This is a genomic window from Levilactobacillus humaensis (assembly GCF_024345185.1).
GTDB classification, from domain to species: Bacteria; Bacillota; Bacilli; order Lactobacillales; family Lactobacillaceae; genus Levilactobacillus; species Levilactobacillus humaensis.
Genome location: NZ_BROB01000012.1, coordinates 1 through 84887, shown reverse-complemented (window position 1 = coordinate 84887; position 84887 = coordinate 1). Strand labels below are relative to the sequence as shown.

At 49.9% G+C, this 84887-nt stretch carries 84 protein-coding genes, 1 other RNA gene and 2 other annotated features; of the genes, 11 read left to right on the top strand and 74 right to left on the bottom strand.

The features are described from left to right. Positions 1-86: 86 nt before the first annotated feature. Genes cbpB through racE form a run of 4 tightly spaced genes read right to left on the bottom strand, consistent with a single transcriptional unit; the run spans position 87 to position 2568 of the window. Complete coding sequence (gene cbpB, locus OCU14_RS05585) at positions 87-593, bottom strand: cyclic-di-AMP-binding protein CbpB (protein WP_261810159.1); 507 nt, start codon at positions 591-593, stop codon at positions 87-89. 18 nt (positions 594-611) lie between these two features. Continuing rightward, positions 612-1136: a YfcE family phosphodiesterase gene (locus tag OCU14_RS05580; RefSeq protein ID WP_261810158.1), complete on the bottom strand. Its 525-nt coding sequence runs from the start codon at positions 1134-1136 to the stop codon at positions 612-614. Between the two features lie 2 nt (positions 1137-1138). Then, a complete protein-coding gene (locus OCU14_RS05575) occupies positions 1139-1738 on the bottom strand; it encodes an XTP/dITP diphosphatase (protein WP_261810157.1) in 600 nt (199 codons plus the stop codon). Continuing rightward, positions 1735-2568 (bottom strand): glutamate racemase, encoded by an 834-nt coding sequence (racE, locus tag OCU14_RS05570; RefSeq protein ID WP_261810156.1) that lies wholly within the window; start codon positions 2566-2568, stop codon positions 1735-1737. The genes OCU14_RS05575 and racE overlap by 4 nt, the downstream gene beginning before the upstream one ends. Positions 2569-2757: 189 nt before the next feature. Here racE and OCU14_RS05565 point away from each other — a divergent pair, with 189 nt between their 5' ends. Continuing rightward, entirely contained in the window at positions 2758-3273 is a 516-nt protein-coding gene (locus OCU14_RS05565) for a YslB family protein (protein ID WP_261810155.1), read from the top strand. Positions 3274-3329: 56 nt separating this feature from the next. Here the strand turns inward: OCU14_RS05565 and trxA are convergent, their stop codons facing one another. The 39 genes from trxA to ezrA all read right to left on the bottom strand — a co-directional run bounded on the left by trxA (position 3330) and on the right by ezrA (position 49197). Continuing rightward, on the bottom strand, positions 3330-3644 hold the full coding sequence (gene trxA / locus OCU14_RS05560) for a thioredoxin (protein WP_057878048.1): 315 nt from the start codon (positions 3642-3644) through the stop codon (positions 3330-3332). A gap of 118 nt (positions 3645-3762) precedes the next feature. Next, positions 3763-6126, bottom strand: a complete 2364-nt coding sequence (locus OCU14_RS05555) for an endonuclease MutS2 (protein WP_261810154.1) — start codon at positions 6124-6126, stop codon at positions 3763-3765. A gap of 31 nt (positions 6127-6157) precedes the next feature. Further along, a complete protein-coding gene (locus tag OCU14_RS05550) occupies positions 6158-6685 on the bottom strand; it encodes a CvpA family protein (protein ID WP_261810153.1) in 528 nt (175 codons plus the stop codon). A gap of 1 nt (position 6686) precedes the next feature. Then, positions 6687-6944, bottom strand: a complete 258-nt coding sequence (locus OCU14_RS05545; protein ID WP_261810152.1) for a cell division protein ZapA — start codon at positions 6942-6944, stop codon at positions 6687-6689. A 143-nt stretch (positions 6945-7087) separates the two neighbouring features. Further along, a complete protein-coding gene (locus tag OCU14_RS05540; protein ID WP_057878051.1) occupies positions 7088-7399 on the bottom strand; it encodes a DUF1292 domain-containing protein in 312 nt (103 codons plus the stop codon). An 8-nt stretch (positions 7400-7407) separates the two neighbouring features. After that, a complete protein-coding gene (gene ruvX / locus OCU14_RS05535) occupies positions 7408-7845 on the bottom strand; it encodes a Holliday junction resolvase RuvX (protein ID WP_125545863.1) in 438 nt (145 codons plus the stop codon). Then, positions 7842-8114 (bottom strand): IreB family regulatory phosphoprotein, encoded by a 273-nt coding sequence (locus OCU14_RS05530; protein ID WP_024746979.1) that lies wholly within the window; start codon positions 8112-8114, stop codon positions 7842-7844. Before OCU14_RS05530 ends, ruvX begins: the two co-directional genes overlap by 4 nt. A 169-nt stretch (positions 8115-8283) precedes the next feature. Next, on the bottom strand, positions 8284-10923 hold the full coding sequence (gene alaS, locus OCU14_RS05525; RefSeq protein ID WP_261810151.1) for an alanine--tRNA ligase: 2640 nt from the start codon (positions 10921-10923) through the stop codon (positions 8284-8286). Positions 10924-11748: 825 nt separating this feature from the next. Then, on the bottom strand, positions 11749-13107 hold the full coding sequence (locus OCU14_RS05520; RefSeq protein ID WP_057878054.1) for a DEAD/DEAH box helicase: 1359 nt from the start codon (positions 13105-13107) through the stop codon (positions 11749-11751). Continuing rightward, entirely contained in the window at positions 13104-14069 is a 966-nt protein-coding gene (locus OCU14_RS05515; RefSeq protein WP_261810150.1) for a DHH family phosphoesterase, read from the bottom strand. Before OCU14_RS05515 ends, OCU14_RS05520 begins: the two co-directional genes overlap by 4 nt. 97 nt (positions 14070-14166) lie before the next feature. Then, positions 14167-15282 carry a DNA polymerase IV gene (gene dinB / locus OCU14_RS05510; protein WP_261810149.1) on the bottom strand — a complete coding sequence of 372 codons (1116 nt, stop codon included), beginning with the start codon at positions 15280-15282 and terminating at the stop codon, positions 14167-14169. A 152-nt stretch (positions 15283-15434) separates the two neighbouring features. Beyond that, positions 15435-15851: a preprotein translocase subunit YajC gene (gene yajC / locus OCU14_RS05505; protein ID WP_261810148.1), complete on the bottom strand. Its 417-nt coding sequence runs from the start codon at positions 15849-15851 to the stop codon at positions 15435-15437. A 108-nt stretch (positions 15852-15959) separates the two neighbouring features. Next, positions 15960-16979 (bottom strand): Holliday junction branch migration DNA helicase RuvB, encoded by a 1020-nt coding sequence (ruvB, locus tag OCU14_RS05500; RefSeq protein WP_261810147.1) that lies wholly within the window; start codon positions 16977-16979, stop codon positions 15960-15962. 21 nt (positions 16980-17000) lie between these two features. Further along, a complete protein-coding gene (ruvA, locus tag OCU14_RS05495; protein WP_261810146.1) occupies positions 17001-17606 on the bottom strand; it encodes a Holliday junction branch migration protein RuvA in 606 nt (201 codons plus the stop codon). A gap of 75 nt (positions 17607-17681) precedes the next feature. Further along, the gene (mutL, locus tag OCU14_RS05490) at positions 17682-19682 is read right to left on the bottom strand and encodes a DNA mismatch repair endonuclease MutL (RefSeq protein WP_261810145.1); all 2001 of its coding nucleotides are present in this window, start codon (positions 19680-19682) and stop codon (positions 17682-17684) included. Between the two features lie 21 nt (positions 19683-19703). After that, positions 19704-22364 carry a DNA mismatch repair protein MutS gene (gene mutS, locus OCU14_RS05485; protein ID WP_261810162.1) on the bottom strand — a complete coding sequence of 887 codons (2661 nt, stop codon included), beginning with the start codon at positions 22362-22364 and terminating at the stop codon, positions 19704-19706. A 21-nt stretch (positions 22365-22385) separates the two neighbouring features. Further along, positions 22386-23183 (bottom strand): TIGR00282 family metallophosphoesterase, encoded by a 798-nt coding sequence (locus OCU14_RS05480; RefSeq protein ID WP_057878061.1) that lies wholly within the window; start codon positions 23181-23183, stop codon positions 22386-22388. Positions 23184-23405: 222 nt separating this feature from the next. Further along, a complete protein-coding gene (gene rny, locus OCU14_RS05475; protein ID WP_057878086.1) occupies positions 23406-24965 on the bottom strand; it encodes a ribonuclease Y in 1560 nt (519 codons plus the stop codon). Between the two features lie 192 nt (positions 24966-25157). Beyond that, complete coding sequence (recA, locus tag OCU14_RS05470; protein WP_261810144.1) at positions 25158-26273, bottom strand: recombinase RecA; 1116 nt, start codon at positions 26271-26273, stop codon at positions 25158-25160. A 92-nt stretch (positions 26274-26365) separates the two neighbouring features. After that, positions 26366-27610 carry a competence/damage-inducible protein A gene (locus OCU14_RS05465; protein WP_261810143.1) on the bottom strand — a complete coding sequence of 415 codons (1245 nt, stop codon included), beginning with the start codon at positions 27608-27610 and terminating at the stop codon, positions 26366-26368. A 115-nt stretch (positions 27611-27725) separates the two neighbouring features. Further along, the gene (gene pgsA / locus OCU14_RS05460; protein WP_057878064.1) at positions 27726-28313 is read right to left on the bottom strand and encodes a CDP-diacylglycerol--glycerol-3-phosphate 3-phosphatidyltransferase; all 588 of its coding nucleotides are present in this window, start codon (positions 28311-28313) and stop codon (positions 27726-27728) included. Between the two features lie 77 nt (positions 28314-28390). After that, positions 28391-29329, bottom strand: a complete 939-nt coding sequence (locus OCU14_RS05455; protein ID WP_261810142.1) for a helix-turn-helix domain-containing protein — start codon at positions 29327-29329, stop codon at positions 28391-28393. A gap of 112 nt (positions 29330-29441) precedes the next feature. Further along, a complete protein-coding gene (gene yfmH / locus OCU14_RS05450) occupies positions 29442-30728 on the bottom strand; it encodes an EF-P 5-aminopentanol modification-associated protein YfmH (RefSeq protein ID WP_261810161.1) in 1287 nt (428 codons plus the stop codon). After that, positions 30721-32001, bottom strand: coding sequence for an EF-P 5-aminopentanol modification-associated protein YfmF (gene yfmF, locus OCU14_RS05445; protein WP_261810141.1), 1281 nt, complete (start codon positions 31999-32001; stop codon positions 30721-30723). Before yfmF ends, yfmH begins: the two co-directional genes overlap by 8 nt. A 177-nt stretch (positions 32002-32178) precedes the next feature. After that, positions 32179-33027 carry an amino acid ABC transporter substrate-binding protein gene (locus OCU14_RS05440; RefSeq protein WP_261810140.1) on the bottom strand — a complete coding sequence of 283 codons (849 nt, stop codon included), beginning with the start codon at positions 33025-33027 and terminating at the stop codon, positions 32179-32181. A 12-nt stretch (positions 33028-33039) separates the two neighbouring features. Further along, positions 33040-33675 (bottom strand): amino acid ABC transporter ATP-binding protein, encoded by a 636-nt coding sequence (locus tag OCU14_RS05435; RefSeq protein ID WP_057878068.1) that lies wholly within the window; start codon positions 33673-33675, stop codon positions 33040-33042. 17 nt (positions 33676-33692) lie between these two features. After that, positions 33693-34334 (bottom strand): amino acid ABC transporter permease, encoded by a 642-nt coding sequence (locus OCU14_RS05430; RefSeq protein WP_125545901.1) that lies wholly within the window; start codon positions 34332-34334, stop codon positions 33693-33695. A 164-nt stretch (positions 34335-34498) separates the two neighbouring features. Continuing rightward, positions 34499-34725: a binding site (T-box leader), on the bottom strand. A 74-nt stretch (positions 34726-34799) separates the two neighbouring features. Next, positions 34800-35606 carry a septum site-determining protein MinD gene (gene minD, locus OCU14_RS05425; RefSeq protein WP_261810139.1) on the bottom strand — a complete coding sequence of 269 codons (807 nt, stop codon included), beginning with the start codon at positions 35604-35606 and terminating at the stop codon, positions 34800-34802. Between the two features lie 2 nt (positions 35607-35608). Then, a complete protein-coding gene (locus tag OCU14_RS05420; protein ID WP_261810138.1) occupies positions 35609-36280 on the bottom strand; it encodes a septum site-determining protein MinC in 672 nt (223 codons plus the stop codon). A gap of 18 nt (positions 36281-36298) precedes the next feature. Further along, complete coding sequence (gene mreD / locus OCU14_RS05415; RefSeq protein ID WP_261810137.1) at positions 36299-36820, bottom strand: rod shape-determining protein MreD; 522 nt, start codon at positions 36818-36820, stop codon at positions 36299-36301. Positions 36821-36832: 12 nt separating this feature from the next. After that, on the bottom strand, positions 36833-37684 hold the full coding sequence (mreC, locus tag OCU14_RS05410) for a rod shape-determining protein MreC (RefSeq protein WP_261810136.1): 852 nt from the start codon (positions 37682-37684) through the stop codon (positions 36833-36835). Positions 37685-37769: 85 nt separating this feature from the next. Further along, positions 37770-38774 (bottom strand): rod shape-determining protein, encoded by a 1005-nt coding sequence (locus OCU14_RS05405; RefSeq protein ID WP_261810135.1) that lies wholly within the window; start codon positions 38772-38774, stop codon positions 37770-37772. Positions 38775-38925: 151 nt separating this feature from the next. Beyond that, complete coding sequence (locus tag OCU14_RS05400; protein WP_261810134.1) at positions 38926-39591, bottom strand: JAB domain-containing protein; 666 nt, start codon at positions 39589-39591, stop codon at positions 38926-38928. Positions 39592-39634: 43 nt separating this feature from the next. Next, positions 39635-40954, bottom strand: coding sequence for a bifunctional folylpolyglutamate synthase/dihydrofolate synthase (locus tag OCU14_RS05395; RefSeq protein ID WP_261810133.1), 1320 nt, complete (start codon positions 40952-40954; stop codon positions 39635-39637). Between the two features lie 257 nt (positions 40955-41211). Next, positions 41212-43878 (bottom strand): valine--tRNA ligase, encoded by a 2667-nt coding sequence (locus OCU14_RS05390; RefSeq protein ID WP_261810132.1) that lies wholly within the window; start codon positions 43876-43878, stop codon positions 41212-41214. A 66-nt stretch (positions 43879-43944) separates the two neighbouring features. Next, positions 43945-44158: a binding site (T-box leader), on the bottom strand. A 23-nt stretch (positions 44159-44181) separates the two neighbouring features. After that, complete coding sequence (locus OCU14_RS05385; RefSeq protein WP_057878077.1) at positions 44182-44691, bottom strand: thiol peroxidase; 510 nt, start codon at positions 44689-44691, stop codon at positions 44182-44184. 207 nt (positions 44692-44898) lie between these two features. Further along, the gene (gene thiI / locus OCU14_RS05380; RefSeq protein ID WP_261810131.1) at positions 44899-46116 is read right to left on the bottom strand and encodes a tRNA uracil 4-sulfurtransferase ThiI; all 1218 of its coding nucleotides are present in this window, start codon (positions 46114-46116) and stop codon (positions 44899-44901) included. Between the two features lie 19 nt (positions 46117-46135). Then, positions 46136-47281, bottom strand: coding sequence for a cysteine desulfurase family protein (locus OCU14_RS05375; RefSeq protein WP_261810130.1), 1146 nt, complete (start codon positions 47279-47281; stop codon positions 46136-46138). Between the two features lie 182 nt (positions 47282-47463). Further along, a complete protein-coding gene (gene ezrA / locus OCU14_RS05370; RefSeq protein ID WP_261810129.1) occupies positions 47464-49197 on the bottom strand; it encodes a septation ring formation regulator EzrA in 1734 nt (577 codons plus the stop codon). A gap of 186 nt (positions 49198-49383) precedes the next feature. Between ezrA and msrC the strand changes: the two genes are divergently transcribed. Both msrC and rpsD read left to right on the top strand, forming a co-directional pair. Then, on the top strand, positions 49384-49854 hold the full coding sequence (msrC, locus tag OCU14_RS05365) for a free L-methionine (R)-S-oxide reductase MsrC (RefSeq protein ID WP_261810128.1): 471 nt from the start codon (positions 49384-49386) through the stop codon (positions 49852-49854). A 198-nt stretch (positions 49855-50052) separates the two neighbouring features. Further along, positions 50053-50658, top strand: a complete 606-nt coding sequence (rpsD, locus tag OCU14_RS05360) for a 30S ribosomal protein S4 (RefSeq protein WP_057878082.1) — start codon at positions 50053-50055, stop codon at positions 50656-50658. 127 nt (positions 50659-50785) lie between these two features. Here the strand turns inward: rpsD and OCU14_RS05355 are convergent, their stop codons facing one another. Then, positions 50786-51157, bottom strand: a complete 372-nt coding sequence (locus OCU14_RS05355) for a hypothetical protein (RefSeq protein WP_261810127.1) — start codon at positions 51155-51157, stop codon at positions 50786-50788. A gap of 255 nt (positions 51158-51412) precedes the next feature. On the opposite strand from OCU14_RS05355, the gene OCU14_RS05350 reads away from it, so the two are divergent. Continuing rightward, entirely contained in the window at positions 51413-52372 is a 960-nt protein-coding gene (locus OCU14_RS05350) for a hypothetical protein (protein WP_261810126.1), read from the top strand. 100 nt (positions 52373-52472) lie between these two features. On the opposite strand, the gene OCU14_RS05345 is transcribed toward OCU14_RS05350, so the two are convergent. Genes OCU14_RS05345 through OCU14_RS05335 form a run of 3 tightly spaced genes read right to left on the bottom strand, consistent with a single transcriptional unit; the run spans position 52473 to position 54545 of the window. Further along, positions 52473-52820, bottom strand: a complete 348-nt coding sequence (locus OCU14_RS05345; RefSeq protein WP_261810125.1) for a hypothetical protein — start codon at positions 52818-52820, stop codon at positions 52473-52475. Between the two features lie 32 nt (positions 52821-52852). Beyond that, positions 52853-53899 carry an AI-2E family transporter gene (locus OCU14_RS05340; protein WP_261810124.1) on the bottom strand — a complete coding sequence of 349 codons (1047 nt, stop codon included), beginning with the start codon at positions 53897-53899 and terminating at the stop codon, positions 52853-52855. Between the two features lie 46 nt (positions 53900-53945). Continuing rightward, positions 53946-54545, bottom strand: a complete 600-nt coding sequence (locus OCU14_RS05335; protein ID WP_261810123.1) for a DUF1054 family protein — start codon at positions 54543-54545, stop codon at positions 53946-53948. Positions 54546-54619: 74 nt separating this feature from the next. On the opposite strand from OCU14_RS05335, the gene OCU14_RS05330 reads away from it, so the two are divergent. From OCU14_RS05330 to OCU14_RS05310, 5 genes are all read left to right on the top strand, one after another. Continuing rightward, on the top strand, positions 54620-55084 hold the full coding sequence (locus OCU14_RS05330; RefSeq protein ID WP_261810122.1) for a YueI family protein: 465 nt from the start codon (positions 54620-54622) through the stop codon (positions 55082-55084). 43 nt (positions 55085-55127) lie between these two features. Beyond that, positions 55128-56378: a replication-associated recombination protein A gene (locus OCU14_RS05325; protein ID WP_261810160.1), complete on the top strand. Its 1251-nt coding sequence runs from the start codon at positions 55128-55130 to the stop codon at positions 56376-56378. 37 nt (positions 56379-56415) lie between these two features. Beyond that, positions 56416-56606: non-coding RNA, 6S RNA (gene ssrS, locus OCU14_RS05320), on the top strand. 68 nt (positions 56607-56674) lie between these two features. Then, positions 56675-56962, top strand: coding sequence for a hypothetical protein (locus OCU14_RS05315; RefSeq protein WP_261810121.1), 288 nt, complete (start codon positions 56675-56677; stop codon positions 56960-56962). 96 nt (positions 56963-57058) lie between these two features. Next, positions 57059-57538 (top strand): universal stress protein, encoded by a 480-nt coding sequence (locus tag OCU14_RS05310; RefSeq protein ID WP_261810120.1) that lies wholly within the window; start codon positions 57059-57061, stop codon positions 57536-57538. Positions 57539-57601: 63 nt separating this feature from the next. Here OCU14_RS05310 and OCU14_RS05305 read toward each other — a convergent pair whose 3' ends face one another. The 26 genes from OCU14_RS05305 to OCU14_RS05180 all read right to left on the bottom strand — a co-directional run bounded on the left by OCU14_RS05305 (position 57602) and on the right by OCU14_RS05180 (position 81368). Beyond that, positions 57602-58462 carry a helix-turn-helix domain-containing protein gene (locus OCU14_RS05305; RefSeq protein ID WP_057878617.1) on the bottom strand — a complete coding sequence of 287 codons (861 nt, stop codon included), beginning with the start codon at positions 58460-58462 and terminating at the stop codon, positions 57602-57604. Positions 58463-58815: 353 nt separating this feature from the next. Then, positions 58816-60402 carry a glycerophosphodiester phosphodiesterase gene (locus OCU14_RS05300; RefSeq protein WP_261810119.1) on the bottom strand — a complete coding sequence of 529 codons (1587 nt, stop codon included), beginning with the start codon at positions 60400-60402 and terminating at the stop codon, positions 58816-58818. Positions 60403-60464: 62 nt separating this feature from the next. Continuing rightward, positions 60465-61610 carry a D-alanine--D-alanine ligase family protein gene (locus OCU14_RS05295; RefSeq protein WP_261810118.1) on the bottom strand — a complete coding sequence of 382 codons (1146 nt, stop codon included), beginning with the start codon at positions 61608-61610 and terminating at the stop codon, positions 60465-60467. A gap of 79 nt (positions 61611-61689) precedes the next feature. Continuing rightward, complete coding sequence (locus OCU14_RS05290; RefSeq protein ID WP_261810117.1) at positions 61690-62661, bottom strand: DUF2785 domain-containing protein; 972 nt, start codon at positions 62659-62661, stop codon at positions 61690-61692. Positions 62662-62685: 24 nt separating this feature from the next. Further along, positions 62686-63537, bottom strand: a complete 852-nt coding sequence (locus tag OCU14_RS05285; protein ID WP_261810116.1) for an SPFH domain-containing protein — start codon at positions 63535-63537, stop codon at positions 62686-62688. Positions 63538-63690: 153 nt separating this feature from the next. Further along, positions 63691-63993 (bottom strand): glycine cleavage system H family protein, encoded by a 303-nt coding sequence (locus OCU14_RS05280; RefSeq protein ID WP_261810115.1) that lies wholly within the window; start codon positions 63991-63993, stop codon positions 63691-63693. A gap of 15 nt (positions 63994-64008) precedes the next feature. Then, a complete protein-coding gene (locus OCU14_RS05275) occupies positions 64009-65214 on the bottom strand; it encodes an FtsW/RodA/SpoVE family cell cycle protein (RefSeq protein ID WP_261810114.1) in 1206 nt (401 codons plus the stop codon). Positions 65215-65309: 95 nt separating this feature from the next. Beyond that, positions 65310-65534, bottom strand: coding sequence for a DUF2969 domain-containing protein (locus OCU14_RS05270; protein WP_125545942.1), 225 nt, complete (start codon positions 65532-65534; stop codon positions 65310-65312). A 12-nt stretch (positions 65535-65546) separates the two neighbouring features. Next, positions 65547-65840 carry a membrane protein insertion efficiency factor YidD gene (yidD, locus tag OCU14_RS05265; RefSeq protein ID WP_261810113.1) on the bottom strand — a complete coding sequence of 98 codons (294 nt, stop codon included), beginning with the start codon at positions 65838-65840 and terminating at the stop codon, positions 65547-65549. Between the two features lie 18 nt (positions 65841-65858). Then, positions 65859-66866: a rod shape-determining protein gene (locus OCU14_RS05260; protein WP_261810112.1), complete on the bottom strand. Its 1008-nt coding sequence runs from the start codon at positions 66864-66866 to the stop codon at positions 65859-65861. 121 nt (positions 66867-66987) lie between these two features. Further along, on the bottom strand, positions 66988-68295 hold the full coding sequence (murA, locus tag OCU14_RS05255; RefSeq protein WP_261810111.1) for a UDP-N-acetylglucosamine 1-carboxyvinyltransferase: 1308 nt from the start codon (positions 68293-68295) through the stop codon (positions 66988-66990). A gap of 38 nt (positions 68296-68333) precedes the next feature. Continuing rightward, complete coding sequence (locus tag OCU14_RS05250) at positions 68334-68561, bottom strand: DUF1146 family protein (protein ID WP_261810110.1); 228 nt, start codon at positions 68559-68561, stop codon at positions 68334-68336. A 412-nt stretch (positions 68562-68973) separates the two neighbouring features. Further along, the gene (locus OCU14_RS05245; protein WP_261810109.1) at positions 68974-69390 is read right to left on the bottom strand and encodes a F0F1 ATP synthase subunit epsilon; all 417 of its coding nucleotides are present in this window, start codon (positions 69388-69390) and stop codon (positions 68974-68976) included. Between the two features lie 13 nt (positions 69391-69403). Next, positions 69404-70819 carry a F0F1 ATP synthase subunit beta gene (atpD, locus tag OCU14_RS05240; RefSeq protein WP_125545954.1) on the bottom strand — a complete coding sequence of 472 codons (1416 nt, stop codon included), beginning with the start codon at positions 70817-70819 and terminating at the stop codon, positions 69404-69406. Between the two features lie 22 nt (positions 70820-70841). After that, the gene (locus OCU14_RS05235; protein ID WP_125573380.1) at positions 70842-71741 is read right to left on the bottom strand and encodes a F0F1 ATP synthase subunit gamma; all 900 of its coding nucleotides are present in this window, start codon (positions 71739-71741) and stop codon (positions 70842-70844) included. 30 nt (positions 71742-71771) lie between these two features. Next, positions 71772-73319 (bottom strand): F0F1 ATP synthase subunit alpha, encoded by a 1548-nt coding sequence (gene atpA, locus OCU14_RS05230; RefSeq protein ID WP_125545956.1) that lies wholly within the window; start codon positions 73317-73319, stop codon positions 71772-71774. Positions 73320-73347: 28 nt separating this feature from the next. After that, positions 73348-73890 (bottom strand): ATP synthase F1 subunit delta, encoded by a 543-nt coding sequence (gene atpH / locus OCU14_RS05225; protein WP_057878633.1) that lies wholly within the window; start codon positions 73888-73890, stop codon positions 73348-73350. Next, the gene (gene atpF / locus OCU14_RS05220) at positions 73880-74395 is read right to left on the bottom strand and encodes a F0F1 ATP synthase subunit B (RefSeq protein ID WP_261810108.1); all 516 of its coding nucleotides are present in this window, start codon (positions 74393-74395) and stop codon (positions 73880-73882) included. Before atpF ends, atpH begins: the two co-directional genes overlap by 11 nt. Before the next feature lie 55 nt (positions 74396-74450). Then, positions 74451-74663 carry a F0F1 ATP synthase subunit C gene (gene atpE / locus OCU14_RS05215; protein ID WP_057878635.1) on the bottom strand — a complete coding sequence of 71 codons (213 nt, stop codon included), beginning with the start codon at positions 74661-74663 and terminating at the stop codon, positions 74451-74453. Between the two features lie 40 nt (positions 74664-74703). Further along, the gene (gene atpB / locus OCU14_RS05210) at positions 74704-75417 is read right to left on the bottom strand and encodes a F0F1 ATP synthase subunit A (RefSeq protein WP_261810107.1); all 714 of its coding nucleotides are present in this window, start codon (positions 75415-75417) and stop codon (positions 74704-74706) included. A 326-nt stretch (positions 75418-75743) separates the two neighbouring features. Then, positions 75744-76373, bottom strand: coding sequence for a uracil phosphoribosyltransferase (gene upp, locus OCU14_RS05205; RefSeq protein ID WP_125545962.1), 630 nt, complete (start codon positions 76371-76373; stop codon positions 75744-75746). 91 nt (positions 76374-76464) lie between these two features. Then, a complete protein-coding gene (glyA, locus tag OCU14_RS05200; protein WP_309296922.1) occupies positions 76465-77706 on the bottom strand; it encodes a serine hydroxymethyltransferase in 1242 nt (413 codons plus the stop codon). A 78-nt stretch (positions 77707-77784) separates the two neighbouring features. After that, positions 77785-78813, bottom strand: a complete 1029-nt coding sequence (locus OCU14_RS05195; RefSeq protein ID WP_261810105.1) for an L-threonylcarbamoyladenylate synthase — start codon at positions 78811-78813, stop codon at positions 77785-77787. A gap of 28 nt (positions 78814-78841) precedes the next feature. Beyond that, positions 78842-79684 (bottom strand): peptide chain release factor N(5)-glutamine methyltransferase, encoded by an 843-nt coding sequence (gene prmC / locus OCU14_RS05190; RefSeq protein WP_261810104.1) that lies wholly within the window; start codon positions 79682-79684, stop codon positions 78842-78844. Continuing rightward, positions 79677-80762 carry a peptide chain release factor 1 gene (prfA, locus tag OCU14_RS05185; protein ID WP_261810103.1) on the bottom strand — a complete coding sequence of 362 codons (1086 nt, stop codon included), beginning with the start codon at positions 80760-80762 and terminating at the stop codon, positions 79677-79679. Before prfA ends, prmC begins: the two co-directional genes overlap by 8 nt. A 21-nt stretch (positions 80763-80783) precedes the next feature. Next, positions 80784-81368 carry a thymidine kinase gene (locus tag OCU14_RS05180; RefSeq protein WP_057878642.1) on the bottom strand — a complete coding sequence of 195 codons (585 nt, stop codon included), beginning with the start codon at positions 81366-81368 and terminating at the stop codon, positions 80784-80786. Between the two features lie 206 nt (positions 81369-81574). Between OCU14_RS05180 and OCU14_RS05175 the strand changes: the two genes are divergently transcribed. Then, entirely contained in the window at positions 81575-82924 is a 1350-nt protein-coding gene (locus OCU14_RS05175; RefSeq protein ID WP_261810102.1) for a Mur ligase family protein, read from the top strand. Continuing rightward, a complete protein-coding gene (locus tag OCU14_RS05170; RefSeq protein ID WP_261810101.1) occupies positions 82921-83625 on the top strand; it encodes a type 1 glutamine amidotransferase in 705 nt (234 codons plus the stop codon). The genes OCU14_RS05175 and OCU14_RS05170 overlap by 4 nt, the downstream gene beginning before the upstream one ends. 60 nt (positions 83626-83685) lie before the next feature. Here OCU14_RS05170 and OCU14_RS05165 read toward each other — a convergent pair whose 3' ends face one another. Beyond that, positions 83686-84705, bottom strand: a complete 1020-nt coding sequence (locus tag OCU14_RS05165; RefSeq protein WP_261810100.1) for a serine hydrolase domain-containing protein — start codon at positions 84703-84705, stop codon at positions 83686-83688. Positions 84706-84887 lie beyond the last annotated feature (182 nt).

The window sequence follows — 84887 nt, the reverse complement described above, 5'->3', positions numbered from 1 at the left end:
CTCCATATACCTACTGTAATTCAAAAAAAGCTCTGTAAAACCAAATCGGTTTTACAGAGCTAATCTTAGTATGTTTTCTAGTCGCTTTATGAGTGGCCCACGCTGTGTAACGACGCTTCCGTCGTTAACTGCTTAGGGGTGACGTCGTAACTGACGTGTAAGTTGTGCGCCAAATAATTAATTCGTTTTAACATTTCTCGCCGGGTAATGATCCCTTGGAAAACCTGATGGTCATCGATCAACGGAATAAAGGGATCGTCCACCAGATAGTTCAAGATCGTTTCCAATTTTTTCGGATCATCGACCCAATGGCCAACTGGCGACATCGCATCCGCCACTTTATAATGGCTGAGCTGATCAACCGCCGCCCCGGGAACCTGCAAGAGCTTGTCGGTAATCGCCGCTAGGGAAATCATCCCTTGAAGGTGATCATCGGCGGCCAACACCGGAATCCGGTTGTACCCCACCTTGGACAGCACCATCAGTGCGTGTTCCAACGTATTGCTGGCCGTGACATTGGCAACCACGTCGGCGGGAATGACATAGCTTCTGGTATCTTTTAGAAGCATCTGCTCTACAGCAGTATCAATCATAAGCTAAAATCATCCTTTCTACGCGTTGAGGTGGTCAAAGGTAAATTTGAGATCGGCAATTGGTTGCGCCTGGCGATCGACGTACTGAACCACCGTCTGAGTCGCCGTCACCGTGACTAAGGCGGCCGTGCCACCTAAGTAACGATATTCTCCACGTGGCTGGCTAATACTGCCGGGGTTCACGAACAACCGGCCGTCAACCTGTTCGGCCGCCAGTCGGTGCGTGTGGCCGTAAAAGATAATGGTTGCCTGCGCCGCTTGAGCCCGTAGATCCAACTGTGTGAGGTCGTATTTCACTTCGTCATGATGACCGTGAGTCAGTAAGACCTGACGACCCGCAACTTTGGGCGTCAAAACTAGCGGAAATTTGGCATCAAAATCCATGTTACCTCCGACCGCATAGGCGTCTTTAAACCAAGGGTCACTGGCTGGCATCTCGGAATCCCCACAATGAAAGATTGCATCAGGATTCAATTGATCTCGCAGTGTCGATAGAATGGCCGTATCTCCGTGATTATCACTGACAACTAACCATTGACTCATTGTTAAGCCTCCCACCATTCATCAAATTGCGGTAACATCGCTGCGGTTGCCTTGGCCCGATGGCTATGTTGATTCTTCTTCGCCATCCCCATTTCGGCAAACGTCTGGCCTTCACTAGGCACGTAGAATAAGGGATCATAGCCAAAGCCATCGTGGCCTCGTGGTGCCGTCAAGATCACGCCGCGAACCTCACCCGTGGCAACTAACTTCTTGCCATCAGGCTTAATCAAAACCAATGAAGTATGAAAGGCAGCCGTTCTTTTTTCGGCAGGCACATCCTTCAGATTCGCCAGCAACTTGGCATTATTTTTGGCGTCGTCGTGGTCGCCGGCATACCGGGCAGAATAAATGCCTGGTTCGCCGTTCAGGGCGTCCACCATCAAGCCAGAATCATCGGCTAAAACGGGCAACTGGGTTTCTTGAGCCACCGAGGTCGCCTTTAACTCGGCATTTTCCGTAAAGGTCTTGCCAGTCTCGTTGACTTGCTTCAAATCAGGGAAGTCGGCCAACGTCTTAACGGTCAGTCCCTTAGGTTCGAAGATGGCCCGAAATTCCTGGGCCTTCCCCGGATTATTTGTCGCAACTACAATCGTGTTTGTCATTTGTCGTTAACCTCCAAGGTTGTGGTAAGTTCGCTGAGTGGTAAGTGCATTGCCTGAACCGGTGTCTGGTTCAACCAGTGGTTGGCCAAATTGTTAAAGTCATCGGCGTTGCCAGTGGTGTAGTAAGCGGCCGTCGAGTCCGTAGTAGGATTAGCCAAATTCCAATAATCTAGCAGCGACGTGACCATATTAGCCGTCGCCGTGCCAGGATCTACCAAGGTCACCTGGTCACCCATGACGTGTTGGATGAGTGGCCGCAACAGTGGAAAATGAGTGCATCCCATAACTAAAGTGTCAATATTTTGGTTCAGCAGTGGTGCCAAATCATTGGCCACGACCTGCTTGGCGTGGTCCGAGGTCAGATCATTAGCTTCTACCAAGGTCACCAAATCCTGACAAGCCACTGAAATCACCGTGTTTCGGTTATCCTTAGCCAAAATTGTTTGACGATATTGGTCACTCTTCACAGTCCCGGTGGTTGCGATCACCCCAATCCGGTGGTTACGGGTAATCTGAGTTGCAGCCCGTGCTCCCGGGGCAATCACCCCAACAACGGGAATATCGAGTTCCTTTTGCATCGTATCTAAGGCTGCCGCCGTGGCCGTATTACAGGCGATCACGAGCATCTTGATATGGGCTTCTCGCTGGAGAAAATGCGCGATCTGGCGGGTAAATGTGGTGACCTCCGCGACCGTTCTCGGGCCGTAAGGTAAACGCGCCTGATCCCCCAAAAACACCGTGTCTTCGGTGGGCAACAAGCGCTGTACTTCTTTGAGTACCGTTAAGCCGCCGACTCCTGAATCCATTAACCCAATTGGACTATTCTGCATGAATCAACGCTCCTTTGTCATTGCTTGAATCTATATTATCGCCTTTTTCTGAACCGGTTTCAAGCAACACCCCCACTAAAACCCCGATTCGGGGGATAAAAAAGCCTTAAATTTAGTTACAGTCCAGCGTGGTCCGCTTTTTAAGGTATAATGAAATTAGAATCTAAACGGAAAAAGGAGTCAACCCTCGTGAAAAACCTCTACGAAACTGTCATGGGAGACGCCGCTGGCACGTCCTATCTCCCTCAATTTATTCTCCGTGATGCTTTGTTACCGGAGCTACTTGGCGATGACCAAGGCGCCATTGGCTACTGGGCCGGCAAGTCACTTGCCCGGAAGTTTCCCGTTGGCAATCCCAACGATGCCTCGATATTCTTCGCCCAAGCAGGTTTTGGTACCTTGACCTTGGAGAAGCAGACCGCCCAGATGACGCGCTGGCAACTCGCCGGCGAACCTGTTCGGCTACGACTCAAAATGGGGGCCGAAGCTGATTTCACCCTTGAGGCCGGTTTTCTCGCCGAGATGATGTCGCAACAACTTGGGGTCGTCACCGAAGCTGAATTAACCGAAACACCTCGAAAACTACGCAACCAAGCTGTGGTCTTCGACGTCTACACCGATCCGGAAGCTCTCATCCCCGACTTCGATGCGCCGAAGCCACTGGATTTGGTCACGCCACCCACGACCGAAGACCCGCAAAACTAACTTTAAGCTTAATTAAAAATGACCTCACCGGTAAAAATCGGTGAGGTCATTTTTAATTAGGCCTCGAGATATTGATCCAAAATCTTCTTTAATTGATCTTTAGAGTGGTAACCCACGATTGAGTCAACCACTTTGCCATCCTTCTTAACCAATAAGGTTGGGATACTCATGATCCCAAAGGATTGTGGCGTGTTCGGGTTGGCGTCAACGTCCATCTTGTTAAAGGTGACGTTGTCCATTTCCTCAGCCAATTGTTCAACGACAGGTGATTGCATCCGACAAGGACCACACCAAGTTGCCCAAAAGTCTGTCAGCGTCACGCCGGTTGCCGTATCGTTTTCGAAGGTCTTATCTGTTGTTTCTGTAACCATCGTATTGCCTCCCTTTTTCGTCATGGCGGTCGGAATCGGCCGCTGGTCTTAACTTCACATCTCAGTCTAACAGACTCAGTTAAAATCACAACTAAGTTGCTTACAACTAATTAGTGGGTTACTTGAAACGGACCACAGTTGATCCATCCCCACCCGCATTTGCCGGTGAGAAACCAAAGCTCTTGATCCGATTGTTCCGTTTCAGGTATTCGGTGACCCCTTTACGTAAGGCCCCCGTACCCTTACCGTGAATAATCGTCACGGAAGGATAGCCTGCCAATAGCGCAGAATCAATGTAACGGTCGACCTCGGCCATGGCCTCTTCGTAACGGTGTCCCCGCAAATCCAAGGTTGGTGACATCCCGTTAGACCCGGTCCGTCGAATCGTTGCTCGCGGTTGTTTGGCACTCTTAGCCGGATCCTTGGCCTTCTCCATATCACGCGTAGCGATCTTCATCTTCAGGATACCCAATTGAACTTCCCAATTATTATCATCGAGCTGTTCCACAAGAACCCCAACTTGACCGTAAGACTTCACCAGGACGCTGTCACCCTTGTGGAAGTCCAGCTTGGCCTTCTCACGACGTAACACCCGGTTTTTCTTAAGCTTAGTGTCCTGCTGGAGGGCGTTTAAGGCTCCCTGTGCGGCAATCAACTCGTCTTCCTTCACGACGCTCTGACCAGCCGCCAACTGCTTCTTACGGAGGTCCGCAATGATCTGATTGGCCCGCTTGCGAGATTCATCAACCAACCGGTTGGCCTCTCGTTTCGCATCAGTCATGAGGTGATCCTTCTGTTGTTGATACTGATCGAACTGTTGTTGCAATTGACCGTGTAACTCGTCGGCGTCCTTCAACTCCTGACTGAGTTGGGCCGCATCAGCATCCACCCGGCGTTTCTGTTCGGTCAGGTCACTAATCATGGCGTTTAAGTCCTGACTATCCTGATCGGTTAAGCCCCGAGCCGCGGAAACAATCTGTTCGGGCATGCCTAAACGCGCCGCAATGTCTAAGGCATTACTCCGTCCAGGAATCCCAATCAGCAAGTGATACGTTGGCTGAAGCGTGTTGCCATCAAATTCCATGCTGGCATTGATCGTTTCTGGCCGATTATAACCGTAGGCTTTCAGCTCTGGATAGTGGGTTGAGGCCATCACGTAACTGCCCAGTGTTCCAATCTCATCAAGAATGGCAATCGCCAGGGCTGCCCCTTCTTGCGGATCGGTTCCGGCCCCTAATTCATCGACGACGATCAGACTGCGTTCGTCGGCATGCTTCAGAATGGCCACGATATTCTCCATGTGACCGGAGAAGGTACTCAGGCTCTGCTCGATGGATTGTTCATCCCCGATATCGGCGAAGATGTCATCGAAGACCCCGATAACACTGTTTTCATTGGCCGGAATGAAGAGTCCTGATTGCCCCATCAACTGAACCAAGGCCAGTGTCTTTAAGGTGATCGTCTTCCCACCGGTATTCGGTCCCGTCACGATGATGGCCTTGTAATCCTTGCCAATCGCAATGTCATTAGCCACGACCTTGTGGGGATCGATCAAGGGATGCCGTGCCTGTCGCAGGTCAACTTGATTGTCCAGGGACAGCTTAGGTTCTGTCGCCTTCATATGATGCGCATATTTCGCCTTGGCATTGATAAAGTCGAAGTGCCCGAGAATTTCCGAATTTCGCAGAATTTCATCCTGATAAGGATCCAACAATGCTGTTAATTCGGCGAGAATTCGTTGTTCTTCATGCCGTTCGTCAATCTGATTCTGCCGTAACCGGTTGTTCAGACCCACGACAGCTTGTGGTTCGATAAACAGCGTCTGGCCACTGGCACTCTGGTCGTGCACGATGCCCCCGAAACGTTGCTTGTATTCGGCCCGCACCGGAATCACGTACCGGTCATCACGAATCGTGACGATGGTTTCGCTGAGGTACTTGGCATCCTTGCCCCGTGTATATTGATCCATGGTGCTCCGGATGGCCGCCTCGGTCTGGGTGATGTGTTGGCGAATCTGCCGGAGAGCTGGTGAAGCCTCATCCGTGATGTGACCGTCCCCTTCTAGAGAGGTTCGGAGCCGCCGTGTCACTTCGGGCAACGTGACGAGTTCCTTAACCACCCGATCCAACCGTTGTAGGTCGACTTCCTTTTCGGCTAGGTCATGGAAAAACTTCACGACCGATCCAGTCGTCCACAGGACACGACTAATCTGGGCTAGTTCCAGACCATTTAACGCCGCATCCATGGCTAAACGATGCAGGTGCGGTCGAATATCATCGAGCTTAGGTAACGGAATTCCGTTCTCCAAACGATAAATATCTGCCCCATCCTTAGATTCAGCGAGCCAGATCTGCAAGGTCTTGGCATCCGCCGTTGGTTGGAGCTGGCTTAATTCATGTTGACCGGCAGCAGAGACTAAATAACCCTGTAGGCCCTGCTTAATCCGGTCATATTCCATAATTTTTAAGGTTTTTTGATTCATAAGACGTTCCTTTCTCACGAACAGTCAGACATCACGCCGCGAGCCACCAGTGCACAAGGCGTTCTGATAACAGTGGTGTCTCTTTGACGATCCACTGAGCCACGGGTGAGGCCTGATAACTATTCTGAAATGTCGTCATTGGTAATAGAATGAGTAAATTTAGAACTAAAAAGATCACCACATAACGTACCACAAGGTTAATGAGGCCACCACCCAAGCCATTCACTTGGTGAATAACTGGCAATTTTGTGGCCTTGTTAACCGTCTCGATGATGCGATGAACAATGAAAAATCCTACCGTCAAAATGGCCGAAAAAGCCAGTCCGTTAAGGAAAAAGGAACTACTCTGACTCGCGGTTGCCACACTTGCCGAACTATCCAGCGAGAGGTTTCCGACGAATTGACCGATCCCTGCCGCTAGTGGCCGTGACAAAAGCCGTGCCGCAATCCAGACCACGAAATAACCAATAGTATTTAGAATCTGTCGCAACAACCCGCGACGGTAGCCCCGGCGAAAACCCAGGGCCAGTAGGATAATAATAATCAGACTCAGTACCACCCTAATTCCCCGTTTCCGTAGAATCCGTAGGTTTGGCGGTCTGTTCATCTGCCATCTTCAATTGATCCGAGACCGCGTTAAAGGCCATTAAAATCGCGGCATCTTCCTTGCTCATCTTGGGTGAAAGAGTTTTTAATTGTTCGAACTGTTGGTTCAAAACCGTCGTGACGGCACGCATGTGCTCGTCAGTCGCTTGGCCCACAATCGTATAGGTTTTTCCGGCAATCGTGGCCTTGAACCGGTGTGTCTGTTCCGTCATATCGATATTCCCCCTGTTTTGCATAACGCTTTATTTTACCATTGATCCGGGGAACGTTGCACGCCTTTCACCCGCCAATAGGTCACCATATCGCACCAAATAAAAAAGAGCGGAAGTCCTCCGCCCTTTTTGGATCTTAATGACTAGTTTTTCTTACCGGCATCGGGATTGATTTCCCCGTCGGAAAGGAAAGTGTTCAATACGGATTCAATCATATCCCATTCTTCATCGGATTCGATTAATTGTAAATCTCCACCGGTTGGGTTGGCTGGATCGTCTTCGGCTGGTAAGGCATAAGCTTGGATGTCGACTTCTTCATCCTCGCTCTTACCAGACGGGTAAATCAAAATGTATGACTTACCGAAGTCATCGGATTCAAAGGTAAACAGAACATCGTATAACTCTTCATTACCATTTTCGTCAACTAACGTGATTTGTTCTTGGTCTTCGTTCATGCGAAACCTCACTTTTCTCGGGTTAATTTACCATGCCGATCTAAATAGTTCTGCAGGATTAACCCGGCTGCTAATTTATCAATTACTTTTTTTCGTTTGCGGCGAGACGTATCCGCTTGTTCCACTAACATACGCTCCGCTTCAACAGTTGTCAATCGTTCATCCTCGAAGTCAACTGGCAGGTGGAAACGCTCAGTCAGCATGTCGCCATAACGCTTGGATGCCTCGGCCCGAGGCCCTAAGGAATTGTTCATGTTCTTGGGCAGGCCGACCACAAATCCGCCGACGTCATGCTCCTGAACCAATTCGGCAACGCGGTCGATTCCAAAGATTTCCTCGTCCTCGTTAATCCGAATGATTTCAATTCCCTGGGCCGTCCAGCCTAAGGCATCGCTAATGGCAATTCCAACTGTTCGTGAACCCACATCTAAACCCATTAACTTCATGATGGCTTCACCGGTCCATTCTGATTCAAATAGAACCGGACTAATTCTTCGATGATTTCATCGCGTTCATGCTTGCGAATGAGATTCCGCGCATCATTGATACGTGGAATGTACGCAGGATCGCCCGATAGTAGGTACCCGACAATCTGATTAATAGGATTGTATCCCTTTTCCTCAAGTGCCTGGTAAACCGTCACCAGGGTATCGTGCACGTCCTTCGGCTGGTTGGCGCCAAAATCAAAATACATCGTTTTGTCTAATGAACTCACTATGAAACACCCCCGTACTTCCTCACTTAGCCTCAATTTTACTCGATCAGCTGGCAAACTACAACGACCGCCACCTAATGTAATCTATTCGTAATACTGCTGTTACCAAGGGAGCCGCCCTAAATTCCGGACCGCTCCCCCGAGTCACATTTTAACTTAAATTGAGAAACTAATCTTGATCAGCTAACCAGGTTTCGGCAGCGGTCATGGCATCTGGCAACCCAGCTGGGTTCTTACCACCGGCCTGAGCCAGGTTTGGTCGACCGCCCCCACCACCATTGATCTTAGGTGAGATGGCCTTGATCAAGTCGCCAGCCTTAACCTGCTTCTGTTTGTCGGCACTAACGGCCACAATCAGGTTAGCCTTGCCGTTAACTTCAGCTCCCAATACTAACACATCGGAAAGGGCTTGGTCACGCCAAGTGTCAGCGAGGGCCCGTAATTGGTCCATCTTAGACACCTGAACGGTCCCACTGATCAGCTTGTAGTTTCCGGCTTCAACCACGTGGTCAAAGACGGCACTGGCCTCTTGACTGGCCAGCTTGCCTTCTAAGGCTGCTTGTTTCTGTTCTAAGCCCTTAACTTGAGTTTGAAGGCTCTGGACCTTTTGTTCCACTTCAGTGTCCTGAGTGACCTTTAAATCGCCTGCTACGGCGTCTAAGATTTCACTTCGACCTTGCAGGTAACGATAGGCGGCGGCTGACGTGACGGCTTCGATCCGTCGTACCCCGGCACCAACACCAGATTCGGAAGTAATCTTGAACAGACCAATCTCGTTGGTGTTCTTCACGTGGTTCCCACCACAGAATTCAGTGACGAAATCGCCGGCACTGACGACACGAACCACCTTACCGTACTTCTCACTGAAGAGGGCAATAGCGCCCATCTTTTTAGCGGATTCAATGTCAGTTTCGACCGTCGTTACGGGAAGTTCAGCGAAGATCTTCTCATTGACGATGGCTTCGGCCTTAGCCAAGTCGGCAGGATCAACCTGACCAAAGTGAGTAAAGTCAAACCGCAAGTAATCCCCTTCAACCAGTGAACCGGCTTGTTGGGTATGTTCCCCAAAGACTTCACGTAAGGCCTTATCCAACAGGTGGGTTGCGGTATGGTTCTTTTCAACCTTGCTGTGGAAGACCGTATCAACCTTGAGCTGGTAAGTGGCCCCCTTCTTCAAAGGTGCAACCACCGTTAACGTATGCAAGTTCTGACCATTAGGCGCATGTTGCACGTCGGCAACGTGGGCAACCACGTGTCCGGCTTCATCCAGGATGTCACCCTTATCAGCAACTTGACCACCCATTTCGGCGTAGAATGGTGTCTTGTCGAACATGGCTTCGACTGTTCCCGTCGTGGCTTCATCGGCCAGTTGGTCATCAACAACTAATTCCGTCAACGTGCTGGTCGTTGCCAATTGCGTGTAACCCACGTATTCGCTAGGCGTCGTCACGTTGATTAACAGGTCGTGTTGCAGGCCCATGGCCTTTTGCTTACCCCGTGCGTTACGGGCACGATCCTTTTGCTTCTGCATTTCGGCCTTGAAGCCGTCAACATCCACCGTGATTCCTTGATCGTCGGCATATTCTTCGGTTAATTCAACCGGAAAACCGTACGTATCGTAGAGCTTGAAGGCATCGGGACCAGCAATCTGGCTGTCACCCTGCTTCTTCAGATCGGCAATCAAACTGTTCAACAGTGTTAATCCGCCGTCCAACGTTTCGCCAAAACGATCTTCTTCAGAACGCACAACCTTAGCGATATAGTCGCTTTGTTTGAGCACGTCTGGATAGTAGGATTGCATAATTTTACCAACCACTGGCACTAATTGGTCCAGGAAGGCCCCTTCAATACCCAGCTTTTGGCCGTTAACAATGGCCCGCCGAATCAGACGACGGATCACGTAACCGCGGCCTTCGTTTCCAGGTAAGGCCCCATCACCAATGGCAAAGGTAATCGCCCGGGCATGGTCGGCAATCACCTTAAAGGACACGTCGTCCTCATGATTGGCACCATACTTCTTGCCATCACTGAGTTCTGCAGTCTTTTCGATAATTGGCAAGAACAAGTCGGTTTCAAAGTTGGTCTTGGCATTTTGGAAAATGGAAACGACCCGTTCGAGACCCATCCCCGTATCAATGTTCTTCCGGGGCAGTGGCTTGTAAGTGCCATCTGGCTCATGGTTGAATTGGGAGAACACAATGTTCCACACCTCAAGGTAACGTTCGTTTTCCCCACCAGGATAGTTTTCAGGATCGTCGTCGGCCAAATTGTTAAAGGATTCGCCACGATCATAGAAAATTTCGGAGTCAGGACCCGAAGGACCCTCACCAATATCCCAGAAGTTATCTTCCGCGGCAATGATGTGGTCAGGGGCCACACCGGCAGCCTCCCAGTCAGCCTTGGCGTCGGTATCCTTAGGATAAACGGTCATGTACAGTTTATCTGGATCCCAGCCAAACCAATCGGGTGACGTCAGGAGTTCCCACGCCCAAGTGATCGCTTCTTTCTTGAAGTAATCTCCCACGGAGAAGTTCCCGAGCATTTCAAATAACGTGTGGTGACGGGCAGTCTTCCCCACGTTTTCAATATCATTAGTCCGGATACTCTTCTGTGAAGAGGTTAACCGTGGATTCTCTGGCACAACCTGGCCGGAGAAGTATTTCTTCATGGTCGCAACCCCAGAGTTGATCCATAACAACGATGGGTCATCCTTAGGAACTAGGGATGCACTGGGTTCGATCGTGTGGCCCTTGGACTGGAAAAAGTCCAGGTACATCTGGCGAATTTGACTGCTACTTAGGTCTTTCATCTCTTAATACCTCCAAAAAAGTATAAAAAACACCGTTGCCCGTAAAGACGCCGAAGCGCGGTACCACTTTACTTGCAACGATGTTTTAATCGTTTACCTCTTAAACTCATAACGCTGAGTCGCGATGTTACTGAGGGAGCACCGACATCAGACCGAATCGTTTTTCACAACAGCCAAAACGTTTCTGAAAGACGGTCAGACGCGGCATATCCTCAAAGTTTTATTTAATTGTTGTCCATTTGAAATTATAGGTGGCCACCGCCGCCTTGTCAATATTCGACAGTGAATATGTTGATTCAAAGAGACTGGCGTTGTCCAGCGCCTTCGGGCTGGTGAACATGGGCTGGAACGCTGAGGGCGGACGCCCAGAGCCAAAGTGCGGTCTCTGGACTTGCCCTTAAGCCTCCAAGAACGAGTCTCAAGGGCACCAATTCTCTAAGCGGTAAACCGCTAAGAGAATTCCCACAGCTGAGCCCATGTTCACCAACCCTACGGCTGACATAGAGCCTATTCAATCACATTTTTTCAACAATTATGTCATCCAGTCTGAATGAGGCAACTAACGTCTTTGCCTATCAGTAACTGTCATACATAAACAAAGTTTCCTCAAAAATTAACCTAGCCGAAGGCAAGCAGGAATAGAGCCCGCCGTGATAACGGCGTTAGGCCGGGCGATTGTTTCTTCCCGGTCTTACACCGTGGACGTGTTTGGAACCTCACCTGAATTTGGTGAGGTTTCAAACCGAGCTGGAAGCCCGCTCTTTGGCTACAAGCGGTCCCCACAGCGGCGGAATTTCTGCTTGCCGCAGGCAATTACCGTTAATTTTATTGGTAACGATCTGACTCGCGCTTGCGACGTTTCCGTTCGTTTCGGGCACTCTGACGGGCAGCAACCCGCTTTTCCTGGTCCTTACGACGATGAATTTCTTGCTTGATTTGGTGCTTGTAACCAGGCTTGATCTTCTTCTTCTTTTTCATCACGTAACCAATCAGTGATGGGTCCAGTTTTTGGGTACTCTTGCGCCGTTGGGTCCGTCGATTCCGGTCATAGGAATCGACAATTTCGCCGTTACTGATCCGCTTAGGCTGGAACTTAATGCCCATCTTTTCAATTTCGGCAATCTTGGCTTCCTCATCAGGTGTATACAGGGTGATTGCCGTTCCTGGCATCCCCTGACGACCTGTCCGGCCAACTCGGTGAATGAAGAAATCAAGATCTTCAGGCACATCATCATTGATGACGTGGGAGACCCCATCGATATCAATGCCCCGGGCAGCCAAGTCGGTTGCGACAACGAATTGGTACTGGAGGTTCTTCACTTCACGCATGACCCGCTTCCGTTCACGTGGCTTGATGCCCCCATGAATCATGGCAACCTTCAGGCCTTGTGCCTTCAGGAAGTCATGGATCTGTTCGACACGATCCTTGGTATTGGCAAAGATCAGCACCAGGTAGGGTTCACCCATCGTGATCAATTGGTAAATCAATTGATTTCGGTTTTGACCCTTGGTTGAAATTAACCAGTTATCGATCGTGGATGAGATCACCGTGGCCGTTGGAATTTCTTCGATAACGGGGTGATTCATATACTTCTTCAAGAATGGATCGAGTCGTTGGGGGATCGTTGCGGAGAACACCATCATTTGCAGGTGGCTTGGCATCCGACTAGCAATCTTATCGACTTGGTCTAAGAAACCAAGGTCCAACGTCATATCGGCTTCATCGACGATAAATTGACGCGTGGTATGGACATCTAAGGCCTTTGATTGGATTAAATCCTGTACCCGACCGGGAGTCCCAATCACAAGTTGTGGTTGATAATGGTGTAATTTGTTCACTTGACGCTGCTTATCAGTTCCCCCGACGTAGTTCCCAATCCGAATTTCAAATGGGGCTTCGGCGGCCAGTTGTTCGGCAGCGGCGTGAATTTGGTAAGCCAGTTCCCGGCTAGGCGTCGTAATGACGGCTTGAACCTGGTTTTCTGACGTTAATTGATTAAAAATTGGCAGTAAAAAAGTATGAGTCTTACCACTCCCAGTTTGGGATTGGCCAACCACATCTTTCCCCGAGGCAATCACGGGGATTAATTTAGCTTGCACCGGTGTTGGTTCGGTGAAGCCAATCTTTTGCAAGGCCGTCATTAAGTACGGCTGCAGGTTGAATTGCTTAAAATTTGCGGTCATTCATTTTCTCCTTTATCGTTAGCCACTAACTCATCGAGCTCGTGGATAACCTGGTCGATCTCGGCTTGGTCCTTGGCCGAAGCCCCACTGGCCAGCGCGTGTCCGCCACCGCCATGAGCCTTCGCCAATCCATTGATGGATGGGCCCTTAGACCGTAACCGAATCCGGTACGTATGGTCTTTCGATTCTACAAAGATGGCCCAAGCAACCACCGTCGTAATCTTACCAGGTAGTGGCACCACCGCAGACGTTGAGTCCCCGGTACCCAGGCCGAAGGGTTCCACCACTTCGTCACTGAGCTTCAGGTAAGCCGCCCCACTTGGCAAGATAGTCAGGTTCTGATAAACGTAAGCCGATAGCTTGGCCACGGCCGGTGACACTTCATCTTCGGCCTGGTTGACCGTCGTTGCGGAGAAGTCATAGGTCATGAGTTTGCCCGCAACAGCCATCGTGTTCGCCGAAGTGGCGGGATACATGAAACGTCCCGTGTCCCCGACAATGCCGGCATAAAGTAGTCGAGCAGCATCGTCTGGCATCACCAGATCAGTCTGGTTAACGGCGAACCAGTCATAAATAATTTCGGACGTGCTGGACGCCTGGTCCAAGACCCATTGGAGATCCCCAAAAGCATCTTCATTAGGATGATGATCAATCTTGATCACCTCAGCCCCAGTCTGCCAGCGTTCGTCGTCAACTCGTGGTTGATTGGCAGTATCCACGACAATAACCAACGCATCCTGATAGACATCATCACTCACGTCCTGGTCAGCTTGCCCCATCCAGTCGAATCCTGGATAGTGTTTGCCCACCGCATAGATGGCCTTCTCCGGAAAACTAGCACGGAGAATGTCCCGTAAAGCCAGCTGAGCCCCGATACAATCGGGATCTGGTCGCTGATGACGGTGAATAATAATTGTTTTGAATTTTTTAATTTGTTCTAAGATGGCAGCTTCAATAGCCATAAATGTTCACCCATTCTCTATCCGATTTGTCGACCTAATCGCGTCGATACCGCGTTTCAGTATACAAGTTTTACGGGGTAATATCAAAGGAAGTCGATCATTTTACTGGGTGATCGCCAAATAAAGGCAGTGTGATGTTTTCAAATGCCAGTGGTGCCAGTCCCGTCAACGTGATGCCTAGGAGGCGAACCTCCTCATCGGATCGCGCCACTTCATGGTAAATTTCTAAGGCCAAATCGTAGTAAAGGTCGGCATCGTTCGCAATAAAGTCTGCCTGAGTCACCCGCCGCGTCACCGTATTGAATTCGCTGTCCCGTAGTTTCAACACAAGCGTCTTGCCATGGCGTTGTTTCTGACGCATGGCCTCGGCCACCAGATTGGCCAAGTACCGCAACTGAGCCTCGACCTCCCCCATTGTCGTCAGTGGCGGGCCATAGGTGCGTTCCTTCCCAATGGACTTGCGCTCTCGTTGATACTCGACGGGTCGGTCATCAATCCCTCGTACCCGTTGGTAGAGGATATAACCGAATTTGCCAAAATCGTGAATCAAACTAAGTTGACTGCGTTGGTAAAGGTCGGCCCCATTACGAATGCCGAGATCATACATCTTGGGCACAGTTTTCTTTCCTACCCCACGAAACCGTTCGATCGGCAGGGCCATCAGAAAATCATGGGCTTCTTCGGGCATGATGACACTGACCCCCACCGGCTTGCGAAAGTCCGAGGCCTCTTTAGCCAGAAATTTACTGTAAGAAATCCCGGTTGAACAAGTTAGGTGGGTCTGATCGAAGATTTCCGTTTGAATGGCATGGGCCACCTGAACCGCCGAGTGCAGGTGATGCTTGTTCTCGGTCACATCGAGGTAGGCTTCATCGAAGGCCACCGTTTCAATTTTATCGGTGTATTCATGGAAAATGGCGTGAATCTGGTCCGACACCTGCCGATATAACGGAAAGTTTGGCGTCTGAAAGATTGCCTTAGGACTCAGCTTAAGGGCCTCACTGGCACTCATCGCGGAGTGAACCCCCGCCTGACGCGCCACATAGTTTGCGGTCGCCACCACGCCCCGGCCCCCAGTCTTGCGGGGATCCTGGGCAATGATCAACGGATGCCCTTTGAATTCGGGATGGTCCCGTTCTTCAATCGAGGCGTAGAAGGCATCCATGTCGACGTGGATAATCTTGCGTTGCTTCTGTTGATCGGTCAGTTCCATTCGAATTCCCTCCTCCCACAGACTGGTACGCCCTGTCGTTAATACTTAAATTATATCCAAACGTACGTTTGCCGGCAACGAAAATGTTTGCGACCAAATGGAATTTTAGGCGAAAAAAAACGACCTCCACCTATAGGGGTCGTTCGATAAGCTTATTCAGCGTCGCTGTCGGAGTCAGACGTTTCAACATCATCCGTCTTAGCTTCAGCATCAGTTGATTCTGCTGGCGTTTCTTCGGCTTCTTTTTCTGCGGGTGCTGCAACGGCTTGTGGGCCTTGAGCAGACACGGCGGAAATGGCACGAAGATCAAACGTCAAGAAGATCCCGTCACAATCAAGCGTAGCGGTCTTGTCGGCGTCGTTGATTTCATCAATAACCCCATGCAAACGGCCGATGGTAACCACGTGGTCACCCTTCTTTAATTGGCTCATCATTTCACGGTGCTTCTTTTGTTGCTTTTGTTGTGGACGCACCATGATAAAGTACATCAAAACTAAGAATACAACTAAAATTGCAATGGTTGGTAACGAACTGCCCTTAGCAGCAGCAACTGTCAAATTTCCAAACACACTCATTCACTCCTTCATTTTATCTCTATTGAACAACTCTACCAGAATCAAAGGGTTCCGTCCAATTATTTCTAAAAGAACCGCCAAACACCTAATACCGCCATTTTATTAGTCGTGATGCGGCATTTCAATTCCGAGATGTTCATAGCCGGCGGCGGTGACGACTCGTCCGCGAGCCGTTCGTTTCAGATAACCGCGTTGTAAGAGGTACGGCTCATACATGGCCGCCACGGTCTCCGTCTCCTCACCCACATTGGCTGCCAACGTTCCAAGACCCACTGGGCCCCCATCATAGTAGTCAATCATGGTGCGCAGTAACTTGATATCCGTGCGGTCTAACCCCGCCGAATCCACGCGAAGTAGGGTCAAGGCGTGATCAACAATCGCCACATCAATCGTCGAGTGGTCGGGCGACACCTCGGCAAAATCACGAATCCGTTTCAACAAACGGTTCGCAATCCGCGGCGTTCCACGTGACCGCAAGGCAATCTCGTGCGCCCCCTCAGTCGCAATCGTGGTATTGAAGATGGCCGCTGAACGCTGAACAATTTCCTGGAGATCTTCCGTGCGGTAGTAAGCCATGTGTTCCACGATTCCGAAGCGATCTCGGAGCGGTGCCGACAAGAGACCAGCCCGCGTCGTTGCCCCAATTAAGGTAAACGGTGGCAGTGGAAAGTGCACCGGATGGGCAGTTGGTCCCTGACCAACCACGATATCGATATAGAAGTCTTCCATTGCGGAGTACAACATTTCCTCGACAATCTTGGGCAACCGGTGAATTTCATCAATAAAGAGAATGTCCCCGGGTTGGAGTTCGTTTAACAGAGCCACCAGGTCGCCGGGCTTCTCGATGGCTGGGCCACTGGTCGTGCGAATCTGCACGCCCATTTCGTTGGCAATCACCATTGCCATGGTGGTCTTCCCTAGTCCAGGAGGCCCGTACAACAGGACGTGGTCCAATGACTCTTCCCGTTGTTTAGCGGCCTGAATATAAACCCGGAGCTCGTGCTTAATCGGATCCTGACCAATGTATTGCTGCAAGGTCTGGGGGCGAAGGGATTTTTCAATCGAATCTTCCCCCTCGTCGGCGGGTTCCGGTGAGACTAGTCGTTCGTCATCATCAGCCATGTTTGTGGCCTCCTTTCAAGTTTACTTGGTCAGCAGGCGTAAGCCCTCACTGAGATAATCGTTGGTATTGCTTCCGGCAAATTGCTTGAGCTTGGGCGTAATTTTCTTGACTGCTGCTGGCCGATAACCCAGAGCATCCAGGGCCGCTAAGGCGTCGCTGAGTTCTGGACTGACACTGCCATCCCCCGCCACTTCTGGCGTAAAGAGGTCCTGACTCGCTGGTGACGCCAGGTCGTCGAGCTTGCCCTGAAGGTCCAAGACAATCTGTCCCGCCGTCTTCTTCCCTACGCCAGGAAACTTCGTGAGAAAGCTGACATCGTTGGTCCGAATCGCTTGCATCAGGCCTTGGTGATCGGGATTAGCCAAGATAGCTAAGGCACTCTTCGGTCCGATACCATTAACATTAATTAATTTCAAAAATAGTTGTTTTTCATCATAATCGGCGAACCCGTACAGCGTTTGAGCCGAATCGCTCACCGCCTGGTAAACGTAAACCGTCACGGGGGTGATCCCCACCTGATAACGGTATGGGTTGGCGGTATTGACCAGGTAGCCAACGCCATTCACGTCAATAACCACGTGAGTCGGGGTTACCGCCGTAATGGTGCCATGAAGGTATTCATACATGAGGCGTCTCTTCTCCTTTAGGAAACATATGTTTGCTCCTCAAATTGTACCACATTGCCGGCAACTTCGGCAGAGTTATTCACCCCAGTCGTCACCACTGTGATGCGGATCTTGGATTCGCTTGAAGAGGCGTTGTAAGTCTTGGTCCGTAAAATGAACCAAAACCGGCCGCCCATGAGGACAATTGAAGGGATTCTCAGCGGTTGCCAGCTTGACTAGTAAGGCTCGGGCCTGCTGATCGTCAAGATGATGGTTGGCCTTGATGGCTCGTTTACAACTCATCATGATGGCCGTCTTCTCGCGGAAAGCCGCCACCGAAATCTTCCCATCCTTTAAGACCCAGTCGACCATTTCCTTAATTGTATCTTCCTCTTGCCCGGCCTTGAACCAAGTTGGATGTTCGTGAACGATAAAACTATTTGGTCCAAACGATTCCAGCCGGATGCCAACACTGGCTAACGTTTCCAAGTGGGCGTTAAGATCCAAGATGTCGGTCGTCGGATAATCCAACACAATCGGGACAAGTAACCGTTGTTCATCGTCACTAACCTCACCGATCGCCTGACGGTAGTACTCGTAGTTGACCCGTTCCTGGGCAGCATGTTGGTCGATCAGGTACAGTCCCTCATCAGCCTCCGCTAATAGATAGGTCCCATGAACCTGCCCCAGGTACCGCAACTTAGGGAAGCGCGGCACATTAGGATCGGGCTCCGGCGCCGTTAAAGGTTGACTCGCCACGGGCTGTTCCGCCGAACGACTATTGCCCAGTGGTGCCGCCGGTTGTTCCTGCCGATATTTCTCATCAAAAGCCTTCAGCGCTGGTGTCGCAAAGTCAGACCGCTGGTGAACCACCACCGGCTCGACGGGCACCTCTTCCGGTGTCTGCAGGGGTTGTGGCCCTTTATCCGCTGGTGTTGACACCCTGGGTTGTGACGTCTGAATTGGTGGCGTTGGTTCGGCCCGTTCCACTCGCGTTGCAGCGGACTCTAACGGATACTTCGTTGAGGCATCATTTAAGGCCATATTCAATTGGTCTGTGTGATCGTCCTCGCGTTTTTTCTGGGGCAATTCCCCATAGGCATCCGGAATCAGATTCTCCCGTGAGAGTCGATCGAAGACGGTCTTTTGAATCAGTTGCATTAACTCTGGTTCTTGGCTGATACGGACCTCCTGTTTCGTGGGATGAACGTTCACGTCCACTAACAGTGGATCCATCGTAATCGTCAAAACGGCAATCGGATAACGCCCCACCATCAGCTTAGACCCATACCCGGCAATGAGGGCCTTGCTCAACTGGAAGTTATGAATGAACCGCCCGTTGAGCAGGATCGAAATGTATTGCCGGCTAGCCCGGGTCAATTCCGGTAGGCTGACGTAACCTGCCACCTTGAAGTCCGAATTGTCGCCCTTGATAGCCACCATTTTACGGGCACTCTGCACGCCGTAGATCCCGGCAATCACCTGCTGGAGATCGCCACGACCCGCCGTTCTCGTGAGCTCTCGGCCGTTATGCACCAGCGAAAACGCAATCTCGGGATAGCTCAGCGCCAACCGATTCACGATATCCGTAATCCGGGCCAACTCGGTGGCCGGTGACTTGAGGTATTTTAGCCGTGCCGGGACATTACCAAAGAGATCTTTGACGGTCACCGTGGTTCCCTTACGAGCCTCAGCGGCGCTGTGTTCCTGAATAATACCGCCCACATTGTGAATCATGGTCCCGACCCCACCGGTTGAGGTGGTTAGGGTCACGTCGGCGACAGACGCAATACTAGGCAAGGCTTCGCCTCGGAACCCCAGAGACTTGATACGAAAGAGGTCTCGTCGATCAGTAATCTTACTGGTGGCGTGACGTTTGAAGGCCATCTCTGTATCTTCATCCGCAATGCCATCCCCGTCATCGACGACGCTAATGCGCTGTAACCCAGCCTCTTCCACCGTGATATCAATCTGCGTACTGTGCGCATCCACGGCATTTTCTACCAATTCCTTAACCACGGATGCCGGTCGTTCAACCACTTCACCCGCCGCAATCTGATCGGCCAATACCGAAGCTAGTTCATGAATCTTAGCCATTAGCGTTCCTTCCTTTCATCTCTATTTTGAGAGTTTTTGTTGCCATTTATAGACCTGACTCATGACGTCCATTGGCGTCATCCCCATCAGGTTCAAGTGACTGAGTTGATCAATCACCTTGGCCTGCGCTGGGGTGACCTCGGGTTCATCCGTAAAGAGTGAGAGTTGCTGATCATCCCCATCGATTGGCTCTGGCTCAGCGGTCTCCTCACTAGTAGCCGGCGCATGAACTGGCGTCGACTCCTGTGACGTTTCTTCCGGCGTGCTGTCTGCCGCTGGCGTGGCCACAACCGGCTTTTCCGCCGCGGATTCTTCCAGATCAGTTAAAATGACATCCGCACGTTTCAAAAGCTGTTCAGGCATCCCCGCCAACTTAGCCACGTGAATCCCATACGACTTGTCGGCCGGACCTGGTTGCATCTGATGTAAGAAGACCAGATCACCATCTTGTTCAACGGCCCCGACGTGAACGTTGCGCAGCTGTTTCAAGGAATCTTCCAGAGCTGTTAGTTCATGATAGTGGGTTGAGAACAGCGTCTTGGCATGGACACGGTTATGAACGTATTCGATAATCGCCTGAGCCAAGGCCATTCCATCATAGGTCGCCGTCCCCCGCCCAATCTCATCAAAGAGAATGAGGCTGTTGGCAGTGGCGTGACTTAAGGCTCGGTTGGCTTCCTGCATTTCCACCATGAAGGTACTTTGACCGGAAATTAAGTCATCGGCAGCCCCAATTCGTGTGAAAATCTGGTCAAAGATTGGCATCTGAGCGGCCTCGGCCGGAACGAAACACCCCATCTGGGCCATGATAACCGTGAGGGCTAACTGACGCATGTAGGTACTCTTCCCTGACATATTGGGTCCGGTGATTAGGAGAATATTGGTGTCGTCGTTCATGCGAACGTCGTTAGGCACGTAGGATTGGCGACCCAAGACCTTTTCAACCACGGGATGCCGACCTTGCTTAATCTCGAGATCGTGGCCGGTAACCAGTTCTGGTTTCACAAAATGATAATCTTCACTGACCACGGCAAAACTCTGAAGAACGTCCAAACTAGCAATGATGGCCGCTAACTTTTGGAGGCGCTTGATGGCCTGCTTAACGGTCTCACGTAAGGTGGTGAAGAGTTGGTATTCTAAGGCAACTGACTTTTCTTCAGCCTCTAAGATGAAGCTTTCTTTTTCCTTTAATTCTGGTGTTGAGAACCGTTCGGCATTCGTTAACGTTTGCTTTCGTTCATAACGATCCGTGGGAAGCTTGCTGAGGTTAACCTTCGTGACCTCGATGTAGTACCCGAAGACGTGATTGTACCCAATTTTGAGGTTGTTAATCCCGGTAACTTCGCGTTCGTGAGCCTCCAACTCGGCCAACCAATTCTTACCATGACGCATGGCATCGCGGTACTGGTCCAGCTGGTCGTTGTAGCCGTCACGAATCACGCCACCGTCTGTGACGGAAAGCGGCGGTTCAGGCACAATTGCCGCGCGAATGGCGGCGGCCACGTCCTCTACAGGATCCAAGTGTTTCAAGGTTTCATCGAAGACACTCTCGCCCAGATCCGCAATCGTGTGTTCAATCTGTGGTACCTGCTCTAGAGACGTCTGCAGTTGAATCAGATCGCGTCCGTTGACGCTCCCAAAGGCAACGCGTCCGGCCAATCGCTCCAGGTCATAGACCTTGACCAATTCGGCTTGGAGATTGCTTCGTTCAAAGTAATGATCTAGGAGCACACCAACCTTGGCCTGACGAGTCTCGATGGCTTTCCGGTCAATCAGTGGGCGATCCAGCCATTGTTTGAGGAGTCGTCCCCCCATAGCCGTCTTGGTTTCATCCAGTAACCAGAGTAAGGTTCCGGACTTCTTCTTCGTCCGCAAGTTCTGGGTAATCTCGAGGTTGGTCTGTGAGGAATGATCCATCTTCAAAAATGACGCCGGTTGATAGGCCACCGCGCGTTGTAAATGGGCCAGACTTCGCTTCTGGGTCACCGTGACGTAGGTTACTAACACAGCCACAACCCGCTGAAGTGGGGCCGTCTTTAGGTCCTGCTGGACATAACTTAGTTCAGCACTTTCTTGGACCTCAAGCTGCTTAGAAATCATCATCCCTAGCTGTTTCAACCGGGCACGTAACGCCTCTGGCACCGTGTCATCGACCACAACTTCTTTGGTCTGCAAACCCATGAGCTCATTGACTACGGCATCATCGCCCTGAATCTCGGCGGCCTTGAGTTCCCCGGTCGACAGGTCGGTATACGCCAGGCCAAAGTTTGTCGGACTAGTGAGGGTCAGGGCTGTCAGATAGTTGTTTCGTTTGGCCCCAGCCGCACCGGTGTCGGTCTGTGTCCCGGGTGTCACCAGCTGAATGACCTCACGCTTTACCATGCCCTTGGCTAACTTGGGATCTTCCATCTGCTCACAAATGGCGACCTTGTAGCCTTGGTCCACGAGAATGTCGATGTAGCTCTGAACCGCCTTATGTGGTACCCCACACATGGGGATTGGGTTCTTGGCACTGTGACTTCTAGTCGTCAGGGTCAGCTCCAAGATCTGAGATCCCTTTACCGCATCCTCATTGAACATTTCATAAAAGTCCCCGAGCCGATAAAACAAAAAGGCATCTGGGTACTGATCTTTAATTTTCTGATATTGGGCCATCATGGGCGTCGTTTTCGTCATGAAAATTGGTTCATCCTTTCAGTAACTCTAGCTTTGGTACGGGTGTTGCGGGCTGATTAAGATCGGCCGAATCCGTGAGGCATGGCCAGTCTTATCGTTTAAGTCAATGACACAACCGGATAAGAGTCCCGCCCCTTTTTCTTGAACGGTATAGCGCGTTGGTCGTTGATTTTCAAAGCGTTCGATCACACTGTCGGCCTGCATCCCAAGGACACTGTCGGCCGGACCAGTCATTCCAACTTCCGTCAAGAAAGCCGTCCCGTGTTTCAACACTTGGGCATCACTGGTTTGAACGTGGGTATGGGTCCCAACGACTGCGGAAAGCTGACCGTCATAACGCATGGCGAAGGCCCGCTTCTCACTCGTTGTCTCGGCATGGAAGTCGACAAAGACAAAGTCGGTATCCAATTCCGGCAGGAGATCCTTCATCGTCGCAAAGGGATCGTCCATGGGGTTCATGAAGACTCGGCCCTGCATGTTGACCACCGCTAAGACTTGTTGGTTAACCTTAACCTTCGTCCAACCTTGTCCCGGTGTGTTCTCACCAGGAAAGTTAGCGGGTCGAACCAGGCGATTGGCGCCCCCAATAAAGTCATAGAGTTCGGCGTTATCCCACGTATGGTTCCCCATAGTGACCACGTCGGCCCCATCCTTAAGCAGTTGCTTGTAAATACTTTGACTAATACCACGCCCAACTGGGGTTGAATTTTCCCCATTGACGATGGTGACTTGGGGCTTTAAGTCCCGTTTTAATTGCGGTAGGTACTCGTGAATCATGTCCACACCGATATTTCCAACAACGTCACCAACAAAAAGAATACGCATCTTCGTTCCCCTATCTGTGACCCCTAATGGGCCCTCGTTGATCGGTCTTACCCAATCATTTTTTCAGTCTATTCAATCGGTTCGAATCGCTTAGCTGGCATAGCCAAGCACGACTCAAGCCGCTTCATTCAATTCTGTCAATTGCATACGGTCTATTTTACCATGGATTAACCCCTAATGACGTAAAAAAGCTAGGACCACAATTGGCCTAGCTTCTCTGACTTATTTCGCATATTCAACTGACCGGACTTCCCGGATGACGGAAACTTTGACGTGACCTGGATAATCCAGGTCGCCTTCAATTTGCTTCTTGATGTCTCGTGCCAAGACAACGGCATCCGTATCGGAAATCTTCTCTGGCCGCACGATGACGCGAACTTCACGTCCCGCTTGAATGGCAAAGCTATGATCCACACCGTCAAATGCATTGGCGATGGTTTCCAGCTTGTCTAAGCGGTGAATGTAGCTCTCTAATGTATCTGAGCGTGCGCCTGGACGGGTAGCCGAGATAATGTCGGCAGTCCCTACCAGTTCCGCAATCACAGATTGCGAAGCCGTTCCATCTGCTTGAGCGGCAATGGCATTCACAACGACGGAACTCTCACGATATTTCTTCGCCAGTTCCATCCCTGTCGTGATGTACGAATTGTCATCCTCGTGTTCCGCAGCACGGCCAATATCATGTAATAATCCTGCACGTTTTGCTAACGTGACATCCTCACCTAATTCAGCAGCCAATACCCCAGTGATCTTGGCAACCTCGACTGAATGGGCCAAAGCATTCTGCCCATGAGAAATTCGGAAATTCAAGCGGCCAACAGCCTTGACCAATTCGGGATGCATCGAGTGAATCCCAAGATCAAAGGTCGTTTGCTCACCAATCTCCCGGACACGTTCGTCCAGTTCTTTCTTGGCTTTTGCCACCATTTCCTCAATCCGAGCTGGATGAATCCGCCCGTCTTGAATCAATTTCTCCAATGCAATCTTGGCAACTTCTCGCCGTAAGGGGTCAAAGCCACTCAAGACGACTGCTTCCGGCGTATCATCGATAATTAAATCAATCCCGGTCAATGTTTCCAGAGTCCGAATGTTCCGTCCTTCACGACCGATAATTCGGCCCTTCATGTCGTCATTAGGCAACGTCACAACGGTAATCGTCGTTTCTGTTACCATATCAGCGGCACTCCGTTGAATGGCAGAGACAATCAGGTCCTTTGCATTAGCCTGGGCCGTCTTACGAGCCGTCTCTTCGCTTTCTTGAATCATTTTTGCCCGTTCCCCGGCCAGAGAGGTCTTTGCCTCTGAGATGATCAGGTCACGTGCATCTTCCTGGGATAACGCCGCAACGGTTTCAACCGCTGCCTGTCGTTTTTCAATCAGTGAGTCTGCCTGTTGCTGTTTCTTAGCTAAATTTTGTTCTTCAGCACTGAGCTTTTTGTCTCGGCGATTCAAGGAGTTCTCACGCTTTTCCAGAGAGTTATCTTTCCGGTCCAGTGACTCTTCTCGTTGAATCAAACGGTCCTCTTGCTTCTGAACTTCGGCACGACGTTCTTTCAGCTCTGTTTCGACTTCCGCCCGATACTTGTGGCTGTCTTCTTTGGCCTCTAACAAGGCCTCTTTAGTAGCCGTCTCAGCTTGCTTCTGCGCTTCCGCTAACACACCTTTTGCGGTGTACTTAGCGGCATCTAGCTTGCGTTCATGGACAGATTTACGATAATAATACCCGCCCACAACACCAACAACGATAGCGATGATTGCGAGGATTATAGTTGGAACAGTCATGATTCCACTCATGATTCCACCTCCGCATCATCAAAAATGACTAATTTAAAATCAGACTTTTCAAGATGTTGTTATGATTACTGACACAACCTCAATTTTAATGGTTGCCGTGAACGCTGTCAACTAAACTCCTTGATTGGGAACACAAAAAATCACGCTGGCGTCTCTGCACCAGCGTGAACGGTTAAATCCCTACTTGCCTTGTGGCTTGCCGGGCGTTAATTCAATTTGTTGTGACCCTTTCTTGGACGCCGTCTTGCTGTCCTTAGAGGCCTTTTGATCTTTGTCTTTAGCCGGTGTCTCTGGTTCGTCACCATCAACGCTAACACCGTAGGCCTTACGTACCCGGGTGTTAATTTCGGCCATCATGTCGGCATGGTCAGCCAGGTATTGTTTGGCATTTTCACGTCCTTGACCAATCCGGTCTTCGCCATAAGAGTACCAAGACCCGCTCTTATCCACGATATCCTTCTCAACCGCCATATCCAAGAGCTCACCAGTTTGTGAGATCCCTTGGCCATACATGATGTCGACTTCAGCCCGTTTGAATGGTGAAGCCACCTTGTTCTTCACAACCTTGATCCGCGTCCGGTTACCAATAACATCGGTCCCGTCCTTGATCTGTTCAGCACGCCGAACTTCCAAACGCACCGTGGCATAGAACTTCAGGGCCCGTCCACCAGGCGTAGTTTCAGGGTTACCAAACATAACCCCAACTTTTTCACGAATTTGGTTAATGAAGAGCGCAATCGTCTTCGTCTTGTTAATGGAACCAGACAACTTACGCAGGGCTTGAGACATCATCCGGGCTTGCAGACCCACGTGAGCGTCTCCCATTTCCCCTTCGATTTCGGCTCGTGGCACCAAGGCTGCGACAGAGTCAACAACCACGATATCCACGGCACCACTGGAAATCAGGGCATCGGCAATTTCCAACCCTTGTTCACCAGTATCTGGTTGTGAGAGTAGCAAGCTGTCGATATCAACACCTAGGGCCGTTGCATAGGCAGGGTCCAAGGCATTTTCAGCATCGATATAAGCCGCAGTACCCCCGCGTTTTTGGACCTCGGCAACGGCGTGTAATGCCACCGTCGTTTTACCGGAAGATTCAGGTCCATAAATTTCAACGATTCGGCCACGAGGATAGCCTCCGACACCTAATGCTACGTCCAGGGCTAACGATCCAGAAGGCACGGTTTCCACCTGCATGTTCGTATTGTCCCCTAGCCGCATGATGGACCCTTTACCAAAGTCTTTTTCAATTTTCTTCAGCGCTTTATCCAGCGCCGCTTGTCGTTCGTCAGCCATTTGAATCCTCCTTGAGTGCTTCATATTCTAGTAACACTATACCGGCTTCAATCTAAAATTGCAAGCAAAAACAGAACAAAAGTTCCCCTAATCTAAAATCCAAGTGTTCGGCGAATCCAATCTAGTCCTAAGAGAACCGTTCTGGCCCGAATCTTATCGCGATTACCCGTTAGATGAACCAACTTAGCTTGGGGATCTTGTCCCCGTTGGGCCAATCCCAACCAAACGGTTCCGGCCGGTTGTCCTTCCAGGGTATCCGGTCCGGCGACACCGGTGAAGCTCAACGCCAGATCGGTATCGAGTCGTTGCCGCGCCCCTTCAGCCATGCGTTTCGCCGTAGCCGCACTGACCACACCCTCAGTATCAATAATCGCATTCGGGATACCTAAAAGCGCATGCTTGGCTTCATTCGCATAGGTCACGAAGCCTCCCGGAAATACCGCCGAGACGCCGGCGATATCGCCCAACGCGCTCTGAAATTCACCCGCAGTCAGGCTCTCGGCCGCCGTAATGGTCAGCTTGCGGTCGATCAACCCGTGAACCACCACATTGGCCAAGCTGTTATCATCGCCATAACCATAGAGATAGTCTCCGACACGCTGCCGAATCAAGGTCACTAGACCATCGATCAGGTCGCCCGCCGCGGCTTCACTGCTAGCCGTCGCCGTCAATCGCAGCGTCACCTCATTTACCTTGGCATACGGCGCAATTGTCGGATTGGTTTGCTGGGCAATCAGGTCACCCAAGGTCGTGACCAATTGAGACTCCCCGATGCCAAAGAAGCGAAGAACCTTTGAGACCAAATATTCTTCTCGTTGATAGGCGTGCTTCAAGACCGGCAAGGCTTCCTCACGAAACATTGGTTCCAATTCACTCGGTGGCCCAGGGAGTAACATCACATCTGCCCCCGTAGGTGCTTGATAGAAGGCACCCACAGCCATTCCAGTTCGGTTCTTCAGTGGGAGGCTACCATCCGGGTAAAGTGCCTGTAGGCGATTATTAGGGGTCAATTTCTGCCCCGTCGTGAGGAAGTACTGGTGGATTTTCGCCATCGCCGTCTCGTCCTCAACTAATTTAACCCCTAGAAGATGCGCCACGGTCTGCTTGGTCAGATCGTCTTTAGTCGGGCCTAACCCACCACTGATCACAACCAAGTCACTGCGCGACCGGGCCTGCGTGACCACGGCGGTCAACCGATCGGCATTATCACCCACTAGTGAATGATAATAAACCTCGATGCCGGCGGAAGCCAGTCCCCGCGCGATAAACGCCGAGTTAGTGTCGACAACCTGTCCCAATAAAATTTCTGTACCCACTGCAATAATTTCTGCCTGCATACTATCCCTCCGATGCTGACTTAGTTAACTCCGTAAAATGGCCGTGTTTATTCGTGCCAAATCATCTTTTTAGACACAAGAACCCCCGTTAATGACTCACGGGGGCTCGCCGGGCCTATTCGGCGGAAGATTCCGCGAAGACCTGCTTGTTTTGTACAAAATAATCGATACCAGAGTAAATGGTGAAGAAGAGGCAAATGTAGAAGAAGATCAGGGCCATTGGCACGTTGATTGCCCCAAAGCCAATGTTGTTAAGCAAGAGGAGAATAATCCCAACCATTTGGGTGGTCGTCTTAATCTTACCCGGCCAAGCGGCAGCCAAGACCCGGCCACCGGTTTCCACGACAATCAGACGCAGGCCGGTCACGGCTAACTCCCGGCAGACAATGATTGCGACACCCCAGGCTGGAACCTTCCCCATCGACACTAAGAGAATGAAGGCCGTCATAACAATCATCTTGTCAGCCAAAGGATCGGCAAACTTACCGAAATTAGTGACCAGGTGCTGACGCCGGGCGATTTGACCGTCCAAGAAATCCGTAATGGAAGCCACGGCAAATACCAAGGCGCCCAAGATTTGGGTGACCGGAATCGCCGTTCCTAACCAGGTTACCGTCCCCCAGTCCAGTGGGAGTACCAGTAACAGCAAGAAAACGGGGATTAAGATAATCCGAATAATGGTCAAACGATTTGGAACGTTCACAGAAATTTCCTCCTTCAAATACCAAAACTTGTCATCAAAAAAGCGTGTCGGCCGCCACGGACCGACCCGCTTCTACTTTATTTAAATTCTAGGGTAACTGCTTGAACCTGCGACGAAGTCGTCGTGCTGGAACTCGTTGTGTCCGTTGATGTTGAATCGGACGTACTTGAAGCAGCACTGGTACTGGTTGCAGAGTTGAAGTGGAACGTTTCGCCATCAACTTTAACCTTGGTTGCCGGCGCATTCCCAAAGTTGAAGGTCACACTGGTTGCGGAACTTGGAATTCGCATGCTGTGTGACGTTGAGGCAGACAAGGTTCCCTGCCAAACCGTCGACCCAGCAACACTGACGGACATCCAAGCACTCGATGAAGCGGACAACTTCAACTTAGGCTTAGAGGAAACGTTCTTAACCTGCCAAGTAGAGCCAGAAGTCGTCGTGCTCAATTGCTTAAACACAGGCGTCTTCGTCACCTTCTTGGAGGAAGCTTTCTTGGAAGACGACTTGCTCTTAGCCGAGCTACTGGTCTTCTTCTCGGAGCTACCTGAAACGCTGACGGAACTGCTGTCGACGTTATCTTTCTTAGTTGAGCTACCACTGTGGGCCGCCGCCATCCAGATCCCGAGGAGCACCGCTAACACCACGATCACGATACCAATCACTGGTACCGTCCGCCGTAGTTTGACGTAACGGTCGTCCACCTTACGCTGTTGTGAGCGGGTTTCCGGATTGTTTTCGTTAACCTTATCGACATATTCTTGGGTCTGGGTGCTTGGCAAGGTACTGTCGAATTGCTTCAACAGTTCGCCACCGTCCAGATCCACCATGTCCGCGTACTGCTTGATGAACGCCCGAACGTAAAAGTCCCCTGGTAATTCATCAAAGTTTTGGTCTTCAATTGCGATGAGGTAGCGTTTTTGAATCTTCGTCGTTTGCTGCAAATCGTCTAAGGTAAAGCCCTTAGCAATCCGAGCGTCACGCAACGTTTTCCCCAAAGTTATTTTATTTTCACTCATTATAAACTCTCCACCTGTTCAAAATTTCTCTATTAGCAGTATAGCATAGGCACTGGCGCATTTTTAGCCAGAGGGCCGATAAATCTGGATTTAAACGATTCTTAACCTCCCCTTAAGGCAGGATGGTATGAATCGTCTGTTGGCTGGCTGACAAGAAAGCCTCAGAGGCTTCTTGCAGATCAGCGAACGTCAAGTTTTCCAGAATGGCCAACTCGTCGAAAATGGTGGCTCCGGAGAAGAGAGGCCCATCGTATTGATTAGCAATAGCTTCCACCGAGTTCATGGCCCCCACAATTCGTCCGATTGCCTCTTGTTTGACTAATACAAATTGCGGTTCAGCAGCCTTTAATTGGGCCGGTGCATCCTGTAAAATAGCCGTCAATTCCTGGGCAAATTGTTCAGGTTGGTCGGTATCACCGGTCAGCTGGGCAAAATGTGCGCCCCGCTGAACCTGGAAGTCATAGCCAAAGCTATCGTCAATAATGTTTGCATCATACAAACGTAGATAGTTATCCCCACTGTCGTTGAATAACAGGTCAAACATCAGCGAAATGGCCGCACTGTACTTTAAGCCTGCCCGGCCGGCTGGTACCGTGTCAAAGCCACGTAACCCGAGGTTAACCCGGGGCCGAGTCACGGCCAGGTGACGCGTCTGCGTCGCCGGGATATCTGCTGGCGTCGATTGTTCGCTAGCCACTCGCCGAATAGGACTAGCTGGCCCAAACGTTTTGTGATCCTGATTGTCAGAAATCCAACTCAGGGTTTCTTCGGGGTCCAACTGTCCTACCACCACGAGACTCATGTTACTAGGATGGTAGAACGTGTTGTAGGCCGTGTAGAGATCGTCCGCCGTAATCTTAGCGATTGAGTCCACCGTGCCGGCGATGTCAATGTGCAGTGGTTCCTTGGGATACAGATTGCCAATCATGCCAAAGTAGCTTTGCCAACCGGGGTCATCATCGTACATTTTAATTTCTTGGCCGATGATCCCCTTTTCCTTATTGACCGTCGCCGCCGTAAAGTACGGCTGTTGAACGAAATCCATGAGAATATCAAGATTTTCTTTCAAATGGCTCGTCGTCGCAAAGAGGTAGCTGGTCTGGGTAAAGCTGGTAAAGGCATTGGCTGAGGCCCCATACTGACCAAATAGGTCAAAGGCATCGTGGTCTTCTTTTTCAAATAATTTATGTTCCAGGAAGTGCGCAATCCCATCTGGCAAGCGTACGGGTTCGGTCTGATCTCTCGGAACAAAAGCATTGTCCACGGCACCGTAGTCGGTCGTCATGATGGCAAAGGTCTTGTGAAAACCGGCCTTGGGCATCAAAATCACCCGGAGGCCATTGGCCAGCGTCGTCTGATAGATACTCTCACCCAGTCGGTCGTAACTTTCCTTATTCAGCACTTTGGTCACCTCCATGTAAGCAGTACGTGGCCTGAAGCGTCACGCGTTTAGCGACCCGAGCCACATCGTCAGCCGTGATCGCCATGAGCTTTTCTTGCCAGGTTGCCAGGGGTTCACTCAGGTGCGTCAATTGCACGTTGAGCAGCCCAGTCAGCCGGCGTTGGGGACTGTCGAGTGCCGATAAACGGGCATTCAACAGACTAGCCTTAACTTCATCTAACAGAGTCGCAGGGAGCTCTCCCCGTTGCATAGCAGCTAACTGTTCCCCAATAATCGTTTCCACACGTTTTTGATTCTCCGCTTGGATCCCGGCCTGCACCGTCAACGTCCCATTAAAGGGATTGTAGCCGCTGCTAGCATAGTAGGCCAGACTGGCCTTCTCACGCACATTGGTAAAGAGAAGCGACAAGGGGCTACCCCCAAAGGCCGCATTAAAGACCACCGCGGCCATAAAGTCTGGATCGTTACGATAAACGGGTAACTGATACCCGAGATTTAATTTTGCTTGAACGACCGGTGCCAGGTCATCACCGACCTGAACCTGTTTCCGAGCATCCCAATGATAGTAGGGATCACTAGTCGGTTCCGTCCGGTCATCGAGTGGCCACTGCGCCAGGGCAGACTGAACGCGTTCAGCCGTCACATCCCCAATCACAGCCACGTGAACCGCGTCATTGGCCAACATGTCATGGTAAGTTCCTAAAATATCTGTGGCTGACAGCCCACTCAAAACGTGCAGATCACCCAACGCATTCATCGCTTGGGTTGGCTGACCCGTGAAGAGTAGCTCCTGCAAACGACGATTGGCCAGGTACTGCTTGTCGTCATCCAGTGACTTGATGGCCGTATAAAGGTTCTGACGTTGTTGCGTAAAGGTTGCCGGATCAAAGTTGCCACCTGGCAATAGTGGTGCGAATAACACCTGCTTTAACAGGTCCATCCCCCGCTCGAATAAAGGCGCATCATCTGCATAATTTGCCAGATACTGCTCATCAACCACCGAGCAGGTCAAGCGAATCACATGCTTGGTCCCAAGCTTTAGGACACTGATCCCAAACGTTGCCCCGTAAAGACGAGACAACTCACGAGCCAAGGCCGTTTGTGTTGGGTACTGTTCCGTGCTCGTCTCGAGCACCTGGGCTAAGAGGGCTCTGCCTGTAATGGCCATCGCTTGAAGCGGCGCCACAAAGTCCACTTTGATGCCGACAGTTTTGAATTGTTTAGTGGGTAACAAATCGAGAGTTACCCCATTTTTTATGCGAAAATGCACGCGCAGAATCCTCCTCTGACAAAAGTCTAATCGGTGTTTAATGATAAGGGAACTAACCGGTAAATACAAGCAACCACTTTCATTTTCACCGAGTTTTGATCGGTCATAGCCGGCTGATAAGTCCGAAAACACGGTAAAGGGCCCCAGACGACTGTCCCGGACCCTCAGAATACCAATTTATTTTTTCAGTAATGGTGTATCCACGTTTCCACCAAACCACTTTTGATTAATCTTGGCTAGCTGACCATCCTTAGCAGTTCGGGCTAACCCCCGGTTAATTTTGTTCCGAAGGGTCACGTCCCCTTTACGCATCCCCACCGCAAATTGTTCCTTAGGGAAGCTCCCCACGGTAACCTTGAAGTCTTCAGGATGCTGTTGGTGCTTAATGTAGTAGTTGGCATAGGTGCTGTCGATGAGCAGGCCTTGAATCCGACCGGCGTTCAGGTCGATGAAGGCGTTGGTAAAGGAATCATACTGGACAGCGGCGTGATTCTTAATCCGGTTCTTAAAGACCTTGGGATAATCCTCAATATCATTGTAGCCGGAGGAACCACTTTGCGCGCCTAGAACCTTGCCCTGCATCCCGGCAAAGCTACTAATGCCGCTCTTCTTTAACGTAACCAATACTTGGTCATTGTTCAAGTACGTCCGCGAGAAGGCCACTTTCTTCGCCCGTTCCGGTGTGATTGAATACCCGTTCCAAATCAAATCAATCGTGCCGTTGCGCAACTCCGTGGCATTCATGGACCAGTCAATGGTTTGAAAATCAACCTTGATCCCGTATTGTTTGAATACGGCCCGGGCGAGGTCAATGTCATAGCCGACCAGCTTCCCACTCTTTTGGCGAAAGCCCATCGGTACGAAGCTATCGTCAAGGCCAATGACCACCTTTTTTCGCCGTTGAATCCGTGACCAGGTATCGCGCGTATCGGCCTGTTTAGCAGACTGACCGCAGCCGGCCAACGTCGTGCCCAGAGTCAGCAGTACCGTGAGCAACACTGCCCAGCGTCCGAATTTTCTTCTCATGGTAACTCACTCCTAACTCTTCGCTTCTACCCGTAACATCTGATCGGCAATCGATTCCGCAAATGGGATATCGTGGGTGACCACAATCTGAGTCATGCCCTCGGCCTTCAGTTTTAAAATAATCTCTTCTACTTCTTTACGTAGGTCTGGATCCAACGCCGACGTGGGTTCGTCGTAGCACAGGAGCTTAGGCCGCATGGCCAATGCCCGCACAATGGCCACCCGTTGTTTCTGGCCCCCGGATAATTCGTAAGGATACAGATCTGCCTTACCATCCAGGTTCAGTTGTTTCAACAACCGTTGCGCAGTGGCTTCGGCCTCGGCCTTGCTCTGCTTAAGCACCATGGTTGGGGCCAGTGTCACGTTTTGAAGCACCGTCAAATTAGGAAACAGTTGAAAGTCTTGGAAGACCACGCCAATCACCGTGTCGTTATTGCGGTTGGTGACGGGATTGAAGGGCTGGCCGTCTAAGAAGAAGTCCCCACTATCGGTTTCTTCCAGACCACTGATACATCGTAACAGAGTCGTCTTACCGGCACCGGAAGGCCCGACGATGGTGAGGATCTGACCATCGTTAACGGTTAAGTTCACGCCATCCAAGATTAATTTACCGGCAAATCTTTTCGTAATGTTTTTAAGTTCTAGCATTGATTGTCACCCTTTCTCTAACGCCAAGCGCTGTAGTGCTTCTCTAATCGCTTCAGGACCACTGTGCAAACCGCTGTGAGTAACAAGTAAATAACGGCAACCAACACCATTGGAACGAGTGTGACGTCGCGGGCCATGGCCACATTTCCGGCTCGCAGGAGGTCACCCAGACCAATGACGTAGACCAGTGAAGAATCCTTAATCAAATTGATAACCTCATTACCAATTGAAGGGAGCACGATTTTGACCACTTGGGGAATGACGATCTTACGTAAGGTCTGCCAATTTGTCAGCCGTAAGACGCGCGCGCTTTCGTACTGTCCTACGGGAATAGCTTGTAAGCCACCCCGGAAGATTTCAGCGAAGTAGGCCGTGTAATTTAAGATAAAGGCGAACAGCGCCGCATCGTAACGTTGGAACACGATGCCAATAATGGGAAGGCCGTAGAAGACGAAGATGAGTTGCAACAACAGTGGGGTTCCTCGCATTAACCACACGTAGACATCAATCAACCAGGTTAAGGGTTTGAAATTGGTAATCATCCCCAACCCCACTAAGATCCCTAATGGGACAGAAATAATTAACGTCCAGAAGAAAATCGACAGCGTCGTGCCGGTTCCCGAAATTAACGATGGTAAAATTTGACTCACATAATTCATGGCAATCATCCTCTCTTCAACTAAAAAACGCCCTCTTGAGATCAACTCTCAAGAGGGCGTTCGACCGCGGTTCCACCTCATGTGCTCGATGGGCTCACGCCACACCGACTCAGGGAGTTGCCCGCTGCCACAAAAATAAAAAAGTCCCCTTAGGTCCGTAGACCTAAGAGGACGATCACATCGTGGTTCCACCTCTGTTTGTTAAACCATCACTGGTCTAACCTCAGCGAGTTGCTAGCAACTCCAGCGATAACGGGCTACCCCGGGTCGTCCTACTAGATTCAGACGACCAACTCACAGATGTGTTTCGGTTAACCAAGGACACCCGTTTCCATCGACCGGGCTTTCTGTTGAGACTTTGGTGACCTACTCTTCTGTTCAACGTTATTGATTCATTGACAACATACTACGATCTTTTTCAATCGCCGTCAAGCTTTATTGAAAATTTAGCCGTCGGTTACAACGCTACCCGCGATGGAACCAGCCACTGACCTTGTGCCAGAACCCAGTTGGGGCTTCGGCTTCAATCTTCATCAATGGCACCGTTTCACCCTCAAGGCGCCGCGCAACATTCCGGTACCCTTGAGAAGCGGGATTATCGGTTTGCATGACGATGGGTTCCCCTTGGTTAGACGTCGTGATCACGGCGTCATCATCAAAGATGATCCCGAGTAGTTCGATACCCAGATGATGGGTAATCTCATCGATATCCATCATGGACCCGTCCTGCATCATGTTCCGGCGAATCCGGTTGATTAACAGCCGTGGGGCTTCGGTCAGTGGATGTTGTTCCAACAGACCAACGACCCGATCGGCATCCCGAACGGCGGAAATTTCTGGCGTCGTCACCACAATAGCGGCATCGGCACCAGCAACGGCGTTCATGAAGCCTTGTTCAATTCCGGCTGGACAGTCGATCAGAACATAGTCGTATTCTGGTTTCAATTCATCGACGATTTCCTTAACTTGTTCCGGTTGTAAGGCACTCTTGTCGGTGTTTTGAGCGGCTGGTAATAGGTAGAGCTTGTCGTCAAACCGCTTGTCCTTGACCAACGCTTGGGGGAGCTTAGCCCGACCTTCAGCGACGTCAACGATATCATAAATAATGCGGTTATCGAGACCTAAGACCACGTCCAAGTTTCGCAGACCGATATCCAGATCCATCAGACACACCCGTTTGCCCATTAAGGCTAACGCCGTTCCGATATTGGCACTGGTGGTCGTCTTACCAACCCCACCTTTACCAGAGGTGATGACAATTGCTTTTCCCATAACTAAATTCCTCCAATCTGGTTATATAACTTCGGATTAATCTTCTTTAGTTGTGCCAGCTTACCGTATGACAACACATGAAGATCGTTCACATACGCGATCGTTTGACGAGAATCGGCCAGTTGTTCCGATTCGATAATGTCAAACTGTTCGGCAATACGAACCTGTTGGGCACTATGAAGATTTCCCATAATCAGCTTGGATTCATCATCGGGATAGCCGGCTTGCAAGATGCCGCTCACGTCGCCCATCGAAAAGATATTGCCCGTCGTCCGGAGCTTGCCACCCTCGTGGATCGTTCCCAGGAAGAGAACATCCCCTTGCATGACGACCTCTTGTCCGTTACGAATAACCTTACTCAACAGATGAACGTTCTCACGTTCGCGGAGTTGAATGGCATCGTCAACGGTGATCACGTTAGCCGCAATCTTGTGGATTTCAAAGCGTGGGTAATTCCCCACCATTTCTTCAATTTGAGCTTTTTCATCGGCCGTCAAGAGACGATCCTCAGTCAGCACATCCAACGACACTTTGGTCGTCTCCAATGCCTTGGGATCGGTCTTGAGTTTCTCCAGCAATGCCTTCAGATCAACCAGAATCTGTTCAAAACTGGCTGACTGCTTCAGCACCAGATCATAGCCGTTTTGCGTTCCCCGTAATACGGCAGCTTGCATAGCGTTCGTTCCCTTCACCTAATTTAACCAATTATACACCCAACGAATCGGGAAATATAAGATGACATACAACGCGAGATTCAGAGCCAGTGTGGGACCTAAGGTATTCACCAGAAATGAACTCCCAGAGATAACGGTCATATGCACCACACGACTAGCCAAAAATCCTAGCCCCTCAACTAAAGTAATATCAATAAAGTAAATTAATAGTCCACTCAGAAAGTTGGGACTAATGTAGGTCACCATAATCCGCGTCACATACACGATTAAGGGAAAGATAAAAATGTAAATCCCAAAAATCCCCGTGTAGTACAGATCAAAGATGGCCCCGGCCACAATGGCCCAGCGACCCAATGGCATCGTCACATTCTCCTCGTAGAGGACGGCCGTGACTAACCATAACACGACCAGGTGGCTCACCATGACCGTGGGGTAATTAAACATTTGGCTACTGAAAATATGACTCAAACTGCCGTCTAGCAGCAGCATAATCAATAAGCCAATGGGAAAACCAAAACGTAACTTTGATAATCGATACACGTCTTAGCCCCCCTACTGCTTCGTAACAGCGACTGTGACGATGTTTAAGTCGGTCAGATCGGTCGCTGGCGTGATGTATAGCTTCGTTGACAACCCGTAGTCGTCGCCGCCAGTTTCGGCAACTTTTCCGACATACAGGCCCTTAGGCGTCACGCCACCAAGCCCACTCGTAACGACCTTGTCGCCCTTGTGAATCTTGGCTTTGGTGGTGATGTTATTCATCGTAATCTGTCCGGTTGCGGACTTGTAACCACTCAGAACCCCGTTAACCGTGGTCCCAGACTTCGTGGTAATCTGAACGGCAAATCGGTTAGCGGAATCATTATTATCCGTAATCAATTCAACCTTAGAATTCGTCTTGTTCACCTCGGCAACCCGGCCAATCAGACCAGATCCGGACATGACTGGCATGTTCTTCTGCACGCCAGCTGACGAGCCCTTGTTAATGACCACTTGGTTTTGCCAAGATGATGGCGTCCGCGTAATAACGGCGGCCGAAATGGCGGTGTAGTCCGTCAACGAATCATTTAGCTTAACCTGTTGTTTCAATTGTTTGTTTTCTTTAGCTAAGGTTTGATCCCGCACCTTGGTCTGGGCGAGTTCACTCACCTGCTTCTTCAACTGTTGGTTTTCTTGATACGTGTTCAACAGCTCCGAAACGGAGCTAACTGAACCACTTAAGCCATTGGCAGGGAGGGCCACTACCCGGTCCGCTAAACCAACAATATCGTTACCGAACTGTTGAATTAAAGGTGGCGTAGACCGCTTGTTACGAATCACCACGGACACCGTCATCAAAGCAAAGCTAACAATCAGGCAGACGATGATGATCACCAGTCGCCGATTGAAAGAAAATTTCTGCATGTTTGACCTCCATCTTGTTCGCCAGCTGTGTCGAAACACTCTAGCGTCACAATAAAGAAGCGGGAAGCTGCCTTCCCGCTAGTCCCTATTTCTTCTTCATGACATCGATACTCTTTAATGATTCACCGGTTCCGGCAGCCACACAATCCAAAGGATCGTTGGCAATCGAAACGGGTACCTTGGTGGCATCCGCAATAACTTCTGATAAGTTTTGCAGTAAAGCCCCACCACCGGTTAAGACGATCCCATGGTCAATCACGTCGGCAGCAATTTCAGGAGACGTTTCTTCCAACGTTTCCTTGATTGCGGTGATGACGTCTTGAACGGGTTCTTGAATGGCCTTGGCCACGTCAACAGCTGAAACTTCAACAGCCTTAGGCAACCCGGTAACCAGGTCACGTCCACGAATTGTGGATCCATCCATCTTTTCAGCAGCTTCGACTGAAGCTGATCCAATATCCATCTTCAATTTTTCGGCAGTCCGTTCCCCAATCAAGAGATTGAAGTTCGACCGAACGTAAGTCGCAATGGCTTCGTCCAGCTTGTCACCGGCAACTCGAATGGAGCGGCTTGAGACAATCCCACCTAATGAAATAGTGGCAACGTCTGTGGTCCCACCACCCATGTCGACAACCATGCTACCAGTTGGGTCCATGACGGGTAACCCGGCACCGATCGCTGCAGCAAATGGTTCTTCGATAACGTAAGCGTCACGCGCACCGGCAACCCGAGTGGCGTCGATGACTGCTCGCTTTTCAACTTCTGTGACACCACTTGGCACACAAACCATAACATAAGGTTTGCCGTTTGAACGGCCCAAAGTCTTTTCGATGAAGTACTTCATCATGGCAACGGTCGTATCGTAATCTGCGATAACCCCGTCTTTCATTGGCCGAATGGCAACAATACTTGCCGGCGTACGGCCGATCATTGCACGAGCATCTTCACCAACGGACACAATTTCCCCAGACTTTGTGTTCTTGGCGACAACAGAAGGTTCGCGTAGAACGATTCCTTTACCGTCAACGTAAACAATCGTATTGGCGGTACCAAGATCGATTCCAATATTTTTCGTTCCTAATCCGAACACAGTGTTTCATCCCTTCATTGTCAACAAAATTTTTTAGTTATTTGTCTTATTCATTGATAGACGTATTATAACATACCTATCTACGTGAGAACACGTCGTCACTGACAAGAATACCGAACTTTTAACGAGAAAGAAATAGGTAAAACTGATTTTAATCAGATTTTAAACGTTCTGTCTTATTCGACGCAGGTGACAGTGGCAAGATCCCGGCCTCACGGAGGCTGAAGTAGGCTTGCAGGCCGACGACAAAGCCGTCTAGAACCGGGATTCCCATCAGTTCACCACACGCCGCTAAGCGATGCATAAAGGCCAGATCGTTCGGCGATGGCTCAGCCGAGCCACTTGGATGGTTGTGGGCGATGATCACACCGGCCGCCCCACTCATTACCGCGAGTTGAAAGATCTCCCGGGGATGAACGGGACAACTGGTCAGGGTTCCCTGAAAGACCGTCTGCCGCTCTAGAATGCGATGCTTGGCATCGAGCACGAACACCTCGACTCGCTCCTGCGGCAGGTAACGCAGGTCAGCCATTAAGCGTTGCCCCATCTGACCACTCGCCAGAACCTCTCCCAGGAGCGGTCGTGGTGCGCGTTGCACCCACCGCCCCAGATCAATCGCCGTCAAAAGGGCCCGGCGACGCGGTAAACCCGCCACGTACTGTTGACACTGTTGGCGACTCGCATATCGTAGATTGGCGAGGCTATGAAAGTAACGGAAGAACCGCTCAACCTCGCTGGTCTCCACTAATCCTAAATGACGCATCACGCGTCCCAATAGTTGCCGTTCATTTTGACTCGTTACCTGTTCTTGCCGCATATCGCCTCAGCTCCTTACGGGTAACTCCGTAAAGCGAGCCAGCTTATTCGTCGGTATCCTTAAAATAGTGCCGAACCTCCGAAATAAAGTAGAGCGATCCCGTCAAAAGTACCAAATCATCGGCGGAAACGCTCGATAAGACCTTCTTCAGGGCACTCGGCCAATCTGGCGCCATCGTAATCCGTTTGTGCGAGGCCACGGCATCTTCTAATGCTTGTGGCGTGGCCGCAGAACGTTTCCCAGGCCCCTGGAACTGCGTCACGACGATGTGCACGTTTGGCACTGTGAGTAACGTCTGGACCATCTTCTCATACTGCTTATCCGCCAATACCGCCAAGATAATGTAAATATCATGTTGCTTGAAGTGTTGTCGCAACAAGTGCGCCAGTTCAAGCATCGCTGGCTCGTTATGCGCCCCGTCGATCGCAATCAGAGGTTCTGCATTCAGTCGTTCGAAACGCCCCGGCCAAGCGGTGTGCCGCAAACCTTCCCGGATATCCACCAACCGCATCGGCAGGTGCCGCAACTGATGATAGGTGGTAAAGGCCGTCAAAGCTGTGGCCGCATTGTCGATCTGATACTCTCCCAATAGGTCAATCTCCAAGTGGCGCCAGCGCCGATCACCCCAGTGGTAATCAAAGCGTTCACCCCACCCGTCCTCTGGTCGATTCTTAACCGTAAAGTCGCGACCGAGGGCCCGCACATCGGTGTGTTGGCGGGTTGCCGTCTCGTCCATCACCGCCAAGGCATCCGGCGTTAAACGACCGCAGACCACTGGCACACCGGGCTTAATGATTCCGGCCTTTTGCGTGGCAATCTTGGGGATGGTATCGCCCAAAATCTTCATGTGATCCATGCCAATCGTGGTAATGACCGACACGGCTGGTGTGATGATGTTTGTCGAATCATACAGACCACCCAGCCCGACTTCGACAATGACGATATCCACGGGATGACTGGCAAAATAACAGAACATGAGGGCCGTGTCGATTTCGAATTCGGTGGGTCCCTCGGCCCCTAACTCCTGGTCTAATTGGGCCACGACTGGTTGAATCTGATTGACCATTGCCAACAGATCATCGTCAGGAATTGGCTGGCCATCGGTACTAATCCGTTCGTTAAAGCGGGTGATGAATGGTGAGGTAAAGGTCCCCACCGTCTGGCCCTCGGCCATGAATAAATCTCGTAAGTAAGCCACCGTAGACCCCTTACCATTGGTCCCGGCAACGTGAATCATATCCAACTTTTCTTGTGGATCACCCAAGATGTGCATGAACTGCCGCATCCGATCGAGCGTCGGCTTCTTCTTGAAGCGATCTCGACCGTGGATGAACGCCAAGGCTTCGTCGTACGTTTTTACCAAAATGAAAACCTCCCGCTAAATCACTATTTCTTAGTGTAGCAGATTTTTTAAGAAGTGGGCCGCAATTGCCCCATCACGGATTAGAAATCGGCCCAGTCAGCCGAACTTCTTAAGAAAGCTTAAGGTTCTCGCCAAACGTGCGACAAATCACTGTCATTTTTCGTTAGTAATAGTATGGGCTGAAAACAAAAAATCACCATCCCCCAACGGAGACAGTGATTCCTTAAGACCAAGTTTCAGTCTCAACTAATTTAGGTTTAAAGTTGGGCCTTGATGTCGGCTAAACGTTGTTGCGTAGCGGCTAACTTCTTTTCGTTGTCAGCTTGCTTGTCACGTTCGGCATTAACCACGTCCTCTGGCGCGTTAGCCACGAAGCGTTCGTTGCCTAACTTCTTGGTTGCCCGTTGAACTTCGGCAGTAAACTTCGCCACTTCCTTGTCCAAACGTGCGGCCTCGTCATTCAAGTCAACCAATTCAGCTAATGGTACGGAAACCTCGGCATCCGTAATCACAGCCGTCATGGATAACTTAGGTGCGGTCAGGTCAGCGCCAATTTCAAAGTCCTTCGGGTGAACAAACCGGTCGATGAAGTCGCGGTTGCCTTCGAAGACACTCTGTAAGTTGGCATTGCTGGTCTTAACCTGCAAGTCGATTGGCGTGGACATTGGGGCATTTGCTTCGGCACGAATGTTCCGAACGGCCTTGATCAAGTCGATCAGGCTGGTCATGTCGCTTTCGGCCTTGGCATTGCTAAATTCTGGGTGATCCACTGGGTAGGCGGCGGTCACTAAGGACTTGCCGTCATGTGGCATCGCTTGCCAGATAGCTTCGGTCACGAATGGCATGATTGGTTGGAGCAGACGCAAGGTTTGGTCTAAGACGTAGGCCAATAGGTCTTGCTTGGTAGCCTTAGCGGCTTCATCGTCGCCGTTCAAGACTTCCTTACTCATTTCAATATACCAATCACAGAAGTCGTTCCAGATAAAGTTGTACAGGGAACGGCCAGCTTCACCAAAGTCGAACTTGTCGAACATTTCCGTGACGTGCTTAACCGTGTCGTTCAAGCGGCTCAGAATCCACTTGTCGGTCAGGTCCCACTTGTCGGCTGCCGGAACCACTGGCTGGGTGTTTTCACCCAAGTTCATGATGACGAATCGACTGGCGTTCCAGATCTTGTTGATGAAGTTCCAAGCGGAGTCCATCTTGTCATAACTGAACCGAACGTCTTGCCCCGCCGTTGAACCGGTGGACAGGAACCAACGCAAGGCATCGGCACCATACTTGTCGATGACGTCCATTGGATCAATCCCGTTACCAAGGGACTTACTCATCTTGCGACCGTCTTCGGCCCGAATCAACCCGTGGATTAAGGCGTGCTTGAATGGCTTCTTACCCGTAAATTCAAGACTTTGGAAAATCATCCGAGAAACCCAGAAGAAGATGATGTCGTAACCGGTAACCAGCGTGTCGGTTGGGAAGTAGCGTTTGAAATCAGCGCTGTCTTCATTTGGCCAACCCATCGTCGTGAATGGCCACAGAGCACTGGAGAACCAGGTATCTAAGACGTCAGGGTCTTGTTCCCAGTTTTCAATGTCCTTAGGGGCTTCTTCGTTAACGTAGACTTCACCAGTCTTCTTGTTGTACCAGGCTGGAATCCGGTGTCCCCACCAAAGTTGACGGGAGATAACCCAGTCATGAACGTTTTCCATCCACTGGGTGAAGGTACTTTCGAAACGTTCTGGAACGAAATCAACAGCATTGTCGCCCTCTTGGTTCTTAAGGGCTTCCTCAGCGAGTGGCTTCATCTTGACGAACCATTGGGTCGAGAGCCGGGCTTCGACTTGAACCCCGGTCCGTTCTGAATGTCCAACGGAATGGACGATTGGGTCAATCTTAATCATTAACCCTTGGTCGTCCAGATCAGCAACCATGGCCTTACGGGCATCGAATCGGTCCATGCCAGCGTACTTGCCGGCGCGATCGTTCATCGAAGCGTCTTCGTTCATGGTATTGATCCGTTCGAGGTTGTGACGATTCCCAACTAAGAAGTCGTTAGGGTCGTGGGCTGGCGTAATCTTCACCATCCCCGTCCCAAAGTTAATGTCGACGTATTGGTCGGCAATAATTGGAATCTCACGGTTAGCTAGTGGCAAGATAACCTTCTTGCCCACTAAGTCCTTGTAACGGTCGTCATCTGGGTTAACGGCCACGGCCGTGTCCCCCATCATGGTTTCAGGACGTGTCGTGGCAATTTCGATGTAGTGCTTGCCGTTAAACGTATCATCTGGATTAGCAAATGGGTATTTAACATGGTAAAAGGCACCTTTGTCATCCTTGTGGATAACTTCAATATCTGAAAGCGCAGTCCGAGCTTGGGGGTCCCAGTTGATGATGTATTCGCCCCGGTAGATCAGGCCCTTCTTGTACAGGCTAACGAAGACCTTCTTAACGGCGTCAGATAAACCATCATCCAAGGTAAACCGTTCACGGGAGTAGTCCAAGGACAGTCCCATCTTAGCCCATTGCTTGTGGATGGTTGCGGCGTATTCGTCCTTCCATTCCCAAACCTTGTCGACAAACTTTTCCCGACCGAGGTCATAACGGGTAATGCCCTGTTCACGTAAGCGGGCTTCCACCTTGGCTTGCGTGGCGATTCCGGCATGGTCCATCCCTGGAAGCCAGAGTGTATCAAAGCCTTGCATCCGCTTCTGCCGGATGATCATATCTTGTAACGTCGTGTCCCAGGCATGGCCTAAATGCAGCTTCCCGGTAACATTTGGTGGTGGTAAAACGATCGAGTAAGGCTTGGCTTTCTTATCCCCACTAGGTTTAAAAACATCTTCATCAAGCCAAGCTTGGTAACGGCCGGCTTCGACGGCGGTTGGGTCATACTTGGTTGGCATATCAACTTGTTTGTCTGCCATAATAATCATTTCCTTTCTTGTGCTTAAGCTACGCGTTGGTGACGCAAAAAAGCTCTCCATCCTAAAAATTAGGACGAAGAGTTCTTCGCGGTACCACCTAAATTGGGCGTTTATGCCCCACTTAACTTCTTTGTTAACGGAGAGTGCTCCGGAATGACCCTACTTTTGGTTCAGGTCATCAGCTCGCAAGCTACGTTCACGTCTCACGACTGACCGGCTTCCAGCACCCCGGCTCTCTGTACAATCCCTCAAACGCTACTGACTTGTTCCTAGCTATTTTTAATTAGTCTACTCACTTTTGACCTAAAGATCAACTCTTGGGACTAATTTTTCCAAAGCCTCGATGGCTTCCAGGTAGTTAGGTTCGTCGGATTGTTCAGTGACGATCTGACGGTAAACAATCTTACCAGTCTCGTCGATGATCCAAATTGACCGAGCCAAGTTCCCTAGGTTAGGCACGTATAGACCCATTTCGTATCCGAAAGAAAGCTCTTCATCGGACAACAGGTCGACGTTTTCAACGCCTTGTGCGGCACACCAGCCGGTCTGTTGGGCGATCGAGTTATTCGAAATCGTCGCAAACCGGGCAGCTGGATAGTGGTCCGCTTGCTGTGTGAACTTCCGCGTTTGCAACGTGCAAACCGGTGTCTCAAGGTCCGGAACAACACTGATCAATGTCACTTTACCAATCAAATTTGCCGTTTTAACCTTGACATCTTTCTGATCAAAAACTTTAAACTTTGGTAACTGATCCCCTACTTCTGGCAGCGTGCCAGAGAGAGAAAATGTATTGCCGAGCCGTGTAACTTCCACGCAGATCAACCCCTTCAAGATGTTTATCGGTAGAACCGATATCTGCTTTAATTATCCCGCAACTAGGGGGGCAAAGACAAGCGTTTTGCCATAAAATCACGAAAAACTCAAGTTTAGCCACCTAACTGGTCCGTTGACGAACATCCGGGCACCAAAAAACGCCCTAGGCTAAAACCCAGAGCGTCACTTATCAGCGTGATTACCAAATTAAAGCAATTCGGCAAAGACATCTTCGTTTTGGTTCAGGTAATTATCCCCAGGACGAATCTCGGAGATGACGATCCCATCAAGGGCTTCCTTCATCAAGCCTTCAACGTCGATGTACCCCTCATACTTCCGGGTCTTCTCCAGATCCGGACGCGTCTTAGGAGACGGCGGCGTGAAGATGGTACAACAGTCCTCGTATGGCAAGATCGACAGATCATAGGTGTCGATGTCCTCGGCCACCTTGATGATTTCCGTCTTATCCAGCGACAACAATGGCCGTAAGATCGGCATCGTCGTCACATCGTTAATGGCTTGCATACTGTCGAGTGTCTGAGAAGCGACTTGCCCCAGAGATTCCCCATTGAAGATCCCCTTAGCATGACGCATTTCGGCAATCGCCACGGTCAAACGGAGCATTAACCGCCGTTGAACCGTCATCAGATAACCCTCGGGCACCTTTTCCTTGATCGTTTCTTGGATCTTGGTGAAGGGGACCTGAATGAACTGAATGCCACCGGAATAACCGGCCAACTTAGCCGTCAATTCCTTGGCCTTAGCCAGAGCTTGTTCGGACGTGTATGGTGGACTGAAGAAGTGCACCATATCAATCTTAACCCCCCGACGCATGGCATAGTAGGACGCAACCGGCGAGTCAATTCCACCGGACAGCATCATCACGGCCTTACCACCGGTTCCGACGGGTAATCCACCGGCACCTTGGATGGTCTTACCGGACAGGTAAACCCCATTCATCCGAACTTCAACCCGAAGTTCGATGTCGGGATGCTTCATTTGCACAGTAATTCCGGGAACGTTGTCCAAGATCGTGTCACCCATGATGTTATTCATTTGGTAGGTATCGTATTCGAATTCCTTATCTTGACGACGCGTGTTGATCTTAAACGTCATCCCGGGTTCGAAGACTTCCTTGACCATGGCCACTGCAACCTCTTTGATAGCATCAAGATCCTTATCCACCTTCACGGAAGGTGAAAAGTTTTCGATCCCAAAAACACCCTTGAGGCGTTCCATGACGGCGCTTGAGTCTGCCCCGTTCAGTGTGACATGTAACCGGTCGTGTTGTGCTTTAACTTCTAATCCGTCAAATTCGCTAAGTGCTTTGCGAACATTTTGGCCTAGCTGCTTGATGAAGTCTTTCTTGTTTTTCCCCTTCGTCGACAGCTCGCCGTAACGGACCATAATTTCACTGTATTCCATTGCGCGACCCCTTTCGTAGTTAGGCTAACTTTTCAAATTGCGTATAGAGTTCGTCAAATACGCGGTTAAATTCTTCGGCTTCTGCCATGGTGTTGTGTTCGTCCAGTGAAATCCGAATGGCACTGGTGGCAATGCCATCATCGACCTTCATGGCCTGTAACGTGCTAGATTCCACATGCTTCTTGGAGGAGCAAGCACTGGTCGTTGAAATATAGATATCGTGTTCCTCAAAGGCATGCACGACCGTTTCTCCCCGGACACCGGCGATTGCAAAACACAGAATGTGTGGAGCAAACACAGGTAAGTCCTTGGAGAAAATCGTGACGTTAGGAAAGGCGGCGACGTGGTTCAGAATCGCTAAGCGAATCTCACGTTGACGCTTAACCTTGGCATCCTCACCGTCGAGTAATAACCGTAAGGCCTTGGCCATTGCGGCAATGGCTGGTAAGTTTTCGGTACCAGAACGCAGATTCCGTTCCTGACCCCCACCGGCCATCAGTGGCGCGATTTGACGTCCTTGGCGTTTGTACATAAACCCAATACCGCGAGGCGCATGGAACTTGTGCCCGGAGAAGGTCACAAAGTCGACACGATCGTTAAAGATCTTGTCGGCTAAGCCTTTCCCAATTCCCTGAACGGCATCAATGTGCCAGTGGATGCTAGGAAAGTCGCGCATGACATCGGCAATTTCATCGAGCGGTTGCACCGCACCGATTTCATTGTTAACGGCCATGGTTGAGACCAGGATCGTGGTGGGCTTGATTGCTGCGCGCAAGTCAGCGGCAGAGACCCGTCCATTTTCATCGACGGGTAGGTACGTGACCTCGAAGCCTTGTTGTTTCAGTTGTTCCATGGAATTATGAACGGCCGGATGTTCAACCTCGGTGGTAATCAGGTGATTGCCAAACTCACGCTTAGCCATCGCCGTTCCCTTAATTGCCCAGTTATCGCCTTCGGTACCGCCACTCGTGAAGAGAATTTCACTGAGCTTGGCTCCGACAAGATCGGCAATCTGTTGGCGAGACTGTTCCAACAGGTTAAAAGCCTGTTCCCCAAACTTATGCAAACTAGAAGGATTACCCCAGTAGTTGGCGCTAACTTTGGCATACGTATCAACCACTTCCGGTGCGGCTTTGGTCGTGGCACTGTTATCAAAATAAATCATACTGAACCCTCTTATTCTATTTTCTATTGGTTCGACTCCGATAGAAATTCTTTCTAATTATAAACACAAAATTCGTCGATCACAAGCCCCATGCCTCGTGATTACGGTTTCACTGCGATTGCCCTCTGAAAAATTTTGGATAAAAAAAGAGTTTAGGTTATCCCAAACTCTTCATGATTGACTTAGTTGGTTGTATCGTCACGATGTGGGGCTGTCTTGCCCTTGCTCTGATAGTAAGCATCTTCGAGACGCTTGTACGAGCCGGGTTCAACCTCATCCAAGACCGTCGCAATGGTTTCCAAGGCCTTGGCATATTGATGTTCCGTCTCGAACAAGTCGGAAGCTTTCTTGCTGGCCGCAGCCACATCGGGATGACTCGTCTGATAACGGTTGGCGTATTGTAACAATTGTTCTGCCAACTCCGCACTGTCGATCAGATCGTCGGTCTTTTCTTGTAAGGTGTCCAAATCTGTTTGAATAATCAACAACTGCTTGGTAATCCGCTCCATATCAATCTGGGGCTGATCCATGTCATTGGCCAGCTGAGCCACCTCGTCACGAACGACGAAGAAGTAATCCAGATAGTCTTGAGGAATTCCAGGCAAGTTAATATTTTCGACCTGACGCCGTAAACTATGTAAGTTGAAATCAAACTGTTGTAACGTGTCCCGTGCCTGCCGTTCTTCATCGGCTAACCCCGCGACACTCTGCATAATTTGACCCTGTTGCTCTTCAATCTGTTGCACATCTTTCTGTTGTTGTTGCTGGTGTGCCAGCACTTGTGAGAACGTGGCGGTCTTGGCCGTCAGATCTTGAACGTCCTTCTGATAGATGCCGTCGATTGACCGCAATTGTTCATTCAACTCACGCGCCGTTTCTAGTTCTTGATGATCCAGCGTGTAGTTCTGACCCAAACGGTCCAACTCACTTAACAGCGTGTGGCTTTGATTTTGGGCATGCCCGATAAACTTCGCGACCCCATCCAAGTTGGCTTCAACGGGATCTTTGGCATCAATTTCAGTCTGCATGACATCGTAGACTTGATCAATCTGCTTGGCGATTCGCTCGTTAACGACTTTGGCGTCATCCGGACGCAACTGACCCAACGTCTCGAGGTTTTCTTTGGTCCGGTCCTCAATCGCCTTGATTAGGGCTGGCACATCGGTTTCACCGAACTTAAAGTCCTGAGCAGTCAACTGGTCGTAACCAGCCTGCAATTCCTTAACCTGGTCTGGAAAGACGACGGTCAGGTCCTTGTAAACGGGTGGAATCGCCTTGATTAAGGCCTTTAAGTTCTCAGTATCTTCTTGTAATTGTGTCAACACATCGGCAGCTCGTTCGTGGTCCCCTTCATCCGTCAGACGAGAGAACGTATCAAAGTTATCCTCGATGTGACTCAGTTGTTCCTCAAGACCATCGATGCTGGGCCCAAAGGCAAAGTTCTTGGCCAGTAGGGTCTTCCGTAAACCTTGATACTCTTGTTCGAGTTCCTTCACGGCTTGGCGATGTTGCTTGTCGACCTCTTGTAAGTGGGTCAACTGGCCTTGCACCGTTTGAATGAGCTCCTGGGTCTGGTTAACCAAGGTCGTAACCTTGGTCAAACGCTGGTTAAGCTGCAGGAGGTTCATCCCCCGCGAGTCGGCATCTAATTGGGTCAACTGTTCGTCCATACGCACAAATCGATTCTCGTTAATGTCCACAAAATCGGCCTTCAGCTGATCATATTGATCGGCCGATTGCCCAGTCAGGCTGAGTTGCCCCACTAACCGGAGCTCTTCTTCCAGTGGGATTTCCACCATTGCTTCTTTTTTTGCGGTTAACGCCGTGACTTGTCGGCGAATTCGTTGCTGGTAAACCAGCACACCGGCATACACGATAATCGCCAGTATGACAATTCCAATTAGCACAGCTACCATATTGACCCCATCCTTCATCCACATTTCAACGTTTAACGAGTTGCAAAATCACTCGGTTCATCTTACAATTTAATCTAATCTCGATTATAGCATAAGTCACGCCTAGGCTTCACAACGTTTTCACGATTCTCTTAACCTTTTTGCCTATACGCGACTATTTACGCTTATCACATTGGAGGCCTTTTCATGAGTGACCAAATTAATCCCTTACTTACCGAGCAACTCGATGCACTTCTATATGAAGAAACGAATCTCGTGGCAAACCTTGCCAACGCCTCCGCTCTCTTGAAACAAACGCTAACCGACATCAACTGGGCTGGTTTCTATCTTTACCAACCAGCCAGCGACGACCTCATCCTCGGCCCCTTCCAAGGCAACGTGGCCTGTGTCCACATTGAAAATGGCCACGGGGTCTGTGGCACCGCACTGGCGACGCAGGACACCCAATTGGTTCCTGATGTCCACGCCTTTGCCGGTCACATTGCCTGTGACTCCGCTAGTAACTCAGAGATTGTCGTCCCATTGACCTTAGCGGACGGCACCAAGTTAGGTGTTCTCGATATTGACTCCCCTATCAAGGGGCGTTTCACGACCGATGATCAGGCGGTTCTCGAGGAATTCGCCCGTGTTTTGCTGAAACACATTGACAAAGTCTAGCTAACCTGGGTATAATGGCGTTTGTGTAAAATAATGCAGCGATAAGTGGTAAGCTCGTCAACAGATTGTTGCCGTTACATTGGTTCAGGAAGTAACCTGCGGCTGCATACGGTGAAACCTGCAAAGCAATCTGCACGAATACTAAACTTATATACAGCTTATTTTACTCCAAATAATATTTTATTGGAGGAACTATCTATGTCTCGTTACACTGGCCCAAGCTGGCGTATTTCCCGTCGTTTAGGGGTATCCCTTTCCGGCACTGGTAAAGAATTAAACCGTCGTCCTTACGCACCTGGTGATCATGGTCAAGGTCGTCGTCAAAAGTTATCTGAATACGGTACGCAATTGCGTGAAAAGCAAAAGCTCCGGTTCACTTACGGCATGACTGAACGTCAATTCTACAACTTGTTCAAGCGTGCCGGCAAGATCGCTGAAGGTACCCATGGTACTAACTTCATGATCTTACTCGAACGTCGTCTCGACAACATGGTTTACCGTTTAGGTTTGGCTACTACTCGTCGCCAAGCTCGTCAATTGGTTAACCATGGTCACATCACTGTTGACGGCAAGCGTCTGGACATCCCTTCATACGAAGTTGAAGTTGGTCAAGTGATCAGCGTTCGTGAAAAGTCCAAGGACTTAGCTGTTATCAAGGGTGCTGTGGAAGCCGTTGTTGGCCGTCCACAATACGTTCAATTCGACGCTGACAAGCTGGAAGGTTCCCTTACCCGTTTGCCACAACGTGAAGAATTAGATGCAGAACTCGACGATGCTCTTATCGTTGAATACTACAACCGGTAAGACGCAGTTCTTATTTCGGTTCACAGAAGACTTGTCCTTGTGGCAAGTCTTTTTTGTTATGTTCGAAAGTATTCGAGATCAAAAATGTAGAGCCACCCTACCCATTTTGGATAGAGTGGCTCTATTTTTACTTGGTCAAATGTAAATAATGCCCATATTGATGCATTTTAAGATTGTGCTTTGTAAAGTGGATCTTAGGCGTAGATTCATATTTTCTTGCCTCGGGCTCATAACCGCGGAATTTATAGGTCCGCTTCCCAACCTTTTTGTACCGCAAGTGGGTAAGTAAGGGGTCGTTATCACTCATTACAAATCTGGTCTTACTAATGTGGATATAGTCATACATTGCACCCTTAGGGTATTTGGCCTTATCCGTCCACATTCCCCGAGCGATTTTCGGTGAACCTTTATGCCATGATGCCGCTTGTGCCGTAGTACTCGTTCCAACAACGGGTAACAGGACAAGGGTCGAAGCCATTGCCAACAACGTTTTCTTCATAATGTAAAGTCCCCTAAACTATTATTTGAACAGTTTAATTATAACGCTAATGGTCGGCTAAATCACTATATGATGTGTGTTTTAAAGTATTACTATATACCATATTAGAGACCTGTGAACAAAGATAATTGGTCTCCGTTAGTTTTAGAAGACACTTCCATTCCGTGAAAATAGCGGACCAAACTAACGTCAGCTTGAGTTATACTGATGTCATAGGAAGTTCCAGGGGAAAATATTATTTAGGAGGAATTGGGATTGTTTAAAATAAAAAGAAGAAGTACCCTACTGCTCGTACTACTGGGTGCTATTGTAGGAAGTTTAGGCGTTACTAGCGCATCCGCCGAAAAGGCAACACTCGTAAATACGGGGAAAAATGTCGATGTTTTAATCCATAAGGTTGATATTCGAAAGCTGTCAAATCTCGACGTAACACTTGATTATCCAACTCCACACCAGTTTCGTCAGGGTAACTATCACACTTTCAAATTGAAAAAGCCCGTAAAAATAACCGATCTAAACAAACATAAAACAACAACTTTGCCTAAGGGTTCTATCGTTGCTGGAGCTAGCGACGGTAAGGGTAATCTTACTTCTATTAGCAATCCCTCCCTGAGTATTAAAAATCAAAAGTTAGTTTTTAAATCACTTAGAAATTGGGATAGAAGTCTCCCAGTGTCAAAAAACAATGGTGGCGCTCAACAACCCTACACTAAGACTAATGCTTTTTCTGACAACTCGTTGGCTCTATGTCCGTTCCTATCCGTTAAGTCCAACAATCCTATCTCTAATGCCGAAGGTCTTACTTTACCTTTCGTCTCAATCTCAGCAGACAGTCAGCTTGTTTATCACACCAAGGGGTCACAATATAAGCCGACGCGTTATGCTAAGATTAAGAAATTTAAGCTCACGCACTCTAGCATAACCTACTACCTAGCAAAACCAGTGAAGGGCGTTGTCACGAAAAAGGTTAAATCTGGTAAAACTCATCTCTATCGTGTAACTTTTAAAATGGGCCGCGTTTTCCAAGCATTGTTCGAGGATGCTGACAGTGATGGTTACAATCTCACCATCACCAATGGCAAACAAGAATTCTTCGTTTATCTTAACGATCTGGGATGGAAGTATGTCGGCTCCATCAGGGGCACGACCGGTGCAGATGCCGTTTCTCCTGAAGATGCCCAAGCAGCTACTGATTACATTCAGGGACTGTATTAAGCACCATGCTGAATATCAAGCAAATCAAAAAGCAGTCGCACCCCCACTCCAAGTGGCTTGCGACTGCTTTTGCTATATCTACAATTATCGTGTTTCCCAACTACTTTTTCGACACAGCGGGTTTCGCCACATACCGATTAAGGATATGGAATCCCGAAACCTTATCAACCGTCAACACGTGGACATCCGAACTGTCATTGGAGAAACGCGCACTGACTTGGTAGTATTGCGACTTGCCGCTCCCGGCATAATCTTTAACCGCCGACTTCGGCATCTTCCAAGGCCCCGACAGCAATGCCGCCACGGGATGGCCCTGCTGAAGAATGCTCAGACGCACCGCATTACTTGGGACAAATGGCGTGAAGGTGCCAACTAAGGCCAAGACAATGAGACCACCCCACAGCCATTTCGACTGTTTGGTAAACCAGCCCTGTTTCTTTTCTTTCATCACGCCGCTTCCTTTCAAGAATAGTTCCTATTTTATGAATCCACGTCCGCGTCTTCTGACGTCACGCGGTGAGGCTTCAACTGAACGTCGAACACATCCAGGAAGAACGCCATCAATGGCATCCCAACCAAAAGGCCCCACATGCCAAAGATTTGCTCACTGACAATTAAGGTGATGAAGGTCACGAAGATGGGTAAGTTAGTGGCGTTGGCCATCAGTCGTGGATGCAGGAAGTAGGATTCAAACATATGAATCACCACGATCAGCACCAGCACCGCAATCACGCGGATAATACCACCCGTCACGAAGGCCACAATCGTTAACGGAATCAGTGAGATCAACACCCCGGCCACGGGAATTAACCCTAGGAAGAAGACCATAATCCCCAGGATTAAGAGACTCGGCATGCCGATTGCCCACAGACCCAAAACCATCAGGATCGTATTAATCGTACAGATCAGTAACTGTGTTTCGATAACCGTTCCGAAGATCTGGACAAACTTCATAATCAGTTGGCCCATTGGAACGAACAGACTGGCAAACCGGCTCCGAGTGAAGGCGTGGGCAAACGTTTGGAGTTGAACCTTGGTCAGGTTGAAAACAAAACTAAAGAAGAAAGCTAATAGAATCGTTTCCACACCAGAACTCAGTCGGGAAAGTTGGCCAATTCCACTGGTCAACAGATTCTTCCCATTGCTGATAACCGATGCATTCTGCGAGAGGTTCTTGACCATCTTGGTCACCTGACTCTGCAGTTGCGGGTAAGTATCGATTAATTTATCAATCGTATTCGGTAGGTTCGACGCCTCCGACACCAGTGGTGGAATAATCTGTGAGAACGCCGCCACGAGAATCCCCAGGAACAGGATGTAAACCAACAACGTCGCCCACAAGTGATGCAGATGCAATCGCCTTTCGATACTGACAATCGCTGCGTTCCCCAAATAAATAAAAATCACCGTAAACAACGCGAGCGACAGAAATGAACGGGCCTGCCAGGCAATAAAAATCAGTAAAACTAAGGCAATATAAGTCATCGTCAACGGATTTTGCCAGGTCCGTTTGAGAAATGCAATCACAAGAACTCCCCCTCTAATTTTGGTGGTTACAAGCTACTTTATCGCGTTAAATTCGAATCAATTGATCATATACCGGCAACAACGCCGTCACAATCTCTCTAATTGTGGCCGCTTGAGCCTCCGGTGTCAACGTAAAGAAGGCATCCCCGCGATGAAACTGCCGACCAACCTGCCATTCGGCATGCCGATCGGTCTGGGTTGCCATCAAGGCTTGATAAGCCTCGCGCGTCAGTGGCACCCCGGAATCCTTGTCCGTATGATCACCACCGCACTCGAAATCATTAGGTAGCGTCATGACGAGATCTTCCTTTAGGCTACTCAACAAGGCCTGACGATTCTTGGCCTCCTGTAACACAGCCAGCCAGATGAAGAAACGGTCGTCCCAGAAGCCAATCTCCAGATGCGGTAACATCTTATAGCCCCGCCTGGACGTACTGAAAGCCACCCAGGTATCAGTTGGCGGGTTCTTGGTTCGCCGCAAATGTTTGGAAACGTGATCATAGATTGGTACCGCCAGTGTGGCAAAGACCGGTTGGAGATCCGCCACCGTCACCATGAATTTGGGATCAATCTGTTCCCTAATCTTGCCTAAGCGTCCAGGTAACGTTTGGTCCTCAAATACTCGGAAATCTTGGTCCTCGTACATCGCTAATCCCCCTTCTAAACGTTCAATTGATTCCATGTTATACTAATAGAACTAACTTGAAAAGAGGGATCCTCATGGCTGAGAAGAGTCAAATGGAACAGCATCTACAGAATTCGGTCTATGGCACGCCGATGGTTCACCCCGATGAACAACGCCATTACCTGGGGACATTTCGCGAACGCGTCTCCCTCGCCATGACGATTGCCGAGGTCACCAATGCTCAAAATGTCCGGGCCTTCACGCGTGAAATCAGCGCCCATCCGGACCTGCAGGTGATCTTCAACGGTCACATCGACCAGAGTGACCTGGCTCCTTATCTCAAGGCCACCGGTCAACACAACTTAAAATTTACGATTCGCCAAGATGACTTCTACGGTCATCAGGCCACGGATCTGGGGCTCGTCGTCGCTAGTGACCACGCGATCGACCAGAATCCCATCAGCCTAACTGCTAAATACCCCGCAACTCCAGCCAAGACTCAGGTCACACACCCGGCTAAACAACCTGGTTGGTTAGCCCGTCTCTTCGGTCACCACTAAAGAAAGGAACTTCACTTTGGCACAACATCCATTAGCCTATCGTATGCGGCCCCAACGTCTCGAAGACATTGTGGGCCAACAAGACTTGGTGGGCCCTGGCAAGATCATCGCCCGCATGGTGGCAGCTAAACTCCTGTCGTCCATGATTCTCTATGGTCCACCGGGAACCGGAAAGACCAGCATTGCCAGTGCGATCGCCGGGTCGACGAAATACGCCTTTCGTAAATTAAATGCCGCGACGGACTCCAAGAAGGACCTTCAGGTTGTCGCGGCCGAGGCCAAAATGAGCGGTACCGTCATCCTGTTACTCGATGAAATTCACCGATTGGACAAGACCAAGCAGGACTTCCTGCTACCTCACTTGGAGAGTGGTCGCATCATTCTCATCGGCGCCACCACTGAGAATCCTTACATCAACATCAACCCTGCCATTCGGAGTCGAACCCAGATCTTCGAGGTCCATCCCCTCTCCTTAGAGGACATCAAGGTGGCCTTGAACCGGGCCATCACCGACAAGGAACGTGGACTCGGTGAGTTACCCCTGCACGTTGACGCCGAGGCCCTCGACTTCATTGCTGGGGCCACCAATGGGGACCTCCGCAGTGCCTTAAATGGCCTGGAGCTGGCCGCACAATCCACGTCACCGGCCGAGGACGGTCAGATTCACGTGACCCGTGAGGTTGCGGAAACCTGTCTGCAACGTAAGGCCCTGGTGGGTGATAAGAACGGGGATGCCCATTACGACGTCATCTCCGCCTTTCAGAAGTCCATTCGCGGGAGTGACACCGACGCCGCCTTACATTATTTGGCACAATTGGTTGCGGCCGGTGACCTCCCATCGATCTGTCGACGGCTGATGGTCATTGCCTACGAGGATATTGGTCTCGCCAACCTCCCCGCCGCAGGACGCACCGTACAGGCCGTACAAGCCGCGCAACAGTTAGGCCTGCCTGAGGGACGAATTCCCCTCGCGGACGCCGTCATCGAGCTGTGCTTGTCTCCTAAGTCCAACTCGGGGATTGCCGCCATCGACGACGCCCTGGAAGACGTCATGGGTGGTCACAACGGTGCCGTCCCCGAACACCTCAAGGATGCCCATTACAGTGGCGCCAAGAAGCTGGGTCACGGGAATGGCTACCAATTTCCTCACGACTTCCCCAACGACTGGGTCAAGCAACAATACCTGCCGGATAGCCTCAGGTCGGCCCAGTACTACCATCCCAAAACCAATGGCCGTTTCGAAAGTCAGTTGGCCGAACAATACCAGCGCCTTCGTCAGGCAAATCGAAAGTGATAAATTGAACTTTACCCTATAATATGCTAATATCAAGATGGTTCTAAGGTGTACGCGTTGTCTCACTACAAGTTGCCGAACAAGTAATTTATATATGGGAATGTTCTATGGTGGAGAAGATGGCAGGCCTTTTCACTTGGAAGTCAGACACTCCAACAGACATTCCCCCCTGCATTGTCATCGCGGGTCAACATGACTGGACAATTAACGGCACCACTTAGATCAACCAAAGCTCAGCTTTGAGGACCATTCCATTGAATGGTCCTTTTCTTTTCAAATTAAAGGAGGAACACCTCGTGCTCATAACTATTCTAATGATCTGCTACACCGTGCTGGCCCTCGGCCTCGGTTGGGGGGCTTATAGCCACCGTAACCGACCATTTCTAGTCTTTCATCCTGAAGAAAATGCGGCCCTCAGTAATATTTTAAAGGTCGGCGGGATTCTGCTTTTGCTCGTCGGTATTTTGTCAGCAATTGCCACCGCTCTGAACAACACGGTCCTCATCCTCATTGCCCTCTTAGCGGGCATTATCCTAATTTTGGTTCTCCAAATTTTAATGGTTCGGTGGTTGCCCAAGGCGTAACCGGTTTCATTTTCTCTGAAAATTTCTGCCATTTTGCTTTTTATTTGCCCATAAATAACGTATGATAAGAGTATAAAGTAATGAGAGGTGAACAATATGTTACAACAATATAAGCACATTTTAGTACCAGTCGACGGTTCCTACGAAGCAGAATTAGCTTTCAAGAAAGCGGTCGCTGTGGCTAAGCGTAACGATGCTGATTTACATCTCGTTCACGTTGTTGATACGCGGGCTTTCCAAAACATTTCCAGCTTCGATACCAGCATGGTTGAACAAGTCACGGAAACGGCGAAGAAGACACTTGATAAGTACGTTGCCGATGCTAAGGCTGCTGGCCTAGACAACATCGATTACGCGATTGAGTATGGTGCGCCGAAGACGATCATTGCCCGTGATGTTCCCCGGGATAACGATACAGATTTAATCATGATTGGGGCAACGGGGTTAAATGCCGTTGAACGTCTCTTGATTGGTTCTGTTACCGAATATGTTACTCGGACGGCCGTCTGCGACGTTATCGTTGTCCGGACTGATTTAGACAACCAGCCCGCCAAGAAGACTCATCCAGAAAACTAAGCCTCATTAATCAGTAAAAGTCGTTGCCCCGTATGGGACAACGACTTTTTTTGATACAGTCATTTAATCGGCAATAATTGTGCTGCCAACCTGAGGTGTCAGCCGTTCCTGCAAGGCAACGTTGTGGGTTACCAAGGCGAGCGTCCGGGCAATCGTCAGGCTTCGTTTGGAAGCTGTCGTCGCCAGTAAGGCCTTCTCAGCCTCCCCCTTCATCTCATACAAGACATCAATCAGGTACAGTGACCCCTGGTGCTTAACAGCCCGCAAAGCGGCTTCCACGTTATCAATCACCAGTTGTGGCTGTTCCAACTTCAGGTACATCTGGGCAATCTGGTAACGGGCCCAGATGAGTCGCTTGAAATTATCCTCATCATGCCATTCGAAATCATCAAGGTACCCGACCGCCGCATTCAAATAGAAACGCGCCTTATCGAGTTCCTGCCGATTGAGGTAAGCTGTGGCCATGCCGACGTTACCGACAATCGCATACAAATCCCACGGCATCCGGTAGGCCCGGTGAAGCAACAAGTTAAAGTGAAAGATTGCTTCATCCGGACGATTACGAGCGCCAAGCTCCACAAAACCGCGGTAGTAATGGTAACGTTCGCGGTCAAAGGCATTCTGAACATTCGTCATATTAACTTTACCCAGCAGATCATCCGCGAGCGCATAGTCTTCACGACGGATCGCCCCGGCAATATCGTCGAATTGTTCATCCATCCCACTCCCGAGACCGGATAAAACATCATTTAACGAAATATTGAGCCGCCGGCAAATCTGTAAAATAATCTTGATGCTCGGTACTTTGTTCTTTTTTTCCATCAAACTGACCGTCGCTTGGGTACAGATTCCTTCGGCCAATTCCTGTTGTGACAAGTTCTTCTGCTTCCGATATTGTTTAACTTTACTCCCTAATAAACGCATCTCATCTCTCCCTCACGAGTCGTAACGTTAGGTACCGTCAACATGATAAAACCGAACATTACTCAAAACGTGATTAACGACCATTCCCCGACACTTAAGTTATTGCAGCCGTTAATATTCAGCCCCTGGTAATGACTGGCCAGACTCAGCCTGTTTATCGTTAGTTACAATAATAGGCGATTTATAGAGAATTACAAGCAATATGCGATATCATTAAGAAAATCTAATCTGTCTAGTCCATTCACTCATTTTTATATAAAAACTATAATAATAAGATTTTAAAAAGGCGGACATCTTGTCCGCCTTAGTTTCTATCGTACGTAAATAATCGATTAATCTGCTAATCCGGCAACCTATGCATAGCTTAAAACAAAGTTTTGCAAGACTGCCCACCGCGTCGCTGAAGCCGATTGCCGAGTCACCCAACGTAATCGTGATAACTCATTGGTAATCTGACCGTCGGCACCTAGCGCCCACATTCGCGTCATGGTTGCCGATGTATCGGGTGTCCATAGGTACGCCGGTGCCCCCTGCTGATGAGCCGCCGCGATGAACTGTTGACTGGCGGACAGCCGTTGAAAGGAATAGAAGTCCGCGGGAAGTGATCGGGGATTAACCCAATTGAACGGAAGGATTGCCCCTACCTTTAAACGTGGCTGTAGCCGACGTAACTGCCGGACTACCCGATAATCTAGCGAATGAACCACACTCCCATCACGCCGTAACCGGTCACCATAGGTCGTGGCAAATCGCCGAATGGCATCCGGTGAGTCGTGTGACGTCGTTTTGATCTCCACCATCAGACGTTGATGTTGGGCTTCAGCCATCCGCAGATAGGCTGGCCAACTACTGAGTCGGGCCTGCTGCCCATTTTCATGGAGCGTCAGGCGTTGCAACTGCCGGAGGGTCAGGTCGTGAGGGGTCACATTACGACCAGCTAACACGTTAAGGTTCTCGTCATGCAACACGACCCACTGATGATCGCGGGTCTCGTGCAAATCCATTTCCACGTAGTCCGGATGGTGAGTCGTCACGTGGCGCAAGGCCCCGACCGTGTTCTGAACGCCATGACCGTGGTCAACCCCACGATGACTGATCAGGGTGGTTGGTCCCCACGCCGGTTGGGCGAAGACCGTTTGTGACGTCACCATCCCCATCATCACCAGGCTGACTAGTGATAAAACCAATGCCTCAGGCAGACCATGCGTCTCCTGACTGACCAATACTTGCTGTGGCTGCCCACACCAGGCCCAAATAGCTGTTGTTAATCCTAGAATGGTTACCAAGCAGAATCCCAACAAGACGATGAATACGGCAACTAGCAACAGCAACCGGTCAGTCACCACGTGAAGTCCCGCAACTAAGCCCTCACTGCCGGCAAGCCACACCACGGCGAGACCAGCCCAAATAACTAGGGCACCACCAATTTGTCGTATTGCCCCACCAGTTGCGGGTTCACAGCGAAACCACCAACGTGGCCCCCATAACCAGAAGATTCCAGCCAGGAGCAAATAGAGTCCCCCTACAACCATCAGTACCGGCCGCCGATTCAGCGTCACAAAATTAATCAGTGCCGCCGGTAACACCAGACGGGCCCAGAAACGGCTTCCCAGACCCCACAGACCAAATGGCAAGGCCAGGACAACCGATACCAAAAGGACCAGGCCCCACGCCCATTTACGCTGCCAGACACGGTGCCAGGTTTCTGACCCAGTCGTCATTTTCCCAGAAACCGCTGCCGCCAACTGAGTGAATTGTCCCGCTGTAACCACACAGAGACCCATGATACTCAGGACCAATGATAGTGACCAGCCAGGCCGCTGACTCAACCAGCGCACGGCCAGTAACAGGCTAATTAAGCCGCCCCACCCCGTCAGAAGCCGGGGTTGCGTGAGACTCAGTCGCCAAACACGATTCAGTTGGTGTCGATACTGTTGCACAGAAAATCCTCCCTATAAAAAAATCGGTGAGTCACGTTACCGTGGCCCACCGACGTTTAAACTTACTTTGATTTAGGCTTGTAGGTCGATGCCGCTGAAGCGTTGTCCAACGGAATAAAGTCGTAAGCCAATTCGTCTTGATAATCGAATTCATCAAGCGCCAACTGAATCAGTCGGTCGATCAGGTCAGCATAGCTGATCCCGGAAGCCTGCCACAGTTGTGGATAAAGACTGATATTGGTAAATCCTGGTAAGGTATTGACTTCACCAACGTAGGGCACGCCATCCTTAGAAACCAGGTAGTCGATCCGTGCCATACCCTTTAAACCAAGAGCCGCGTACGTCCGCAGACCCATCGTCGTGATTTCAGTCGTCAAGTCGGCTGGCAAGTCGACTGGAACTTCAAAGGTCACGCCACTAGCATCCACGAACTTGTTGTTGTAATCATAAAAGACATCGGATTCTGGGACCCGAATGGCACCCAGACGGGAAGCTTGTGGCTTCTCGTTACCCAAAATGGAAATCTCAACTTCTTCTGGACCGGCGATGGTTTCTTCAACCAACACCTTAAAGTCGTAACGGAAAGCGTCGGCAATGCCTTCGTCATATTCCGTTGCGTTCGTTGCCTTATGAATCCCCACGGATGATCCTTGGTTAGCGGGCTTGATGAAGACATTGGCGCCCAATTTGGCCTTGATCGTTTCGTAGTCGTTCTCGTTACGGTTTTCCGGTGTAATCACCACGTACTTGGTGTTCCGGATACCGTGTGTGGTCAACACTTGCTTCGTTAAGTCCTTATCAAAGGACGTCGCTGATGCTAAGACGCCACTCCCCACGAAAGGCTTTTTCAAGAGACGGAAAAGCCCTTGGATCGTACCGTCTTCACCCAAATTACCATGAATAATTGGGAAGAAAACATCAATGTCCTTTGCCTGAGATAAATTCCAAATGGGTGCCAAGGGGTTGGAAGAATCTACTTTGGTGAGTTCTTCTGCGGCGACCGTTGCCTCGTCCTCGCCGTCAAATACGCGCCGTGAAGCAGCGTCGCTCAGAACAAAACCGCTACGCGTCAGCAGGAATAGGCTAACGTCGTAATGAGATTTGTCCATCGCATCGTAAATGTTGTGGGCCGAACGCTTGGAAACGTCATGCTCCGAAGAATTTCCACCGAATAGTAGACCTACATGTAACTTTGTTTTCTTCTCCATCTTGTTTGTCACTCATCCTATCATATAGATTTCGGTTAGCCTTCAGTATACCATTTCTCAAAAAAAATGCGTATATTTTTTAGCCTAAAAAATCGATAGTTGAATTTAAATATTTTTTAATGGCCGGCGAGAGTCCCGCCTTCAAACGTAAGGCGTCTAACAGACGTTTGCGGTTAAAGAATTGATTCCACCCCGCCAGGTTGTCAGGTCGCCGACGCTTGGCCACTTCCTGCCGCCAATGCTTCAGCGAGTCCAGAAAGGCCGTCTCGTACAGACTGTGGCGATTCGTCAGTTCCACCAGGTACGCGGCCATCCGGTCGTTCTCCCCATAGATGAGCGGCGTCGTGACGCGCTTGAGACGCTCCATATAGGTCACCAACAGAAAGAGCTTGTCCGCACGGGTCAGCTGGTCACTGGCCGCTAACACGGCTAGCAGGTCCACCATGGCCGCATAGGCGTGGGCCCAGCCCTGTTGGTTCACAACGCCACGGGTGTCCGTCTCGACGCTAATATAGGTTGCCACCTGAATCACCAGGCGATGCCAGTCTAAGTCTAGCGGTGTCGACTGCTCGTTCACAAAGTGCAGGACAACGGCTAGTAGCGAGGCCGCACTAGCCCGGCCAAAGACGGCCACATTCGCGGGTTCCAGGACGTGATTAAAGAGAACTTGGTCGCTACTGAGCGTTGAGATCAACCGCCGCATCCCCTGTTCGCCGATGGCATCCTGTTGCAGGGCGTCATACAGGGTGAAATTCACGCCATTATACCGAATCTTAGGATCGAGTGAGGCCAAATGGCGTAAGAGAAATTGTAAGTTGGCTGGCGTCAGGGCTAATTTTTCCTGATGAGCAAGTTGCTCATTGAGTTGGTCCAGAAGTTCCTGAATGCCATCCGAATCGTCTGGTAACGCGACAGTCGTCCGCCGTCGCCGGTGAATGCCGTCCATAACCTCCCCAATTCGATGTCCCAGGGACTGATACACCTGTCCCGCCTTCAATTCCGCATTGAGGTCCGCCAACTGCTGTTGAAGCGTCCCAATCTGTTCATCCATCAAATAAGCCTCCTGAGCATCCGACTAAGACTCAATCTTCCCGGTATTGAGCACCGGTTGTGAGCCCCGTTCGTTAATAATTGAAACCATCATGTTATTAATTAATTGAATCTTTTGATTGTCTGTTAGTTTCAGATCCGTCTCATCGGCGAGCTTGCTAATCGCACCTTCCGTAATTGACACAGCCCCTTCAACAATAATCTTCCGCGCCGATAGAATGGCCTGAGATTGTTGTCGTTGTAACATTGCCGAGGCAATTTCTGTGGCGTAGGCCAGGTGCGTCAACCGCGTTTCAATAATTTCGACCCCGGCGACGTCGAGCCGCTCCTGGAGTTCCTGTGTCAAACGATTCGAGACCTCGGTAGGATTGCTCCGCAAGGTCAATGCCTCACCGTCACCAAAATTATCGTAAGCGTACTCTGAGGCCACGTGACGGACGGCCGACTCCGTTTGAATTTCCACGAATTGTTCGTAGTCCTCGACGGAGAACAGGGCCTTACTGGTATCCACAACCTTGAAGACAATAACCGCGGCAATTTCCACGGGATTTCCTTGCAGGTCATTGACCTTGAGGATCGCACTGTTAAAGTTACGGACTCGCAAGGATACCGTGGCCTTATTGGTCAACGGAATCGTCAGGAACAACCCCGACTCGCGGATCGTTCCGATGTACTGTCCGAAAAACGTCAGCACCTTGGATTGGTTAGGACTGATGATGGTCAGGCTGCTAGCGGCTAGAATCGCCACAATCAGGAGGACCGTCCCCGTCACAATCATCCCCGCCATCACAATCAACCAGCCAGCAAATACAATCAACGCCAAAACTAATAGTAGTCCGAGATACCCGTTCATGTGAACGACATTCTTTTCTTTCATTTGGACTCACTCCATTCCCCATTTGGTCGGTCTAGCGTGACGGCTCGCACCGCCCCCCTAAACGTCAACTATCCTTATTATACCCGACTGGCTGGGAAACCACTAAAAAACCGGCCCTTTGCCAGCAAAGAGTCGGTCACTTTAATAATTAGTTTAAGCTTCTTGCACATCGACAAACCAGGCTGCAGCCGTATCGGTGCCGTTCAGAGCGTCGAAGTCCGCCTCCAAAGCCGGATTGACCGCCGTCACGGTACCAGTAACAGGACTCGGAATGTCGGAAACGGCTTTATCCGCCTCAACACTCAATAGGTTTTCGCCATCAGCAACGTGGTCCCCAACTGCGGGTAACTTAGCAAAACTGATCGTGCCTAATTCGGATTGGCCCTCACTGGTCAAACCGATTCGCGTGCCATCAGCCACCTTTTTCGTCCAAAAATACTTTACCATTTCAGCCATACTAACCGCTCCCTTTTATTCGAAAGACTCGTTTCGACTAAACATGTAACTCTTATAATGATACCGCATTGACATGATTAAACCAATCCCAATGAGGTTCCCGATCAACGCGGACCCCCCTTGGCTCACGAATGGCAACGGAATCCCAGTCAGTGGCAACAGACCAATACTCATCCCAATGTTTTCAAACACGTGGAAGAGAATCATCATGATAACCCCAGTTGAGATATAGGCATAGAACACGTTCTTGGTATCGAAGGTGACCCGAATCATTTGGTAGATCAATAGGAAGTACAGGAAGATCAGGACACAGCCCCCGATGAATCCGAAGTTTTCCCCAACAACGGAGAAAATCATATCGGATTCTCGAACAGGTACGTAGACGTGTGAGACGTTAAACCCCGTCCCAAAGATCCCACCGGACCCGATCGCCTTCATACTCTGCCAGAGTTGATAACCCTGATTTGAGGTATCTGCAGACGGATGAAGCCAGGTGTCGACCCGGGAGAATTGGTAGGCCTGGAAACCCACTTTCTCGAGAATCTTACGCCCACCATCCGTCGTGACCAGAGCCAAGACGCTACCCCCAACCACCGCAATGATGGAGAAGGCTGGGGCAATAATCTTCCAGGTAATCCCGGAAACCAGCAACACCCCACCAACAATCGCGAAGAACACCAGCATCGTCCCAAAGTCATTTTGTAATTTCAAGAGCGCTGCTACTGGTAAGGTCCATAGGATCAGCTTACCAATCAGTTGCCAGTCGGTACGCATCGTGTGGACCGGATTGGCATTGTTATTCTCCGTCACCACCCGTGCTAGCATTAAAATAAAGGCTGGCTTCATAACTTCGGAAGGTTGGAAGGTCAACGGTCCAATCGCAAACCAACTCTTGGCACCGGTATTGTCAAAGTAGGTCCGACTGTAAAGGACCAGTACCGCCAGCAGGAGGAAGATCCCTAACCCATAGAGCACAGGGGCTACCTTCCAAAGCTGTTCCGAATCAAACTGCATGATGATAATAATTGCCACGGTCCCAATGACATACCACACCAATTGGGAAACCACCGCAGAAGTAATGCTAGTCGACCCGCTATCGTGGGTCGCCGCTACATAGATGGAGGCGAGTCCAATCAACGCCAACATGAGGATACAGAAGATAATCCCCCAGTCGATACGCGACTCGGTCTCGGTCCGTTGTTCTGTCGCATTCTTTGCCACTATGATTGCTCCTTAATTCAAACTAAGATTTGTCTTTATTATAAAGGCCAGAGTGGACGAACACGTCGCACTCCGGCCAACTTTACGAAAATTTATTAACCCCGGTGTAAATGGTAATCGCGTAATAATAGCTCGACACCCTCGTCGACTGTCTTTACACGGTAAACATCGCCGTCATTCAACTGGGCCGAGAATCGGTCGTCGTCAGGTGTGACGGTTCCGATCGTCTCTGAACCAATCTTCAGAACGGACATTGTTTGGCCGTCTGGTAATTTTTGTTCATCAATGGTCACTTGCACTGCTTTTTCTCGTTTACTCATGCCAACTCTCCTTTATTTAGTGGGCGGCAGCTGATCCAGATGCATCGCCGCTCGGTATTCTGCTTCCGCTTTCGTGTTGCGACGGAGGCTAAAGTGGTCCGGCACGGGATCAATCCCGCCCCGCACGAATGGATGGCACCGCAAGATTCGGGCCACCCCCATGAGACCGCCCTTAAGCGCCCCATGCTTTGCTAACGCCTGCAACATGTAATTCGAACAAGTCGGATAATACCGACAGGTCGGTGGGAATAGTGGCGAAATGAATCGCTGGTACCCACGTACTAAAGTCGTCAATAGCCAACGCATCACGCCACCTCCTGAATGCTAGTCGTTGTTTTGTTTTGCCGTCTTGGTATCCATGTGTTCCAGAAGGACACCGGCACCCTTAGCCACGTTGTCCAAGGGGTCTTCGGAAATGATAACAGGAACCGTTAAACGTTCTGAGAAGAGCTTGTCGATACCATCTAACAAGGCTCCCCCACCGGTCAACATGATCCCACGGTCAATGATGTCCGCAGCCAACTCAGGTGGCGTCGTTTCCAGAACTGACATGGCCGCAGCCACAATTTGGTCCACGGAATCGTGAATCGCAACTTCAACCTCAGCGGCGGTAATCGTCGTTTCGGTTGGCATTCCACTGACGGAATCACGGCCCCGAACGGCCATTGTCTTCTGTTCATTGTCAGGTTCTGGATAGGCAGTCCCAATCTTAATCTTGATGGTTTCCGCTGTCCGTTCCCCGATAATCAGGTTATGTTCATGCTTCATGTAGTTCACAATTTCAGCATTCATCCGGTCACCAGCGACCCGAATAGACCGACTCGCCACGATGTCCCCTAAGGACAGGATAGCAATGTCACTAGTTCCCCCACCCATGTCGATAACCATGTTACCACTAGGCTTGAAGATATCCATTCCAGCACCTAATGCGGCTACCTTAGGTTCGGCTTCCAAGTAAACCTTGGCGCCACCGGACTTTTCGGCAGCCTGAATGATGGCCTTCCGTTCGATCTCAGTGATGTTGGTTGGTGCACAAATCATAATGTTTGGTTTGGACAAGAACCCCTTAACGCTAAGCTTATTGATGAAGTAGGAGAGCATGGCTTCAGTGATGTCAAAATCGGAAATGACCCCGTCCTTCAAGGGACGAATTGCCCGAATATTCCCTGGAGTCCGACCCACCATGCGGTAAGCCTCTGAACCCACTGCCAGGACCTTATCCGTCTTCGTATCAATTGCGACGACGGATGGTTCATTTAATACGATACCCTTGCCGACCACGTAAATTAAAACGTTCGCAGTCCCCAGATCAATTCCAATATCTTTCGCCATACTTATGTGCCCTCCTGATTTTAAATGCCAATTTTCAACATATCATTATAACATACTCTCATTAAACTCTAAATGATTTCTCGAGCAAACAAAAAGGTGGCCCTACGCCACCCCTTGTTGTCTAGTTATTTACGTGTGAGTTTTTTAACACCACAGTATCATTATCAGCAACCGTGACGCGTTCAACTTGTGCGCCCAATGCCGTTAACTTCTTGTGGAAGTCATAGTAACCGCGGTCTAAGTATTTCAGATTGGTCACCTGAGTGTACCCGTCCGCAACTAATCCGGCTAAGACCAATGCCGCAGCAGCCCGCAGGTCGGTAGCGGCCACTTCAGCCCCATTAAAGTCGGTTGGGCCATGCATCACAACGGTCCGGCCGTTCACTTGATACTGGGCATTCATGCGCCGGAGTTCTTCCAGATGCATGAAGCGGTTCTCAAAGACAGTTTCCGTCATGGTGCTGGTTCCGGCAGCGGCCAACTGTAAGATGGTCATTTGTGGCTGCATGTCAGTTGGAAAACCAGGATAAGGCAAGGTCTTCACGTCCGTTGGTTGCAACTTTTCTGGACCGACAACCCGAATGCCTTCTGGTTCTTCCGTAACCGTGGCACCCATCTCCTGTAACTTGGAGATCAGTGGCTTGTTGTGTTCAACGATCCCGTCTTTAATCAAGACATTCCCGTGAGTCAAGGCAGCGCCGACCATAAAGGTTCCGGCTTCGATCCGGTCCTGAACCACGTTGTGTTCAGTCCCATGCATCTTTTCTACCCCGTCGATCCGAAGTGTTTCCGTACCGGCACCACGGACGTGAGCCCCCATCTTGTTTAAGACGTTGGCCAAATCCACGATTTCTGGTTCGCGAGCGACGTTGTCAATCACGGTCGTTCCTTGAGCTAAACAAGCGGCCATCATGATGTTCTGAGTGGCCCCAACGCTAGGGAAATCTAAGTAAATGTGGCTCCCGACTAACCGATCAGCGAAGGCTTCAATATAGCCATCGTGTTGTTCAATCCGGGCACCGAGGGCTTCTAAGCCCTTCAAGTGTAAGTCAATTGGCCGCGTCCCGATGGCACAACCACCAGGTAAGGCAACCCGAGCATGACCCAACCGCGCTAAGAGCGGACCCATCACAACGATTGAGGCACGCATCTTGGAAACGTATTCAAAAGGCGCTTCACTAGAAACTTGGCGTGTCGCATCAATCGTGACTTCCCGTTTTTCTTCGTTGAAATCAACGCGGAGATTCAGGAAGCGTAAGACTTTATTCATCGTATAAACATCAGATAAAACCGGAACATTTGCTAAGTGGGTGAGGCCATCTTGGCCAAGAATTGACGCCGCCAAAATTGGAAGAACGGCATTCTTAGCTCCTTCAATTTGAACCACACCAGTTAAGCGGTTCCCACCATGAACGATAATTTTTTCCATGGGATACCTCCAAAGAATTTTATGAGCCGTTTGCTGCTTTAAAGTAAATAGCCCAGGTTACGAACGTTGTTAATGAAGTCTAGGAAGAATGAGCTGCAGCCAAAGCCGATGGCCACCGCCAGCATCACGATAAGCACTCGTGACTGACGCGGGTAAAACGTCATTAACCGTTCAATGTGTAACGCAGATATTGCCCAAAATGCGAGGGCAATAAAGATTAAATGGCTAATAATCGTTAATATTCCCTGTAACCCAATGAGTTTCATTCGCCCAATCCTTTCTAAACATTCTCACCCACTATATCATAATTTTTCATGATTGTCCCCGAAATTCCTGTAAAATCGGTGTTTGTAATATTACATTTCATCCGTTTATGACCGGTGACCGACCAAACGGCCACCTAAAAGGTTTTACGTGGTGAACTTATTTCAAAATCGATGATCACGCTCTCGCAATCGGACGACTTATTTTCAAGTCCAAAGCTCGTGCATCGTTCGGAAATAAATTTATTTTTTATGGCTTTCAGGCCTGTATTTCGCCCCACTTTAGCCGATATGTAACACAAACTTAGACGGCGTAAAACGCCAAAACATGAGATCTACTACGACAAAAAAGCAACTCTCCCCTAGAGGAAAGTTGCTTCTGGGTCCTATTCAGGACTATTGTCTTGCATCGTGCTTAGTGATTGGCAACGTTAATCCGGTTAATAGCCCGGCGTAATGCCACTTCAGCCCGTGCTAAGGTATCGGGATCCTTCTCGGCCTTTGCCTTTTCAATCGCCTTTTTAGCCCGTTCCTGAGCGCTCTGCGCCCGGTTGACATCAATGTCACCCTGACGTTCGGCACTGTCGGCAACAATCGTTGCCACGTTATTGGAGAATTCAATGAATCCGCCGTTAACGGCAATCCGGTCTTGTTCACCGTCATGCTTGAAACGAACCTCATCAACTTTCAACGTCGCAAGGACGGGAACGTGATTTGGCAAGATCCCCATCGGCGCATAGGACGTAGTCACAATCAGAAAGTCACCCTTCTGTTCATAGACCCGACCATCGGGAGTCACAATGCTAACGGATAAAACTGGTTTATCAGCCAATTAGAATTCCTCCCTAGTTGTTGGCGACGGCGTCATTCATTTCCTTGGCCTTAGCCACGACGTCTTCGACACCACCACAGTTACGGAAGGCATCTTCTGGCAACTTGTCGTACTTACCTTCCAGAATCTGCTTGAATCCATCAATGGTATCTTCCAACTTCACGTACTTCCCTGGTAAACCAGAGAATTGGGAAGCCACAGTAAATGGTTGTGACAGGAAGAATTGAATCCGCCGTGCACGGTTAACAATCGTTTGTTCTTCTTCAGAAAGTTCATCCATCCCTAAGATCGAGATGATATCTTGCAATTCATGGTAACGTTGCAAAACATGTTGAACTTCGGTTGCAACGTCATAGTGTTCTTGACCGATGATTTCAGGGGCCAAGGCAGTTGACGTTGAAGCCAGTGGGTCCACGGCTGGGTAAATCCCTTGTTGCGTCAAAGAACGTTCCAAGTTAGTCGTGGCATCCAAATGGGCGAAAGTCGTGGCAGGAGCAGGGTCGGTGTAATCATCGGCAGGCACGTAAACGGCTTGGATCGAGGTGATCGACCCATTCTTCGTTGACGTGATCCGTTCTTGCAACTGACCCATTTCAGTAGCCAACGTTGGTTGGTAACCAACGGCTGAAGGAATCCGGCCTAACAGGGCGGAAACTTCAGAACCGGCTTGCGTGAACCGGAAAATGTTATCGATAAACAACAGAACGTCTTGGCCTTTAACATCACGGAAGTATTCCGCGATCGTTAAACCAGTCAAGGCAACCCGCATCCGGGCACCAGGAGGTTCGTTCATTTGACCATAAACCATGGCCGTTTGCTTCAGAACGCCGGAGCCTTTCATTTCCCAATACATATCGTTACCTTCACGGGTCCGTTCACCAACACCGGTGAAGACGGAAATCCCGTTATGGCCTTGCGCAATATTATGGATTAATTCTTGAATTAAAACGGTTTTACCAACACCGGCACCACCGAACAACCCAATCTTCCCACCACGAACGTAAGGTTCGAGTAAGTCAATAACCTTGATCCCAGTTTCTAGGATTTCGGTCGTAGGGTTCAATTCGCTATACTTTGGTGCGTCACGGTGAATTGGCATCCGTTGGGCATCAGGCCCAAATTCGGCACCACCGTCGATTGGATCACCCAAAACGTTAAATACTCGACCTAAGGTGTCATCACCAACGGGAACAGAAATGGAAGACTCAGTGTTTTCAACTTCCATGCCCCGGCGAAGACCATCAGTACCGTCCATGGCAATCGTCCGCATAACCCCGTCACCCAGTTCAAGGGCAACTTCGGTTACAAGGACAGTGCCATCATCACGCTTGATGTTTAAGGCGGTGTTGATGTCGGGTAATTTATCAGTTAATGGGAATTCAACGTCGACAACTGGTCCGATAACTTGAACAACTTTACCAGTACTCATTATTCGTTAATTCCTCCCGTCATTAATTCTTTAAGGCTTCTTGACCACCAGTAATTTCGGTGATTTCAGTCGTAATCGCTGCTTGCCGAGCCCGGTTGTAATGTAATTGCAGATCCGAGATCAGGTCATCAGCGTTGTCAGTGGCTGACTGCATCGCATTAGAACTTGATGCATGTTCAGCAGTTTTGGCATCCAAAATAGCACCATAAACCAGACTCTCAGCGTATTGTGGCAGGATAGAATCCAAGACCTCCTGCGCTGAAGGTTCTGTTTCATAATCGTTTGCAAGATTGGACGTTGGCGTCTCACTAACAGCTTTACCCGCAAGTGTTTCACGGTCCACTGGCAATGTCTTTTCACCCCGGAATGACGACGTAATGCGGTTAACGAAATGGTTATAACAAACGTAAAGTTCGTCAAAAATTTCGTTATCAAACATGGTCGTCACCGTCTTCACAATCTCCCGGACTTCGTTAAACTCAGGAACATCGCTAACACCGCGATATTCATAAGCCACGTTAATGCCCCGGTTCTTGTAGAAGTCTGCTCCGGTACCCCCAACAGCCAGAATCATATAGTCATCTGGGTTAGGTGTCTGCTTGTCAATGAATTCATTGGCTTCGCGCAAGACACTACTGTTATAACTCCCCACCATACCGCGGTCAGAAGTTATGACTAAATAAGCCGTTTTCTTAACTGGACGGTCTGCCTGTAACTTGTTTGAGGAATTATCAAACAGTTGAGACTGAGATAAGCGCATGACCACTGACTTAATCTTTGAGACGTACTCTTGATAGCCAGCCGTATGCTTCTGAATCTTGTTCAACTTCGCAGTCGACACCATGTGCATCGCGGCAGTAATCTGTCGGGTTGCCTTGGTTGACGAAATCCGATGTTGGACGTCATGGATAGATTCAGCCATTTTTTCTCACCATCCTTCCTTCAAGCAATTCTAGTTTTCTGCTGAATCATCGTCGTCCGCTTCAGCATTATGCTTGGTCGGTTGGAAAGTCTTATCAAACTCAGCAAGTGCGTCATCCAATGCATCGCCTTCTGGTAAGTTACCAGTCTTGGTGATTTCATCTTCAAGTGCCTTGTAAGACGTGTCCATAAACGCAAACAATTCGTTTTGGTAACGTAAAACGTCACTCACTTCGAGCTTATCAAGGTGCCGGTGGGTCAAGGCGTAGAGAATGATAACTTCCTTGGCAACGGGTACGGATTCATGCAAGCCTTGCTTTAAGACTTCCACGGTCCGAGCACCACGGTCCAAACGGGCCTTGGTAGCGGCATCCAAGTCGGAACCGAATTGTGCGAATGATTCCAGTTCCCGGTATGCGGATAAGTCCAACCGCAAGGTCCCGGCAACCTTCTTCATGGCTTTGATTTGAGCATCCCCACCAACCCGAGAAACTGAAGTCCCGGCATCAATGGCTGGCCGAATCCCGGAATAGAAGGAATCACTATTCAAGAAGATTTGCCCGTCGGTGATGGAAATAACGTTGGTTGGAATATAAGCAGAAACGTCCCCAGCCTTGGTTTCGATAACTGGTAACGCGGTCATAGACCCGCCACCTAATTCATCATTCAACTTGGCTGCCCGTTCGAGTAAACGAGAGTGGGTATAGAAAATATCCCCTGGGTAGGCTTCACGGCCTGGTGGCCGCCGTAAGATTAAGGAAAGTTCACGATAAGCATCGGCTTGCTTGGTTAAATCATCATAGACGATTAACACGTGCTTGCCGTTCATCATGAATTCTTCACCCATGGCTGCACCGGCATATGGTGCGATGTACAGTAATGGTGCTGGTTCAGATGGTCCGGCACTGACGACAATGGTGTAATCCATGGCGCCAAACTTTTCCAAAGTGGAAACTTGTGACCGCACAGTTGAGTCCTTTTGACCAATTGCCACATAAATACAGATCATATTCTGACCCTTTTGATTAATGATGGTATCGATCGCAATGGAACTCTTACCAGTCTTACGGTCACCGATAATCAACTCACGTTGACCTCGGCCAATTGGAACCAAGGCATCAATGGCTTTGATCCCGGTTTGTAGGGGTTCACTAACCCCTTGCCGTTCCATAACACCTGGTGCTTTATGTTCGATTGGTCGCGTTTTATCGGTCTTGATGTCCCCTTTACCGTCGATTGCTTGACCCAATGAGTTAACAACTCGGCCAATCAATTGATCACCAACGGGAACTTCCATGATTCGGCCAGTCCGTTTAACGGTGTCGCCTTCAGTGATTCCAGTGAAATCACCCAAGATAACGATACCAACGTCACTGGCTTCGAGGTTTTGGACCATCCCATAAACCCCGTTATCAAACAGTAACAATTCACCCTGAAGGGCGTTGTCTAAACCGTGGGCACGGGCAATCCCGTCACCAACGTAAGTTACTGTACCAGTCTCTTCAACTGAGAGTTCATCTGTATAGTTTTCTAATTGTTGTTTAATTAGAGCACTGATTTCCTCAGCTTTAATGCTCATGAAAGTTTCACCTCTTTCTCCATAGAATCTAAGCTAAAAGTCGTTGCCGCAACTGGTTCATGCGGGTCTGGAGACTGCCATCATAGACAATCCCAGCAGACTTAACAATGGCTCCGCCCAGAATAGAAGCGTCGACTTGGCACCGCAAAATTGCTTTCTTGGCCCCAACGCGCTTGGCAAATGTCTGGCTGAGGACGTCGGCTTGGTTTCCAACCAACGCAACGGCAGTCGTGACATCCGCATAGACAATCTGTTGCTTTTCATCATATAAAACTTGAAATTGCTCGATAATGGCGACCATGATATCCATACGATCATAGTCAAAGACCATTTGAATTAAATTTTGGATATAAGGTGAAGCATCGCGCTTTAAATCAGCAACCATGGCTTCTCGTTTGTCCAATTCTAAACTAGCATTCGAAAGTACCGTACTCAAACTAGGATTGTCTTCGAAGATTCGCCGAAGCTGTTGAAGATCACTGTAACCGGAGTCTAACTGGTCCTTTTCGGCCAGGAGTTCAAACAATGCTTTGGCGTAACGCTTCGCTGCAGTTGTTCGATTAAGACTCATGTGGCTTCCCCAACCCTTCGATATAAGAATCGATCAATTCTTTTTGATCACTAGCATTCAATTCACGCTGAATTAGCTTGGAAGCAATCTCAATAGATAAATCCGCCACATCGTTCCGTGCACCAACCAAAGCGGCTTCCCGTTCTTGGGCAATGTCGTCCTGGGCTTTGGCCTTCAAGGCCTGTGCATCGGCTTCGGCTTTATTAATGATCTGACCCCGTTGTTCCTGTCCGTCACTCTTCGCCGTGCTGACGATTTGTTGGGCTTCAACGCGGGAACCTTGTAAGGCTTCCTGACGTTGGTCTGCTAAATCAGCAGCTTCAGCCCGTGACTTTTCGGCGTGGTCAATATCATCAGAAATTTTATCCGACCGTTGTTGCATCATCTTCGTAATGGGACCCCAAGCGAAAATCTTGACGAGCCACATTAACAGAAGGAAGGTTACAACGTAAAAGATCGAATCACCGTTGTAGAGAGTTGCATCAATCACTAAATGTGAGAGCATCTATTGACACCTCCTTCATTGTCAACTTTTGCTGAATCCAAAGTAACCTGAAACATTACTTGTTCATCAACAACAGTGAGACAACGAAGCCCAGGATTGGCATAGCTTCAACTAACCCAACACCAATGAACATCGTGGTACGGAATTGACCGGCCATTTCAGGTTGACGAACCATACTTTCAAGGGTTTTAACGATAACGATCGCGTCACCGAATGCCCCTGCTAATGCTGCTGCCATCATAGTAAAACTTGCTGCTAATGCACCCATAATTAATATTTCCTCCTTGAATTTGGAACAGGCTTACTGCCTATTCACCTTCTAATTGTCGACCAATGTATACTGAAGATAGTGTTAAGAAAACATATGCTTGAATGGAGCCCAAGAAGACTGAGAGTCCTTGCCAAGCCATTTCAATTGGTACAGCCGCGATCAACGTAGGAATACCTTTTAGTTCAGCCAGAGACCAAACCATTTCCAGTAAGACTTCACCAGAGAAGATAATCCCGAAAATACGAAGACCGAGAGTCAGAAAACTTGAGACTTGTTCGAACAAGTTCGATGCTAAGAACATTGGCGATGGCTTAATAAAGCTTGCCAAGTAGCCCTTGGTTCCCCATTTTTTGAGACCAGCATAGTTAGCCAAAACAACTGTCATCATTGACATCGTCAACGTTACAATTGGATCAGATGTTGGACTTCGAACAATTGCAGAACCATTGATTGCAACGTTGAAGAATAAACCAAGTTGGTTTGAAAGAAAGAGAAACAGGAATAACGTGAATCCCCAAAGTCCAAATCCACTAACTTCCTTGGCTGGAATTGACCCTTTTAAGATACCATTGGTGAAGTCAATTAACCATTCGAGAAAGTTCTGGCCTTTTGAAGGCCGCATCGAAACATGTCGAGACGTAAAGAAGATAACTGCGAATGCCAGGATGAACACCACCAAACCTGACACCACATTAGCAGTACTAAATGTTAGCTTCCAAATTTGAAAGGTTGAAACTGTACCACTTCCCACCTAATATCACCTCTTTTCGAAGACATTTTCGCCTGGTCCTTTCAACCTGTAATCATTTAAGACCATTGTCGCGAATTTTTAGGCGTAAGAAAGCGCGCCCAAACACATTAAAAATGATACCACCAAAATCGGGAAAAGACAAAGCCTATTTCCTATTTTTCACTAAGAAAATCATTTTCTTTCATAGCTTTGCAAAAAGCGCTGTGAAAACAATGAGAACGCTTCCAGAGAGAGCCCGTTAAACCGCTGATTTGGTCGCTTACTCATCATTTTTTCATAAAAAGAACAAGCCTGACCGGGGACTCGGTCAGACTTGAAAATTATGTTTACTTTGTTCCAAACAAACGGTCACCCGCATCGCCTAATCCCGGAACAATGTAGCCATCTTCATTTAAATGATCATCCAAAGCAGCCGTGTAAATGTCAACGTCTGGATGGGCTTCTTGTAAGGCTTTGACGCCTTCTGGTGCTGAAACTAAGCACACAAACTTCATGTTGCTAGCGCCCCGCTTCTTCAAGGCATCGATTGCCATGATAGCAGAACCACCAGTTGCCAACATTGGGTCGACAACAAAAATCTGTCGTTGGTCAATGTCAGACGGCAACTTAACAAAGTATTCGTGGGGTTGTAAGGTCTTTTCGTCACGGTACATCCCGATGTGACCAACCTTGGCGGCTGGAATCAATTCTAGGATGCCATCGACCATTCCGATACCGGCACGCAGGATTGGTACAATGGCAACTTTCTTACCAGATAACTCTTTTGCCGTCATCTGGCCCATTGGTGTCTCGATCTGCTTGTCTTGTAATGGCATGTCGCGTGAAACGTCGTATGCCATCAGCGTCGAAATTTCGTTAACAACCTCGCGAAAACTACGAGTTCCGCAGTTTTTGTTCCGAATAATTGTTAACTTGTGTTGAATCAACGGGTGGTCAAGTACTTGAAACTTCCCCATGAATAAACGCTCCTTTGTGATTTCTTACAATTGTACCATTATCTAAGCCATTGCAACGGACTAATTTAAAATGAAAACGTTTTTTTGTTAATTAATTTAACGCACTCAGTGGATGAGCCGCTGTCAACGTTCTAACCTGGTCACGGACCTCAGCTAACACCGTCTCGTCATTAGCGTTTAAGATGGTCTTCACGATGAGCTGAGCTACCTCGCGACACTCGTCTGGATTGAATCCACGCGTTGTGATAGCTGGTGTTCCTAACCGAATACCTGAGGTCTTGAACGGACTCAACGTTTCATTAGGAATCGCTTCTTTATTCGTCGTAATCATGACGCTATCCAGCAGTTCCTGCGCCTGTTTCCCATTTAAATCGGTGGCAGAAAGGTCCAAGGTCATCAAGTGGTTGTCAGTCCCACCGGAAACGACGCGAACCGTTGGCAACTTGTTAAATTCATCGGCCATAGCTTGGGCATTGTCGATAATTGCCTGTGCGTAGTCGGTAAACTCTGGCTGGAGGTCTTCAAAGAACGCCGCAGCCTTACCGGCAATCACGTGTTCCAAAGGACCGCCTTGCGTGCCGGGGAAGACGGCTGAGTTCAGTCGCTTGGCATTCTCCGCTTGCGAGAGGATGAGGCCCCCTCGTGGCCCACGAAGGGTCTTGTGCGTCGTCGTGGTGACCACGTCAGCAATGCCAACTGGTGAAGGGTGGCGCCCAGCCGCAACCAGACCGGCAATATGGGCCATATCTACCATCAGATAGGCCCCTACTTCGTCGGCGATGTCTCTGAAGGCTTGGAAGTCAATTGTCCGTGAGTAGGCCGAGGCCCCTGCCACAATCAACTGTGGTTTCACCTTTAAGGCGAGGTCACGAATCATGTCATAGTCTAAAAGTTCGGTCTCCGGATTCAACCCATAGCTGTAGGCTTGATAAAGCTTACCGGAGAAGTTCACCTTGGCCCCATGGGTCAAATGACCGCCGGCATCCAGACCCATCCCCAGGATGGTGTCCCCAGGCTTCAAAAAGGCCGCATAGACCGCCTGATTGGCCTGTGAACCGGAATGGGGTTGCACATTGGCGTATTCGGCGTTGAAGAGCTTCTTAGCACGGTCAATCGCCAGTTGTTCGACGACATCAATGTACTGGGTTCCCCCGTAATACCGTTTGCCAGGATAACCCTCGGCATACTTGTTGGTGAGAACGGAGCCCTGTGCCGTGCGGACGGCGTGACTGACGATATTTTCAGAGGCAATCAACTCAATGGTATCCTCTTGCCGCTGTTCCTCATGCGCAATGGCGCCCCATAAAGCTGGATCCTGTTCTTTAAAATTCAATGGCGGTCCCTCCTGAACTGTAGTTGGTTTCATTCTACCAAACTTTCAGCTCTGGCGGGACCGCCTTGCTCATCAAACTTATAATAATTGGTCTTTTGTAAAGTGAACCTGACCCGCAGACTTATTGAGGCGGTTCATGTAAGCCGCACCTAAGCCTTCATCGGAGAATCCCTGAGCTAAAATGCCCTTGACGGGTGATTCCAGGTCGAAGTGGCGTAAGCCGGCGAACAGTCGGTGGCTGGCACTTGGCAAGTCGCGACCCAGTGAGAAGAATTCGGCATTCTGGGGTAACGTCAAGCCACTCAACGTGTGGTCGAGTGCCATGACCCCAATCGCGTCGTCCTGTTGACCGGCCCACTTGAGCGCTGCCGCCCAATCCGTCACGTGATCAACAATGTAGACTTGCGCATTGGGCGCGTAGTGTTTGTACTTCATCCCCGGCGCCTTAGGTACTTCGGTCGCCCCAACCTTATGATGGGTTGATCGAACGGTGCCAATCACGGCCTCGAGTTCTTCCTCGGTCACGGCGCCTGGGCGCAAGATCGTTGGCACGTCGGTCGACATGTCCAAGACCGTTGATTCGACCCCCACTTCGGTAGGGCCGTCATCCAAGATTCCCGCAATTTTACCATTTAAGTCATGGTAAACGTGCTTGGCTAAGGTTGGACTGGGTTTACCAGAAGTATTGGCAGATGGTCCTACCAACGGAACTCCGGCCTCTTTGATGAGGTCCAGAGTTACCTGATTGTCTGGATTCCGGAAAGCAGCCGTATGCAATCCCCCAGTCACAGCAGGTGAAAAGGCTCCTGGCTGTAACTTGAAGATCAGTGTCAGCGATCCAGGCCAAAAGGCCTTGATGAGCGCTTTGGCCTTATCTGACAGGGGTTCGGCATACCGTTCTACGGTGGCTTGGCCCGTCACGTGGACAATCAGTGGATTATCACTCGGACGTCCCTTGGCCAAATACACCTGTTTCACGGCGGCCTCGTTGGTGGCATCCGCGCCTAGACCATACACGGTCTCGGTGGGAAAGGCCACGAGTTGTCCGGCCTTGATGGCAGCGGCCGCTTCGCTAATCTGATTGGGTTTAAAAATTTTTGTTTCCATTCCGTCTCTTCTCTCCCATTCCCTAAACTTAGAGCTGAACTCGAACCATCCGGTCTTGCCCGTTGATGTCCTGGCGAATCGTTACGGTTGCCGTGGGCAGTGCCGTTTCAAAGATCGCTCGTACCACTGCGCCTTGCTGATAGCCAATTTCCGCAAAGAATTGCCCCGTTGGCGTCAGTCGTTGGGCTAATTCTGCGGCAAAACGGCGATAAAACGCCAGACCGTGATCCGCGGCAAATAAAGCCTGGTCGGGCTCAAAGCGTTTCACGCTATCATCCATCACAGCCGTCTCCGACCGATCGATGTAGGGCGGATTAGACACGATGACGTCAAACCGTTGACCAGCTACCGGGGTAAATAGATCCCCGACCGCAAAGGTCACCTCGGCGTGTTGTGCCATGGCATTCTCACGAGCGACCGCCACCGCCTCAGCCGAGATATCCGTGGCCGTCACTAACCACTCAGGCCGTTGCGTCTTGAGGGTCACGGCAATGGCGCCGCTCCCGGTGCCCACGTCTAACACGTGCTGGCCGACAGCGACGACATCGTCTAAGATCCAGGCGACTAACTCCTCCGTTTCTTGACGGGGAATCAATGTGGCTGGTGTGACTCGAAAGTCATGACCGTAGAACGGCGCTCGACCCAAGATATATTGGGCGGGTTCACCGGCGACGATCCGAGCTATTTGCTGCTGATAGGTCACCCACTCGGCATTCGGCATCGGATCACGATAGTGCTGAACCAACTGGGTAAATGACCACCGATGACTCTCCAGTAAGAGGTACTGTGCGGCGGCCGGATCGGCCGTCGTCTCCTGTAACTGGTCCTCACCCCACCGCAATGCCGTCAGGTAAGTGTGGGCGTTAGTCATTGTTCTTTAAATTTTCCAATTTAGCGGCTTGATCGGAAAGAATCAAGGCATCGATGATGTCATCGAGTTCCCCGTTCATAATCCGGTCAAGTTTATTCAACGTCAAGCCGATGCGGTGATCGGTCACCCGGTTTTGTGGATAATTGTAGGTTCTGATCCGTTCAGACCGGTCCCCCGTCCCCACTGCGGACTTCCGTTCGGCATCGTAGGCGCTACGTTCCTGTTGCTTGTAGTAATCATAGACCCGGGCCCGCAGAATCTGCATGGCCTTAGCCCGGTTTTGTTGTTGTGACCGTTCATCTTGCATGGCAACGACGATCCCCGTTGGTAAGTGGGTCATCCGCACGGCAGAGGAGGTCTTGTTAATATGTTGACCACCGGCACCAGAAGACCGGTAAACGTCAGTCCGAATATCCTTAGGATCGATGTCAATGTCGACTTCTTCTTCCTCAGGCATGACCCCAACCGTCGCAGTACTGGTATGCACCCGACCGGCTGATTCGGTTGCTGGCACTCGTTGCACTCGGTGAGCCCCATTTTCAAACTTAAGCTTCGAGTAAACCTTGTCTCCGGTAATCATGATAACAATTTCCTTGAACCCACCAACTTCGGTGGCATTCTCATCAACGACTTCAATCTTCCAGCCTTGGCGTTCGGCATACTTGGAGTACATGCTAAAGAGATCGGCCGCAAATAAGCTGGCTTCATCCCCACCGGCTGCCCCATGGATTTCCATGATGATATTCTTGTCATCATTAGGATCCTTAGGCAACAACAACAGCTTGATGTCTTCTTCTAGCTGTTCCTTTTGGGCTTCCAGGTCTTTCAATTCATCCTTGACCATAGAGGCCATGTCGTCGTCTAACTTTTCATACAACATGTCCTCGTCATCCTTGATTTGCTTGGTGACATCTTCGAATTGGTGATACTTGTCCACCGTTTCCCGCAATTCGCCTTCTTCTTTCGAAAGCTTCATGAAACGTTGGGTATCCGCAATAATTGCGGGGTCACTAATTAATTCATTCAGCTCGTCATAGCGGTCCGCTACGGCTTGCAGTTTTTCAAACATCTCGTCCATTCTCTACTTAACCTCGTTTCGTTATTTACCGATCTGATCTAATGGTGGATTGAAATAATGCCGCCGACAAACGGGGTAGTAAGCCTCATTCCCCCCGATTTGGACTTGTTCGCCCTCGTAAACCGGTTGGTTGTCGTGGAACCGCAGATTCATAATGGCCTTCTTGGCACAGAACCAGCAAATGGTCTTCATTTCTTCAATCTTATCTGCATACAGTAACAGATACTTGGAGCCCTCAAACAGTTCATTTCTAAAGTCATTCTTCAAGCCAAACGTCATGACGGGGACCTTTAACTCATCCACCACACGGGCCAATTGCAACACGTGATCCTTGGTAAGGAACTGAGCCTCATCAATTAACACACAGTTGGCGTGCTCGTCGATGCGTTTAACCTCGTCATACAAGTTGGTCTCTTCAAAAATTGGATGGGCTTCTCGCTTCAGCCCAATTCGACTGGCAATGTAACCGACCTGATCTCTGGTGTCCAGGCCACTGGTCATGATGATGACCCGCTTGTGTTGTTCCTCGTAGTTATGCGCGACCTTTAAAATCTCGATCGTTTTCCCACTATTCATTGCACCGTACCGAAAAAACAGCTGTGCCACGTTACTCCCACCTTTTTGACAGTTTCTATCTATTATAGCTGATTACACCTGAAAATTCGACCTCAGACCGCGCAAACTTTCCTTGCGATTTAACAAAGTTCAGGCCCGCCGCTCCCCTATTTCCAGAAAAAATGCTAAAATGAATGTTTGAATATTAATGAAACGGCAATTTTAAAAAAATTAGTGCAATTAAGGAGCGACAATTCATGTCATTGAGAAGCGGCTTTGCCACCTTTGCGGGGAGATCCTCTTACTGGTTTCTCCACACCTTCCTTCACGGGGGCAGTTCCCTCCCTGGAAAGATTACCTTAAAGCTCGACCCCAACATTCTGAAGGCTTTGGGGGCCAACTACGACGTCATCGTCATCACTGGGACCAACGGGAAAACGTTGACCACGGCCCTCACCGTCTCCGTGTTGGGTCAGAAGTACCCATCTATTCTGACGAACCCGACCGGTTCCAACATGGAACAAGGGATTGTCACAACCTTTCTGAATGCCAAACGGCCTAAGACTGGTCGGCCCATTGCCGTCCTTGAAGTCGATGAGGCTAACGTGATCAAGGTCACCAAGTACATTCAGCCTAAGGCCTTTGTCTTCACGAACATCTTCCGCGATCAAATGGACCGTTACGGGGAAATTTACACGACCTACCAAAAGATCTTGGATGGGGTGGCTTTAGCCCCCGAAGCCACCATTATTGCCAACGGTGATTCCCCGCTCTTTAACTCTAAGGAGCTACCCAACCCCATTCAATACTATGGGTTTGACGATCAACCAGACGGTGACTTCAAGGCAAAGCCCAATACCGATGGGGTCCTGTGTCCCGTTTGTGAACACATCCTGCATTATCATTCCTTAACCTATAGCAACCAAGGCAAGTACTTCTGTCCCAACTGTGGCTTCCACCGGCCAGAACTGACCTATCGTTTGACCAAGTTGGGTGAACAAACTCCAACGTCATCTACTTTTGACTTGGACGGCCATTCCTACACGATCGGTGTCGGGGGAACGTATAACATCTACAATGCCCTGGCTGCCTATGCCGTGGGCCGGTTCCTCGAGGTTTCACCTGACCAAATTTCGCAGGCCTTTACCGCGAACGAACGAGTCTTTGGCCGCCAAGAAGTCATCGACGTTGATGGCAAACAGGTCACAATCATTCTGGTTAAGAACCCTGTGGGCTTGGACCAGGTCCTACACATGATTGGCACGGACACCCACCAATTTTCACTGGTCGGCCTGCTCAACGCCAACTATGCTGATGGGATCGATACGAGTTGGATCTGGGATGGTGACTTCGAGCAACTGGTTAACTTGGACATTCCGACCGTTATCACTGGTGGTGAACGCTACAAAGATATCACCTTCCGCCTCAAGGTGGCCGGGATTCCAGATAGCCACCACATCGTGGAACCCGATCTGGAAAAGGTCGTCGAACAGATCAAGCTGGTGCCAACCGAACGCGTTTACGTTCTGGCCACCTACACGGCCATGCTACAGATGCGTAAGATTCTAGCCGCTAAGGGCTACATTAAGGAGGGATTGGGCGTATGACCTACGAATTAAACGTGGCTCACCTATACGGAGACTTAATGAACACCTACGGAGACGTCGGTAACATTCTGGCGTTAAACTACTATGCCAAACAAATGGACGTCCACTTAAACGTTAAAGTCGTCAGCTTGGAGGAAGATTTTCATGCCGCTGACTATGACCTCGCCTTCTTTGGTGGGGGCCAAGACTTCGAACAAACCATTGTTTCCCAAGACATCCAAACCAAAAAGGCTGAATTGACTAAATTCATCGAATCCGACGGTCCGTTGCTCGCCATCTGTGGGGGCTTTCAACTCTTAGGCCACTACTACATTGGGGCTAACGGCGAAAAACTTCCTGGCATTGGTGCCCTTGACCACTATACATTGGCCCAGGATAACAACCGGTTCATTGGCAACATCGTCATCAAGAACCAGGAGACCGGTGAGACCTACCACGGTTTCGAAAACCATCAAGGCCGGACTTTTCTGGGAACCGACGAACGCCCCCTGGGTAACGTGGTCTCTGGTAAGGGTAATAACGGCGAGGACGGAACTGAAGGCGCCATCTACAAGAATGTTTACTGCTCCTACTTCCACGGTCCGATCTTGACCCGGAACGGTGATATCGCCAAGCACCTCTTGATTGCTGCTCTCAAGCGGAAATTCCCCACGGCTGACTTCAGCCAACAGGAAGCCTTGTCCATTCCCGCAACCTTCTAAATTTAAATGCAAATGCCGCCTCGAGAATATTTCTCGAAGCGGCATTTTTTATGATCGTTTTTATGAACGCGTCTTCTCAGCTAAGTAAGTTCCAATCACCGCATTTCGCTGATCGAGGTACGGTTCATTCGGGGCGACGGGATAAACCCGGTTGGAAAGAAAGACCATCGCCTGATCGGCTACGGGATCCAAAACCAGATAGGTCCCCGTGAACCCGGAGTGCCACAGCACCCGATGCGGCTGGGGCCAAGCGGACGTGGTCAGCGCCCAACCAAGGGATCGGCCAGCCTGACCAGTTGGTGTCCAGTCCCGGAGCAAGTCGTGGATCAATACCGGAGGTAACACACCGGCCACCGCCTCGGGATGCAGGTAGGCTTGGCAAAAGAGCACCAGGTCATCAACAGTGCTGAACAGACCGGCCGACCCACAGTGGCGGGTCAAGACCCAACCCTTGGGATCGTGAACAATTCCTCTGACCAATCCCCGACCGGGTTCAACCGCCGTGGGAATACACTGCAGCGGGTCACTGGGCGTAAACGTACTGTGCCGCATTCCCAAGGGTTCCAGTACCCGCTGGGTAATGGCCGCTTGAATGGACATCCCTAGAATTTTCTCGATAATCCATCCCATGAAAACATAATTCACATCAGCGTAAACCATCTGACGATTAAAGGTTGGCCCTACGTGGAGCCCCAACAATCCCGTCTTTAACGCATCAGCCGGTAGTTTGTTCCGGTTGGGGATATACCCCGTAATCCCGGAGGTATGTGTCAACAGGTGACGCACCGTGACCCGCGCATCTCCCCATTCCGGTAGCCACCGGGTAATCGGATCCTCTAGGCTAAGTCGCCCCTGTGCCAGGAGCTGCAAGGTCACCGACAGGGTTCCCACGACCTTCGTTAGGGAGGCCACGTCGTATTGCATCTCCGGCCGCAACACTTCACGTTGAGGCACCAGTGCGGCCACGCCCATCTGACCGGTCTCGACCCGATCGCCGTCGATCAAAGCATAACTGACCCCTGGCACCACGTGTTCCGTGACGAGCCGTTGGAGGGCCGCCTTCGTTTGTGGATAACCCATCTTGCCACCTCCTGTTTCTTTCTCCCATTCTACCCATCGACCGCCACCGAATGCAATGGCGTCCCCGACCGAAAGACAGAACTTTACCAAATGCTTAATCGAGTGGGAGGTAGCCGATTGTTTCGACTACCGACCTCTCACACCACCGTACGTACGGTTCCGTATACGGCGGTTCAGTAATT

Excerpts from the sequence above, each read along its gene's own strand:
- OCU14_RS05390 (WP_261810132.1), bottom strand. The coding sequence starts at position 43,878 with ATGGCAGACAAACAAGTTGATATGCCAACCAAGTATGACCCAACCGCC.
- OCU14_RS05520 (WP_057878054.1), bottom strand. The coding sequence starts at position 13,107 with ATGACCGCAAATTTTAAGCAATTCAACCTGCAGCCGTACTTAATGACG.
- OCU14_RS05250 (WP_261810110.1), bottom strand. The coding sequence starts at position 68,561 with ATGAAACTCATTGGGTTACAGGGAATATTAACGATTATTAGCCATTTA.
- minD (WP_261810139.1), bottom strand. The coding sequence starts at position 35,606 with ATGGGAAAAGCAATTGTCATCACCTCTGGTAAAGGTGGGGTTGGTAAG.
- atpD (WP_125545954.1), bottom strand. The coding sequence starts at position 70,819 with ATGAGTACTGGTAAAGTTGTTCAAGTTATCGGACCAGTTGTCGACGTT.
- OCU14_RS05575 (WP_261810157.1), bottom strand. The coding sequence starts at position 1,738 with ATGACAAACACGATTGTAGTTGCGACAAATAATCCGGGGAAGGCCCAG.
- rny (WP_057878086.1), bottom strand. The coding sequence starts at position 24,965 with ATGACTGTTCCAACTATAATCCTCGCAATCATCGCTATCGTTGTTGGT.
- trxA (WP_057878048.1), bottom strand. The coding sequence starts at position 3,644 with ATGGTTACAGAAACAACAGATAAGACCTTCGAAAACGATACGGCAACC.
- OCU14_RS05195 (WP_261810105.1), bottom strand. The coding sequence starts at position 78,813 with ATGGAAACAAAAATTTTTAAACCCAATCAGATTAGCGAAGCGGCCGCT.
- OCU14_RS05260 (WP_261810112.1), bottom strand. The coding sequence starts at position 66,866 with ATGGCGAAAGATATTGGAATTGATCTGGGGACTGCGAACGTTTTAATT.
- OCU14_RS05480 (WP_057878061.1), bottom strand. The coding sequence starts at position 23,183 with ATGCGTATTCTTTTTGTTGGTGACGTTGTTGGAAATATCGGTGTGGAC.
- dinB (WP_261810149.1), bottom strand. The coding sequence starts at position 15,282 with ATGGAACTGACCGATCAACAGAAGCAACGCAAGATTATCCACGTCGAC.
- OCU14_RS05310 (WP_261810120.1), top strand. The coding sequence starts at position 57,059 with ATGTTACAACAATATAAGCACATTTTAGTACCAGTCGACGGTTCCTAC.
- atpH (WP_057878633.1), bottom strand. The coding sequence starts at position 73,890 with ATGAGTCTTAATCGAACAACTGCAGCGAAGCGTTACGCCAAAGCATTG.
- msrC (WP_261810128.1), top strand. The coding sequence starts at position 49,384 with ATGAGTGACCAAATTAATCCCTTACTTACCGAGCAACTCGATGCACTT.
- ruvA (WP_261810146.1), bottom strand. The coding sequence starts at position 17,606 with ATGTATGAATACCTTCATGGCACCATTACGGCGGTAACCCCGACTCAC.
- atpA (WP_125545956.1), bottom strand. The coding sequence starts at position 73,319 with ATGAGCATTAAAGCTGAGGAAATCAGTGCTCTAATTAAACAACAATTA.
- OCU14_RS05355 (WP_261810127.1), bottom strand. The coding sequence starts at position 51,157 with ATGAAGAAAACGTTGTTGGCAATGGCTTCGACCCTTGTCCTGTTACCC.
- OCU14_RS05330 (WP_261810122.1), top strand. The coding sequence starts at position 54,620 with ATGGCTGAGAAGAGTCAAATGGAACAGCATCTACAGAATTCGGTCTAT.
- OCU14_RS05540 (WP_057878051.1), bottom strand. The coding sequence starts at position 7,399 with ATGAACGAAGACCAAGAACAAATCACGTTAGTTGACGAAAATGGTAAT.
- OCU14_RS05440 (WP_261810140.1), bottom strand. The coding sequence starts at position 33,027 with ATGAGAAGAAAATTCGGACGCTGGGCAGTGTTGCTCACGGTACTGCTG.
- OCU14_RS05165 (WP_261810100.1), bottom strand. The coding sequence starts at position 84,705 with ATGGGTTATCCACAAACGAAGGCGGCCCTCCAACGGCTCGTCACGGAA.
- prfA (WP_261810103.1), bottom strand. The coding sequence starts at position 80,762 with ATGGACGAGATGTTTGAAAAACTGCAAGCCGTAGCGGACCGCTATGAC.
- OCU14_RS05170 (WP_261810101.1), top strand. The coding sequence starts at position 82,921 with ATGACCTACGAATTAAACGTGGCTCACCTATACGGAGACTTAATGAAC.
- OCU14_RS05375 (WP_261810130.1), bottom strand. The coding sequence starts at position 47,281 with ATGATTTATTTTGATAACAGTGCCACGACCAAAGCCGCACCGGAAGTG.
- ezrA (WP_261810129.1), bottom strand. The coding sequence starts at position 49,197 with ATGGTAGCTGTGCTAATTGGAATTGTCATACTGGCGATTATCGTGTAT.
- atpE (WP_057878635.1), bottom strand. The coding sequence starts at position 74,663 with ATGGGTGCATTAGCAGCAAGTTTTACTATGATGGCAGCAGCATTAGCA.
- thiI (WP_261810131.1), bottom strand. The coding sequence starts at position 46,116 with ATGGAATACAGTGAAATTATGGTCCGTTACGGCGAGCTGTCGACGAAG.
- OCU14_RS05335 (WP_261810123.1), bottom strand. The coding sequence starts at position 54,545 with ATGTACGAGGACCAAGATTTCCGAGTATTTGAGGACCAAACGTTACCT.
- OCU14_RS05285 (WP_261810116.1), bottom strand. The coding sequence starts at position 63,537 with ATGAAAGAAAAGAATGTCGTTCACATGAACGGGTATCTCGGACTACTA.
- OCU14_RS05420 (WP_261810138.1), bottom strand. The coding sequence starts at position 36,280 with ATGCAAGCTGCCGTATTACGGGGAACGCAAAACGGCTATGATCTGGTG.
- cbpB (WP_261810159.1), bottom strand. The coding sequence starts at position 593 with ATGATTGATACTGCTGTAGAGCAGATGCTTCTAAAAGATACCAGAAGC.
- ruvB (WP_261810147.1), bottom strand. The coding sequence starts at position 16,979 with ATGGCTGATGATGACGAACGACTAGTCTCACCGGAACCCGCCGACGAG.
- racE (WP_261810156.1), bottom strand. The coding sequence starts at position 2,568 with ATGCAGAATAGTCCAATTGGGTTAATGGATTCAGGAGTCGGCGGCTTA.
- OCU14_RS05345 (WP_261810125.1), bottom strand. The coding sequence starts at position 52,820 with ATGAAAGAAAAGAAACAGGGCTGGTTTACCAAACAGTCGAAATGGCTG.
- OCU14_RS05555 (WP_261810154.1), bottom strand. The coding sequence starts at position 6,126 with ATGAATCAAAAAACCTTAAAAATTATGGAATATGACCGGATTAAGCAG.
- rpsD (WP_057878082.1), top strand. The coding sequence starts at position 50,053 with ATGTCTCGTTACACTGGCCCAAGCTGGCGTATTTCCCGTCGTTTAGGG.
- OCU14_RS05580 (WP_261810158.1), bottom strand. The coding sequence starts at position 1,136 with ATGAGTCAATGGTTAGTTGTCAGTGATAATCACGGAGATACGGCCATT.
- OCU14_RS05305 (WP_057878617.1), bottom strand. The coding sequence starts at position 58,462 with ATGCGTTTATTAGGGAGTAAAGTTAAACAATATCGGAAGCAGAAGAAC.
- OCU14_RS05430 (WP_125545901.1), bottom strand. The coding sequence starts at position 34,334 with ATGAATTATGTGAGTCAAATTTTACCATCGTTAATTTCGGGAACCGGC.
- OCU14_RS05270 (WP_125545942.1), bottom strand. The coding sequence starts at position 65,534 with ATGAGTAAACGAGAAAAAGCAGTGCAAGTGACCATTGATGAACAAAAA.
- OCU14_RS05455 (WP_261810142.1), bottom strand. The coding sequence starts at position 29,329 with ATGAGTGAAAATAAAATAACTTTGGGGAAAACGTTGCGTGACGCTCGG.
- OCU14_RS05400 (WP_261810134.1), bottom strand. The coding sequence starts at position 39,591 with ATGCGGCAAGAACAGGTAACGAGTCAAAATGAACGGCAACTATTGGGA.
- OCU14_RS05290 (WP_261810117.1), bottom strand. The coding sequence starts at position 62,661 with ATGGATGAACAGATTGGGACGCTTCAACAGCAGTTGGCGGACCTCAAT.
- upp (WP_125545962.1), bottom strand. The coding sequence starts at position 76,373 with ATGGGGAAGTTTCAAGTACTTGACCACCCGTTGATTCAACACAAGTTA.
- OCU14_RS05545 (WP_261810152.1), bottom strand. The coding sequence starts at position 6,944 with ATGACGGAACAGACACACCGGTTCAAGGCCACGATTGCCGGAAAAACC.
- OCU14_RS05235 (WP_125573380.1), bottom strand. The coding sequence starts at position 71,741 with ATGGCTGAATCTATCCATGACGTCCAACATCGGATTTCGTCAACCAAG.
- ruvX (WP_125545863.1), bottom strand. The coding sequence starts at position 7,845 with ATGAAGTTAATGGGTTTAGATGTGGGTTCACGAACAGTTGGAATTGCC.
- alaS (WP_261810151.1), bottom strand. The coding sequence starts at position 10,923 with ATGAAAGACCTAAGTAGCAGTCAAATTCGCCAGATGTACCTGGACTTT.
- OCU14_RS05325 (WP_261810160.1), top strand. The coding sequence starts at position 55,128 with ATGCGGCCCCAACGTCTCGAAGACATTGTGGGCCAACAAGACTTGGTG.
- yidD (WP_261810113.1), bottom strand. The coding sequence starts at position 65,840 with ATGCGTTGGCTATTGACGACTTTAGTACGTGGGTACCAGCGATTCATT.
- OCU14_RS05280 (WP_261810115.1), bottom strand. The coding sequence starts at position 63,993 with ATGGCTGAAATGGTAAAGTATTTTTGGACGAAAAAGGTGGCTGATGGC.
- recA (WP_261810144.1), bottom strand. The coding sequence starts at position 26,273 with ATGGCTGACGAACGACAAGCGGCGCTGGATAAAGCGCTGAAGAAAATT.
- mutL (WP_261810145.1), bottom strand. The coding sequence starts at position 19,682 with ATGGCTAAGATTCATGAACTAGCTTCGGTATTGGCCGATCAGATTGCG.
- murA (WP_261810111.1), bottom strand. The coding sequence starts at position 68,295 with ATGGAAAAAATTATCGTTCATGGTGGGAACCGCTTAACTGGTGTGGTT.
- OCU14_RS05175 (WP_261810102.1), top strand. The coding sequence starts at position 81,575 with ATGTCATTGAGAAGCGGCTTTGCCACCTTTGCGGGGAGATCCTCTTAC.
- prmC (WP_261810104.1), bottom strand. The coding sequence starts at position 79,684 with ATGACTAACGCCCACACTTACCTGACGGCATTGCGGTGGGGTGAGGAC.
- OCU14_RS05515 (WP_261810150.1), bottom strand. The coding sequence starts at position 14,069 with ATGGCTATTGAAGCTGCCATCTTAGAACAAATTAAAAAATTCAAAACA.
- OCU14_RS05465 (WP_261810143.1), bottom strand. The coding sequence starts at position 27,610 with ATGCAGGCAGAAATTATTGCAGTGGGTACAGAAATTTTATTGGGACAG.
- atpF (WP_261810108.1), bottom strand. The coding sequence starts at position 74,395 with ATGCTCTCACATTTAGTGATTGATGCAACTCTCTACAACGGTGATTCG.
- OCU14_RS05295 (WP_261810118.1), bottom strand. The coding sequence starts at position 61,610 with ATGGAGAAGAAAACAAAGTTACATGTAGGTCTACTATTCGGTGGAAAT.
- mreC (WP_261810136.1), bottom strand. The coding sequence starts at position 37,684 with ATGCAGAAATTTTCTTTCAATCGGCGACTGGTGATCATCATCGTCTGC.
- OCU14_RS05435 (WP_057878068.1), bottom strand. The coding sequence starts at position 33,675 with ATGCTAGAACTTAAAAACATTACGAAAAGATTTGCCGGTAAATTAATC.